The following is a 102,035-nucleotide window of genomic DNA, read 5'->3' as shown; positions in this document are numbered from 1 at the left end:
TCAAGATGAAAAAATTAACCGCGTAATTAATAATCGAAATTTAAAAGATTACTCTTGTTTTATAGGGGTCAAAACAATCACAAGCAAACTTAAATTTAACCGGCCATCTGAAATGTTGTGAATTGATTTCAAATTGTATTTTTACGTGAGCAATCACAAGAGGAGCGTATGAGATACACAACCAACAACAGTTGTGAATTGATTTCAAATTGTATTTTTACGTGAGCAATCACAAGTAAAGCCTAGTTCAGGAAAAATTAATTCTTGTTGTGAATTGATTTCAAATTGTATTTTTACGTGAGCAATCACAAGTTTTACGTTAAGGCAATTAAGGTATTTGGTGTTGTGAATTGATTTCAAATTGTATTTTTACGTGAGCAATCACAAGATGGTGATTTTATAAGACTATCTGTGGCACGTTGTGAATTGATTTCAAATTGTATTTTTACGTGAGCAATCACAAGGTCATTATTTTTTTATCCTTTAACTGTAGAGTTGTGAATTGATTTCAAATTGTATTTTTACGTGAGCAATCACAAGGATTGGCAAGAAGCTTTAGAAGCGGCACGAGTTGTGAATTGATTTCAAATTGTATTTTTACGTGAGCAATCACAAGATATGGTATTAAGGAAATTAGCGGTAAAGCGTTGTGAATTGATTTCAAATTGTATTTTTACGTGAGCAATCACAAGTGAAAAGAATTGATTAAACACGAAGTAAATGTTGTGAATTGATTTCAAATTGTATTTTTACGTGAGCAATCACAAGATTTATCAGGTACAAATGGATTAGGAAATAGTTGTGAATTGATTTCAAATTGTATTTTTACGTGAGCAATCACAAGGTCAATCCCAAAATATTGAGTAAAATCAATACTTTGGGATTCTTTTTTGGATTGAAAAAATAGTTGTTTTTGTAGTAATTCATTTAGGTTTATACCTATTTTCAGCTTTCTACTACTATTTTACTTACAATTAAAAGGTTACTTCAATAGTTCCTCATTCTTAAGAACCAAGAGCTAAAATAATTGTAATTGTTGTGTAGGTTGTGGTAAATCAACTTCTTTTATTCCATGAAATAATTCCATATTCCCAAACTGTTTGTCAGTAATTTCTAAAATACAGACTTTACCATGTTTTGGTAAACTCATTTTTACTCTTTTGGTATGAACTTTAGCATTTTCTCTACTAGGACAATGTCTTAAGTAAATAGAAAATTGAAACATAGTAAACCCATCGTCAATTAATTTTTTACGAAATTGACCTGCAACCTTTCTTTCTCTCTTGGTTTCTGTTGGTAAATCAAAAAATACTAAAACCCACATAATTCTATAAGCATTATATCTTTTTGATGACATTTTTATTAATCTAGTTCGGGGTACTTTATTTGTCTTAACTCTCCTGTAAAACATTTATACAAGCTAGCTGTTGTTGTAGAAACTGCAATAAATAGAGGTCTTACAACTCCATCAATAAATACATCTTGTGTTGCAATTGTTAAAATTGTTGCTTTAGCATCTTTATTTAGCTCATAATTATTGTTATTAGCTATATAATTGTAAACTAGCTTATCTACAAAAGGCCTATAGGGTTCCATAACATCATCTGCTAAACAATATGGATTATACTTATTTCTATGAAAAATCCCTAAAACAGGCAATAATCCACTACTTACTAAAGCTCTAGCTACAATACTTCTTAGAACTGCATAACCAAAATTTAATAAATTATTAGGTGCTGAACCGTAACGTTCTCTCGAAAAATTCTCAAATAAATGTTTCCAATAAAATTGAGCTGCAACACCTTCTCTATTGGAAGTATCTCCGCTTTTTACATGTAATTTATATTCAGCTAACGGTTCCGAAAATTTATTATTGATATCTAAAAGCACTTTTTGATTTTCTATTTTCTGCTCCACCGTTTGTTTCCATAACTGTTTTTTTAAAGGTTCAGAAGCTGCTAATTGGTATTTAATTCTTTCCGAATATTCTGAATGCCCGTACATTGGCAACATCATCCCAAAAGGCAAATGATGTTCATCGCAACAAACAACAGCTACATTATTACCTTGTAATTGAATTAAAAGCTGATTTGAAATTGTTATTTGATAATGATCTAGCATTAACAAAGCAATGTCTTCTATGGGCACAGTTCCTTTAATTTCTTTTGTTTCTGGCTCTTGGACTACTAATTGCTTTTGTTTTAGTTTTAAATACGATGGATTACCTATATAAACGGTTCTTTTTATCATACTTATTTAATAATCTTAATAATATTACCCAATCTATTAGACTTAAGTTTCCAACATATTGATTTAACTTGAATACCTCCTATCGAATTTTGATTTTTAAGTTGCGGACTTTTTAAACCGTATTCATTTTTAATTAGATTTTTTAAATTTAAGCCATATTCTGTTGCAAAAGTTTTTCTTTTTTTCTCTTCTTTTAGATTAAAAATAACATCCGCTGAATACATAGGAATAAAATTAGCTGTTGTTCCACTCCCATCCTTAAACAAATAAATTCTGTTTAGTTGTTCTTTTGTTAGGTTTGAAAAATCAACATCTTCATCAATATCAATCGGAATGTAAACTAAATCGTTTGGTTGTAAATAAAACTTTAAGGTAAAATCATTAAATTCAGGATGTCTTTGAGGTACATTTTTCTTCTCACTAATAGGTAAATCCTGTTCTATTTTTTGTGTGGCTAAAATTTCTTCAAAATTCGGCACATAGTACTTTCTTTGCCCATCTTTCTCGTAAATACAAAAGTATAAATTTGTGCCAGATGCAGACTTTACAAACTTTGATTCTTTAATTAATTGACCATTTTCATTTTCCCATTTTTTAATTGAAAACTGTTTTCCTTTATTAAATTTTAGGCGTATTTTTTTTATTGGATAATGGAATACACCATTGTTTAAAGCAATAATATTATTATTTAAATCGTCAATACCTAAAGCTGAAAAAGCCACTTCATGTGGTTTTAAGTCCTTTCCTTTTTCATCTTTCCTATTTAAAAACTTATCTTGTTTTAAATGATTTAATAATATTTTCTTAGAAACTTCATCAATTACATCATTAATTTTCTCCTCAGTAAAAGTAGAATTTAAGGGTTCCCTCTTTACTAATAACCCTTTATTTTTTCCATTTTCAAGTAAACCGAAATATGTATCTTCATGTAGAGGTTTTCTAATAGCCCAATTTTTTTTACCATTAGTTTGCTCTATCCTTTGTTTTTGTTTTTTTCCATTTTTATCAAACAAAAAATTTCCGTTTTCATCTTTGTATCTTAAATTATAATTGGTTGCTTTGTTAATTGCTCTTAAATTCTGTTTGAAACTTATTATAATTTCTTCTAGGTTGTGTTTAGCATCTGCTGTAAAGTTATCCCAAGGTTTTTTATAGTCAGAAAGTACAATGTGTTTCGTTTTTTTATTTGTAAGAATATTTACTTTTTCTATATTTTTAGTGTTTCTTAATTTCAATCCCAAATCAAATCTTTTAATATCAGATTTAGCATTGTTATTATTAATATAATTCACATGTGCTCTTGTTATCGAAGCAATAATTATTGCATCTAATGCATGATGTCTATGGTCTATTCTTTTGAGTTCAAAATTATCTCTAAATTCTAATGGAACTTCTGGTTTGAAAAAACCACCATTCTTCTGCACCTTTCCAAACAATCCGTTTTCTTCATTTTCAGCACCGCAAATCAAAATATTTAATCTCCTAAATCGATATTCCACTAATGAACTCCACACAGAATTCAACCCCCATTCAAATCTTAGTTTTGCTGTTACACCTCCTGCAACGGATAATACATTTTTTACAGTAGATTCTTGTTCTCCATCTTCTCTTACAATATTGCTAAACGTTTTTAGTGCTACTTTACTAATGTAGCGCATATCATTTTTTTGACGTTCTACCATATTTTTTGGAATATCTTCTCTTAGTAAGTTTTCTAATTTTTTTCCATCATAATTTTCCTTTACAAATTGCTCATAATCTAATTGCTTTATAATAGAAACATATCCACCACCGTTTAAAGGAACTTCTGTTTCTTGAAACTCTTGAATAAAATTATAAGCAATTCTATTATCCTTTAAGCTATTAACTTCGGTTTCACATATTATTTTATTATTAAAAGAATTATCTAAATATTTGGATTGTGGAATAACATGTTCTATTTCGTATTTTGAAGTAAATAAATCGGATAAACGAATTACCTTTTGTGTATATGGAGATTTATATTTTTGCTCAAGCCATAATTTATATTTTAAAATTTCACTTGAGGTCGGTTGTTCTTTTTTAATAAAACTATCTACTGTAAGTTTCCCTATTAAAACTTCATTCTTAAGTTCTTTCTCTGAATATTGAGAAAGAATAGTTTGTTCATAAATTTTTAACTTATCAAATTGAGTTTTAGAATTTGGACGTATATCTTTTACATCCTTAAAGTTTTTAAATTCATATAAAAGTTCTCTAATCCGCTGATTGGTATCTTTATTCTTATTAATTGAATTAGATATTTTTTCTCTTACCTTTTTTGGATTTTTTAAATCTCTTCCTATTTCTATATGTATTTTATCAAATAATCTCGCATAAACTTTTTCTTGTTTTTTAGTGTTTTCGTTTGTTATTAACGTATAATCAATATTCATTTGATTACCGTAAAACTTCCAAATATCCAGAGTTACCCTTAATGATTCTAATATAACTTGTTCTACAATGGGGTTACGAAGACTATGTTGTTTAAAACTATTAATATAGTCTTCTAATTCTTTTGATGTTTTCCATTGCGTAATATCAACTTCTGAATGCTTATCATAAATTATATATGAAGCCAACCAAAGAGGTAAACCTTGGAAGTGAGAAATATCATTCAAATCTATTGATTTTTCTCTTACTCTATTTGTAATGTTTTTGTCAAATTCTCCGGTGAGGAGCTTATCTATTCTTAATAATACTTCAGGATTTAAATCTTCTTGTTTCCAATTACTTCCACTTCTCATAAGTGTGAGTAGTTTTTTTATTGCTTTTTCAGAATATGAAGCATATTCTTTTTTAAGCATAGGACTTTTCTTTAATTTTTCTCTTGTTTCTTCCGAAAGATTATTTTTTTTAGAAAAACTATTTATTGCCTCATTATATTCTTTCGTGTCTGTTACAGAATAAACTATTTGCCAAAGACCATATTCTAATGTATCTGTATACTTTATTAAATCTTTCTTATCGAAATTCTTTTTAAAATTTATCCTTGTTTGATTACATTCTAGTTTAATTTTATCATCATCGGTATAGTTCCATCTGTAATTTTTTTTATCCTTAGCATCTTTTATAAAATAGGATATTAACTGTTGTTGAGTAATATCTTTTTTATTATAAAGAAAGTTAAAAAAAATTCTAAAATCCTCTTTGGAGACTATAAAACTATCTGTAATGTCGGCATTGAGTTTTATTTTTCCATCAATTTTAAGTTGTCTTTTTTGAATGCGAATATTGTGTGCTAATTGCCAAACTCTAAATTCCTGAAATAATGGATGAGATTTAGGTATTCCATTTATATAAACGGTTTTTCTATTTTTTGTTTTTTCATCTATATAATAACGTTTCTCAAAAGTACATTTAGAAATTAAAGATTTCTGACTTTTAAGGGGTCTATGATAATAAAGAATATCTTTTAAAAACAGATATATAAATTTATCCGTTTTACTTAGTAATTGTTCTTGATGTTCAATATTATTAGGGTAAAGTTCTAGAATAGCTTTTTTGAATAATTTTTCATTATTCCATTCATCTTTTCTAAATTCCTTTTGCTTCTTTAATATTGCTTTTAACTCATAGAAGTAGAAATCTCGATCAATAGTTCTAATCAGTTCTCCTTTTATTTTTTGCTGTAGATTTTTTAATATAGCCTCATAAATATATTTCCCAACAAATTTCTGCTTCTTTAAATCTTGTTGTGTTTTTCTTTTTATTGCTTCCCAATCATCTTCAGATTTAACCTCTCTATAAGAATTAGACACTTTATTGTCCTTCTTTTTTGTAATAGTAATTATAAAAGCATTTGTCTTATTTTTCCATAAAGATGGATTTGTTGTTTTCTTTTTGGTGTCATCATAAATTACACCATCCTTATCTTCGAATATTATATTATACAAAACTTTATCATCTACTTTATCTTCCGTTTTTATAAAGTCTTTAGCTTTTAAAAGGATATACTTTACTGTTTTATTTTCATTTGTTAAAATTTCATTTTCTTGTCTTTGTTGGTAATACCCCCTTTTTTGGTTAAAGTTTAATAAAATCCAAGCTAACTCTTCATTAGAAATTTCACTTTTTAATGCTTTCTTTCTCAAATAATATAAAGTCCAATCATATGGTAATTTGAATGGCTTTCCTTTTTTATTTAATCTAGGGAGGTTTTTGTGTACTTCTCTAAATTCTTTTTCCATTTCCTTATAAGATTCTTGAAATAAAAATATTCTTTTCCCATCGTCATCAACCTCATCCGAATAAGCTAATAAAGGTTCACAATTCTCTAAAAATTTCCCAATCCTATTATTAAAATCAATATATTTAGAATAAGTTTTAGGTAAATACCCTAAAACATTTAAAACCCTATGTAATCTTTCACGTCTAAGGTTACTTCTTTCATAAAGTATTCTAGTTCCTCTTTTTTCTGTTTTTTCGGCAGTTTGTGATTTTGTTACTCCCCTTTCAAAATCTTTTATAACTGCTTTAGACATAGGAATAATTCTAGAACCTGAACCTATTATTCTGCTAAGGTTTTTATCTTTTTCAATTTCAATTAACGCCCAACCTATGGAATTTGTTCCAAGGTCTAATCCTAATATCTTTTTCATAGTCTATTTTTATTATAGTTTATAAAACTACAAATAAAAAATAATTAATTATTATGGAAACCCGTAAAAAAATAGATTTATTTTATATATATTTGAGTACAATTTGAAATCAATTCACAATAAGGATTATTCCGTTGTGAAAACATTTAAAGCGGCAACTTCGGTTGTCGCTTTCTTTATATGCAAATCTCAGTCATTTAAAATATGGCGTTACATCTAATTTTATAAAAATATACTTAAATATAGGGATTGATTTCCATTTTAAATTTGCTTACTTTTAACTAATTCAAAAATAAACTAGATATGAAAAAGTTAATTTTTTGCTTTATTTTTTTTAGCTGTAATTTTTTATGGAGTCAAGAAAATGTTGCTACCAAAATTATTTTTACTCATGAAAATGATTTATTAGGTTTTATAAATAATGATGATGATAATTACACTGGCGGTTTTAGTTTTGAATTACAGCGAGCAGAATTAAATTTTATTCAACCTTTTTTTAAGCTTGCCAACGCTAAAAACATTCAAAGAATAACGCTTGCAGGTGCTGGTTATACTCCTCAAAATTTAGCGGCTAGTGCTCCTATTATTGGAGACAGACCTTATGCATCTTTTGTATATTTGGGATACGGTTTAATCTCCATTCATAAAAATGGTGCAGTGTTAACGTCAGAATTAAACATAGGATTAATGGGCTTGTCTGCACCCGGAAAATTACAAAGTTGGATTCATAGTAGTAAGCTTTTTAAAGCAATTACAGACAGGCCTGTGCCAGAAGGTTGGCACAATCAAATAGCCAACGGTGGTGCACTTATGGTAAATTACAATGTAAAATACTCTTTTAATTTAATTAAAAATAAAGAAAAAGAGGCTGAAAGAAACATTAGTTATTTTGATCCTTCTTTTACGGTGAGTGCAGATTTAGGAAACTACATGACCAATATTAATTTAGGTTTGTATTTAGATCTTTTTAACCTCAATAATAATCCTTCCTTAGAATATGACAACAGAGCTATTCAAAAACAACTTAATTTAGAGAATATAGATTTAAAAAAATCAGAAAATAATGTTCCTTTAAAAAAATTTAGCATGAATCTCTTTTTTAAACCCAATCTTAGGTTTAACATCTACAATGCAACTTTGCAAGGATTACTTTTTAATGATTCTAGTATTTATAAAATTCCTGCTAGTGAAGTAAAAACGTTTTTATTTGAATTTAATACGGGTTTAAACTTTAATTTCAACAATAAATGGCTGGTAAGATATACGCTTTCCGCAAGAAGTAGAGAATTTAAAGGAGGTAAATCTATGCATTATTGGGGCGGATTAACAATTGGTTATACCCGATAAATCTAATATCAATATTGATATAAACTACAATCACAACAGTGATAAAATTTTGCTATTACACAAAATATTAAAGAAACATACGGTAAATTTACAGCATTGAGGAACGGTTTTGTGTAAGAAAAGATGCGATATTAAAGCACTAAAATTAGTAAATAAAACACAACCCAATAAGATTTGTGAGGATTTTAGTAAGTACGATTTTACCAGTAATTTTTTAACATGGTGATGAGTTTACTTATTTTTTTATCCATTCTATAATTTCGTTTTCATTCATTATTGACCAAGAATGTGGATTTCTCATTCCGTTTTTTCTATAGCCTTTATTTTCAGTTTCTATATATTTGGTTTTATAGCCTTTTTGATTCAATAGTTTAGATAATTTTTTTATTTGATAACCATTTGTGTTTTCAAAATTTTGATTAAAGTTGTCATTTCTATATTTTAAAGCTGGTTCTGTATAGAATATTAATTCGGCTTTCTCGAATTCCACATTTTCAGTATATTCAATTGAACCTAAATAAGGAGAATACTCTTTGTATTTTTCAAAATCTTTATCTGGCTTTCCAATATGCTTTTCCATAAAGTTCAAGAAGTATTTTATATTTCCGGATTTATCTTCAACTAAAGACTTTTTATAATTAAAATAGAGTTGTTGTAAATCAACAGGCGAGTCAATTACAAATATTCCTTTTAGATTATTTTTGTAATTCCTTTTTTTTGTTAAATATTTCCCAAGTTGTAAACCTAAATTTCCACCTGCTGAAAATCCTCCAATATATATTCTTTTACTGTTAATATTATTTTTGTTAATAATTTCGACAACTGTTTTTCCTAATTTTTCAAGTTCATTATTATCTAAAAATAAATTTCTATTATTTTTTAATATTAAAATTGAAATTTTTTCTTTTAAAGATTTTTGTATAATATTGCTTTCCGTTTTTATACTTTCATTTGTACCACCAAACCCAGGGAATAATATTAATAGTTCCTTATGTTTTTCAGGAACTATTAATTCATATATTTCATTATCTACATTTATTTCCTTTTCAGTGTAATTCTTACATCCTAAAAAGGTTAAAAACATCAATAAGTATATGGTTTTTCTCATTTCGTTAATTAAGCCCAACAGCTTGTATAATTTGGTTGTCTACTTTTTTTTCTAACATCTGACTAGAAATATCAAACTTCTAAATGAAAATCCATTAATTCATACGACTGCCAGATTCAACAGAAAACACAACGTAAAATCACCAAAAATTATGTTTTATTAAAATCTGTTATCACCATCTAATAAATCTCCAAGACCACCTAAAACGCTGCCTTCTCCACGAGTTCCTTTCCCAGATCTTGGCGCCATAGAAAGCACTCTTCCTGCCAATCTGCTAAATGGTAAAGATTGAATATACACAGTTCCTGGGCCGCGTAATGTTGCAAAAAACATTCCTTCACCACCAAAAACAGTATTTTTTATTCCTCCAACAAATTCAATATCATAATCTACCTCTTGCGTAAACCCAACAATACAACCTGTATCTACTTTTAAGACTTCTCCTGGTTGCAATACTTTTTTGGCCATGGTACCACCGGCATGAATAAAACCTAAACCATCGCCTTCCATTTTTTGCATGATAAAACCTTCTCCACCAAACAAACCTCTACCTAATTTTTTTGAAAACTCAATACCAATTGAAACACCTTTGGCTGCACATAAAAAAGCATCTTTCTGACAAATAAATTTGCCGCCAAACTCAGTTAAATCTATAGGAATTATTTTCCCAGGATATGGAGAAGCAAATGAAATTTGCTTTTTTCCAACACCATCATTGGTAAAAACAGTCATAAACAAACTCTCACCAGTTAAAATTCTTTTTCCCGCAGAAAATATTTTGCCCAACAACCCTGTTTCTTGATTAGAACCATCGCCCAAAATAGTATTCATTTTTATCTGGTCATCCATCATCATAAAAGTTCCGGCTTCTGCAACAACTCCTTCTTGCGGATCTAATTCTATTTCTACAAATTGCATTTCTTCTCCAAAGATTTTAAAATCTATTTCGTGTGCATTTCTAAATGATGAATTGTGTGGAATTTTATCTTGAAACATGATACGTTTTTTTAGGTTTATATATAATTAGATGATTTAAAGTACTATTTGTTACAACAATACAGCAGTTAATTTTTAAATTTAATACATTTTTCATCAACCAAAACTATTTTTTTTGATTATATTTCTTCTTTTAAATTCTAGGCAAAATCTTTTAATAACACTTAATTAACTTTTATTTATTTTGCTATTTTAACAAAAAGCCTAATTTTGCCACCTATAAATGAAGTACTAATTTATCTACTTATTAAAAATTAATATGAAATATTTATCTCCAGAAATAGAAGCCTTATCAAAACAATTTGAAGTTACAAAATCGTTAGCCCGCACAAATGTGTCTTGTGGTATTTTTCAAGAATGCGATTATAAAGAAGAAAGACCAAAATTATATCAAAAGGAAGACTAAATTAATTCTTTACGCGTAAACTCCAATGAAACTGAAATCTAGAAACCACTACTCCATCTTTATTCTTTCCTTCAGAAGTTAACACAATAACTTGCCCTTCTCCTGTTTTTATAGACGCTTGAATGGCTTTTCTTATTTCATTTCCTCCTGTACAGGTAAATAGTATTCTACCTGTTGCTTTTTTAAAAAACTGCGCCTCTTGTTGTGTAACCAACATAGAAACTTTCTGCTTAGAATCTGAAATTGCTTTCATTACCAAAACTCCTGTTGGCATTTCTGCCGCCATTCCTTGTGCCGCCCAAAACATACTTTTAAAAGGATTTTGATTCATCCATCTATGTTTTATAGAAACAACTACTTCTGTTTCTGAAATACTAAGAACTCTTACCCCTCCTAAGTAAGCCAAAGGAAGTTTTACAAGGTTAAAAAGGTTCACTTTTCTTGGCGTAAATTTCATTTATAATCGTTTAAAAAAGATTTATAATATTTTTATATCAAAATAAACATTGGGCACACAAGATACTTAAATTTTATTAAAACCCAATAATAACAGTAGTTTCAAATGATTTTTCTGTAATAAACACCCAAACACAAATGTTAAAAAAATGTTAATTATAGTACTATGTAATACATAATACCTTTTTAAAGACATATATTTGCATAAGCAAGTAGTATATAAATTTACAAACCATGAAACAAAACAACGAAAACACCAACGCTTTTTTATTACATATTTGTGCATTTGCAGGTTTTGTATTTCCATTCGGAAATATTATTACACCATTAATTGCATGGCAAACCTTAAAAGATAGAAGTCAATTTTTAGACGAACAAGGCAAAGAGGCTGTAAATTTTAACATCAGTTATTCACTCTATATTTTTATTTTAACCTTATCTGCAGTTCCTTTCTTTGTGGGCTCATTGTTTAGAAATTTTGACAACTTTGATCATTTTAATCATTTTAATTTCAATTTTAATTCAGGGAGTCTTTTTGGAGTTATTGGGCTAGCCTCCTTAGCAGGAATTGTAGGTTTAATAAAATTTGCATTGATTATTATAGCTGCTTTAAAAGCCAAAGAAGGAGAAAATTACAAATATCCTTTTACAATAAAATTTATAAAATAAGTACGTTACTTACACGCTATGAAGGAGAACAAAAATTGAGAAAAAGTTACATACATTACACAGTAAAATAGCATTCATTGCGCATCTACAAGTTTCCTAATTATGGAAATATTCTGATGAGCATTTAAACAAATCAAATAAATGAAGGTAGAAAACACAAAAGCGCAAATGCGAAAAGGTGTTTTAGAATATTGCATTTTATCCATTTTAAAAAAAGGTGATGCATATACTTCTGAAATTCTTTCCACATTAAAAGGTGCAGAAATGATTGTGGTAGAAGGTACCATTTACCCTTTACTAACACGCTTAAAAAACGCAGGATTGTTATCCTACAGATGGGAAGAATCTACTTCTGGACCACCAAGAAAATATTATGTTTTAACAGAAAACGGCGGCATGTTTTTAAAAGAATTAGACAGAACATGGAGCAATTTAATTAATTCAGTAAACCAAGTAATTAGCACAAAATCAACTACAAATGAATAAGACAATCAACATAAACTTAGGCGGATTTTTCTTCCATATAGATGAAGTTGCCTATCAAAAATTAAAAAGATATTTAGCATCTATTTCTAAATCTTTAAGCGATGATCCGCAAGGAAAAAACGAAATTATTGCAGACATAGAAGCGCGAATTAGCGAACTATTATCTGAGAAAATTACAGATGCAAGACAGGTGGTTAATGAAGGTGATATAGATGATATTATTACCATAATGGGCCAACCAGAAGATTATGCAGAAGCAGAAGAATCTTATAACGACGCTAATTATTCTTATCAAAGAAATAATGCTGCTGGGAAAAAATTATTTAGAGATGGCGATGATAAGTTTTTAGGTGGTGTTGCCTCGGGTATTGCTCATTATTTTAATGTTGATACTATTTGGATTCGCTTAGGATTATTAGCGCTTTTCTTTGGTGCTGGCTTTGGAATTCTTGTCTATATCATTCTTTGGATTTTACTTCCAGAAGCTAAAACCACAGCAGAAAAACTGCAAATGGAAGGCGAACCAGTGAACATAGACAACATTGAAAAAAAGATTCGTGAAGAGTTTAATACCATGTCTGATAATGTTAAAAATGTGGCAAACCAAGCTTCAGATAAAATAAAAGATGGCGCCAATGAAATTTCTGAGAAAATGAATGCTGCTTTTAAGGGAAAGCCAAACAAAAATAACGGATTGCAAGATTTTATCAACACCATAGGCAAGATTATTCTTGTGTTCTTTAAAGTTATTGGTAAATTTATTGGAGTTATACTAGTCTTTCTTGCTGGTGCTGTTATTTTATCACTAATAATTGGTGGGTTTTCTATTGGAAGTTTAGAATTTTTAAATGTTAACGGAGATTTTTTACAATATCCTCCATTTTTTTATGATGCCGTATTGCCAAAATGGGCGTTAACAATTACAGCTTTTTTATTGATAGGTATTCCTTTTTTAATAGTATTTGTACTAGGATTACGAATTTTATCTAGCAATGTTAAACAGTTTAGCAAACCTACCTCTTTAACTTTATTTGGTATTTGGGTTGTGGCTTTCTTAACGTTTGTTTTTACAGGGATAGATTATGCTACTTCTCATGCCAATTACGGAAAACATGTAACTAAAAACACTTTAATGATGGCCGATAATGACACCATCACCTTAAAAGTAAGTAATGATGATACCATCTATTATCAGCACAACTTAAAAAGAAATACCTATAAGAGAGAGGTAGAAATTAAAGGTACACAAAAAGTATATTCTAATAATATAAAGGTTGATGTTAAAAAAAGCAACACGGAAGAAGCCTATATTATTATTCAAAAAGAATCTCGTGGTAAAAGCAGAAATAGCGCAAATAAAAATGCAGAAAAATTGGAATACAAGTTTAAAGTTACAGACAAAACTATTGTCTTAGATGCCTTTTATTTATCAGCATTTAAAAACATTTGGAAAGATGAAGAAGTACAAGTTACCCTTTATTTACCATTAGATGCAACCGTTTATTTTGATAATTCTACCAAAAATTTCTTGTATCATGTAGATAATACTACAGAAACTTATGATAAAGACATGGCAACACACTACTTTACAATAACCGAAAAAGGCTTGCATAGCCAAGAATTAAAAGCCCTTGAAAATGTAGATGTTGAAGAATAAAACAATTCAACTCTAAAAAACAACAATTGGGTATCATATATTAGAAAAAGAAACACTTTTTAAAGACTTTTGAAAAATAAATCAACTTTAAAACTAAAATTATGAAAACATCAACTTTAAAAATTAGCATACTTCTCTTACTAAGTATTTGTTTTATGTCTTGTAGATGGAACAGTATAAATGGAAACGGAAACGTAGTTATAAAAGACAGAAAAGCGAACAATAATTTTACAAAAATTAGTACAAAAATGGGGTTAGACGTGTATGTAACTCAAGGTGCAAAAAACAGCATTACTGTAGAAGCTGATGAAAATTTACACGATATTATTTTTACCGAAATTACGAATGGTACTCTAGAAATATATTCAGATAAAAACATTTGGAAAGCCAATGCTAAAAAAGTACATGTAACTATAAAAAATATAGAATTACTATCTGCTTCAAGTGGTGGCAGCATTTACTCTGAGGAAAAAATTACGTCTAAAGATGTTATAATTAGTGCTGCAAGTGGTGCAGATATTAAAATTTCTATTGATGCAGCAAATATAGAAACCAATGTTGCTAGCGGTGCAAATATTTCTATTAATGGTAAATCCCAAACTCTTATCACTAACGCAGCATCTGGTTCTTCTGTAAGCGCTTACAACTTGCAAAGTAAAAATGTTGTTGCAAGAGCAAGTAGTGGTGCAAATATAAATATTTATGCATCAGAAAATATGGAAGCCAGTGCATCTAGTGGTGGCCATATAGGTTTTAAAGGGAATCCAAAAAAAGTGACTAAAAAATCTTCTTCTGGTGGAAGCATTTCTGCCAGGTAGTAATCAGACAAAAAAAAACAACCTAAAATCAATCAATAATGAATTCATTTTTTGAACCTTTTAAAGACTCCTTTCTTATAAAAATACTGTTGGCAATCATCCTTTTTTTATATTCTCTTTTTTCAAATGCACAAGTGGATAAAAATACTGAAGTATATAAAACACTAAAATCTAACGACAGTATTATTTTTGAAAGAGCCTTTAATCACTGTGAATTAGAAAAACTAGCACCAATTATTGCACAAAATTTTGAATTTTATCATGATGTATCTGGAATACAAAATAGAGAAGCGTTTATGGCAGCAATCAAAAATAATGTCTGTTCAAAACCTGGTAATTACGCAAGACAACTAGTTACTAATTCTTTAGAGGTTTATGAATTAAAAAACAACGGAGTTTTGTATGGCGCAATTCAAAAAGGAAAACACAAATTTCAAGAAAAACAAAAAGGAGTTTTAAACACAGTAGGAATTGCAGATTTTACGCACCTCTGGATTTTAAAAAATAACAAATGGGTTTTAAAAAGAGTGTTAAGTTATAATCACCTTCCCTTTTCAGAATAAAAAATTTACTGGAAAGCTAACTTCTAGTAAGATTACTAATACTTGGTTTTATTAGTTTACTTGGTAAGTCTTCGTTTTTAAATAAACGGGGCTTACTTTTTTTTATACAGCATTTAAAGAGCTGATTTGTATCTTAAAGAATCAACAAAAAAAATTACAATGCCTTTTATAATTTGAGAAAAGATTCTTACCCAATTTTGGCTAGAAATAAAAACAGGATTAAACTATAAAAAGTTTAACCCTGTAATTTTTAAAATACACATTTTTTGCAAACGTATAAATTATACTAATTTCTTAGCATTTTTTACTTTTTGCTTTGTAAGTGCAATTTCTATCACTTCTTTCATTTCTGTAACATAATGAAAAGTTAAGCCTTTTAAATAGCTTTCTTTTATTTCTAAAATGTCTTTTTCATTTTCTTTACAAAGAATTATTTCTTTAATATTTGCTCTTTTTGCAGCCAATATTTTTTCTTTAATTCCGCCAACAGGCAACACTTTTCCACGCAAAGTAATTTCGCCAGTCATGGCTAATTTATTTTTAAGTTTACGTTGTGTAAAAGAAGAAACCAAAGAGGTTAACATGGTAATACCTGCACTAGGACCGTCTTTTGGCGTTGCGCCTTCTGGTACATGAATGTGCACATTGTATTTCTCTAAAATTTCTTGCTTAATCCCTAATTCTTCTGCATTCGATTTTATGTACTGCAAAGCTATTGTTGCAGATTCTTTCATAACATTTCCTAAATTACCAGTAATAGAAAGGTTTCCTTTTCCTTTAGATAAAATAGATTCTATAAATAAAATATCGCCACCAACGCTTGTCCAGGCTAAACCTGTAACTACACCAGCCACATCATTATTCTCAAATTTATCTCTAAATCTTGGCGTTCCTAAAATTTCTTCTATTTTTTCTGAAGAAACAGCAATATCATATTCTTCTTCTAAAGCAATAGATTTTGCAGCAAAACGGACCACTTTTGCAATTTTCTTTTCTAAACCACGTACGCCAGATTCTCTTGTATAACCTTCTACAATTTGCTCTAATTGCTTTTTACCTAACTTTAAATGTGTAGTTGTTAAACCGTGTTCTTTTAATTGTTTAGGTAATAAATGTCTCTTTGCAATCTCAATTTTTTCTTCAATTGTATACCCTGTAACATTTATAATTTCCATTCTATCACGCAAAGCCCAAGGAATTTGACCTAGGTTATTAGCAGTTGCAATAAAAAGTACTTTTGATAAATCGTAACCAACTTCTAAATAATTATCATAAAAAGATTCGTTTTGCTCAGGGTCTAAAACTTCTAACATTGCTGATGAAGGATCTCCTTGATGACTGTTGCTTAACTTATCTATTTCATCTAAAACAAAAACCGGATTTGAAGTTCCTGCCTTTTTTAAATTTTGAATTAATCGCCCTGGCATAGCACCAATATAGGTTTTTCTATGTCCTCTAATTTCTGCTTCATCACGCAAACCACCTAAAGACATGCGTACATATTTACGTCCTAAAGCTTCTGCTATCGATTTTCCTAAAGATGTTTTACCAACTCCCGGAGGCCCGTATAAACAGATAATTGGCGATTTCATATCTCCTCTTAACTTTAAAACAGCTAAGTGCTCTATAATTCTTTCTTTTACTTTTTCTAAACCAAAATGATCTTTATCTAATACTTTTGTTGCATGTTTTAGATCGAATTTATCTTCAGAGTAAATACCCCAAGGCAATTCTAGTAACAATTCTAAATAGCTTCTCTGAACACCATATTCAGCAGCTTGTGGGTTCATTCTTTTTAAACGATTGATTTCTTTCTCAAAAGTTTCACCAACTTCTTTGCTCCACTTTTTAGTTTTGGCTTGCTTGCGCATTTCTTCTAACTCTTCGTCATTAGAAACGCCACCCAATTCATCTTGTATGGTTTTTAACTGTTGATTTAAATAATACTCACGCTGTTGTTGGTCTAAATCTTCACGAGTTTTAGACTGAATATCATTACGTAATTTTAATTTCTGAAGCTCTTTATTTAGGTTTTTTAATGCCAATAAAGCACGTTCTTTTAAATTGTCTTTTTCTAAAATTACTTGTTTTTGAGCTACAGATAAATCCATATTTGAGGAAATAAAATTCACCAAAAACGAATCTGATTTTATATTTTTAATAGCAAAAGAAGCTTCACTAGGTAACATTGGGTTTTCCTTAATTACCTCTAAAGCTTGTTCTTTAATAGCTTCTATTATTGCTTCAAATTCTTTTTCATCATCAACACTTCTGTCTTCTAAAGCTTCTTTTACCGTTGCTTTTAAATAAGGTTTGTCTTGTACAATGGTTTCAATCTCAAAACGTTTTTTACCTTGAATAATAACGGTTGTATTTCCATCAGGCATTTTTAAAACACGTAAAATTTGTGCCACTACACCTGTTGTATGAATGTCTTTTAATCCTGGTTCTTCTTCGTCTTCATTTCTTTGTGCAACAACACCAATTACTTTATCGCCTTTATTGGCATCTTTTATTAATTGAATAGACGCGTCTCTACCGGCTGTAATAGGAATTACAACTCCTGGAAACAAAACGGTATTTCTTAGCGGTAAAATGGATAAAATTTCCGGCACGCTTTCCTTATTTATAATTTCTTCATCTTCTGGCGTCATTAAAGGAATTAATTCCGAATCTTCATTTAACATGCTATGAAGCGACAAATTGTCTAAATGCATTACTTTTGGTTTGCTCATATGTTATATCTCTGTCATACTGACATTGATTTTTAAAAAGTGTAAAATCAACACCAATGTTATGTTTTTAAATTACTGATAATCAATGGCATAAAAACCACTTATCGTATCATCTTTACTATAAAAACAATTGTTGTGCCAAGCTTACATTAGTTGTGTTTCCTTTTTATTTTTTTATCTTTTGTTAATCGGTTCATTTTGATTGTATAAAAAACTAATTTAAATATACAAAAATGAAAAGCACCAAACATCATGATAAACGTATTGCTACAATGAAATAAGCTTCCGGTTACCCAAATTATCTGACAAAAGTTATAAAAAAAATAGAACGAAAGTAGCACTACATGAAGTAATGAAATGGCTTACAAAGTAAGATGAAAACAAGCTAAAAGTACTTATTGAAAGTAATATTACTTTTGAAGGTTTTTTTAAAAACACGTCTATAACCCCCAATGCTTATTTAATAAAAGGTGTCTTTTGTGGTTTTAGTTGAAGAAATAGCTAATAATTTAACGCAACAAGTTCGTTATTTAGATTAGCTAGTAAATGAATTAGCAAGAAGACGAAAATTAGAAAAAATTTTACGAACAGATTAAATTTCCTAAAATGTTTTTAAAAAAAAGAAGCGTCCAAAAAATTAATTTTGGACGCTTCTAACTAATTTAATTTAATGTTACTCTTTAATAAATTTTGCTGTACCTACTGCGTTATCCACAGTGTATTTAATTAAATAAATACCAGATGCTAAGTTAGAAACATCTATAGATTCACTATTTTTATTGATGGTTAAATTGATAACCTTTTTCCCTAATATGTTATAAATAGCGGCATTTTTAATCGTGTTTTGTGCAGAAATATTTAATCTACTTGTAGTTGGATTAGGATACATAGAAACATTTAGTTGTTTATTATCTGAAACACCTGCTGTTGCTGCATTAAACAAAGTAAGATCATCTATATAAAAAGTAAAGTTTGCACTTCCATCTCCCATGGTACCAAGATCAAAAATTAATACAACTCTATCGTATGTATTTCCACTATTAATTGTCGAATAATCAAAAGTGATTGTTTCCCATGCATTTGCAGTAGTTAATGATACTTCTTTCTCAAAATTTGTTGTTGGATCTGATGAGTTTTCAACTTTTAATAAAACCTTAGCATCTGCTCTTGGAGAATACACCTTCATTGTAAATGTATCATTATTTGCAAAATCCATTGCTGAACTTAATGTTAATGAACTTCCACCCCAAGGTTGACCTGCATGCTTTACCATTTTACCAACATTTGCTGAAGAGTTGTCTGCATTGTTATGAGGATTTGTTTCTGTGGATACAACTCCTCCATCAAAATCAGACCATACTGTTGCACTTTCAAAATCTAATGGTAAAGCAACTGTAGGTGTTACAACACCTGAAGTAGTTAATGTAATATCATCCATATAAAAAGTAAAGTTTGCACTTCCATCTCCCATGGTACCAAGATCAAAAATTAATACAACTCTATCATACGTATTACTGCTACTAATTGTTGAATAATCAAAAGTGATTGTTTCCCATGCATTTGCAGTAGTTAATGATACTTCTTTCTCAAAATTTATTGTTGGATCTGATGAGTTTTCAACTTTTAATAAAACCTTAGCATCTGCTCTTGGAGAATACACCTTCATTGTAAATGTATCATTATTTGCAAAATCCATTGCTGAACTTAATGTTAATGAACTTCCACCCCAAGGTTGACCTGCATGCTTTACCATTTTACCAACATTTGCTGAAGAGTTGTCTGCATTGTTATGAGGATTTGTTTCTGTGGATACAACTCCTCCATCAAAATCAGACCATACTGTTGCACTTTCAAAATCTAATGGTAAAGCAACTGTAGGTGTTACAACACCTGAAGTAGTTAATGTAATATCATCCATATAAAAAGTAAAGTTTGCACTTCCATCTCCCATGGTACCAAGATCAAAAATTAATACCACACTATCATACGTATTACTACTACTAATTGTTGAATAATCAAAAGTAATTGTTTCCCATGCATTTGCAGTAGTTAATGTTACTTCTTTCTCAAAACTTGTTGCCGTATTCGCTGAGTTTTCTACTTTTAATAAAACTTTTGCATCTGCTCTTGGAGAATATACTTTCATTGTAAAAGTATCATTATTTGCAAAATCCATTGCTGAACTTAATTTTAATGTACTTCCACCCCAAGGTTGACCTGCATTTTTTACCATTTTACCAACATTTGCTGAAGAATTGTCTGCATTGTTATGAGGATTTGTTTCTGTTGTTACCACTCCTCCATCAAAATCTGACCAAGTTGTTTCGCTTTCAAAATCTAATGGTAATGTTGCTGTACCTGCAACAGGTGCGTCTGGTGCATCTGTTAATTTTTCTGCATTAAATTTGATGTTGTCTATATATATAGTACTTCCTTCTGCTCTATCGGACATACCTTCAGTCCAATCTACAAAAACAACCATTTGACTGATGTTAGATAAATCTCCATTAGGATTTATACCTGAAAGATCAAAAGTTAAGGTTTGCCATTCATCTACAACTGTATTACCAACATTCTGGTCTGTTATCTGAAATGTAGTTCCAGCACTATTTGTTGCCATTTTAATACCTACAGTACCTACGTAATTTTTATTTACGTCCATCGTTAAGGTTAAGTTACTTGAAACGGCCATATCAATTTTCCAAGTACCAAATTTTGAGTCTTCCCATTTATTGTTAACACCTGCATAAAAAGCATGACTTGGTCCCATAACAACTTTCATTACTTTAGAAGCTGTAGCATTTACACCATCTAAATCTGGATTGTCTACAATCTCTGCAGGAGGAGGTTCGTTATCAAAAGTATACCAATTAGACGCTAATCCTGAAGGTGTACCTTCTTCAAAATCTAAATGATATTCTTGTTGTTGTGAAAAGCCTATTGATGTCATCAATAAAGCTAGTAATAAAGTAATTTTTTTCAAAATAGTTATTTGTTTAAAATGTTATACACAATATTAACCTTAATCTATGCAGTATTGATTTTTTTGACCTAAACAAAAAACATACAGTTGGAAAAAAATGAAGAAAAAATGAATTAAAATAGCCTTAAAAGCAATGATAGTATCATTATAAAAGAAAATTAAAAACCATAAAAAAGCACAATAAATATGTACAATTTTACAACCGTATGGGTAATGTATTGTTTAATTAAGGCATATTGTTCTTCTAATTTTTGATGTATTGTTTACATCTATAAAAATACCTTAAAAATGAACTGTCTTTGGCAACAACCCAATAAAAACACAAGCTTAAAAAACACACTTAAAACCGAACATACAACAATAAAACACCGCATAAAAACCACAACAATTTTATAAACTATGTTGGTATTAAGAAACCTAAACGTTTTAAACTCATCAACTAATTTTAGTGATTATTACTATTATTTACCTTGATTTTTGCAAGCTTTAAGCCTACTTTTAAGAACAATAAAAAACGCTATGAATACGAACTATCATAGCGTTTATAAAAAAATCTAAATTTATTAAGATTTAATACTTGTTTCTTATGAATACTTTAAGTTTTCATTCTTATCCCAAAGTCCCCAATAAGCACCAACATCTCCTTCATCTCCTACCTTCCATGATTCATCAAAAGATGAAAAGTAAAACACCTCAACATCATCTTTAGCAGACCATACTTGTGTGTTAATAAAGTACTTCATAGCATTTTCTTCAGATGACTCTGCTCCTCCTTCACTGCCACCTTTACTTGGCCAACCAGTTTCTGTTATAATTACTTTTTTACCTTGACCAGCATCCGTTGCTTGACCAAACATTCTTTGCATGTGATTTAAAGAATGATCTACATGACATCCTTCCCAAAATGGATAACAGTTAGACAAAATTACATCACTAACTTCAACCAACTCTGGATGAACAGAAAACTCATAATAAGCGTCTACATAACCAACTTGTACATTAGGTAATGCCTCTTTTACTCTTCTAATAAAACCTAATAATTCTTCTAAAGGCAAATCATTTCTATACAATACTTCATTACCAACAGCAGCAATATCAACACAACCTTCTTTTCCAAGTTCAATAATTGCTTGTATTTCTTGCTCATTTTTTTCCGGATCATCTCCTAACCAAGCTCCAACCATTGTTTTTAAACCATGTTTTTTTGCTATTCTTGGTATGTGTTCATTTCCTTCTATACATGAAAAAGAACGAATCCATTTTGTATATGGCTTTAGAATTTTAATTCTTCTTTCTACTTGTTCTTCCGTAATAGTATCTCCTGGTTCTTGTCCATCTTCATACATACTAAAACAGATTCCATGCATTCCTTTATTTAAAGTATCTCTCCATAATGTTTTTAATCCATCATTTGAATATTCGCTAAAATCTACTCCTATATCTCCTAAACCTACTTTAGGTTTTAAGGAAAAATGCTCTTTTTTTCTATATGACATTTCCTAATATTTTAATTTTTCATTTTTATCCCAAATACCCCAACGAGCTCCTAATTCTCCTTCCATACGCACTTTCCATGATTCATCAAAAGAGGAGAAATGAAATATGTCTACATTCTTAGCATTTGCCCATTCTTGAGTTTGAATAAAGTATCTCATAGCATTTAATTGAGATGGATGCGCATCATCAACAGTTTGTCCTTGACTTGGCCAACCTGTTTCTGCAATTATTATTTTCTTCCCTTTTGATATTTGTTTCGTAATTTCATACATTTCTCTTAAATACTTTAAAGAATCATCGATAGCAAATCCTTCCCAAAACGGATAACAATTTACTAAAATCACATCACAAGCATTTACTAATTTTGGACGCTTATAATATTCATAATAGGTATCTACATAACCAACTGGTATTTCTAAACCTGCCAACGCTTCTTTTACTCTATGAATATAATCTATAACCTCTTTTTCTGTTATTTCTCCACGAAGTAACACCTCATTACCAACAGCAGCAATATTAACATTACCAGACTTGGCAAGTGCAATTAACTTGTTAATTTCTCTTTCATTTCGTTCTTTATCATCACTAATCCAAGCACCAACTATTGATTTCAGGCCTTTGTTATGAGCAACTTTTGGTATTAATTCATTTCCTTCTATACATGAAAACGATCTTACCCATTTTGTATAAGGTGAAATTACATCCATACGTTTAAGAATTTGTGATTCAGAAAGTATATCATTGATATCCTGACCTTCAATATAAGGACTAAAGCAAAGTCCATGTGTTTTATTTTTCAATTTACCTTTGAATAATTCTTTTACTTCGGATAAAGTTTTCTCTGTAAAATTAATTTCAGTATAGTTTTCAAGATTTAAATTACTATTCGAAATTGAAATTAAATGTCCAGCGCCATAAGCAGAGGATACCTTTTTATTTTTATTTTTTCGCTTTGCCAATTCTGCACTTATTTCTAAAGCTTTTTCCTCTGAATGGTCATAATTACGCATAATCCACATTGCTGTAAGTGTACCCACTATTGGCAAACCAGAGTAAAATAATCTTATTCCTGTAATTGAAGCTTCTGTATTTTCGGTATCAGGTACAAACCCAACTAACGCCATAATTGCACCTGTTGCTAAACCTGCAAATGCAAAACCAAACTTTACCATTAACCAATAAATTGCACCAAAAACACCTTCTCTTCTTTTCCCTGTATTTAGTTCATCAATATCTATTACATCGGAAGTCATAGACATCATTAATGTAAATAAACTTCCAATTCCGAAAGAGAAAAAAGGCAAAGCAAATAAAAACATGTAAGGTTTTCCTGGAATAAATAAAAACCAAAGCAAAATATATCCTAAGATAGAAATACCTTGTGATACCAAAAAAGCGTTCTTTTTCCCCATTGTTTTAGACATCTTAGCAACAATAGGTATCACCATAAAAGTTGTTGCCAAAGCCCCTATACTTCCTAATAATGTAGGCCAAAGACCTGCTGCTCCTGCATCTCCTTTGAATAAATAGTAGACAACAATAAAAAATGAAAAACCAGAAACAACATTAAAAGCATTGAAGATTAAAAAGGTTGAATAACATAATTTTCTAAAAACAGGAATCTTAAAAGCTTCTTTAAAATTTTCTAAAATCTCTTTTAAACTTCCTCCCAATGTTTTTAAGGTTAAAGGAGTTAAACTTTCATCATCTTTTGTTGACTTACTTTTTATAAAAAAAGCAGGTACCATTGCTAAAAGAGCACATATAACACCAACCCAAATACCTAAAGATCTTGTAGTATCTGTTGTTGATCCAAACCAATTATCATCATACATTACCACCCAAAACCAAGGAGCAATAACCCAAGCCCATTGCCCAATTGACTGCGCAACTGCCATGATGTTTGTACGTTCATGAAAATCGTCACTCATTTCATACCCCATAGCTACGTAAGGCACAGAAAAAATAGTAAGCCCTAAATAAAATAGTAAGGACCAAATTAAGAAATATGTAAAATTATAACTTACACCATTTTCTATATATAATTGCCATAAAAAGGAAAACGCAATTCCCATAATCAATGCTCCTAAAAACACGTATTGTCTTCGTCTTCCCCAAATAGATTTTGTATTGTCGGAAATAAACCCCATAATTGGGTCTGTAAAAGAATCGAATAGACGAGGTAGAAAAAATAAAACACCCCACATTAATGTTGATAAACCATAGTCTTGAATTAAAACAACCATAAAAATACCCATGGCAGCTGGAAACATTTGGTTGGCTAACATACCTAAACCGAATGCTATTTTTTTTCCCATAGGAACTTTAGATGATGTACTTACCTTAGACATAGTTTTTAGTTTTTAATTTTTAATTTTTAATAGTTGCTACTATAATTGTTTGTAATGCTTGTGCATCAATATTTATTAGAGTTTCTTTTTCTCCTAATTGCAATTTGAAATTCTTTTTAGTTTTCCCTTCATTAAAAACTACCACAGCAATAGAACCATCAGGGTTTTGTGCTGCTGTAACTTGTAATTCTTTATCTGAATTTTCTAAACCAATTACTTTTGCTTCTGGTCTAATATATTTGCTAAAATGAGCCATGGTGTAATACAGTGGCGTAAAATACACTTCATCTTTTTCTGGGTCTACAATTACCGGAGCAACACACCAGTTCTCAAACCAGTTTGGACCTCCTTTTGTGTCTAATACCATATTCCAATCTACCCAACCATCTACCCAATTATTTAGGCAACCAATTATATCTCTTGCATATCTGTTAACAGGTGCGTATTTTGGATGTAAATGTTTGTCTTTTTCTGGCGCCCAATCCCAACCCCAATCTGTTGCTTCTTTTTTCCAATACCAAGCATCATCTTGCCACACAGGAACCTGAGAATCTATACAACCTTCTGTTTCTATTAAAAATTTATTTGGCGCTTTATTGTGTGCATATTGCAAAGCTTCTGGATACACCTCAAATGTACTTTCGTACCAATGTATTGCTGTACCATGAAAATATTTTGATGAACTTTCACTTCTATACATTTCATCTACCCATTCTTTTAAACCTTCTCTATTTTGATCATACCCTAAAATAATTCTATCGCCATAACCATCTTTTTCTAATTTTGGTCCCAAATGAAACTCTACAAAATCGGTCATTTCTTTGGGCGAAAAATGCATACTTTCCCAATTATTACCATTTCCGTGAGGTTCATTTTCTACCGTAAATCCCCAAATATCGATTCCTTCTTTTTTGTAAGCATCTATATATTTAGAAAAGAATAATGCCCAAGTATCATAATATTTAGGCAATAGTTTACCACCAACCCATTTATTATTATCCTTCATCCAAGGTGCGGCGGTCCAGGGAGAAGCAAATATTTTAAATCCGTCTGTAGACGCTTTCATAGCATCTTTTATCATCGGAATTAAATCGTCCATATCATCCTTAATTGTAAAGTGTTCTAACTCCATATCTTCTTCTACCGGAGAATAAGAATATTGACTTAAAGAAAAATCACAAGAATTCATGTGGGTTCTTGTTAAGGAGTAATTTGCGCCTTCTTTAGAGAAATAAGCTTGTATAATAGTATCTCTATTTTTTGCACTTAGTTTGTTTAACAAATAAGCAGAAGACTCTGTAAAAGCACCTCCAAAACCTGTAATAGTTTGAAATTGTTCATTAGGTTTCAACTTAATTGTTGATGGATTTTCATCAGCAGTAAATTCTGTTATTTTGGTTAGTTTATTACCACTTTCTGAAGTTTCATAAACATCTGCTACCAATTTATGATCAACTTTATTACAACTCATTATCATTAATAAAAAAAGGATTGAATAAAAATAGTTTGTTTTCATGAGGTTAAATTTTATCGTTTATAATCTGTATTAGGCACTAAAACATCTTTCATTAATGTTTCTATATTTCCGTTATATGTTTTAACAATTGAATTTCCATCTCTTGTTAAACCTTTAAAGGCTCCTTCATCTACTAAATTCCAAATAGGATATTTAGCTTCTCCTTTTAGGGTAAATAATCCAAAATGATTTTCTGAACCTTGCGGGTTATTTGCATCTTTCCATTGTTCATCAAACGCTTCAAAATAGAAACAAGAAATTCCTTCTTTTTGTGTCCATTCTCTAAGTTTATTAAAATACAAACCTTGCTTATATTCATCAGTTGCTCTAGAACCATTTACACCATAATGTCCGCTAGAAATAGTTGCCCAACCTGTTTCGCCAATATGAACAGGTTTGTTTACTCCAATACTTTTCATATAGTTTTTTACACCATTGTATTGGTTTTTAGCAAAATTTATTGCTCTAGACATTGCTGCATCAATTTTTTCTTTATCAGAAAGATTTCTTATATGATGTGGCGTTTTCCAAAAAGTAGGATTGTAATGTGAATTATGATATGCATAGGTATGCATAGAAACATAATCTACCGCCTTTATTAAATCTTCTAATTCTTTAACTCTATAACTAGGATCTCCTCCACCCCAAGAAGCAAAATCATCTGAACAAGTAATCCATAAATCTTTAGATAATGTTCCATTTGCTTTTAAATCTTGAAGATGATTTACCCATTTTAAAATAACATTTGGTCTAACAAAATAACTTGTTGCCCATCTAATCATTGCTTCATTACCAACTGCAATAATTTTTACAATGTCTGGATATTTGTTTGCTAAAGCGACTGCTCTACCAATTTCTCCTTTATTTTGTTCGCTTTCTATTTCATGATTAGGCTCTTTGTCTGTCCAAGCATTTTCACAATCTATCCAAGCCCCCAACATTACATACATTTCAAAGTTTGAATCTTCTTTTTTTAGTTGATGAATGGCTTCTAAAATATTTGCTGCATGCGGTAATTCTGGTTGTACATTATAGGTTCTAATAATACGAATACCCATAGCGTGCATCAACTTTAAGTCTTCTTTTAATTGAGGAATTGTAGGTTGATTATCTTCTCTTGACTTTTCTCTATATCCCCCATAAGAAATGGCTAAGTACTCTGGATTTCCTAAAATTTTGGCTGCTGTCATTTCTTCTTTAATTTCTTTTTTTTCTACTTTATGATCTTTCTTAGAGTTACATCCAAAACCAATAAACAACACCAAAATTGTTACTAAAATTTTAAATTTGAAATTCATATTTTTATGATTAAATACCGTTTATACACTAAGGTTTAAAAGGTTGAATGTATTTTTTTTAATATCCATTTGTCTATGAAACATAGCATATAAATTTACACATGGTTTCTGTTTTATTATTTCACCAAATCTGAGATTTGGAAGTTATATTTTTAGCATACGTTATTTCTATCTTCATTTATCAAACTCTATATCGATGTTTCCTTACTTGCTTTGTATATGAATAGTTTGAATAGCTCTAGGTGCAATTTGCGTTGTATAAATCTTTGTTTCTAATGCGATTGATAAATCATAAGCTTCTTCATTATTATTATAAACAACTACAGCAATTGAGCCATCGGTATTTTTTGCAGCTGTGTAAATAAGTCCTTTTACTTCTTTGCCTTTTAACCCAATTCTGTGTGCATCTGGGCGGATGAACTTACTAAAATGGCTTAGTAAATAATAAAGTGGCGTGTAAATTACTTCATCAGTAACTGGGTTTATAAGCACTGGTGCACTGTTAAAATTGTTGTAAGGATTTGGTTTACCTTCATTGCTCAAAATACTACACCATTCAACATATCCTTGAGTTCCGTGATTCAAATCTGTAATTATATCATAAGCATAGGTTTCGAAAGGCACAAAAGTACCTGCATAGTCTGTGCTTGTTCTCCAATATTGACCAATAGGATCATCAGCATCAATATCGATACTAGATTCAGAATGAATCATCCCTTTTTTTGGCCAAGTTTTTTGTAACTTATCTACTTCTTCAGCATACCAGTTATTTTCTTTAAGTTTAGAGTTTGTGTACCAATGAAAAGCAGTTCCCCAAGCATATTTAGAAGCTTCAGGATCTTGGTAAGTTGGTGTAACATAATCTATCATAGTAGATTTATTATGATCATAAAGAAGTACATGCAATCCTGCATCTAAATTAGTAAGGTTAAGATGACCGTCATTTACAAGTTGAGGCCCAAGGTGATCTCTCAAAAAATCTCTACCTTGTTCCGGAGTAAACCCGTTACTATCCCAAGCAGCATCATGATAATGCAGTGGCTCATTCTGTGGTGTTAAACCCCAAAGAGTAATCCCCTTTTCTTTATAAGCACTTACATACTTTGATAAGTATGTAGCCCAAAGTCCATAATATTTTGGAAGCAAGGTTCCGTTAGTCATTTCAGCAGTTTCTCCTGTTTTCATCCAAGATGGAGGACTCCAAGCAGAAGCAATAATCTTGAAATTTGCACCAGGAATGCTAGACGCCTCTAATATCATAGGAATTAGGTCATAACTTGTCTCAACCAACTCAATACCACGCACTTGGTCATTTTCATCACCGGTAAATCCTTTCATATCCTCATGTATACTGAAAGTTGAAAGATCTTCATCTCCAACTTCAATATAAGTGTAGTGGTTGTTTGAATAATCGCTACTGTTAATGTGAGTTCTTGTAAGCGTAAACCCAGCGCCTTCAGTTGGACTAAAAAGTTTGGTCAAGACATTTTTACGTAAATCCACAGGAATAGTAGCCAAATTCCATGCTGAAGACTCGGTAAAAGAAGCACCAAAACCGTAATATTTTTGAAATTCTTCCTTAGGAAGAAGCTCTAAACTTACTTTCTTTACTTTTGTAGAAGTTGTCTTAGCAACATCACTTGATATTAATTTTAGATTGTCACCGGCTTGTGATGTTTGATAAACATCTGACACATAATCTTGATATGCACTTTGCGGTGAACAACTCACAAACATTAAGCATAAAGCCAGAAACTGCATCCATGTAATTTTTGGAATATCAGAATGAAAATTAATTTTTTTATTAAAATTTTTCATTTTCTTTTTTATACTAAATATGTTCATTCTATTCTAAATTTCTTCTAATGTTGCACAACTACAAAGTAAAAATACCTTGCAGTTGATATGCAAATTTTGATGTTTGATGCTTTGTATAATTTATTTTTTTACTGAAACTTCTATTCTTTCTATTTCTCCTGTTCTTTCAAAAATCTTTTTTGAAATAGTTGCAGTAAGCATTACATCTTTTACTTCTTCAATATGTGAATCGGTAAAAAATACTTTTATACTTCCTTCTCCACTATTTTTATAAATAATTGGTACTTGACAATAGGTAAAACAAAGTGAACCTTCTTTTAATTCAATTGATTTTTCTTCTTTGCTAATTGCTGTGTATTTAAAAGATTTTGACGTTTTAATAAATTCACTTTCTCTTAATAATCTTGGATTAAAAATAATTTGTCCGTCTTTTACAAAAACACCCAATTCTCCTATTCTACTTAACACATCTTCTTTAACCTGACCTGTCATTCCTGGTTGTTGCGCACCTTTACCCCCTGGAGTATGAGAATATGGATCTGTAGGAAATGCGCCATATAGTTCTGGCGATTTATGCACACCAATACCTGCCTGAATTTCATAATAATGATCTAATAACTGACCAATTACAGCTTCATCTTCCTTATTTTTTACAGCTAACAAGCAATTTTCTTGCACTGCTAATAACAATTTAGAAACCATGTGCCAGTAAATAGACCCCAAACCTTCATACCCAAAGAATGTTCCAGAACGCCCAGTAAATGCTTTGTGGTTAAAAACCTCTTCGAAAATAGTACCTAATAAATTAGCTTCTTTTTCCACTAAATTGAAATATTTTAATGGTAAATTCCCAAACGTTGCTTTTAAACTATTAGCATTGTTAAAGTTTGCATTGAAATGATATTTTCCTAAAACATCTTTATTAATAATTTGTGTATTGTTATCTTCAATAAGCCTGGTTAACAACTTAGAATTTTCTACTGATGCATTCGGAATCACATTTTTCTCATTAAAACGTGCCAATTCTTTATTCGGGTATAAAATATAACTGTATTGGTCTTCTCTAAACAACGCGCTGGCTTTCATGCCGTCTAAAACTTTTAACGCTTCTTTAGGTGATAAATATCCAGCACTTAAAACAGCAACTTGTCCTTCTAACATTTCTGGTAAATAAGAAATAGAGACTTCTTTATTACTTTCAATCGTCATTAAATTATAAGAATGGTATAAATTATCTGTACGCTTGTTTGCTTTAATGGTATGCTTTAAATATTGTTTTGTAATGGTGAAAAATGCCAACAATTCTGATTTAGAAACGTTCCTTTTATTGCTAGAAAATCCGTTTTTATAAATGGTATTTCTGTAATTACTTCCTGCTTTTCCTAAACCGTCTAAAACAGTTTTTCTTTCTGTATCTGATACTTTTCCTGAAAGGATATCTTTACTCTTATTAAAAGTTGCAACAACGGCATTAAAAAATGTTGCCAATTCCGCAGAAACAGAAACTTCTTCTAGTGATGAATTAGATACTACTTTTTCGAAGAAATTAATAAATCGATTTAAGTAATTTAACGTAACCATAGAAACGCCATTACCCACCAAAGCATTATTGGCGTCATTCCATTCCGGACGTTGAGTATTTAACCAAATTCCGCCTTCTGGAATAAAATTAGAGACTTTAGCCAAAACCGTAGCCAATAATTTCTCTAATAAATTTACTTGATAAATGTTGTTTTTACCATCTTTTAATAAAGCACCATCTGCGCCTAACTCTTCTCTTCTTTTCTCTATTTCTTCTTGCAATCTGTAATTAAAATCAATAGTATCTTTAGAATTCTCTAAAATATCTTCATAGGTTTTAATTACATAAGGCACATTTGCATACACAAAAACAGCCTCAGAAAAACGTTTTTCTAATTGATTTGGATAATGATTTTCTATAAACTCTAAGAATTTTAACAAGTAAATTATTTGATGATCTCCCCAATAACCAATGTAAGACCAAGGATCATTTTCTTCTATAACTTCCCAATCAAAACCATCCTTTGTAACTCTATAAGGATTGTAACCATCAAAAGTTGTGGCGTTTAAAAACTTATGAATCATGCTTTCTATAAACTCAGGATACGAATGTGCTAATGTTTCCCAATTCTGGAAAATATCACGCCAATTACCTTCATAATCTAAAATTTTAGAACCATCAATTTCACTTCTAGTATTTATAGAAAACTTGTTCCAAGGTCTACTTGGGTCTCCGTGTCTTCTACTAAATTTTAATGGTAAATATTCAAAACAAAGTCTTTTAAAGTTTTTATCTTCATCCTTTTCTGCAATATATAGAATAGTATTTAGCGTAAATAATTCTGGTAATGCATTTAAAACACCTTCTTTTGTTTTAAAAACCTCTTTATTACCTTTTGAAATGTATTTTATAAAATCTTCTTTTTCTATTTTATAATCATCATCAAAAGTACCACCTCTCATAATATTAAAAAGTGTATTTGCAAAATGTCTGGTATTTACCAAAGCATCATTGGTTACTTGTAAACCATCTGCAGCACCTGTTAATGCAATTAAATTTTTAGTACCTAATGCCACATCTTTTTGAATACTTTCCAACAGATTTTTATCTTCATTTATAGCTTTAGAAATACTTTGAATATCAACAATAGTTTGATTTACATTGGCTATAAAATGCCATTCTTTGGTTTCATTTGCTTCTAAAATAATATCAGCATTAATAAAGTATGCGCCTTTTTCTGCCTTTATATCTTCTTCTTGATACAATTCTTTACCTTTTCTAAAATTATCTAATTGTAATGATGAAAGTAAATATGTAGGATTTTTGATTCCTAAAGACCAAACTATATTTGCTTTTAACGCTTCACTTGGTTCTGCTTTATCCACAATAATTGCACTTAAAGCATAAATTCCTAATCCGCTTTTTTGTTGTAATTCACTCTTTTTATAAGCATCTACTAAATTACTTCTAGAGTTTTGTAACTCTGTAGTTACATCTGAAGGCAGAATATTTTGCAGACCGTCTATAAATGTAACCGCAATTTTATCTGAAGAATTATTAATTAAAGTCGATTTTTTTACAAATCCGAATTTATCTGTAGAACTCCATTGATATCTAAATGTAAGTCCTAAATCTTCATTAATTTCTTCGAAAATTACTTTGTTACCAAAACTGTTTTTATACAAGTTTTGTTTAATTTTATATACTCCTATTTGTCTTTGAGAAAAAGGTTCCCATAAATACACGTTTCCATTTTTTGAAACCTGAAAAATAGATTTACTTCCGGTAACATCTGCAGATTCTGTAATTTTATCATCGGTGTAATATGGAAAAAGCGAAAACTCACTATTTTTTCTACCCGCTGTAAGGCCTCCATTACTAGAAATAAACATCCAATGGTTAGAGTCTGAAACAATGCTCATAAAAAAAGGTCTCATTTCATTGCTATTGGCAATTTTATAATACACTTCATTTTCGAAGTTCATCATTTCACCTTTCACTTCTTGCGATTGAAATTCTGCTTTATTTTTTCCTAAAAAAATAGTCTTTTTTGTCATCAATATTATTCTTTTAACTCCTTTTGTTTTTATTTTAAGGAAGTTGTTATTTGTATTTTAATTTCATAGAACAAGGTTTTGTTTTAACCTTATTAAAATTTAATTTCACTAAAATGTTTTGAAATTAATTCGGTTGTTATTCCTTTTGCAAACGGATTTAATTGGTGTACTTGTTGTAAGGCATAATATGCTGCTCTTGGTTGCAAAGTGTATAAACCTTTTTCATTTGTTGGACCTTTTCCACAAATTCCAAACCACTCTTCATTCATATTATTGCTACCTTCTTTAAAGTCTAAATTATAAGCAGCACTTGCCCAAGAAGCATTTTTATCATGTTTTTTTAAGTTGATTTTTTGTCCAAACTTCCACCATCCATCACTAAATTGAAAGGTAAAACCTCCAATAGCATTATTTGATTTTCCTAAACCAGCTGTGTTTTCATAGATTTCTTTCCAATTTTCTACCAAGTAAAATGCTTGCATTTTTTGGTCTTCTTTATAGTCAATTGCGTTAAAAGAATCTGCACCAAATTCAGTAAACAAAATGGGCATATTCAATGTTGCTTTCACTTTCTCAAAAGCATCACCAAAAGATTTTCCTCTATACATATTTGTTCCATAGATATCTACATCTTTACATTCTTCTGCAATAATATCTAGAAATAAAACATCTCCATTACAAATTGCAACGGGATGAGAACCGTCTATACTTTTCATTTTAATAGCAGCATCATTCATCAATTTATACATAGATCTACCTCTACCTTCGCCAACTTTTTTCTTGGCGTCCTTACCTTCTGGAAAATCTTCTGTTTCTGAACCTGCCCAAAAAAGTCCGTAGTTATTCTCATTCCCTAAAAGAAATAATAATAGTCCTGGTGTATTTTTAAACTCGGATGCCATTTTAACAACTTCATCTATTAAAGCTCTTTGTGTTTCTACATTACTGTAATCTGTAACAGGTATCCAATTTCCATTTACGGAAACACCATATCTACCAAAAGAATGATTTAACATGGTGTAAATACCATACTTTTCATAGATATATGTAATCCATTTAGGTTGAATACTTGTGTAAACCCGAATTGTATTAACGCCTAACTTTTTAAGTGCAGTCATTTCTGCATCTAAGGCTGTTTTAATAAAAGCATCTGGCTGTTGCCATAAACTGTAAGAATAATTTGTTCCTATCGGAAAATAATCCCAATTCATTCCATTAATTATAAAATCTTTACCATTTACAATTAACTTCATTCCGTCCTTATTACTCAAAACGGACACCTTATCTTGCTGACTACAAGAATTTAAAGTAAAAAGTATAAGTAAAAATAGTAAGAAAGTGTTTTTCATAATTTTAGTTTGAATTATCAAATTTGAAAAAATTGTGCTATCGGTAAATTGAATTGTAAAAAAATGGATACTTGATTTTGAATTAAAAAATAAGGCCAGCCATATAAACTGACCTTATTCAAAACTCAACTCAACTTAATATTATTGATATACTTTTACATAATCAATTTCCATTTTGTCTTCTGTAAATGCTGGATCAACTGTACCGCCTAAAGTACCACCCATTGCAACATTTAAAATTAAAAAGAAGTCTGCATTAAAAGGCAATGTTGCACTGTTTGTTAATTCATAGAACATTACATCATCTAAAAATATTTTTACAGATGCATCTGTCCATTCTACTGTATACAAATGAAACTCTGAAGATGCATTTGAAATTGCAGTAGTTAAACCATAACTAGCACCAGAGCTTGAAGGAACGTCATACCAATGACATGTTCCTAAAGTTGTATTTTTATCAGAACCAGTTTGTTCCATAATGTCTATTTCTCCAGATTGAGGCCACCCAACAACTGGGTTATTACTTCCTAACATCCAAATTGCAGGCCAAGTACCTTGAGAAGCTGGTAATTTAGCTTTTACTTCTACTCTACCGTAGGTAAAATTATATAAACCTTGAGATTTCAATCTTGCAGAAGTATAACCTCCATTACCATCAGCTTTTGCTGTAATAAATAGAGAACCACCTTCTACTTTTGCATTTTCTGTAGCATCTGTATAGCTTTGTAATTCTCCATTACCCCAACCATTTGAACCAGTACCTAAATCATAAGTCCATTTAGTTGCATCTGGTGCTCCGTCTGTATTAAAGTCATCTTCCCAAGCTAACGTATTAAATGTATATCCAGAATTACCTCCAGCTCCTTCTATAGGTTTTGTTGATGTAAATTTATGATACCATGCAGCACCACTACCAGACGCTGAATTTTCAATAATTCTAACAATCATTTCGTTATTTGTTATAGAAATAATATCATAGGTACTTGCACCTACATACCATCCCATAAAACCTCCATCAGAAATTTCAAATTCTGTACCTCTATAAGGTGCGTTGTTATAGGAACCTACTGTACCTGCTTTAGATGTTGATGGTCCAAAAGCAATCGTTTTTACACCAAACATTGTTGTTGCTACAGTTTCATCATGACATTGATCTCCATTTACACCTAAATAACCTGCATAGGTTCCTGGTACAAAAGCAGGTCCTACAGTTTGCTCAAAAGTAAGTCCGTTTGCAGTTCTTGTAAACACAAACTCATTATCATACATACAGCTTTTTTCAGAATCCCAAGCTTTAATTCCATTCCACCAAGCCTCGTACGCAAATTCTCCGTTACCATAATCATCTGTAACAGGTCCTAAACCAACATGTACATCTACATCTGCTTGCCAATACCATTTTTTACTGTCACCAACATTGGCTCCACTTAAAAAGTTTTCAGCTTCAACATCAGAAAAAGAACTAAACACCTCTACATCCATTGTTTTTGTTGAAGAAACACCACCAGTACCATTTGCTTTTACAACAACTGTATAAGTGTTTACACCAACTTTAGAAAATCTTTTTGTTAAGATACCTGATGGAGAAGCTTCTGCTGCGCCACTAAAGTAGTACACATAAGAAGAAGCATTAGTAGAGGTAGCTGTAAAATTTACTGTTCCGCTACCATCACCAAACGGGTTACTAGCATCTGCACCTACAATTTCGGCTGTAATTACGATGTCTGTTGGAGAAACAATTTCTCCAAATTTATGCTCATTTTCTTGACAACCATAAAGAACGGTCATTAAAGAAAATAAGATTATATAAATATTTTTTAGTTTTTTCATAATATAAATCTTTACGTATTAATTAGTTAATGCCAATTCGTCATAGTAATAAACCGAATCATCACCTGAAACATCCCAATCAAAGAAAATTACAATTCTATCATAAGTAATTGATGGCGATGCACCAGATATATCAAAAGTTAACTCTTCCCAAGCGTTAGCAGATGAGATTGTTGCATCAACTTCTACAAATTGTGTATTATCATTAGAATTTTCAATCTTAAATCTTACCGTAATTCCAGATTTTGGAGACCATGTTTTAATTGTTATTTTCGAATAATTTGCAACATCTAAAGGTGATGCAGCATCAAAAAATGCCCCTGCCCAAGTTTCTGAATTTGATGTTTTTACCATTTTAGCAACCATGCTTGTGGTATTTAAGCCTGTAGCATCTGGGTTTGCAACAACTTCTACATCTGCAATGTTACCAAACGCCGTAAACGCTGGTACGGTTCCTTCAAAATCTTGAAATAATACTGCAGAACTAGATCCTCCACCAGAATTATTAAGTAAAGTTACTTCATCATAATAATAAACAGAATCATCACCTGCATTAGCCCAATCAAAGAAAATTACTATTCTGTCATAAGTTATTCCTGCAGATGCGCTAGAGATATCAAAAGTTAATTCTTCCCATGCGTTTGCTACTGTTGTAGTTGCATCTACTTCAACAAATTGAGTATTATCTGCAGAGTTTTCTATTTTATACCTAACTGTTATTCCTGCTTTTGGAGAATAGGTTTTAACAGTCATTTTATCATAATTAACAACATCTAAGGGTGATGAAACATCAAAAAATGCTCCTGCCCATGTTTCTGAATTTGCCGTTTTTACCATTTTAGCTACATTGCTTGTAGTATTTGCTCCAGAAGCATCTGGGTTGGCAACAACCTCTACATCTGCAATGTTTCCAAATGCTGTAAATGCTGGTGCTGTACCTTCAAAATCTTGAACAATAGCTGTTGATACTCCTCCGGAAGGTGCTTTGTAGAAATATAAATTATCAATAAATACGCTACCTGCACCAACAAATTTGAATTGATGAATATCATCTACAGATAAACCTTGATCTGTAAAATCTGTAACAGGAATATTAATACTTGTCCAAGCATCTTTATTTAATGCCGTTTTCACTAATTTTTCTCCACTAGCAATACTAATTAAATACGTATCTATTTCAGTTGCATCTGCAGTCCAAACATCAAAATGAAGAACCTCCATAGTAGAAACATCTTGCGTAGCACCAATTTGAATTCCTTGGTAGTTTAAATTACTATACTGAATCATAGCATCACCATTTAACTCAAAAGGAGTATAAATAGTACTTTGAGCCCAATTTGGATTAAAATCTGTACCAGCAACATCTGTATATGCATCACTAAAAATAGAAATAACATCTGCAGCATCTCTTGCTGGTGGTGTATTTGCAGACGCAATAGGAGCTAAAATTTCTGTAACTTCAAAATCTACTGTATATTCTGTAGTTTCTATAGCACCACCTTTTGCAATTACTTTTATAGAATACATACCTGCATTAGCATATTGGTATGAGATAGCATCGCTAATATTCCCTGTTGCAACTGGCTGTGTTACTCCCGATTCTCCAGAATAAAATTCATAAGTAGCTGCGTAATCTGCACTGGCAGTAATATTTACCTTCTTTGAAATTGCCGCATCATTTTCTAAAGTAACTACTAAATTTTCTGGAGCTTTAAAAGAAACTACTAATTCTTGTGTTGCTTCTGTTGTATCTCCTTTAGAGTTATAGGCTATAATTTTTACACTATAAGTACCTTCTGCATAGGTATGTTGTGCCATTTTACCAGCTTCTATACCTTTTTCTTCAGATGATGAATCTCCAAAATGCACATCGAACATTGTTGCACCAACGGCAGTTGGAATAATACTTACTAAACCAGAATTATCTTGAGTTAGGTTGTAACTTGCAGCAACTTCCGACGGAGGAGCAATAGCATCTAAGAAGTCTAAACTTCTATCTTCTTCTGTACAAGCACTAATAATAAGAAGTATTACTAATGCCTTGTATATTGTTTTTAATTTCTTCATAATTATTAGTATTTATCGTTTTGTATCCAATTTTCTTGTGAAAATTGTATTTCTTCTAACGGAATTGGAAACACCTCATTTTTACCCGTTGTAAAACCTGGTATTTGTGTTCCTCTACCTGTTCTAACTAAGTCAAAAAATTGATGACCTTCTCCAACTAATTCTACTCTACGCTCTTTATAAATAGCTGCTGTTAAATTAGTACCACTTGTAGTGATGTTATTATTTGCATTACCAAATGCTCTTTCTCTTACCCTATTTAAATAAATTTTAGCTTTAGTATCATCTGGGCTCGATTTTCTATTATTAGCTTCTGCAGCCATTAACAAAACATCTGCAAAACGAATTGCTCTATAGTTATTAGGGTTTGTGATGTTTAAATCTCCTGCAGCTTCTGCACTTCTTTTTCTTGGTAAGTATTTTCTATTATAAAAACCTGTATGCTCATAACCTGTTGTAAATTTTGCTCCTGTAGAAGCTGCCCAAGCATCAATATCTAAAATAGCAACCTCTTTTCTGTTATCTCCTGCTTCAAACTCATCTACAACTTCTTGTGTAGGAATATTAAAGCTAAAGCCCGATGTAAATAAATCTCCATCATAACCTCTAATACCTTGAAAACCTACTGCAACATTACCTTCACTACATTGTAAGCAATCAAAACCTGCTCCTTGAGTGTCTGTATATTGAACTTCGAAAACAGCACCTGTACCGTTTTCTCCATCAAATTCGAAAATTTTGTTATAATCAGATTCTAAAACATAGCCTCCATTTATAATAACACTTTCTAAAACTGTAGCGGCTTCGTTAAATTTATCTTGATATAAATACACTTTTCCTAATAAAGCTTCTGCAGAACCTTTTGTAGCTCTACCAACTTGTGGAGCTGTATAGGTTAAATTTGCAACAGCATATTGTAAATCGGCTTCTATTAATGCATATACATCTGCTTTTGGCGATCTTGGTATTGTTTTTTCATCACCCAAAACAAATCTACCTTCTGGTTTAATAGGAATATCTCCAAACCATTTTACCAATTCAAAGTTATAATACGCTCTTAAAAAACGAGCTTCAGCAATAATTATTTCTTTACCTGTAAATGCTGTTTTATCTTGAAATTCTATAATATATGCGGCTCTGTTAACCCCTCCAAACATCCAGCTCCAAACATTTTGAAGTTGATCATTAACCGGAGTGTGTGTCATATCATCTACTTGCTGATAACCAGGAACGTCCGTTGCGCTTTCTCCACCACAAAGAGTGTTGTTTGATGCAATTTCTCCCATTAAAACATTAATAAATGTAGATTGTAACGGGTCATACGCTGCTACTAATGCATTGTAATAATCTGTTTCTGAATTGAAAAAAGACTCAGAATCTTCTGCATAAATTTTAGAATTGTTTAAGTAATCATCTGAACATGCGCTTAAAATAAATAAGCTTGTCATAAAGATGAATCCTAATTTTATTTTGTGTTTATAATTTCTCATCTTTTCTTTTTTAAAATGTAACATTTAAACCTAATAGAAACTGTTTTGCTGACGGGTAATTCCCTGAGTCTATACCAGCACCAATTGCACCGTCATTAACGGTTGGATCATAACCTGTATATTCTGTTAATGTAAATAGGTTATTAATTGAAGTATACAGTCTTAGTTTGGCCAAACCAACTTTTTCTAATAACTCTGGTGCAAAATTGTATCCTATTTGTATGTTTTGCATACGTAAGAAAGAAGCATCTTCTACAAAGAAATCTGAAAACAATTTGTTATTTGTAGCATCATTTGTTAACCTTGGTACAGAGTTGCTTGTTCCTGCACCTGTCCATCTATCTAAATAATAGGCTGGTTTGTTTACATTTGGTAAAAAACGTTCAAAATTTCTAACCATATCTTTACCCAATTCTGCATATAAATAAGATGTAAAATCCCAATTTTTATATTTTGCAGAAATATTGAATCCCATATAAAAATCTGCCTGTGGATTACCGATATTAACTCTATCTTCAAAGTTTATAACACCATCTTCGTTCATATCCTTATATCTGATATCTCCAGGAGCTGTGTTTGTTGCTCCTAAACCATCTTGCGAAGGGTGTGCATTTACTTCTGCTTGTGTTTGAAAAATTCCGTCTGTAACTAAACCTAAGAAATACCCAATTGGTTGACCAATCTCCATTCTTGAAGGAGCTAGATTACCAATTGCAAAACCACCACCTTCTACAAAAGCGCCGTCTAAAACATCTGTAACTTCATTTTTCACATAAGTTACATTGTACCCAAAGTTTACAGTAAAATCATCTTTAGAAATTGCTTTATAATTAATTGCCAACTCACCACCTGTATTTTTAGAAGTACCTGCATTTACAGTAGGGTTTGCACCTCCAGGAGCACCAGAACCTAATAAACCTGAAACTGGAAAGTTTTCAATTAATAAATCTTTTCTTGTTTCTTCAAAATAATCTGCAACAATAGAAAGTTTATCATCAAATAAGTTAATATCTAAACCAATATCTAATTTTTCTGCTGTTTCCCAAGTTGCTAGTGGGTTTGGCAAACCTCCTTGTGCAGAACCATCAACTAAACTACCATCCAACACATATTCTCCTTCACCATCTAATAATGATCTGTATAAATTATCTCCTACTAAATTTCCTAAAGTACCGTAACTTGCTCTTAATTTTAAGAAAGAAATAGTTTCGCTATCTTTTAAGAAGTTTTCATCAGAAACTTTCCAACCAGAGGTTACAGACCAAAAACTATCTACTCTTTTGTCTTTCGCAAATACAGATGCCCCATCTCTTCTAATTAAACCAGAAAGTAAATATTTTCCTTTATAATCATATTGTACTCTACCAAATAATGAAGTCAATCTTATATCTCCATTACCTGTATTTAAGCTACGTTGTTCGCTTTGCGAATTTGTTAAACTGATGTCTGCAAACTCATACGAATTATTTGGCACATCAAAACCAGTTGCATAAATTCCATCAAATAAATCATTTTGCACACTTGTACCTGCCGTAAAACTGGTATTGTGATTTTCTGCAAAAGTTTTTTCATAAGTAGCAAAAGTTTCCCAGTTTACTCTTGTAGAAGTTGCCTTAAATTGATACACAGAACTTTGTGTTTTGTTGTATACTTTACTAGAACCATATTCTTGAATAGGGGTAAATGAGCGTTGTTTTTCATTGTAAATTTTATACCCTACACGAGATACAACGTTTAAACCCTCAAAAGGTTTGTATTCTAACTTAAAGTTACCTTCAATACCATTTCCATTATTTTCACCATAGGTATTTTGTAATAGTGACAACGGATTTACAACTTCTATACCTAAGAAGTTATTGGTATCATTTTCAGCTAACCCAAAAGTTGGTGCATAGTTTAAACCATTAAACAATAAAGAGCCATCAAATCCTTGAGAAGCACTTGTAAAATAGTTTGCAATTATAGAGAAGTTTAATTTTTCGTTAATATCAACAGCTAGGTTTAATTTGATATTATTTCTAATAAAATTAGATTTTTCCTTAGCAACAATACCATCTTGCTCTGTACGTGAAGCACTCACAAAATATCTAAAATTCTCACCACCACCAGATAAACTAATATTATGGTTTGTTAACATGGCATCATTAAATAATTGATCTTGCCAATCTGTACCAAATCCTAATTGACTAACATTATTAAAAGGTAATGTTTGTCCGCTAGCCGCATAGGCTTCATTTAAAACCAACGCATATTCTGTAGCATTTAGATAATCTAATCTTTTGGTAGTTTGCTGAAAAGCAGCATAGGTATCATATTTTACAGTTGCCTGTTTGTTTTTCTTACCAATTTTAGTTGTTACTAAAACTACACCATTTGCTCCTTTTATACCATAAATTGCAGCTTGTGCATCTTTTAAAACTGTAATAGATTCAATATCATTAGGGTTTATACTATTTAAATCTCCCTCATAACCATCTACAATTGTTAAAGGTTGATTGTTTGTATTAGAACTAACACCTCTAATTAAAATATTTACTTTTGCTCCTGGCGCACCAGAAGAAAGATTTACAGCAACACCAGAAGTTGTACCTTGTAATGCTGTTGTAGCATCAATAGGTTTTAAAACATCTAATGTTTCTTCACCAACAATAGAAACAGAACCTGTTACGTCCTTTCTTTTTTGTTTACCATAACCTACTACAATAATCTCGTCTAAAGATTCTGCAGACTCATCTAAAGAAACATTAATAGTTTCTTTATTAACTGCCACTTCTTTTTTGGCATATCCTAAATAATTAAAAACCAATGTTGCTCCTTTTTCTACTTTAGAAAGACTATAAAGTCCATCAAAATCAGTTTCTGTACCAACTACTGTGCCTTTAATAATTATACTAACTCCAGGCAATGGATCGCCTGTTTTAGCATCTTTAACAACACCCTTTACATTTATAGTTTGTGCAGAAGCACAAAAACCTACAAGTAAAAGGAGTAATAATGTGAATTTTTTTCTCATGAAATTAGTTTTAATTATGTTAGGATAAAATTATAGTTAAATATTAGTTAATTGATAAAAACAACCACTACAAAAAACATACATCACAAAAAAAACACCGTAAAAACAGCAATACCCTAACAATCACAGGGTTTTAAAAACATGCTGTAAATTACCCTATAAAGAGAATATATTAACCTTGTTGTGGTATTGTTGTGGTAAAAAACAGACTTGTTTGGTAGTTAAATTTCTAAGATGTAATTTGTTAAGTTAGAATCATGAGGAAGATTCATCTTTTTTCGTAGTCTATACCTTTTTACTTCAACACTTCTTGGCGAAATATTTAAAAGTGGTGCAATTTCTTTTGATGATAAGTTTAGCCTTAAGTAAGCACATAAACGTAAATCATTAGGTGTTAAATCTGCATGTTTTTTCTTTACTTTCTTAAGGAAATTTTTATCGGCATTGTTAAAAGCTTCTTGAAACATATCCCAATCATCTGTATTGTTTAAATTGTTATCAATAATCTTTACAACTTTCCCTACACTAGCATTACCACCGGTAACTAACTCACTTTTTATGGTATTTAAAAAGTCATTTTTCTTAATAATACTCATTGTAGAAGTAGCCAGCTCTCTATTCTTACTTTCTATATCATTACGTAACTTTTCATTATTTAATTTAATAATCACTTGAGAGCTTTCTAATTCTTTTAATTCTAACTCTTTTTGTGCTTTTACTAACAACTCTTTTCGTTGTTTTCTATAATATCTTTTAGAAGCTGCATGTACTAAATACAACGCAAATAAAGACAACAACACATATAGCGTAATAAATGTATTAGAAATATACCAAGGCCTGTCTATTTTAAAACTAAAAGTAGCTTCACTACTACTTAACTTATCTCCTATATAAGCTCTTACTCTTAACGTATAACTGCCATAAGAAATATTTTCAAATATTGCATAATTAGATTTTGAAGGTTTACTCCAATCCTTATTAAAACCGTCTAATTTATATTGATATTTTGTTGTAAGTATTTTATTAAAGTTAGGTACATGATAAAAAAACTCTAGATTATTATTTTTATAATCAAACACTTTTTGTTTAAATAAATTTAAACTTTGCCTTGGCTCATTAGTAACAAAACCATTTATTTTATGAATGTAAACTTTAAAATCTGCAGTTTCCTTAATCATTTTTAAATCTACTAGAATATAACCAACAGAAGTACCAATTAAATATATTTCATTGTTAATCTGTATTATATTTTCATATCCTGGTACAGCTTTAGCAATAGTCTCGGAAATTGATATGGAATTAATTTCAGGTTTATTACTTATTTTTCCAGGAGTTAAATATTGAATATGATCCTTAGAAAAATACCACAATTTATTGCTTGAAGCATTGTGCACCATCTCACCAGAGAGATAAGATTCTTCTGAAATTAATTTACTATAAATACTGTCTCTTTTAAAAGAATCTGCCTTATACTCATAGGTATAAATTCCATTTTTATTTGAATACAGTATTTTATCTAGATACTTAATAAGGCTTGAGTGAATACCTTTAGAAAGTGTTTTCTCAATTTCTAAATTAACCACCTCTTTAAAATCTTTATCTAAAGTTAGTTTATAAACGCCTTTATATTCATGATTTACAAAAATTCTATTTTCATCTGCCTGAACAACATATTTACTTGAATTCTTAAAACCTTTAATTTTATTACTCAATTTCCATGTTGCATTATCTTTTTTTAACACATACAAACCATCATAACATCCTTGTATGATGGTGTTTTTATCAGCTTTAATAATTTTCCATGTACCTTGTTTATTAAAAATATTCTTTGCCTTTTCATTTTCTATGATAAAGGTTCCAGAATCATGACCGCAAAACAAGGTACTATCTATTTCTGTTAAACTCCAAACCTGACCTTGCGTGTTTTGAATAAATTCAAATGGTTTATCTGCATTAATTTCCTTAAAAAAAAGCCCTTGATTGGTTCCTAAATAAATACTATTTTTATACACTATTGAAGCGTAAATTGTTCCCAAAAAATCACTCTTTTTATTATACATTTTAAAAGGTGATGTATTATTAATACAGTTAATTCCATTATCTAAACCAAGCCATATATTTTTTTCTTTATCCTCAAATACAGAAAGTACTGTATTATCACTTAATCCGGAAATTTGATTAATTTGATACTTAAAACTACCATCATTATTCAAGTAAATAAGACCATCAGAAATAGTACCAATTGCAAAACTTTTATCATGTAATTGAGTTACACTGTATACTGATTTCCCAATTAATAAATCATCTATAGGAGTCTTCCATTTTTCAATTTTGCCATTATTAAAGAAGTAAAAACCTTTTTGTTGCGTTAATATTAAAAGTTTACTGTTTTTTTTAAAAACGTCTACAATAAAGTTGTTTTTAATAAATTCATCATCAGACACCAATTTTGGCAAACCATTTTCTATATTAAACAACCCTTTTTTATCTTCTTGAAAATAAATAACATCATCTACCTTAGAAAAACCGTTAATTTTGTTTTCACTATTTATAATTTTTATAGATTTAGTTTCTAAGTTGTAGAGATAAATTCTTTCTAAGGATTTAAAAAGCATCCAACCATCAACTTCAATAATGCCCCAGATTTGCTCATCCTCTAACATTTGAATATTCTGATTTTTTACAATAGAATTGTATTCAAATACACCAAATTCATTTCTTTTCCAGAACCCAAACCCCATATAAAAACCTGTATAAACTTTATTTTTATAAGCTTTTACAGATCTCATTATAGTTTCATTTGGCGTTTTATATAATTTCCATGTAGCTCCGTTATATTCTAACAAACCTTTATTATTGGCTATATATATAGAACCATTATCGCATTGGGAAATTCCCCAATTCTGATTTTCCGCACCATAGTCTTCAGCATAAAAAACATTAATAGGTGGCAGCTCTTGAGAAAGGACAACTCCATGAATTATAAAAACAATACTAATAATTAAAAATCTTATTTTATTCATAACTACAATGTTATACATTTGTTTGGTTACTAAGTTACGTTAAAATGAAGCTATTTAAGGAAAAAAATGTCGTTTGTATGGTTTTTGTATGGGTAAAACCATGATAAAAATTCTCCTTTATAAGAATAATAGAAAAAAATAAATTAAAAATTTAATGAAACATAAATGCGTGTAATACAATTTTACAAGCTTTATGTTTATTGTGGAGGTTGTTTTAAAGAATAAGGTTTTTTTAAGTTTAGTTGAACCAGCTCATTCAACAAGTTTAAACTTTACTTTGTAGTTTTTTAAATAAATTTAGGCAATTTACTCGTTTTCTATTTTCAATAAGTATTTAGAAATAAAACATTGCTGTTACTTTTTTCTCAAGGTATTTATTGGCAAACCATCTCGTAAAGGTGGTATCCATTCTACAGAATTAGTTAACAGGTTATGATCAGGAATAAGATATGTTTCTTGAGCACTTTTTATACCTTCAAAATTTTCTTGTTGATAGCTATGAGCTTGCAAACTTGCAATTGGTGTAAAACTTAAAAGTAGTAATAATATTTTTAGGATATCTTTCATAATACCACAAAAATAAGTACTTAATAAAGTAAATTTATTGATTTTTAGACACCTAACAACTTAATATAGACGAATGGTAGACTTGTTTAGACAAGTCTTTAAAGTAGATTTAATCTTTTCATTAATTCTGGACGCTTAGACCTACTAACAGGAATAACATCTTTTTTTACAAGAACGCTATTATCTTCAATATCTATAATTTTATTAATATTGATGATATATGAACGATGTATTTTTAAAAAAAGAGTCTTTGGTAATTTTTCTTCTATTTTTTTTAGTGTAGAATGAACCTTATAATCTTTGGTTTCTGTTTTTATTTTAATATAATCTCCTTTGGCTTCTATTAAATAAATACTTGGTAAATCTATTTTTATTAACCTACGATCTATATTTATATAAAAATCATTATCATTTTCTTTGGTTTTAACAGCTTTCTTTTTTGCATCACTTGTAGAAATAGTTTTTCTTTCTGCTTTAAGAATAGCTTTTTTAAATCTAGGTAATTCTAAAGGTTTTAATAAATAATCTACAATAAAATCATACTCAAAAGCCTCAATAGCAAATTTAGAATCTGATGTTGTTAATATAATATTAGGTGGATTTCTTAACGTTTTTATAAAGTCTAATCCACTAAAATCTGGCATATGAATGTCTAAGAAAATTAAATCTACCTTATTTTCTATTAAATATTTCATGGCATCAATAGCGCCAGAAAACTCTTCTACAAGATTTAAAGATTTAACTTCTTTACAAAGAGTTTTTATAATAACCCTTGCCATTTTTTCATCATCAATAACAATACAATTCATACAACTTATATAGTTTCTATATAGTCTGAAATTGCTTTTAAAATTTCATCAAAATCTTGCTCACCTTCTAAACTTAAATCTCTAAGATTATGCTCAAACTTATTCGCTCTTTCGTAACTTTTTTCAAGACCTAAAATACTAATTTTATGCTTAAGTTTATGAACATTTTCTTCAATTTTTTTATATTCTTTTTTTTCTAAGCTATTATAGTAGTCTTTCTTTTCTTCTGGAAACTCTGTTTTAATAACATCTATCAATTCCTTTTTAATAGATTCATCTCCTCTTGCTAGTTGTTCTATATAGGCTAAGTTTGGTTTTTCCATTATTTTTTTATGCTAAAATAAAAAGTAGTTCCAACACATCACCCAGAATTTAAATAAATTTCGCCTTTGTATATCTCAATTTTATTTTACAATGAATATTCTAATATTTGTAGACTTATAATAGTTTTCTACTTTTTTAAATGCAACAAATATTTTATAAAAATATTCTTTTGCTATTCCATTACCATTTTCCTTTACATAAAACTTCTAAAAACAAGGTTCTACTATATACCAAATCTATCGTACATTCTTCTTTATCATTAAATTTTACACCAATGATAAATAATTTTTTGTATTTTCTTCTACTACAAATATTGGCACTTCTGCTATCTATTTTTTTCACCTCTACCTGTGATGGTTTTCACTGAAAACCCGCATTTAATTTGGGTTTTTAAACCTTACTAAAAGTCTTAAATAACTTCATTTATTATTACAAAAAAGTGCCCAGCATAAACCAAAAGTGAATTATATGTTTAAAAACTAGTTTTATCACTTAAATAAATTGCTAGTTATAATATCTTCAAAAACTAAAAACATCAACAATTGTATAAAAATGTATTCTAATTATAATTTAGACTGATAAATAAATTTTTCTAGCATTTTTAAAAACAAATTTTTCTACTTCTACATCTAAAAATTCTGTAAAAACTTTACCTTTAATAGTTAGTATTTTTTTAATTCATTCATACTCCAATAGGCAAGTACTGTTTCTATTTTCTTAACATAATCATCATATTTTAAAGGCTTTAAAATATAACCAGAAACCCCCAATTTAAAGCACTCTTCTAAATCTTTTTGATTGTCTGAAGTAGTTAATATTACCGTAGGTATGTGTCTAATTTCTACATTATTTTTTAGGATAGATAAAAATTCTATTCCACTTATTTTGGGCATGTTTAAATCTAATAAAATTAAATCAGGAAAATTACTTTTGTCTTGCAAAATTTCTAATGCTTCCTCACCATTTTTAGCCTCCTGTATTGTATGTTCTAATTTTAATAATGAAAGTGTTCTCTTCATTTTCATTATTTCAATTAAATTATCCTCTATCAATAATAGATTTAAGTTCTTAGGCATTTTAGATATTTTACGTTTTATTCAGACAAATGTAAATTAAAATACATAGGCTTCTAATACTAGTTGGTCAGTGCTATTAAAGTGTCGATGAAATGCAAAAAAGTATAGATTAATTTTTCTTATCAACCTAGAATTAGTTTTTAATAACAATTACAATTTCCAAAGCAACTTTTATATCTTATTCTAACGCTATATCCGCTAATTTTACTTTAATTTCTTTAGAATTTAATTGGATTTTCCATTCCAAAATAAATTTCAGCTACAGCAAACTCTTTTTTGCAATGTTTTTAATGTTGTTTTAAAAATCAAAATCAGGTTCTTAACAAAGGCATAAGGCAGGTTTGAATACTGATAAAAAACATACATTAAACCACCTAACAAACTGACATAAAACCAATTACCACAAAAAAACTATTAAACCTTTACATGATTTTCACTTAATTGTAAAGCATAAATTAGATTGCACAAAAGGCTAAAAAAGTATTGAGCCTTTTGTGTAATCTAAAATTTTAAAAATTACTTCAATTCTAACAAAACCAAATCGTACTCTGAATTTACGGTGACTTTACCGTCTTTTACTTCTACTATTTGGTTGGCATAAAAATCATTTAGTTTATCACCATTTTTAAATAATGATGAAACATTAATTTCTTTATTTCCTTTGGTTAAATTAATTCCCGCAATAATTTTATCATCATTTCTAACTCTAGAAAAAATCAATCCATTTTCCTCAGAAATAACTTGATGCTTTCCTGCGCCTACTGCCATGTGATTTGCTCTAAACTGTCCTAATTTTTGCCAATGATTTAAAACTTTCTGAGTGTTCTTTTTATTCTTTATTTCATCCCAATTCATAAACGAACGCAATGTTGCGTCTCCAACAGTACCTGCTATGGTTAAATCTCTAGAAGATTCATCGCCATAATACACTTGCGAAGTACCAGAAGTTAGTAGCAACATGGTAGCTGCTCTATACGGCATCGTTCTTTGTTTATCAAACGGTTCTCCATCATCGTGAGAGGTCATATAATTTAAAATTCCATAGCCTTTTAAATTCGTATTTAATAGAGAATCATATTTATGAAACACTGCCGATTCTGTTAATTGTTTTACATTCCATTTTAATTCAAAATTAATTAAGCTATTAAAAGCATTGTCAAAATAATTAATTTTTTTACCGCCAAGATCAAAAGATTTCCCGTCAGAAATGGTATAATTATAGACTTCACCTACTAAATAAAAATTATTTTCATCCATCATTTTTTCAGGATTATTTTTTTTATAATCAGCAAAAGCTAGGTCACATTCTTGCTTAAATTCTTGCCAAACAAATTCTTCTGTATGTTTAACCGTATCTACTCGGTAACCATCAATTCCGAATTCAGTAATATAATCTGTAAGCCATTTCATTATATAAAAACGAGGCGCTCTTGGATGCCCTGTTCTTGTAAAAAATGCATCTAATTCTTTAATTTCTTGTTCATAACGTCCTTCTGCTTTCCATTTTCCCACCAATTGTGCAGGTAATTCTACAGCTTTATTACTCTCTGTTTTAATGTCTGGCAAATTTTTAACCAAGGTACAAGAAATGGTATGTTCATAAGATTCATAGGTACATTGAGGACCAGTTCTTACCCAATCACTTGGCCAAACAGGGTCTTTCTCTGTAGCTGGCCCTGTATGATTAATAACAGCATCTAACAATACACGAATGCCGTTTTTATGTGCAATAGCAACCAATTCTTTTAAATCTTCTTTGGTTCCAAAATTAGGGTCAATTTTTGTCCAATCTTTTGCCCAATATCCATGAAAACCGTAAGACAAACCTGTTCCTTCATCGGTTCCGCCATGAATTTGTTCTACAATTGGTGTCATCCAAATGGCATTAATTCCAAGTTTTGTAAAATAACCTTCTTTTATTTTTTGCGTAATTCCTTTGATATCTCCACCTTCAAAACCGCGTAATTTTCCAGTTTTTTGGGTTCTTTCAAAATTGATATCATTGCTTGTATCTCCGTTATTAAAACGGTCTGTTAATAAAAAATAAATATTTGCGCCTTCCCAGACAAACTCTTTTTTTACAAGTTGTTTTTCTGTATTTTTTGTTGATGACTTTTCTTTACAACTAAAAATAGTAGCTAAAATGAATATGAAGAGTATTTTTTTCATGCGAATTGTTTAATTTAAATCCCCCCACAAGTTTTTTTACAGCTTATAGGTGTTTAATAATTAATATATACTACCTACAAGGTTTTGAAAACCTTGCAGGATATATGAAAGCTATTGTTTAATTTTTAAAATAAAAGATTCTAATGGTTTTACATCAACCCTTACCCTTGCCGCACCGTTTTCTACTTTTAAAGTTGATGAATAGGTTTTATACAATTGATCTTCCACATTATATTCACCATCTTTTAAGTTCCATTTTTCTATAATATCTTGAGGTAAACCTAACTCAAAACCATAAGTATCATGGGCATTAAAATTAGAAACAATAATTAATTTTTCAGTATCACTCCAACGTACAAAAGACAAAACTCTTTCATTATACCACTCTGTATTTCCGCGATTAAAATGATGAACATCTTGGTACTCGCCCATTAAAGCATCGCTATTAATTGTAAAGTTTAACAAGCGTTTGTGAAAATCTCTTAAAGCCAACTCTTCTTTTGTAGATTTACCTCCATCAAACTTTTTATCATTTACCCAACGTTGTAATGTTGGTACGCCAATATAATCGAAAATTGAAGTTCTAGACGCACTACCAAATCCTGCATTTTCTGCACCTGGTTCGCCAAATTCTTGTCCGAAATACACCATTGTTGGCGAAGTAGAAATTGTAGATGAAACTACCATTGCTGGTTTTGCTTTTAAAGCATCTCCTGCAAACTCCGGACTCGCAATTCTTTGTTCGTCATGATTTTCTAAAAAGTGCAACATATTGTGCTCTATATCTTTTAAATCTTCTTGAATTCCAGGAATATGATCTGTAATACCATGTCCTTGCATGATATGTTTAATAGTATCATATAATTGAACTTTGTCATACAAATAATCCATTTTTCCTTTTCTGATGTAATTTCTATATTCATTTGGATTATATACTTCTGCCAATAAAAAAGCGTCTGGATTTTTCATTTTAATAGCAGAATTCATAAAACTCCAAAACTCTACAGGTACCATTTCTGCCATGTCATATCTAAAACCATCAATCCCTTTTGCGGTCCAATACAGGGCAATATCTCTAAATTTTATCCAAGAACTTGGTATTTTTTTATCTTGCCAAAACTCAAAATGTTTTTTATAATCTTCGTTTTCAAAACCATCTGGCAATTCATCAAAATCTTTTCTTCCATCCGGAGAAATACCATAATTTACTTTTACAGTTTCATACCAATCGTTAAAATGAGGTTTTGCTGCTCTAGATCCATTTCCTGTCCATTTTGCAGGATTTTCTACAAATTTATGATCAGATAACGGATTTTTTTCTCCTCCTAAAGGCGCATATCCATCTAAGAAATCTGGCACTTGAAACGCCTCATTTGGCACATAATAAAAATTATTATTCACATCATATTCCACTGTTTTATCATCATCTGCTCCAAAATCTTTTGTTCCTTTAGGATTTGATAAACTTTGGTAATTTCTAGCAACATGATTTGGTACAATATCAATAATTACTTTCAATCCGTTTTTATGAGAACGCGCTACTAAAGCTTCAAATTCTTGCAATCTGTTGGCAACATTTACAGCCAAATCCGGATTTACATTGTAGTAATCTTTAACGGCATACGGAGAACCTGCTCTCCCTTTTACAATATCCGGATCATCATTAGAAATGCCAAATTTTGTATAATCTTTAATTACATCATGATGCGGAACACCAGTATACCAAATATGAGTAACACCCAAATCTTTTATTTCTGATAATGCTTTGTCTGTAAAATCATTAAATTTACCAACACCATTTTCTTCAATGGTTCCCCAGGGTTTGTTAGTGGTATTTGTATTCCCAAACAAACGTGTAAATACCTGATAAACCACTGCTTTTTTCTCTTGATTTGTACTCATCTCTTTAATTTTTGATGTTTTTTCTGTTGAACAACCAATTATTATTGATAAAACTAAAACGGATAAAACGCTGTGTCTTTTTTTCATAATTGATTTTTTATTTTAATGAAACTTTTATTTTTACTTCTTTCTTTGGATTCCAGGTTACCGGAATTTTTATACTATTATTTTCTAAAACTGAAATTCGTTTTCTTTTACCATTGACTTTTATCTTCTTTGGATTCCATTTAATATTGTGCAAAACCAACATCACTTCCTTGTTTTTTGAAGTCCAATTTTTTCCAATTTCCGCTTCAAATTCAATGTCTAAACAATCTTTCTTAATTTCAGATTCAAAGGTTAGTATTTCAAAACTTCCTTTTTCAAAAGCATTTGCCGTAAGACCATCATCATTATAAAATGCTCTTTCACTTTCTTTAACTTCAGCATCAAAATAATAATGCAATTCTAATGCATCTGCCTTATAATCATCTGTGGTTTGCACTACATCTGTCATTAAAATAAAAGCACCACTTCTTACAAACGTAGGAATGTTTTCTTCATTTAACAGCACTGTTTTTGTTTGGCCGCCAGCAATTTTTTCATCTGTATAAAAATGAAACCAATTGGCTGTTTTAGGAAAATAAATTTCTTTTGTTTTTATAGAATCCTTTAAAATTGGGGTAATTAAAAAATCTTTTCCCCATAAATAGGTCGATGAATTTTCCATTAGTTTCTCATCATCTTCTTCAAAGAAAATAGGACGCATTAAAGGTGTTCCTTTTTGGTTATTTTCAAAAGCAATATTGTAATTATAAGGCAATAATTTATAGCGCAATTCAATTGCTTTTTTGGTTATTTTCTTGGCTCTTTTACTTCTAAAAACAGGTTCACTAGCAACTTCTTCTTGTGCATGAGGTCTAAAAACAGGCTGAAAAACACCATATTGCAACCAACGTATGTATAAATTATCATCTAAATTTGCACCTGCAAAACCGCCCAAATCAGAATGCATATATCCCAATCCTTGCATGCCCATTTGCAAAGCAATTTCTGGTTGAGATTGCAAACCTCCCCAAGTTCTATTTACATCGCCAGACCAAGGAATCATACCAAAACGTTGCGAACCAGAATATCCTGCGCGCATTAAAATAAAAGGTCTTTCTTCTGAAAACTCTTTTTGATAGCCTTCAAAAATTAAACGAGCCCAATCATGACCATAAATATTATGAATTTCATCTGCTTTCTTATTTTTAAAATTCACCCAAGATGGCAACACTTCTGGCTCTCCTAAATCTCCCCAAAGTCCTTTTGCTCCTAAATTTAAAAGCTGTTTATAAATATTCCAAAACCATTCTGTTCCTTCTTTTTTATAAATATCTACAATACCCGTGTTTCCAAAATAGAAATCATACGTTGCCGCACTTCCTATAGAATCTGTTGCCAAAACTTCTTTTGCTACAGCTTCTTTCCACTTTTTAGACGTAGTTAAAATAAAAGGTTCTGTAATTAAAACTGTTTTAACTCCTTTGTCTTTTAAACGACCAATCATGCCTTTCATATCTGGGAAAGAATCTTTGTAAACCTCAAGATTTCCCATGGTTCCTTGCAACTCTTTTCCAAACCAATACAAGTCTAAAATTACGGCATCTACAGGTATTTTTTCTTCTTTAAAGGTGGCAATGGTTGCTTCTGTTTCTTGCTGCGAATGATACCCAAATCTGCTTGAAAAGTTACCCAAAGTCCAACGCGCTGGTAAAGGTTGTTTTCCTGTTAAGTCTGTATAATTATCTATTAAATCTATCCAAGAATCTCCTACAATAACTTGATATGTTTTTCTGCCAGAAATAGTTTCATAGGTTAAAGAATTGTCTTTTTTACTATCTAAATCTAAATAACCAATAGGTGCATTATCAAAATGTAGCATGTATTTTTTTGATGAAACTACCAAAGGAATCGTAAAATTCATCAACTCAGCATGTGTTTCATAACCATACTGTGCTCTGTTATATAATGCCAAACGATTACCACGTCTGTTCATTCCTAAAGCCCTTGCTCCTGCTCCGTATAAAACCTCTTCTTGGGTTAAGTTAAATTGAATTTTTTCTGTTTCTTCAGCAATAATATTCCCTTTTACATTTTCTAAAGGAATGTGTTTGGATTTAAAATAGCCAGTTTTTTCTGACGTAACTACTTGATTATTATATGTATAAATTATTTGAAAAGGATTGTGTTTCACAAGAACCGAAATTCCTTCTGTAGAAAAATGACTTTCGTTTTCACTAATTATAGCAGTAATGTTAACTTCTGTTGGTTTTAAAACCACAGCATGAGAGGTTTTTATGTGCTCTTCACCTAAAGGAATAAAACTAGTTTCTACAATTTTTTTATGAATGAATGTTATTAAATATTTTCCATCATTTACATTAATTTCTAATCCCTTTTCAGTTTGTTTGGCATTTTTAAAGATTCGATTAGAATTTTGAGTAAATGCAGAAATAGATATAAAAAGTAATAAAAAAAGTATTTTGAAATTATTCATTATTATAGTTTTTTAATCCTCGATTGCCCACTAACTGACAATTATTTTTTCAGTAAAAATATTAATGGAATGTACATTCTTTTTTGCCAAGACAATTGAGAATGGTTGGTTCCATTAAAAAATAAGTATTTATAAAAGCTAGCTTAATTTAAAACTTTAGTGTCTATTTTTAGTTGAGTTAAAACTGCTTTACATTCTACTTTCTATGAAGTTATGCAAGAAATAAATAATATAGATTTCTCATACTTCAAGTTTTTTAATATTTTGTAGTTAAGGTAATACTTCCTTTTTCATTTAAAATGATAGCATCACCCCAAATAAATTCTTCTCCAGTAATAATATTTTTTAGTGTTTTTCCGTCCAAACCAACTTCTGCATACCTTTTTAAATCAATAGTAATAGGTGTTGTATTTTTATTAATAATATTTACAACAGTTTCATCTCCTTTTATTCTAAACAAAAAATAGGTATTCATAAAAGGAGCAAAATGTATGGTTTTACCATCATGTATTGCTTCACTATTTTTACGATAGTTTAAAAACCTTTTAACAAAAGTTTGCATGTCTTTTTGATACTCATTTAACCCCTCTCCGGTAAACGCATTTACGGTATCATATTTAAAACCTCCAGGAAAATCACTTCTTATTAAACCATGATCTCCGGGGTTTGCAGAATCATTCATTAAAATTTCTGTACCGTAATAAATTTGAGGAATTCTAGGCAATGTTAGCATATAACTTAACCCCATTTTTACTTTTGAAATATCTTCCCACAACTCTGTAAAAACTCTTGTTTTATCATGATTGTCTAAAAACACAAAAACATCTTTTGGAGTTGCATAATGAAAATCATTGGCTAAGCTTTCATATAATTTCACCAAACCTCTGTCCCAAGTTTCATCATCATTTATACCCTCTACAATGGCTTTTTGCATCGGAAAATCCATAGGAGATTTCAAGTTAGATTCGTAACCATCTTTATTATTTGCACCTCTTTGCCAATAACCAACAATTAACGGATTGTAACTCCATTCTTCTCCTACAATAGAAAAATTAGGGTATTCATTCATAATAGAACCTGCCCAAATACTCATAAAATTCTTGTCTGGATATGGATATGTATCTTGTCTAATACCGCCCAATCCCAAAGTTTCTATCCACCAAATACTATTTTGAATAATGTATTTTGCTAAAAATGGATTCCGCTGATTTAAATCTGGCATTTTGGGAGAAAACCACCCTTCATTATTTTCTTTTCTGTCTGCTTCTGATGCATACAAATCTTGATTTGTTGTTCTTCTATGATTAGACCCAATAGAGGTTTCATTATTCCAATTATTAATATTTTCTTCGTAATTTTTTTGATAGTTTAACCAATCATCAAAAGGAAGATCTTTGATCCACCAATGCTGTAAACCACAATGATTTGCAACCTGATCCATGATTAATTTCATGTTTTTTTCTCTTAACTTATCTGCTAATTCTTTATACACTGATAAATTTCCAAAACGTGAATCTACTTTATAAAAATCTGTAATTGCATAGCCGTGATACGAGCTTTCTGCCATATCATTTAAAAGAACAGGCGTTGGCCAAACAGCCGTAAAACCAAGGTCCGAAATATAATCTAAGTGATTTATAATTCCCTGTATATCACCGCCATGACGCTTATAATTATCACCACGATCTATATCTGTTTCTTTTAACGCTGTATTAATGTTATTAGATTCATCTCCGTTTGCAAAACGATCTGGCGTAATTAAATAAATAGCATCAGAACTGTTAAAACCTATAAATTCATCCGACTGTTTTTCTCTAGATTTTAACTCGTAGGTATGTGTTTTTTTGGTTCCATCCTTAAAAGTAAAAACGATATTGAAATTACCTGGATTTGTAGCTGCATCAATGTTTAAATCTATAAAAAGGTAATTATTACTTTTGGCTGTGTTTACCTTTTCAATAATAACTCCTTTGTAAGAAATACAAGGAATTGAAAATCCTATATTTTCTTCTTTTACTAATAATTGTAGTGAAGTGTCTTTAAAACCGATAAACCAATTTGGTGGCTCTACTCTTTCAACTTCGTTTATTATTGTTGTAATTTCTTTAGTAACCTCCATTTTTCTTTGTTTGCCCTTTTGGCATGAAAACAAAAATACGATAACAAAAATTATAAGAAGGTTTAAAAAGATGTATTTTAATAGTTTCATTAAATCTTATTTAAACTTCAAAGGTTTTAAAAACCTTTGAGGATTACTTTGTTATTATTTATTCAATTTCTTTAAAATTATCACTTTGTTCATTTTCTTTATGAACATGAATAAAATTATCTTTATCATCAAATAATTCAATCACTTCTTCTCGCTTTAAAATTATTGGTTTTGATGATAAAATAGATTTATAGGAAGAATATAAATATTCTTGATAATTTTCTGTAAAACTATGTTTTAGAGGATTTAAATGAATATATAAATTTACATTTCTTAAATAATTTAAATCTGTAATTCTATTACGTTTAAATCTAACTTTAAACAAACTTCCTTCTCTATTATACTTTTTATTTATTGCCTTTGTATAAGCATTAAATAAGTTAGAAAAAGGTTGGGATAATTTATCTAAATTTATTTTTTTTATGGATGATAATTCTTCGCTTGATTTTATTTTAATCAATAAATGAAAATGATTTTTCAACAAACAGTATGCATATACATCTGCAATTGGTGAAATATGCTTTTTTATTAAATTTAAAAAATGTGAGTAATTACTATCTTCAACAAATAAATTTTCTTTATTATTTCCTCTATTATAAATATGGTAAAAATGGCCAGGTTCTAAAACATCATATTTTTCCATATTTTATATTTATTTTTCTTCTTCAATTCTAAACCTCAAAGGTTTTAAAAACCTTTGAGGTTTGTATTTATATGTACTAATTTGGTGACACAGTTACAACCTCTCCATCAACCAAAATATGAATTGCTTCTGTTCCTTCTAATGTAAATTCAGTTCCTTTTTGAGAAACATTTACCGTAATGACTTGATGTCTGAAATTCACTTTAAATGAATAAGCCTTCCATCCTTTAGGTATTTTTGGCGAAAAAGAAAGCGTATTATTTTGCACTCTCATTCCTCCAAAACCTTCTACAATACTCATCCAAGTTCCTGCCATAGAAGTAATATGCAAACCTTCTTCTACTTCGTGATTATAATCGTCTAAATCTAAACGAGAAGTACGTAAATAGAACGTATATGCTTGTTCCATTCTGTTTAACTTTGCAGCCTGAATACTATGTACACAAGGAGATAATGAACTTTCATGCACTGTAAATGGTTCGTAAAAATCGAAATGACGCTCTAATTCTTCGGTAGAAAAATCTTCTTCGAACATATAAAAACCTTGTAAAGTATCGGCTTGTTTTATGTACGGAGAACGTAAAATTCTGTCCCAACTCCATTTTTGATTAATAGGTCTTTGACTTTTATCTAAATCTGCAACCGTAATTAGCTCTTTGTCTAAAAAACCATCTTGTTGTAAATAAATATTATGCTTTTCTGAAACAGGAAAATACATTTGATCTGCAACATTTTTCCATTTCAATAATTCTTCATCAGAGAAATTTACTTTTTCTTTAATTCTAATGTAATCAGAAACATGGTCTGTTTTTACAATCTCTATATTTTCTAAAGCATAATTAATACACCATTTTGCAATGTAATTTGTGTAAAAATTATTGTTGATGTTATTCTCATATTCATTTGGACCGGTAACACCCAAAATCATAAATTTATTTTTATCCGAAGAAAACGTTGCTCTTTGTTGCCAAAAACGTGCAATACCAATTAATACTTCCAATCCTTTTTCTGGAATGTAAGAATAATCTTCTGTAAAACGGTAATAATTAAAAATAGCGAATGCTATGGCTCCGTTTCTATGAATTTCTTCAAAGGTAATTTCCCATTCATTATGACATTCTTCACCATTCATAGTTACCATTGGATACAATGCTGCGCCGTTTGTAAAACCAAGTTTTGCTGCATTTTCAATAGCTTTTTCTAAATGATTGTATCTGTATTCTAACAAAGTTCTTGCAACAGCTTGGTCTTTGGTTGCCATATAAAAAGGTATACAATAGGCTTCTGTATCCCAATAGGTACTTCCTCCGTATTTTTCTCCTGTAAATCCTTTTGGACCAATATTTAAACTAGCATCTGTACCTAAATACGTTTGGTTTAATTGAAAAATATTAAAACGAATTCCTTGTTGCGCTTTTACATCGCCAGAAATTGTAATGTCTGACATGCTCCAGATTTGTGCCCAAGATTCCTTTTGTTTTTCTAACAAAACATCAAAACCAAAACCAACGGCTTTGTCTAACGCTTCTTTTGCAGCCTCTACCAATGCTTCTTTAGCATAATCTCTATCAACCACATAACCACCAAATTTATGAATTGTATATGTTTGATCTTTTTTAATTTCTTCAGGATATGTACAAGAAGTAAAATTTGCAGTTTGCTCATTATTACAAACCGTAACCACCTCATGGTTATCTACAAATAATTTTGATTCCATAAAAGTACACGTGTAAAAGTGAGTTTTCATGGTTCTTGCTTCAATAAAAGATTGATGGCTATTTTGAGAAATTTTTAAAACATCCCAAAATTGATCGTTCCAATTGGAATCTTCATTGGTAATACCAGCATCTATATATGGAATATATGTAATTTTAGCATCTGCATTTAACAAGGTTATATTGTAACTAATTGCACCAATTTCATCCAACTCTAAACTTAAAAAACGTTTTGTATCAACTTTAATTTTGATTCCGTTTTGTAAAACAGCTTCAAAACTTCTAGACAACCAACCTTCTTGCATGTTTAGTTCTCTTTTAAATTTAGAAACTTCTTTACATGTATGTAAATCTAATTTTTCCTCATTGATAAGCACGTTAATTCCAATCCAATTTGGAGCATTTAATACCTTTGCAAAATATTCTGGATATCCGTTTTTCCACCAACCAACACGTGTTTTATCTGGATAATAAACGCCGCCAATATAACTTCCTTGAAAAGTTTCTCCTGAATAATATTCTTCAAAATTAGCTCTTTGTCCCATGGCGCCATTACCAATACTGAACAGGCTTTCTGATGATTTTACTTTCTCTGAATTAAAGCCTTCTTCTATAATAGACCATTCGTTTGGTATGATGTAATCTTGATTCATTTTGTTCTTTTTTTCCTGTATATTATCTTAAATTTTAATAAACAACTAAAGGTTTAATTTGCTTATAACTTACCTTATGCCTACACCGTTCTAAAAATCTTGCAGGATTTGGTAAATTTATTTATCAATCAATTCCTGAATAAATTCTGTACTGATTTCTGTAAAGTCTTTGAAATTAAATTGTGCTTCAGATAGTATTTTTTGATCTCCAATACCAATACTTATCATTTTTGCAGCATTTGCAGCTTCAACACCTGCAACGGCATCTTCAAAAACCACACAATCTTTTGCATTTACACCCAATTGTTTTGCTGCCAACAGAAAAACTTCTGGATCTGGTTTTGCTTTGGTTACATTATTACCGTCTACAATAGCATCAAAATAATGTAACAAATTAACTTTTTCTAAAATTGGTTGCGCATTTTTACTTGCAGATCCTAAAGCAATAGGAATATTATTTTGTTTTAAATACTGTAAAACCTTAGGAACATCTGGCAATATTTCTGATGCATCCATATTTTCTATATAGTCTAAATAGTCTACATTTTTTTCTACCATCCAAGTATCAAATTCTTCTTGAGTAGCTTCTCTTTTGCCTATTTCTAATAAAATTTCTAAACAACGTTTTCTACTAACGCCTTTAAATAACTCGTTTTGTTCTTCGGTAAATTCGAAACCTAATTGGTTTGCTAATTTTCTCCATGCTAAATAATGATATTTGGCAGTGTCTACAATTACACCGTCTAAATCGAATATAAATCCTTTTTTCATGTACTTTTACTATTTTTATTTTGTTTGAATTACATCATCTACATCTTTTACTTTGTAGACTAATGCTGCGGCAATTAAAAAACTAACTCCACTAATTATTAAAGCAAAAATTGCTTCATTATTATAAGCGTATTTTACTAATGGTCCCCCAATTAAAGCATTGATAATTTGAGGAATTACAATAAAGAAATTAAAAATACCCATATAAACACCCATTTTTTTAGCAGAAATAGATCCTGCTAAAATTGCATACGGCATGGCTAAAATACTTGCCCAAGCAATTCCTATTCCTATCATAGAAAGGATTAACCAATTTTCATTAGGCATAATATAAATGGATAATAAACCTAAACCTCCAATAATTAATGAAATAGAATGTGTTTTTTTTCTACCTAATTTTTTAGCAATATATGGCAAAGCAAATGCATAAAAAGCAGAAACCAAGTTGTAAATTCCGAAAAGAATACCAACCCAATCTCCTGCGTTTTGATACGCTGTACTGCTGCTATCTGTATGCGGTAAACCATAAATATGTTGTGCTATTGCAGGCGTGGCAAAAACCCACATTCCAAAAAGTCCAAACCAAGAAAAAAATTGCACCCAACTTAATTGACGCATGGTTGTTGGCATTTTTTTGAAATCTTCAAAAATATCCATCAAACTAGAGCTTTCTTCTTCTTCTATAGTTGCAACGGAATCATTATCAAAACTTGCTAATTCTTCTGGTGAATACTCTTTTGTAGTAAAAATAGTGACTAAAATAGATACAATTAAAATAATAGCACCAATAATAAAAGACCAAATTAAGTTTGCCGGAACAATACCTGCTGAAGTTTCATTAGAAACCCCAAACCAGTTTGTTAATGCATAAGGCAACCAAGAACCAACAACTGCACCAAAACCAATTAATGCTGTTTGTATGCTAAAGCCTGCTGTTCTTTGATCTGTTCTTAAATTATCTCCTACTAAAGCTCTAAAAGGCTCCATAGCAATATTAAAAGAAGCATCCATAATCATTAAAAAACCTGCTCCTACCCAAAGTGCTGGTAGAAAAGCGATAAAAATATCCGCTTGCGGCATTAAAACCAAACCAATAGAAGCTAAAATAGCACCTACTAAAAAATAGGGTTTTCTTCTTCCGAATTTCCCCCAAGTTTTATCGCTATAATACCCAATAATTGGTTGTACAATTAAACCCATTAATGGAGCTATAATCCAAAACCAAGAAAGTTCATGAACATCTGCGCCAAAAATTTGTAAAATTCTACTTGCGTTTGCATTTTGTAGGGCAAAACCCATTTGTATTCCTAAAAATCCAAAACTCATGTTCCAGATTTGCCAGAAGCTTAATTTACGCTTTTCCATGTATCGTATGCTATTATGTGAATATTACGATAAGCGCTTACACTTATCAATTATTAAATTTTGTGGAATGTAATTTATTGATAAATCGTAAATATGAAGCAAATATATATTTTTTTCCTTAATTTTTTAAAAAGGAACAAAACAATCTACGACGACGGTTTCGTAGATTCTCGTAGTTTTAAGTCGCTAGAAATGACAATTTTTTTAGGCTTAAAATCTTCCGACTCTTTTTCTATTCTTTCTATAATAATTTCAACAGCTTGTTTACCCATTGTAAAACCATGTTGTGCTACTGTTGTAATAGAAGGTGAAGAATACCTAGAGATTAAACCATCTGTAAAACCAACAACAGAAAGATCTTGAGGTACTTTTAACCCTTTTTCTTTTGCAACTCTCATTGCTTTTGCTGCATAAATTTCATTCACAGCAAAAACACCATCTATATCTTGTTCAAATATTTTTTCTATTTGTTCACAGATATTGCGGCTTTCATCTATTTCTACGATTAAATTAGGATCTGTTTTAATGTATGCTTCTATCAATGCCTTTTCATAGCCTTGTCTTCTTAAAGCACCAACATTAACGTGGTTTGGCGTTGTTATTAAAGCAATTTTTTTTCTATCATTTTCTAACAAAAGTTTTGTTGCTTTGTACCCTGCACCCACATCATCTACTACTACTTTATCACATAAAATTTCATCTACAACTCTATCTATTAATACCAAAGGAATTTCTTCAGACACCAAGTCTAAAAAATGATTAAAGTCTTTATTTTCAAGAGTTTCACTAGCTATTGACACAATTAAACCATCTACACTACCGTTAGATAAAACCTTTAAAGTTTCTACTTCTTTTTTATAAGATTCATTAGAGAAACAAACCATAATATGATAGCCTTTTTCAATGGCCCCTTCTTCAATTCCCATAATAACGGTAGAGAAAAAGTGATGTACAATTTTTGGTAAAATAACCCCAATTACTTTTGTTTTTTGATTGCGAAGTTGCAGTGCTAAACTGTTAGGTTTGTAATTATAATAATCTGCAAACGCTTGTATTCTTTCTTTTGTTTCTGTACTTATTTCATGACTATCTTTTAAGGCTTTTGAAACTGTAGATGTAGAAACCCCTAATTCTTTGGCAATTGTTTTTATTGTAATTTTTTGCTTCATTATTTAAATAAAATTAAATATTTGTGTGGTTTTTTAACAATCTAATGATAATACAACAAAAAAAGTTGTTAACACGAAAACGTTTTCGTGACTTTTATCATATTGATAACCTATAACTTATATATATCTTTACAACGTGGAATGTAAATTTATTGTTATCAGCAAATCAAATTTACAGTTATTATTTAACAAATTATACATGAAAAAATTTAAATTATTGTTAATTGGAATTCTTTTAACATCATCGTTTAACATGTTTGCACAACAAACTGTTAAAGGAAACGTAAAAGAAAAAACATCTGGTGATCCTTTACCTGGTGTTAGTATAGTGGTTAAAGGTACCATAAGAGGTACACAAACCGATTTTGATGGAAACTTTACTTTAGATAAAGTAACAACTGGTGATATTCTTGTTTTTAGATATCTAGGTTTTGGAGACAAAGAAATTGTTATTGGTACAAACTATAACCTTTCTATAGAATTAGAAGAATCTGCAGAGTCTTTAGATGAAATAGTTGTGGTAGGTTACGGTACAGTAAAAAAAGAAGATTTAACGGGATCTGTAGCTGTTATTTCTGCAAAAGATTTTAATACAGGTGCAGTAGCATCTCCAGATCAGTTATTACAAGGTAAAGCTGCAGGGGTTAGAATTACAAGTGCAGGCGGACAGCCAGATGCTGCTCCGAATATTAGAATACGTGGTGGTTCTTCTCTTTCTGGAAACAACGCTCCGTTAATTGTTATTGATGGAGTTCCTTTAGATAATGGTGGTGTTGCCGGTGTTGGCAACCCTTTAAGCTTAATAAACCCAGATGATATAGAAAGTTTTTCTATCTTAAAAGATGCATCTGCTACCGCAATTTACGGTTCTCGTGCATCTAATGGTGTACTTATTATTACTACCAAAAAAGGAACTTCTGGAGATACAAAATTTAATTTCTCTGCAAGAACTTCTTTAAGCGCTATAGGCGATGATAATCAAGTACAAGTAATGGACGCAGATACGTTTGTAAACTTTGCAAAAACCTATTATCCTAATAGCTTAGAAGCTTTAGGGGTACCTGTTGGTTCTGTAAACACAAAAGAATCTAGTAAAATTATTACACTTACTGATAAAGATGGAAATCCTTTTCAACGTCAAATTTATAATACAGACTGGCAAAATGCTATTTATAGAACAGCCGTTACATCAGATTACAACTTTGGAGTAAGAACTAATTTATTCAAAAAAATACCATTTAGAGCTTCTATTGGTTATAATGATACAGAAGGTGTTGTAAAAACGAATGATTATGAAAGAATAACAGCTTCTTTAAGGTTAACTCCAAGAGTTTTAGACGATCATTTAAAAATTGATGTAAACGCAAAAGCTACGTCTGTTAATAAAAATTCTATTGATGAAGGCGGCGCTTTAGGTGGTGCAATTTCTATGGATCCTACAAAACCTATTTACGATAACAATTCTGTTTTTAACGGTTTTTATCAGCAATTAAGGTCTTCAGATCTTTCTGATAATGCACCAAATGCAAAAGCAGGTTCTAGCAATCCGTTAGGCGTTTTATTGCAAAGAAGCAGACCAGAAAAAGTACAGAGAATTTTAGGAAATATAGAATTAGATTATAAAGTACATGCTTTGCCAGAATTAAGAGCCGTTTTAAACTTAGGCTTAGAAGCTTCTAAAGCAGAAATTACTGAAGTTTTTGCTAACAATGCTATTAACGCTTATACTTTAGTGCCAGATACAGCGCAACCAAAAGGTACATATATCTTTAATTCTGGAAAAAATTATGGTGAAGACCAAGACATTACCAATACAACTTTAGAAGGGTATTTGGTGTACAGAAAAGAGTATGATGAGTCTTTCTTAAACAACTTTGATTTACAAGGTGGTTATTCATATCAAAATTTTAAAAATGAAGGCACCAAAGATTTCTTTATGAACGACCCTGTTTCTGGTGTTAGAATTCCCAACATTAACCCATTAAATCCAACAAACAGATATTACAATGAGCTAAACTTACAATCTTTCTTTGGTAGAGCTAATCTTAATTTAGCAAATAAATATTTAGTTACACTTTCATTAAGAGCAGATGGTTCTTCATTTTTTACTGAAGAAAACAGATGGGGATATTTTCCTTCAGCAGCTTTAGCTTGGAAATTAAAAGAAGAAAGTTTTATTAAAGAGGTTGCCTTTATAAACGATTTTAAAGTACGTTTAGGTTGGGGACAAACAGGACAGCAAGATATTTCTGGTCAAGTAGGTTTTTATCCATCTACTCCATTATTTGAAATTGGTTCTCCAGAAAGTCAATACATTACAGGTGTAAACTTGTACAATGCTAAAGAATTTAACCCAGATTTAACTTGGGAAAAAACAACCACCTATAATGCGGGTGTAGATTTCGATTTCTTTGATAAAAGTTTGATTTCTGGTTCTTTTGATATCTACAAAAGAGAAACTACAGATTTATTAGTAGTTACTAATGTTCCACCTGGACAAGCGTTAAGCGATCAGGTAATTCAGAATATTGGAGCTACGGATAGTAAAGGTTTTGAATTAAATTTAAATTTAAACCCAATTAATACTGAAAACTTAAATGTTTCTTTTAATAGTAACCTTTCATACAACTATACAGAAGTAACAGACTTAGAGGGTGTTGAGCAAATAAATGCTCCAAACGGAGGTCTTTCTATTGGTACAGGAAACATTTTATTAAGACATGCTGTTGGTCAACAAGCAGGTTCTGCTTGGGTATTAAAGCAATTATATGACACAGCAGGTAACCCAATTTTAGGTTCTTTTGTTGATATCAATGATGATGGACAAATTAATGAAGATGATAGATATTATAGAGCAATACAACCTAATTGGACTTTTGGTTTTGGTTTTAATGTAAATTATAAAAAATGGGATATTAGCGCAAGCTTTAGAGGTCAATTAGACGGAGAAATTTACAACTCTAGAAGATTAACCAACGGTGTTATTAGAAATACGCAATCTTTAGATGGTACTTTCTTTAACAATGCCTTAGATTTTTCTGCAGGAGAAGCAAACACAGCGTTCACTACTATTTTAGACCCTGTGCAATACTCAGATTATTTTTTAGAAGGAGCTTCATTTTTAAGATGCGAAAACATTGCTGTTGGTCATACTATAGACCATGTGTTTAAAAGTGTTGTATTAAAAGTGTACGGCGCAGTAAATAATCCATTTTTAATAACAAATTATTCAGGACAAGATCCAGAAAACTTTACGGGTATAGATAATAACTTCTATCCTAGAGCAACTATATATAACATAGGTGTAAATATTGATTTTTAATTGATGAAAATTATGAAAACTATAAAAAACAATTTTTTAAAATTACTCGCAAGTTTTGTAGTTGTAATAACCCTTTTTACGGGTTGTACTAACGATTTAAATACAAAACCTGAGATAGAATTAACTTTAGAAGAACTTTTAGCACAAGACCCACAAGCAATAGAAGGTATTTTGTCTAGATTGTATGGCTCTTTTGCCTTATCAGGTGCAAATGGCTCTGGAAGTTCAGATATTAGTGATGATCCAGGAGAATCTCCTTTTTTAAGAGGGATTGTAAACCTTCAAGAATTTGCCGCTGATGGTATGAAAAACCGTTGGGGAGATAATGGTTTAGACCAATTAACAACAACAAGCAACTGGACCTCAGAAAACAAATTCTTTAGATATTTATATAATAGAATCTTCTTTACAATACCACAGTGTAATAATTTATTAACCATTTTACCAAATGTTGATGTTGATAAAAAAGAAGTAATTATTTCTGAAGTACGTTTTATTAGAGCTTTGGCTAACTTTTACTTAATAGATGTATTTGGTAAAGGTGTTTTAGCAACAGATGAAAATTATGGTCAAACTGAGCCATTACCACAAGCTACTCGTTTAGAACTATATAACTTTGTAGAGTCTGAATTATTAGCAATAGAACCTATTTTATTATCTACCAATACCTATGGTAGAGCTACTAAAGGTGCTGCACAAATGTTATTGGCAAAATTGTACTTAAATGCAGAAGTATACACAGGCACTGCGCAATATGACAATGCAGCAATTTATGCTAAAAAAGTAATAACAGAAGGTCCTTATTCATTGGCAAATGATTTTGTAAGCATCTTTTCTGGAGACAATAATACCTCTACAGAAATTATTTTTCCATTAATTGCAGATGCATTGGTAAGTCAGAGTTTTGGTAACACAACGTATATTGTAAATGGTAATTTAAATGCAGATACAACACCTTTAGCACAATTTGGCGCAACAGAAGGTTGGGGTGGTCATAGAGCTTCTAAAGCATGGTATGGTTTGTATGGTAATTTGTCTACAACTACAGATGAAAGAGCTGATTTATTCTGGACAACAGGACATACCTATGAAATGACAGATTACAAAGAATGGACAAACGGATATCCTTCTATTAAATTTAGAAATACAAATTTTACAGGAACTTCCGTTCCGTCTAGTTTTTCTGGTACAGATTTTCCTTTATTTAGATTGGCTGATGCCTATTTAATGTATGCTGAATGTGCTATAAAAGGAGCTGCAAATACAGATATAACTACTGCAGTTGGGTATGTAAATGATGTGAGACAACGTTCTAATGCATCAACAATTACTGCCATAGATTTACAAAGTAATGAGAGCAATGGTTTGCCTTTTATCTTAAATGAAAGAGCTAGAGAATTAAACCTAGAAGGACATAGACGTACAGACTTAATACGTTTTAACCTATTTACGGGTAGCACGTATTTATGGCCTTGGAAAGGTGGTGCAAAAGACGGAACTTCAATTCCTGCTACGTACAACGTATACCCTATTCCATCATCAGCATTACAAGCAAACCCTAACCTAACGCAAAATCCAGGTTATTAAAAATAGACAACAATGAAAAACTATAAGAAAATTTTATCGACTTTATTGTTAGCATGTACTTTAGTATTCTTTAGTTCTTGTGAAGACAATACAGAGATATTAAAAATATCTGCTAATCCAACAGCAGCGGTATTAGGAGATTTATCAATTAACACTATTAAATTAGACGCAGTTAATGTAAACAACCCTGCCGTAACATTAACATGGGAAGCGGCAGATTACGGTCAACAAACGCCTGTAAATTACATTATTGAATTCTCTGATAATGAATCATTTACAAACGCTGTTCAGGCTAGTTCTACAACAGACAACAACTTTATGACTTTAAGTTCTAGTCAATTAAATTCATTAGCAGGTAGCGCAGGTTTATTTCCTTTTAAATGGACTACAATTTATAGTAGAATTATCTCCTATTTAGGTACCGTAGATGGTGCTCCTGTAACATCAAACACTATTCAGTTTGATGTTTATCCTTACTTTAATTACGTTTTTAACGATTATTATATGGTAGGAAATGGCGTTGCTTCCGATTGGAATAACGACAACAATAACAATGCCTTGTTTAGAGATGAAAACAATAGCAATATCTTCTATTATACCGGATATTTTAAAAATGATAATGCAGGTTTTGACGATGGAAGGTTTAAAGTTTTAGAAGAAAAAGGAAATTGGCAACCACAATGGGGTGTTTCAGATCCTGAAGGAAGTGATGTATTTAGCACAAGCGGTACTATTGCCGGAAATCCAACAACACAATCTTCAGATCCTGGAAGATTTGGTGTAGAAAACTCTGGTTTTTATACCTTTACCATAGACTTTGCAAATAGTAACTACACCATGGTTCCTTTTGATGCAACTGGAAAAACAAGTCCAGCTGGTTTATCTTTACAAGGAACAAGTACAGCAACTTTAGCAATGACTCCAATGAGTTTTGATGGTCATATTTGGTTTGTTTCTAATATAAAATTAACTCCTGGTGATGTAGAATTTGTTACCAACGGTGGCGCTAAATGGGGAAGCACAACTTCTTTCTCTGGTGTAGCAACTGATGGTGGTGGCGCAATACCTGTAATTGTAGAAGATTTTTATGATGTTTGGTTTAATGATTTAACAGGTCGTTATATCTTAATTCCATTAAATATATAATATCAATTTCACTTAAATAGATAAAAAATGAAAATATTTATAAAAAAAGCAAGCTATTTAATGCTAGCATTAACGCTATTATTAGGAGCTTGTGAAGAAGAAGATAACTTCAAAATAACGAGTGCAGATCCTGCATTTGTTATCAACACGCCAAGTATTAATAATATTTTATTAAACTTTGCTTTGCCAGACAATCCGGCGTTTACAATTTCTTGGATAGATGAAATTAATTCTGGAGCTACGTACACCGTTGAAATGTCTGTAGAAGAAACTTTTGCTTCACCTATTTCTTTAGGTAGTACAAGTGAAAACACTTTTACCATGACGGTTGCACAATTTAATGCTGCGTTTAATAATACTTCTGTAAAATCGTATGCAAGTACACCTGTTTATATGAGGCTAAATACAGGAAGTGTTAATTCTAACACAATTACCTTTTTAGTTTCTAAATATGCAGAAAATGCACCAACAATTACAAGTCCAGATAATACATTTGGTATTGTTTTGTCTAATGATACCGCTGCAGACACTGCGTTAACTGTTACTTGGGAAGATCCTGAAGTTGATGCAAATAGCACCGTTGTTACCACTTATGATGTTGTTATGGCGGAAGCTGGTACAAGTTTTGCTAGCCCTATTTCATTAGGAACATCAAATTCTAACAGTTTTGAAATTACACATGACGACTTAAATGATATTGTAATTTCTGCTGGAGGACAACCTGATGTTGCTGCAAGTTTCGACGTAAGAATTAAAGCCATTGCTAGTTCTGCATCGGGAGATTTAATAAGAACATCAGAAATGATTACTATTTCTTTAACCGCTTTTAAAGTACCTATTCCAGACAATTTATTCATGGTAGGTGGTCATAATGGCTGGAACAATGCAGATCCAACACAACAATTTTTTAATGATGGAAATGGCGTTTTCTCTAAAGTACAGAAATTTAATGCCAACGATGAGTTTAAAATGTTACCAAATACTGGTAAATGGGACGGTGATTATGGTGAAGACCCAAACAATCCTGGTAAAATTTTACAAGATGGTGAACAAAACATCAAAGTAACTACAGCAGGTACTTATATTGTTTTTGTTGATTTTAACAATTTAAGTTTCAACCTTGTAAGCATTGATACTTTATTTATGGTAGGTGGTCATAACGGATGGAACAATGCAGACCCAACGCAAGAATTTTATACTTCTGGCAACGGTGTATTTACTAGAATACAAACTTTTGCTGCGAATGATGAATTTAAATTATTACCAACTTCTGGTTCTTGGGATAATGACTGGGGCGTAAACAAGACCAAACCAGGAACTTTAGAACTATATACAGAAGATAATATTAAAGTAGAAACTGCAGGTACTTATATGGTAACTATAGATTTTAATACCTTGTCTTTTTTACTTACAGAAGTTCCTACAGATCTTCATTTAGTGGGTACTCCTAACGGATGGGATAATACCAGTGGTCCAGCCTTTACAAAAGTTTCTGAAGGGTTGTTTGAAATTACGCAAACACTAACAGATTCGGATGAATTTAAACTTTTACCTTTTGTAGGTCAATGGGACAATGATTGGGGAGAAAGTGGCGATTATCCTGGAATGGTTGTTAGAGAAAACGAAAACAACATAAAATCTCCGGGAGCTGGAACCTATAAAATTACAGTAGATTATAACAAAGGAACTATTACGTTTCTTTAAAAATCTATAAAAACAATAGCATTAAGCTGTTAACAAAAGTTACCCCAACTAGAATAATTCATTTTATTTTAACCTAAAGGAAACTTTTTTTAACAGCTTTTTTTATCAAACTATATATTTATGAAAAAAATTACATTTTTATTTTTATTTATAAGCGCACTAAGTTTTAGCCAAGTAACCATTAGTCCCGCTAACTTTAATATAGACCAAAGTATTACCATTAGTGTTGATGCCAATAGCACAGCTACAAATTGTAACGGACTTAACAATCCGTCTAAAGTATATTTGCATTCTGGTGTTGGTAATGACACAAATCCTTGGGAAACTAGTGTTGTAGGCAATTGGGGTGCAGATGATGGTGTTGGTCTAATGACTTTAAATTCTTCCAACAACAGATGGGAAATTACTTTTGTACCAAAAACGTATTATGGACTTACAGACCCGCAAGCAGCAACTATAACCAAAATGGGAATGGTTTTTAGAAATGCTGCAGGAGATCAAGAAATGAAAGACAATGGCTGTGTAGATTTTATTTTTAACGTTGGTGCTTTTCAATTAACTTTAAACACTCCTTCAGAAAGTACCACCATTTTAAATGCTGGAGAAACTTTAGCCATTTCTGCAACTGCTTCAATTGCAGCTAATTTTAATTTAACAGCAAATGGCACTTCAATAGATCAACAAACAAATAAAACTTCATATAGCTTCTCTCCTACGGTTACACAAAATACTACTTTTGTTTTAGAAGCAACCAATAATGGAAGTACACAAAGTAAAACTTTTAACGCTGTAGTAAGACCTAGCGTAACAGAAGCTCCTGTTCCTGCCAACATGAAGGATGGAATCAATTTAAACTCATCAGACAACACAAAAGCTACCTTAGTTTTCTACGCTCCTGATAAAGATTTCATACACTTAATTGGTAATTTTGATGCAAATACGGCAAATCATTGGCAAACTAACAATAATTATCTACTAAAAAAAGACAGTGCCAAAGATCGATTTTGGATAGAATTAAGTGGCTTAACTCCTGCCAAAGATTATAAATATCAATATTTAATAGAGGGTATTTTACGTGTTGCAGATCCTTATTCAACAGTTATTTTATCAGAATCTAATGATCAATATATAAACACAACTACCTACCCAAACTTACCTAGTTATCCAACAGGAGAAACAAACCATGCCGTTACTCTATTAAGAACTGGAGACGCGCCTTATGTTTGGCAAAACACGTCGTTTACAAAACCTGCAAAAACAGATTTAGTAATTTATGAATTGTTAATTAGAGATTTTGATGCATTACATAGTTTTGATGCCGTAAAAAACAGGTTAAATTACTTACAAGAAATTGGCATAAATGCCATAGAACTAATGCCTGTGATGGAATTTGATGGCAATGAATCTTGGGGTTATAATCCTTCTTTTCACATGGCGTTAGACAAATATTATGGCACAGCAACAGCTTTTAAACAGTTAATTGACGAGTGTCATACAAGAGGAATTGCAGTTATTATTGATGTAGCTTTTAACCATGCAAGTGGTCAAAATCCATATTACAGAATGTGGAATACAGACAACGGTGGTTATGGCGGTCAAGCAAGTGCAGATAGCCCATTTTTTAATGAAACAGCTACGCATTCTTACAGTGTTTTTAACGATTTTAATCACTCTAAACAAGCTACCAAAGACTATGTAAAAAGAGTTTCTCAATACTGGATTGATGAATATAAAATTGACGGTTTCCGTTGGGATTTAACAAAAGGATTCACACAAAATTGTTCTTCTGGAGACGATACTTGTACAAACGCAGAACAACCAGATAGAGTTGAAGTTTTAAAGGAATACGCAGATTATCAATGGGAAATTGACCCTAATTTCTATATCATTTTTGAGCATTTAGGCTCTAATCCGGAAGAGACAAAATGGGTAAACTATCGCTTAGATGAAGGCAAAGGTATTATGCTTTGGGGCAATCATAATCATCAATATAACCAAGCAACTATGGGCTTTGGAAGTGATTCTGATTTTTCTTGGATTTCTTATAAAAACAGAAATTGGTCTGTACCAGCAAACGTAAGTTATATGGAAAGTCATGATGAAGAACGTTTAATGTACAAAAATTTACAATTTGGAAATGCTAATGGCACGTATAATATTCAAAATTTATCTACTGCTTTAGATAGACAAGAATTGGCTGGCGCATTTTATTTTACAGTTCCAGGACCAAAAATGATTTGGCAATTTGGCGAGTTAGGTTATGATATTTCTATTGAACAAAATGGAAGAACCGGTAATAAACCTATTTTATGGGGATATCAAGGAGATCAAAACAGAAGAGATCTTAAAAGTACTTGGTCTAAATTAATTGCATTAAAATTAAAATATGACATTTTTGAAACATCAGATTTTACATTAGATGTTGCCAATACCAACGGATTAAAAAAGATTCATTTAACAGATGCAACTGCAACAGGAATACAAAATATTGTAATACTTGGTAACTTTGGAGTTACTACACAAAGTATTGTTCCTAATTTTCAACAAACAGGAACTTGGTATAATTTATTAAATAACAATGCAACTATAAATGTTACCAACACTTCGGCAGCCATTACATTATCTCCGGGTGAGTTTAAAGTTTATGGTAACAATCCAGAAACACTTTCTATTGATGGAATTGCGCTAGATACTAAGAATACTATAAGAGTGTATCCAAACCCTACAACTACACACTTCTTACTTTCTAAGGAAGCATTAGAGGTACGTGTTTTTGACATTTCTGGAAAACAAGTAAAAAAGTTTAGCAAAGAAGATGTACAAAATAATGTTTATGAGGTTTCTTCTTTAAGTAAAGGTATTTATTTTATCAGAATTAATGATACTAATAACAACATACAAACAAGAAAATTAATTATCAATTAACTAAAAAAAAAGAAAATGAAAAAAAAATATTTCACAACCTGCCTATTTACATTTTTGTTTAGTGCATTGGGTTTTGGGCAAAACGGAATTATAGGCTCAGGATTTGGAACAAACGATTGGAGTACTACAGATAATTTTACAGGTTCTGCAGGCAACTCTAGAATAGCTACATTAAATTCGAATGGTACTGGTAATTCTTATTTTAGACTTGTAACAAACTGGGATTCTAATTATAATCAATGGGGACCTTCTAGTACAGCAGCTGATTACCAAATTTTTACGACCAATGAGGTACCTAGTTCAGAAATAGTTGAACACGCTACTAGTAAAGCCTATTATATAAATACCAACTCCGCTTATAATTATGTATTTAAAACAAAAGAAGGAGGAAATCCACCATCAGATCTCGGACTTATAGTTTTTGAAATTCAAGGCTTTATTGCAAATGTTGTTTCAGTAAACACACCAGCCACCACGTATCCTGGACAAACAAACACTATTACAGCTGCTTTAAACACCTCATTACCTGTAGGGCAAGGAGTTTATTTAAGGTATACCACAGATAATTTTGCAACCTCCACTGTTGTAGGAATGACAGGTTCTGGAGTGGTTTATACTGCTGATATTCCGTCTGCAATAAATACGGTATCAGCCAATGTAAGTTACTATGTTTTTACTTCTGGTTCTGCCCCAACAATCGCGGAAAATGATGCTGATTGGTATACCATTAACCTAAACAACAATTCTGGTACTAATTATTCTTATACAGTATCTTCTTCTTACGCTTCTAAAAACGATGGTGTTTGGTCTGATACCTCCACTTGGATGAATGGAACAGTTCCGGACACTTCTAACGATGTTGTAATCAATCATCATGTTGTTTTAGATCAAGATGATACAGTTGCCTCGATGACCATAGCAACTGCTAAATCTCTTATTTTAAATAGTGAAAAAGGGATCACTATTTCTGGAGATCTAAATATTAATGGAAGTTTAACTGCAAATTCTGGAAGTTCTTTAATAGTAAATGGTTCTTCTGCAGGAAATGTAACCTACATCAGAAATTTAGCAACAGATAATTGGTATTTAATTTCTAGTCCGGTTGCTGGAGAATCTGTGGTAGATTTTTTAAATACGAACACGGTGGCAACAGGTAGCGGTATTTCACCAGCGAAACATGTTGCATTTGCAAACTACGATAATACAAAATCTACATCAAATAGTATTTGGCAGTATTATGTAGATGGAGATTTTGATGGTTTAAATGGTGATGACACCACAGATATGATGAGTTCTGGGAAAGGATATTCTGTAAAACCTGCTACTGTTGGTAGTACTTTTTCTTTTACAGGAACCTTAAATACGGCAAATGTTACAACATCAATTATGGATGGTAAAACAGTACATGTAGATGGAAGTCCTTTTAATTTGATAGGAAATCCTTTTACGTCATTTGTTAACAATTCTGCCTTTTTAAATTTAGCGGCAAATGATAATCTTTTAGAAAGTAAAACTATTTGGGTTTGGGATCAATCTACGGAAACTTATACAGCCAAAGTACTTTTATCTAACTTTGAAATAGCTCCAGCACAAGGATTTTTTGTAAAACGTAAAGCATTGGGTACCGCTGCAAGCCTTACTTTTGATGCAACCAATCAAAGTCATCAATCAGATACTTTTCAAAGATCTTTTACCTCAGAAATCCAATTGAATATTACCGATGGAACAAAAATAAATTATGCTAAATTTTATTATGTAAATGAATCTACCACTGGTTTTGATAATGGTTATGACGGTGAATTGTTTGGAGGTGCTGCAAATTCTTTTGCTATATATTCTCATTTACTTTCAGATAATGTTGGTAAAAAATATCAAATACAAGCATTACCAAATGCTAATTTAGAAACCATGATTGTGCCAATTGGCCTACATGCTGAAAACGGAAAAACAATAACATTCTCTGCTGAAAGTTTGAATTTACCATCTCATTTAAAAATCTTTTTAGAAGATAGAGAAAAAGGAAGTTTTACAAGATTAGATGAAGTTGGCAATACCTACACCACAACTTTAACGGCTAGCTTAAACGGAACAGGAAGATTTTACTTATACACAACAGAAAGTGCTTTAAACACAAATGACAACGCAATTTTAAGTACAATTGGTATGTTTCAATCTGATGCTACAACCTTAAAAATAACAGGTTTACAAGAAGAAAAAGCAAGCTTAAAAATATTTACAACACTTGGCAAAGAAGTGATAAACACTACTTTTGAAGCCAATGGTGTAAAAGAATTTTCTTTACCAAATTTAGCAAAAGGTGTATATCTTGTTCAGTTAAAAACGGAAAAAGGTATGGTAAACAAAAAAATAATTTTTGAATAAAGATTAAACCTAACATGCTAAAAAGTATGTTACGTTAAAACTAAATATTTTTAGTACAAACTAAATCAACCAACTCATTTATTAACAAGTTGGTTGTTTTTTTTATATCCTATTTTTTAGTTCAAACAGTAGTAATACAACTAAACATTCTTCTTAAAAAAATTATCTATTTTCAACTAAAAGAGAATTATAAATAGAAAAGTAAACCATTGCTAGATTGTAAACAAAGTTCACAAACAAGCTTAGCCGTGATTGAAACGACATCCTTTTTATGCTGATTTTTTTCAGCATAAAAAGATATAGTGGAAAGCGCGAAATAGCTTCTAAAAATTACTATTTTATGTTTGATATAAACATCTTATTATAAACCTAACACCAATTAATCCTATGTAAATATTTTTTATTTTCTGAATCTAAACTTTATCCAATCCATATTCTCCTGAAAGCGATCTAACAGCTCTTTTGTCTGAAACAAACTTTGAGAGAAATAAAATATAATCCATTAAGAAATTGTTTTGAGAATATTTAAAAAATCTTTCTTGAGAGCGTTTAGAACGTTGGTAATTTAATAGAAATCTATTTTTCCAATCGGTTTCATACTCCGTCAAATGATTGAGATTCTTGTTCTCTAAAGATTTATGGATAGCTTTGCTTGCAATTAAAGCCGCTTCGAAAATAAATTTATAACCCTCACCAACAATAGGGTTTACTTGAGAAACGCTATCGCCAACACAAACTAAATTATGAAGCACAAATTTATCTAAAACAGGCGTGATAGGAATGCTACCACCCTCTACCTTTTCATTGTCTTTTACCACCAGTTTTTTAATATTAGGCAACTCTAAAATTTTATGCAACCGTTCTTTTAATCCTTTTACAATTTCATCATCAAAAGTACCAAAACCAATAATTGCTCTTTGGTTTTTTAACGGAAAAATCCAACCATAACCTCCTTGATATACCTTACCTATTAACAAATGACCTTCCGCAGGATTTCCTAAATATTTAACATTATATTCTACACCTGTTGCTAAATCTACCTTTTTACTTCTTAGTCCAACTTTTTTACTAATTACGGCATTTGTACCCGATGCATCAATAAATATTTTACCAAAATAGGCTTCTTTATTTTTGTCTATAACAGTAGTAAATGTGTTGTTTTTTTTTGTGATACTTTTAATATCTATTCCTGTTTTTATTACAACATATTCCGGATCTAAACTGTTTAATAACTCTATGTGGACTTTCTTTTTATCTAAAATATATAAATCAGATTTTACTTTTCTTTTCATGTTTTTTGAGTGTAAAGAAATAGTGTTTATCTCCTGAGCAACAACACCTTCTGTTAAATCAAATTCTTTTAAATTTAAGAAACTACCAAGGGTATTGAAAGAGAATTCTAACAAATCTTTTTTTCTATCTAAAACAAGTGTTTTATGCTTTTTCTTACCAAGTTCTCTTGCTAAAATTAAACCAGCAGTTCCGCCACCAATTATAACAACGTCAAAATTATTCATAGACAATAAATTTTTTTTGGGGTTAATTTAGTTTAAATATCGCTCTAAGCAAAAATTAAATTAAAAAAAACTTTAAACTCTATTGAAAGTCTATAAATTGATGTTTTTTATCAATCCTATTAAAAGTAACCAGCTACTAGATTTAAAAAAAGCTATAAGGCTTTTTAATATCGTGGATACAACTATAAATAGTAATTTTGATTTTGTACAACACATAGGAATTTAAACAAACAAATTTAAGAATGAATTGGATTTTATTAATTATTGCAGGACTTTTTGAAGTAGCTTTTGCGGCGTGTCTTGGCAAAGCAAAAGAAACCACAGGCACAGAAACAACATTTTGGTACTTGGGTTTTTTACTATGTTTGTCTATAAGTATGGTCTTACTTGTAAAAGCCACACAAGAAATACCAATTGGTACTGCGTATGCTGTTTGGACAGGTATAGGTGCGTTTGGTACTGTACTATTAGGGATAATTGTTTTTAAAGAACCAGCTACTTTTTGGAGATTGTTTTTTATTTCTACCTTAATAATTTCTATAATTGGGTTAAAAGTAGTTTCTAACTAAAAGAAAACTGTGAAATAGTTTTTTTAAGAATTTAATTTTAAGTGCGTTATAATATTGCTACAAAAGTAGAATTAAAAAAAAACTGTTTAAAAAAATAAGGTTGTCCAAAATAAAATTTTAGACAACCTTTTATGTGTATAAAAAAATTCTGCATTGTTAAAACTGCTTTTAACGAAACGCTTTATAACTTTTTACCTTAAATTTTACTAAGAAAAAGCAAAACCTAAAATTCCTACAATAAATATAAGCAGATAAATAGAAATAATTATAATCGTAAAAACTCCCAAAAACTTATAGTGAGATTTTAAAACTTCAAAAGCATCAGCTAGAGTATCATCATTTTTAGTTAAAAGTGCCATTTTCATTTTCTTTGAAAACTGAAATAAATAATACACCGGAAAAAAATAAATCAAAGCAATTATGATATAGAAAATAGTCATAAAAATCCCCAAATTAAAAGGTAAGCCAGCAGTTTGCGGTAAATTTTCATATAAGCTACCAATAAAAAAAGAACCAATTAGTAGCAAGCCAATACCAATAAAACCTATTATTGATAAAAATTTGGCCCATTTGGCTGTTTCTCTTAAAAAACTTTTAGAGGCATTTGTTAACGTTAATTGTTCTAGTTGTGTAATAGGATTTTCCATAAAATTTTTTGTTTTTAGTTGATAACTTCAAAAATAAACAAAAAAAATAAGCCACAACCTCTACAATAGAAGTTAGTGGCTTAAAATTTAAAAATGTTATTTCTTATTTTTTAAATTCTGAAATTGTATTTTTTATAATTGAAATACACTCTCTTATTTGTACTTCTGTTATTACCAAAGGTGGCGCAAAACGAATAATATTACCATGTGTTGGTTTTGCTAACAAACCATTATCGCGAAGTTTTATACAAATATCCCAAGCTGTAGAACTATCTTCTGTATCATTTATTAAAACAGCATTTAACAAACCTTTACCTCTTACAGATTTTACCAAATCATTTTCTTTGGCAAAAGCTGCCAATTCTTCTCTAAAAATAATCCCTAAAGCCTCTGCATTTTCGGCTAAATTTTCTTCAGCAACAACTTCTAAAGCAGCAATAGCAACCGCAGCTGCAATAGGATTACCGCCAAATGTAGAACCGTGATTTCCTGGTTTTATAACATCCATAATATTGTTATTTGCCAACACAGCAGAAACAGGAAACACACCACCGCTTAAGGCTTTACCTAGAATTAAAATATCTGGCTGAACATTTTCATGATCTACCGCTAACATTTTACCAGTTCTTGCAATTCCTGTTTGCACCTCATCTGCAATAAACAGCACATTATAATCTTCACATAATTTTTTTGCCGCTGCTAAATATCCTTCAGAAGGCACGTAAACACCAGCTTCACCTTGTATTGGTTCTACTAAAAAACCAGCTATATTATTGCTACTTTCTAAAGTTTCTTGTAATTCTTGTAAATTATCATATTCAATTTTGATAAAACCTTTTGTATAAGGTCCAAAATTTTTACGCGCTACCGGGTCATTAGAAAAAGAAATAATGGTGGTTGTTCTTCCGTGAAAATTATTCTCACAAACAATAATATCAGCTTTATTTTCTGGAATTCCTTTTACTTCATACGCCCATTTTCTACACAGTTTTAAGGCAGTTTCTACCGCTTCTGCGCCTGTATTCATTGGCAATAATTTATCGAAACCAAAAAGTTCTGTAGCAAATTTCTCATATTTACCCAACATATCATTATAAAATGCACGCGAAGTAAGTGTTAATGTTTTTGCTTGAAGTATCATTGCATCTACAATTTTAGGATGACAATGCCCTTGATTTACAGCAGAATATGCCGATAAAAAATCATAATACCTTTTACCTTCTGCATCCCATACATAAACGCCTTCACCTTTGCTTAAAACCACTGGTAGTGGATGATAGTTGTGCGCGCCATGTTTATTTTCTAATGCAATTGCTTCTTGCGAAGTTAATTTGTCTAAAACAGTCATTTGTTTAGTTTTAAAATGTTTATTATAAAATAACCATTCCTGTTCTACCTTTATCCTTTCAGTGTGTACTGAAAATTCAGCGTGGGAAAGAAATCATCCCCGAAGTTGCACAAAAGTAAATAAAAAAAATCACTAATTCTAAAACTAAATTTTGCTAAATGTGGGCGTTCCCTAAAAAGGTCGGGCTTTCCGTTATATCTTTTTTCTTCTGTTCTCGATACAAATTTTTCATTCTTCAAAATTCACTCGAACTGACAGAAAAAAGGATGCCACTTCAATCCCTAACGCGAATTGAGAACTCTAAATATCATTTATTTAATTATAATTTCTTGGCTTGCTAAAAAACAAAAACTTTATAGTCTTTAATTTTTAAATAATTTGAATATATGATAAACGGTTTACTTCGTCCTAACGTCCCAGTAACGAAAGCTCGTGAGTGTCATTGCGCAGAAAGTTTTTTTACTTTCTGTGGCAATCTCATTTGAAGAAACAGATTACCTCATCCAAACGTCTTCGTAATGTCAGCTCGTATGTCATTGCGAGGAACGAAGCAATCTTTTCTATTGATAAATGCTCAAAATTTTTATTTTTTAAGAAACCATATTTTAGATTCAAACGGATCAAAAATTACTTTTTTATTGTCGCTCAAAAATGAAGCTCCGATTTGACCTGCCGGAATTTTCCAAGTTCCAATTCCACCACAACTAAATGTTTCAATTGTACTATTTTTTAAAAAAATATTCACATCATTGATTAATTCAATAGGACTACCATCTATTGAAATAATTGCAAAACTTGTTCCTTTTGGCAATTTGTATGCTTTAACTAATTGATTAACACCTGTTTTACAAGTACTTAACAACAAATTAGCAGAAGGGTTTTCAATTAAAATTATTCCAGCGTCAACTATTGCATTGTAAAATGCCTGATTAATATTTATAGAATGACTAAATAGTGAATCATCAAAACCAGAATCAACTTGAGCAATAGCATTTATTTCACCAATTTTAATTGGAATTGTAGGTACATTAAAGGTGCAACTATTATTAAGTTCTTTTTGATTATTTGAAAAATAACCCACAGTTGATATTGCTTTAAAACCTAAATCTTTTAATTCTTTATTAGTAAGAAAATTTTCTTTATTACTTCTAAATAATAGTTTTTTTTCGTAATCAAATGTGAAAATATTGTTCGTCAAAAAATCAGATCCAATTATTCCTGCTTGTTTAAAATTTTTTAAACCTGTAATATTTGAATGATCTTGAATATTTAAAGTAACTTGTTTCCATTTTCCAAAAAAATCAAAATTATCAAATTTATTTATTGAATTTGGTGCTGGTTTTGGTTTGCCATTTATAAAATTATGAATGTCAATTGTACTTAATGTTGTTCCAAAATCGATAAGATAATATCCTTCAACTTCACCTATTTTAATTTTTGTGTAAGCAGTTGTTTTTCCAAGTTTTAAATCACGTTTTTCTCCGAATGATACATTTTCTTGAGAACATGAAATATTTGAAAAAATTAAAAAAGCAAATACAATTATAATATAATTTTTCATAACTATTTATGTAAGTTTTACTGTTATTGTTAATTTAAAACCATGAAGATTCGCTTATTCTGTACCCATTTGATCAAAAATAAAATCTTCGAAATTATCTTCAGCTCTTATACCAGTAATATTTTCAATTTTATTTTTCATAGATTTATTCAATTTTAAAGGTACTATTATTACATTTTTGTATAACCGCTACCGGTTTAAAAATTTCAGCCAACTAATTTCTATAATAAAGTATTTAGTGGTTTCTTTATAAAAAAAAAGCATACTAGCATATACTAATATAACAAAATTTGTAAAATTCACCTACTCTATAATCTCCTTGTTTTTTTGCCTTGAAACTAACCAATTATCCATTCTAAACTATTTTACTAGTTAAAAATTGAGAACCATTCTTCTTTTAATTCATTATTTTTTTTTTACTAATTCAACCTTTATTTTTTATATTACTTATATTTTTAACATTTTTTATGATTTTTAGTGACTATATTATATATTTTTGTGTCAACCTATTATAACTAAAATCAATAAAACATGGATCAAATTTTACACACATTTTCAAAATTAAACGACACTCTAGGTAGTCCTATTTCTGCACTACTTATTATTATTATTGGCTGGTTTATTGCCGGACTTATTAAGAAACTAATTTATAATATTAGTAAAAAAACAGGAATTGCTAAATCTTTAAGTACAGAAAAAGTAGATTTTGCAAAAATAATAAGTCAAATATTTTACTTGTTTATTATGATATTTGTTTTTTTATTAGCTTTAAATACTTTGGGCATGGACAATGTTTTAGAGCCTGTAAAAAACATGTTGAATAACTTTTTTGCTTTTTTACCGAACGTTTTTGGCGCTGGTTTGGTAGCTTATATTGGTTATATGTTAGCCACCATTGTTTCTGAACTAGTTGCTTTATCTGGCAATACTATTCAAAAATTAACTCCAAAATTAAAATTACCAGAAAATATAGATTTGGTAAATATTCTTAAAAAAGTAGTCTTTATTTTTATTTTTGTGCCACTTTTAATAACCGCATTAAACATTTTAAAAATGGATGCTATTTCTGACCCAGCAACGGCAATGTTAGAAGATTTCTTTGAAGCGATTCCTAAAATAATTGTGGCAACTATTATTTTAATTGTTTTTGTTGTTGGAGGTAGATTTATTAGTGAAATAATTAAAGATCTTTTAAATAGTTTTAATTTGAATAACTTTTTTAACAAAGCAAGTATAGATGAAGTTCTTGGTAACAATAATATTGTTAAAATTATAGGAAACTTAGTATATTTCTTTATTGTTTTGTTTGGTTTAATTACAGCGGTAGAAAAATTAGATTTTATTCAATTAACAGATATTTTAGACACCATTTTAGAATATTCTTCAAAAATTATTTTTGGTTTGGTTATTCTTGCCATTGGTAGCTGGATTGCTAATATTGCTGCAAATAACTTTGCTAAAAAAGAAAACAACACCTTTTTAGCGAGCATTATTAAAATTGCAATTATTTCAATTTTCTTAGCAATTGGTTTAAAAACGATGGGCATTGCAGATGATATTATCAACCTTGCTTTTGGTATTACTTTAGGTACCGTAGCATTAACCATTGTTTTATCTTTTGGTTTGGGTGGTAGAGAAGCTGCTGGCAAACAAATGACCAAAATATTAGAGAAGTTTAATAAAAAATAAAAGTTACAACTCTTAATTTAACTGAAAACGCCTCTTTTATTAGAGGTGTTTTTTTATGCTTAATTATAAAAGAAACTAACATTATTCTTTTAAAACCACAAATTAAAATATTTTTTAGTAGTTATAATTGGTTCGCAAATACGCTTGCGTGAGCGATAGAAACGGCATCCTTTTTTGAAGTATGAAAAAAAGATATAGTGGATAGCGCGGTTATGCTTTTTTGCATAACACGCCCAAAACATAAAAATTATCACCCTCTTTTTAAAACTCTAAAAAACAACAAACCTCTGCTTTTCTTTTCCTAATTTTGCAATCATATAAATTTTAGAGAATGCCACGTAGAGAACGAAACAAATTTGTAAAGAAAAATCAAGTTTTAGAATTAAAAATTGAAGATTACGCTTTTGGCGGAAAAGGAATTGCAAGAATAAAATCTAAAGACGGAAGTTTTGTAATTTTTGTTCCTAATACGTTGCCTGGTCAATTGGTAAAAGCACAAATAAGTAAGTCTAGCAAAAATTATGCTGAAGCTAAATTAATAGATGTTTTAGAACCTTCTGAAGATGAAGTGGAAGTTCCTTTTCAAGACATTCCTGGCGCGCCATACATTCAATTACCAATAGATTTACAGCATCAATATAAAAAAGAAAGTACCTTATCTTTATTCAAAAGAATTGGTAAAGTAGCCAATATTGAAGACCTTTTTGATGAGTTTGTAACTTCGCCAAATGTATTTCATTATAGAAATAAAATGGAATATGGTTTTTCTGCTATTGGATATGATAGAGTAACAAAAAGAGACAAAGATGAATTTACATTAGGTTTTAAAAGACGTGGTGTTTGGTGGATGGGAGATAATTTAGAAAAAGATTCTGGTTTGTTTGATAAACAATTAGAAGACAATCTAAAAAACATTCGTCAATATTGTATAGAGACGGGATTAGAACCTTGGCATGGACCAAAAAAGACCGGTTTCTTTAGATATTTTGTGGTAAGAAAGTCTTTTAAAACAGACGAATTATTATGCAATTTAGTAACGACTTCTCCTGAGCTAGAGAATTTTGATTTACAGAAATTCGCAGACTTTCTAAAAGGTATTTTCGGAGATCGTTTAGCAGGTTTATTGCATACTATTAATGATGAAACTGGTGATAGAACTATTGCAACTGCTGGTAGTTTAGATTTGGTGTATGGAAAAGATAAAATTGTAGAAGAGCTGTTAGGTTTAAATTTTGAAATTAGCATGAAAAGCTTTTTTCAAACCAACCCAAAATGTGCAGAAAAATTATACTCTAAAGTTATTGAATATGTTTTAGAAGATAAAACAAAAGTAGACAATACGGTTGTGATGGATTTATTCTGCGGAACGGGAACCATTGGTCAAATTGTGGCTTCTAAAAGCGAAAATGCAAAAATTGTTGGTGTAGACATTGTAGCTTCTGCTATTGAAGATGCAGAAAAAAATGCCAAAAGAAATAGCATTGATGGCTTACAATTTTATGCTGCAGATGTTGGTAAGTTTTTAATTGCGCATCCTGAGTATAAAGATAAAATTAAAACCATTATTTTAGATCCTGCAAGAGCAGGAATTGCACCAAAAACGTTGCAGAAAATCATCAATTTAAATGCGGATAGAATGGTGTATGTTTCTTGTAATCCGGCAACACAAGCTAGAGATACAGAGTTGTTGGCTGAAGCTGGGTATTTCATGAAAAAAATTAGTTTGGTAGATCAATTTCCGCATACAAGCCATATTGAAACTGTGGTTTTGTTTGAGAAAAAATAATAATTTAGACCTGTAAGGTTTTAAAAAAATAAATATTCGGAAGATAATATTTAGTTAAAACTAAAAAATAAAACAAAATTTTGGCTAAAGCCAACCTTATTTGTGTGTAAATATTTTATACCTGTGGATAAATCCACAGGCTAATAAAATCATCAAAATGTGAAATATATTAGGATTTTTTTTGACTTGACACAGGCTTCAGCCTGTGTTTATATATTGAGTGTGATATTGGCTTTAGCCAAATTGTTTTAGATTAAAATGCTAAATACAGATTTACAAAAGTCTTCCGAACATTAGTGTTTTAAAAACCTTACAGGTCTTTCATTTTTAAGAAGTTAGTTGGCGTCATAACTGCGATTTTGGAGTTTTTATAATCTTTAATATTTCGAGTTATAATAGCATCTAAACCTTTAATATTTAACGCCGAAGAATATTGAATAGAATCTTCGAAGTCTTTAAAATTATTTTTTAAAGCTTGTAAAATTTCTTTTTTATTAGTTCCAATTATTTCAGTCATTTCTGATAAAGCACTTATAATTTCAAGTGTTTTTTTATGACCTAAATACTTTCTAACAATGTAATAAATGTTGTTAATGCTAACTGCTGATAAATATATAATTACACTTCCGTTTTCATTTAATTCAAAAATTTCGCTTGCAGCATTTGCAAATGGAGTTCTATCTGTAAAAAAATCAATAACCACATCAGAATCTATAAATAATTTATAAACCATATTTTTTAGATAATTCTTCTGTTAAAATTTTCTTGCAATCTATTTCCTTATCAGTTTTTATAATACCTCTTAACTTACTTACTTTGTAAGAAAGTTCTTTTTCTTGCACTTCATTTTCGCTAGTTGTTATAAACTTGAAATAATTCTCTACCATTTCAGATAGGCTTTGCCCTTTTTCTTTCGCATATTTTTTTGCGATTTCTATCACTTCTTTTTCTATTGTTAATGTTAATTTTGTGTTCATTATGAATCTTTTAACAAATATACGTGTTTCTATTTAATTATTTACACGTGCAAATTTAAAAATCATCAATTTAAATGCTGATAGAATGGTGTATGTTTCTTGCAATCCGGCAACACAAGCTAGAGACACAGAGTTGTTGGCTGAAGCTGGATATTTCATAAAAAAAATTAGTTTGGTAGATCAATTTCCGCACACAAGTCATATTGAAACTGTGGTTTTGTTTGAGAAAAAATAATTCAAAAAATATATCAGGCTTAAAAAAAAACTTCTCAAAAAATAAATTTTGAGAAGTCTTTTAGTTTATAATAAAGTGATTAATAATCTACTTTTATTTCTCTTCTTTGATCATGTAATCTAAAGTCTCTAAACGTATTATTTATATCTAATTCAACAATATTAGAGTGCGATGCTACATTCAATAAAAATTCATTTTTTATTTTAACAGACTTTATATTATCTGGATTTTTAGATAAGAAACAAATCACTTTTGTATGATGTCCATCAGATTTTAAATCTAATACTTGTGGTGTTACTTTTTTGCCATCAAACTCCCAACTTGTAGTTTTGTTTAGATATTTAGCAAAATCTTCTTTAGAGATGTGCAAGCTACTAGACTCGCCAAACTTGATAAAATTCTCTTCATCAAAATCAATTTCAAGCAGTAATACATGTCCTCTTTTTATCACATTAAAAGACGCCGAAATAGATTCGTGTACATCGTTTGTCATATTTATATTTAAGAAAGCAAAACAAATAATTATTAAAATTCTCATTCTACAATAATTTTAGTTGTTCCTACTATTTTTCCTTCTTTTAAAATACTCAAAAGGTAAAACCCTGCCGTTGTTATATTATTTATTTCCAAAACTCCTGTGCCTATTTTCTCTTGAATAAGTTGTCCTTTTATTGAAAATAATTTAATTTGATACGCTTCTAAATGGGTAGATATTACAGAAAAATTACCATCATTAGGATTCGAATTTATATAATATCCCAAGTCTTTTAAATCTAAATCTTGTGTGCCCAATGTTGTACCACAACTTTCATCAAAATTAGTTGCAGGATTGTCTGTAGCAAACGGATTTATATTCGGGTTGCTATCATCACAATCATAGGCACTTACAAAACCGTCTCCATCTGCATCTACATCATCTAAACCACCGGCAGCGCTAATAAAACTATCGTTAAAATTGCCTTTCATACATCTTGAAATCTGCGGAAAACCTTGAGTAACTACATAATAATAGTCAAAAGTTTCTTCACCTTGCTCAGTAGTTAGCGTAACTGAAGCTTCAATTCCGTTACATTCATCTAAATCTCCTTTACCTGCTATATATTCAAAATCATTGGTGTATTTTCCTGAATACGGACCACAAGGAGCACTATTTCCATCTCCAGGTCTTAAACCACTTTTTAATTGAAAACTAGGAAACATTTCTTTAATATTTCCTTCTTTATCTGGTCCAAAACGATATATAATTGGAAAACCATCTGACGCCCAACCAACTTGTAAAACATCCGCTGGAATAGTATTTGTTGTAGAAATTTCTGTTTTTAATTCTTCTACATACTCAAACATGTTTCCATGATAATGATACCCAGAATTAGGATTTACGTGTGCAGAAGCACAATCTAAACCAACAAAATCACTTCCACTTCCAATATTAGTAGTGGGTTCAAAAACCCAATCCCAGTTGTATTCTCCTGTATTTACATCTTCAAAAATAAAAGGGGTAGCTGGTGCAGGCATCATATATATTCCGTTTAAAGCAATCCCAAAAAAGTTAACAGGTCTCCCGTTAGTTCTTGTTAAACTTGTAACTTCTCCTGATAATTCTGGTTCTAAATCAAATCTATAAACTCTATAATATGGCTCTGGTATTCTATTAGAAACATAACAAAAATTATGATTTGGGTAATTGTTAGAATAGACAACTCTATCATTTCCTTCTACAAATTCATAATAAACACTTGGGTTAGATGGTGTGCCACAACAATCTATATTGTCATAACTTAAAACATCTGTTACACCACAGCTATTATCACAATCATCAATGGTGGTTTCTGTACCATTTTTAATTCCATCATTACAAGACCAATCGGCTCTTATCACCTGAGCTTCTTGTTGTAACATGTTTTTTATAGTTTCTTGCTCGGTTGTAAGATTCCCAATTAAATTTGTTTCTTCCTTAAGATCTGTAACAATATTATAAAACTCTTCGTTACCGTTTTCATCTTCAATTAATTTATAGGTATTGTTTCTTGTTGCCCAAGATTCTATACCACCACTTTGGTAATCTGTATAATTTATTTTTTTTGAAACTTGGTTTTCAAATTTTAACGTAGGTTTTAAACTTAAACTATTTTCTGTGCCTCCTAATAATTGTACTCCTGCCAACTCTAAAATTGTAGCATGTAAATCTGTTGCTTGTACCAAACTTGCTTCTACTTCATTTACTCTTTCTACAGATTTACCTGTAACAATCATGGGTACACGAATTCCTCCCTCGTAAATAGATGCTTTTGCATGACCATTTGGCCAATAATTATTTGCTTGACCTGGAGTACCATTATCTCCAATAAAAATAATTACTGTATTTGCTAATGTTTCATCATCCATACTTTCTAATAGTCTGTTGATTTCATGATCCATATTCTCAATCATAGACAAATAGGTTGTTCTAGTATCTGTTGGTGTAGTTGTATAAGTTCCGTTTGGAGGTGTTTGAAAAGGTGAATGTGGTGCAACGTGGGCCAACCATAAAAACCAAGGTTTTGTTTGATTGTCTATCCAAGATATTGCACTATTTGTTAAATGAGTAGTTACATATTCTGTTACTTGTTCTTCATTTCCATCAGTATTTACTTTTGTCCAATCATAATAATCAGCTACTTGACTGGTAAAAAGTCCTTCATAATAAGGTACTCCAGAATCTTTTGGGTGACTATAATTACTAGTATCATTCCCTCCAATATGCCATTTACCAATAAGCGCCATAGCGTAATCTGTTGTACTTTGTTCTTTTATTTTAGTAAATAATGAAGTATGACTTGTATCTAAAATTAAAGGAGGTCTCATTACTCCTGTTTTAACACCAAATTTACCACTCATTATTGCTGCACGAGTTGGCGTACATTGCGGAGCTGCCCAACAGTTTGTAAAAGCTAGTCCTTTTTCTCTAAAGGAATCTAATGTTGGTGTAACAGGTAAATCTTCAGTAATACCAAATCCAGGAATAGCATCAATTCCCATATCATCTGCAATAATTAACAATATATTGGGCGATTGTTGTTGACTAAAAAAGGTAGTTGTGGAAAAAAGAAGCACTAAAACCAGTATTAAGATTCTCATTTTTGATTATTTTTGGTTGTTGAAAGATATAAAAAATTTAATTTAAAATGCTCCATATTTTTATACCTGATAAGGTTAAATAAGAACACTTACAAGCTTAGACCTTCTATTATAGGAATAGTTTATCTGTAAGAAGATTTATTTATAATCTTTTAAAAAAAAGAAAGATTTATCAAACAAATGTTAAATTGAAACATAATTTCTAAAAAACTAGGCTTTATCTCTGAAAATGAAACTATTTTAGCACTTAAAACTCCATCATGAAAAAACTAACTGACTTCGAAATAAATAAAAAATTAGAAAAATTACAAGATTGGGATTATTATGATGATGCACTGCATACAGATTTTGAGTTTGATAATTTTAAAGATTGTATGTCTGCAATGAATAGAATTGCTTTTGAATGTGAAGCGCTAAATCATCATCCAGAATGGACAAACATTTATAATACCCTAGACATAAAATTAACCACGCATGATGTTGAAGGTGTTACAAAATTAGATTTTAAATTAGCAAAATCTATCAATAAAATTGTAGAAATTGAAGAATAAATATTCTAAATTATAATCAGATTTTTGTTTTATGAAAAAACTAGTAGTTTTTTTTGTTGTAATTATTGTCTTAATTTCCGCTTGCGAAAAAGATGATTTTTGTATTCAAAACCCAGTAACACCAAATCTTGTGTTGCGTTTTTATGATAATGTAGATAGAGAAACCACAAAAAACGTAAATACTATTTATGTTTGGGCAGAAGAAAATGGTGTTGAAAAAGATACTATTTCTGCGTTTAATGGTACAAGTTTAGACTCTATTTACATACCACTAAACAGTTTATCAAGTGAAACAGTTTACAATATTTCTAACGGAACCAACGTAGATAAATTTACAATTAATTACACTACAGAAGAAGAATATGTTTCTAGATCTTGCGGCTATAAAATTATTTTTAACGATGTAAGTTTTACATCAGACAATACTTGGATTTCCGATTTTACGCCTTCTACATTAACAACTATAGACAATCAAAATACAGCACATGTACAAATATATCATTAGTATCTGTTTCCTTTTTGTTTTTGTTAATGGATATTCTCAAAAACCAGAAAAACCAAAGAAACCAGAAAAACCAACATTAACAACCGTTAAAGAAACTGAAAAAGATAGCATTGTTTACAAATCTCCTTATGGTTTGCGCATTGGTGTAGACATTAGTAAACCCATAAAAGCAATATTTGATGCTACCTATACAGGCTATGAAATTGTTGGAGATTATAGAATTAATAAACGTTTTTTTGCTGCCGCAGAAATAGGCTTCGAAGAAAATACCACCCAAGAAGATTATACCAATTCTACCGTAAAAGGTAGCTATGCAAGAATAGGTTTTAACTTTAATGCTTATGAAAATTGGTTGGATATGAATAATGAAATTATTGTAGGTTTTAGATACGGTTTTAGTTTATTTGATCAAACTTTAAACAACTATACACCCAATGTAAATAGCACTTATTTTCCTTCAACTGCAATTACAACACCAATAACTGCTAGTAATTTAAACGCACATTGGACAGAATTTTTAGTTGGTTTTAAAGTAGAAACAATGCATAATTTATTTATGTGTTTTAGTGGTTCTTACAAAATTTTACTCAGTGTAAAAGACCCTGAAAATTTTAAAACCTTATATGCGCCTGGTTTCAATAGAATTTTTGACAGTAATACTGGTTTTGGTTTTAATTATACCATTTCTTATTTAATTCCGTTTACAAAAAAATAATTTTGTAAAACACTTTATTTTTTTTAGTAACTTTAACCCTCTTTCTTATTAAAATTTTTAAAAATGAATAAAATACCAAGTGTAGATTTACGAGATTTTTTATCTGATGATAAAAATAAAAAACAAAAATTTATTAATGAAATTGGTCACGCCTATGAAAATATTGGTTTTGTGGCACTTAAAGGTCATTTTTTAGATGATAAACTAGTAAATGACTTGTATTCAGAAATTAAAAAATTTTTCGATTTACCCTTAGCAACCAAAGAAAAATATGAAATACCCGGTATTGGTGGGCAAAGAGGTTATGTGTCTTTTGGTAAAGAATCTGCCAAAGGAAAAAAAGAAGGAGATTTAAAAGAATTTTGGCATTTTGGACAATATGTAGATGCTACCTCAAAATACGCCAAAGAATATCCTGATAATGTAACCGTAGAAGAATTGCAAAACTTTAATAAAGTTGGTAAAGAAACCTACCAAATGTTAGAGAAAACAGCAAAATTTGTATTGCGTTCTTTAGCAATTCATTTAGGTTTAGAAGAAACCTATTTTGATAATTATATTAAAAACGGGAATAGCATTTTACGTCCTATTCATTATCCGCCAATTAAAACGGCGCCAAAAGGAGCAGAAAGAGCAGCAGCGCACGGAGATATTAATTTAATAACTCTACTTATGGGCGCTCAAGGAAAAGGTTTGCAAGTACAAAATCATAAAGGAGAATGGATAGATGCCGTTGCAGAACCAGATGAATTGATGATAAATGTGGGAGATATGTTATCGAGACATAGCAATAATAAATTAAAATCTACCATTCATAGAGTTACAAATCCGCCAAAAGAAATGTGGGGAACTTCAAGATATTCAATACCATTTTTTATGCACCCAATTTCTGATATGAAATTAGATGTTTTAGAAAATTGTATCGATGAAAAAAACCCAAAACAATTTGATGATATTACTGCCGGAGAGTTTTTAGATGAACGCTTAAAAGAGTTAGGACTTAAAAAATAGTTTATAGTTTTTCAGTAGCAGTTTGCTGTTAGTTGCAAACTAAATACTGAAAACTGAATACTGAATACTGAAAAAATGGATTTCAAAGATCAACTTAAAAATTTATTTCCAGAACACAAGGAAACTGTAGAACCTGTACAAGAAAAGTCAGATATTTGGTTACAAGAAGCACCAATTATTTGTAAATACGAAAAACGCAAAGGAAAACCAATCACAATTTTAGAAGGATATACTGGGGCTACATCAGATTTTAAAATACTTGCTAAAGAAATTAAAACAAAACTTTCTGTAGGTGGTAGTTTTAAAGACGATAAAATTATTATTCAAGGAGATTATAGAGATAAAATTATGACAATGCTTAAAGAAAAAGGCTTTTCCGTAAAACGCGTTGGCGGATAAATAGCATAGAATTTTTTAAGTTTTTACCTCAAATTTCTTAGTCCAAAACTTTCTTAAATTTATTAATTTCAGAAAATTTGGTAAAAAAATTAAACAACAACACAATAAAGTAAAACTAAACACGTTATTTTTTTAATTATGTATAATTATGGGAACTTCAACTTTACACATTACTAATGGAGATAGCACAACTAACTATCTAAAAAAATTACAGTTTTCTGGCGAGTTTATAACATGGCGAGAAATGTTATGCGAAGGCAAAACAACTTCTGATGTTGGTAGCGAAACTTTTTGGAAAAACAGGTTCGAGTTTTTTCAAACTTCTTATAAAATAAGTAAACGAAAATTTATAGATTACACCGTAAAGGAATACAGAAGTCTTTGTAATAAAAAAGAACAAAAAGAAATTGTATTGTGGTTTGATAATGATTTGTTTTGTCAAATTAACATGTTAGCCGTTGTTAGTTGGTTAAAACGCTTTAGAAAAGGATATCAAATATCTTTAGTAAGCAATAGCAATCTTAAAAACACCGGTAAAAACGATAGTTTATCACAACTAAACCCAGATGATATAACAGAACAGTTTAAAAACAGAGTAAATTTAAATCAAGATGATATTGAATATGCAGATTATATTTGGCAATTGTATTGTTCAGACAGTCCGCTACGTTTAGAAACTGTTTACAAGTTTAACCCAATGTCTCCTTTTAAATATTTAGCCACCGCTTTAGAAGTACATTTACAAAGATTTCCATCCATAGAAAACGGTTTAAATATTGTAGAAAACACCATTATAAAAACCGCAAATAAACATCAATTTACATCAAAAAAACAACTTGTTAATCAACTTATTAATGAGCAAGAAGTATTTGGTTTTGGAGACATACAATACGATCACAGAATAGATAGACTTCAAAAACTATTCTCTTCTTTTAATCCTGTAAAATTATCTAAACAAGGAAAACAAGTTTTAGAAAACCAACTAAATCTTTACGGTCAATTACGTTCAGAAATTTCTTATCTTGGAGGTTCAAAAAAATATAGTTTTTTATTCAACAATCAGTCTAAAAAATTATTGAAAATTACATCGTAAATGTCAATAAAACCTTCTGAACTTATCTTAAACCCAGATGGTAGTGTCTATCATTTGAATTTAAGACCTGAAAACGTTGCCTTAACTATTATTTTTGTTGGTGACCAAGATAGAGTAGATAAAATCTCTAAATTCTTTGATACTATTGAATTTTCTACACAAAAACGAGAATTTAAAACAACAACCGGTCTCTATAAAGGCAAACGAATTTCCATAATATCAACAGGTATAGGACCCGATAATATAGATATTGTACTTAATGAATTAGACGCCTTAGTAAACATTAATCTAGAAACCAGAAAACCAAAAACAAAACTTACATCATTAAATATTGTAAGAATAGGTACATCTGGTTCTTTGCAAGCAGACATTCCTGTAGATTCTTTTGTAATTGGTTCTCATGGTTTAGATTTAAATGGCATGCTTCACTCCTATCAAATTGAAACAATTACCAATTCAGCTATAGAAGATGCCTTTGTAAATCACACCAATTGGAGTGCTAAAAAATCATATCCTATTGTAATAGAAAATAGTAAAGAGTTAGAAAACAAATTAACTTCAAATAAAACTTTTAAAGGAATTACCGCAACTGCAGGTGGTTTTTATGGTCCGCAAGGAAGAGTTTTACGTTTGACCTTACAAGACAATGACTTAAACCATAAAATTGATACTTTTAATTTTAACAATCATAGAATTACCAATTTAGAAATGGAAACTTCTGCAATTTATGGTTTGTCTAAATTATTAGGTCATAATGCTTGTTCTATCAATGCAATTATTGCCAATAGAGCAAATGGTACTTTTAGTGAAAACCCAGGCAAAATTGTAGCAGATTTAATAACTTACACTTTAGAAAAATTAGTAGAGTAAATGACAACACTAAAAGTTGGTGGCGTTCCAGAACATTTTAATTATCCTTGGTACCTTACCCTAAAAAATAAAAAATTTACAAAAGAAAATATCAATCTTCGTTGGCAAGATTTTCCTGGTGGAACAGGACAAATGTGCAACGCTTTACGAAATGGAGATGTAGATATTGCTATTGTATTAACTGAAGGGATTATTAAAGATATTGCCAATGGAAATCCTTCTAAAATTGTACAAACTTATGTGCAAACGCCTTTAATTTGGGGTATTTATGTTGGTGCAAAATCAAAATTTATCAACATTAAAGATTTAGAAAATGCCACTATTGCCATTAGCAGATTTGGTTCTGGTTCACATTTAATGGCTATTGTAAACGCTTACAACCAAGGTTGGGATATAAAAAACTTAAAATTTAAAGTAGTTGGTACTTTACAAGGAGGAATAGACGCACTTTCTAATGGAGATGCAGATTATTTTATGTGGGAACATTTTACTACTAAACCTTTGGTAGACGATGGCACTTTTAGACGCATTGAAGACTGTCCAACACCATGGCCATGCTTTGTAATTGCCGTTAGAGATGAAGTTTTAGAAAATAATTTTAATGATGTTAAGAAAGTACTAGACATTATTAATCAACAAACAAAAGACTTTAAAAAGATTAACAATATTGATGCAATCTTAGCCAAGAGATACAATCAACAACTAGAAGACATACAAAAGTGGTTAAAAATAACGGATTGGAACGCTGGTAAACCCATTACTAAAAACTTAATTACTCGCATACAAAATAAAATGATACAGTTTAACGTTATTGAAGAGAAGAAAAATTCGAGTAGATTCATAAAAAAAATGTATTTTTAACACTTAATAAAATCTTAGAAATGAAAAAAGTAGTATTTATTGCAATTTGCCTTCTCGGAATTATCTGTTTTTCTTCATGTAGAAGTACAAAATCTAATTGCGGTTTGGCGGAGAACACTACCCCTATAAAAACAACATTACAGCAAGCAGATGTTTCTTAAACATCTATTTGTTTCTTAATTTTAAATTCAAAAAAATCTGCTAAAAGCAGATTTTTTTTATTAGCTCACTATTACACAAAACAATCACATAACCTTCAGAAAACTTTTTCATAAGGTTTAGCTTACCTTTTTTTCATTTTTAATTTACTCTAGCATAACATTTAGTAACTAGTTTTGAGAAACTATATTACAAATGCTATTGTTTACACTCTTTTTTAAAATAAAGAATCTTACCCCAACAAGTAAGAAAACTAATTTAGATTTTAGACATTATCTCATCTCAACCTTTTTAAAATGAAAAAAAATAAAAAACGTAAGTTAGATTATGTTGTAATTTCTGATGTTCATTTAGGTACTTATGGCTGTAGAGCTAAAGAATTACTAAATTATTTAAAAACAATTCAACCAAAAGTATTAATCTTAAATGGCGATATTATTGACATTTGGCAATTTAACAAACGTTTTTTTCCAAAGTCTCACATGAACGTTATTAAACACATTACATCGCTTTTATCAAACGGTACAGAAGTGTATTACATTACCGGTAATCATGATGAAATGTTGCGAAAATTTAAAGGATTTCAACTAGGAAATTTTAAAATTCTAAACAAATTAATTTTAGATATTGATGACAAAAAAGTGTGGATTTTTCATGGTGATGTTTTTGATGTAACCATGCAACATTCTAAATGGTTGGCTAAATTAGGCGGAAAAGGCTATGATGTTTTAATTCTGCTAAACACTTTTATCAATTGGATTAGCAAACTCTTAGGTTACGGAAAATTATCGCTTTCTAAAAAGATAAAAAATAGCGTAAAAAGTGCCGTAAAATTTATAAACGATTTTGAAAAAACAGCTTCGGATATTGCTATTGACAATCACTACAATTTTGTTATTTGCGGACATATACATCAACCAGAAATTAAAGAAATAAAAACACAAAAAGGAAAAACTATGTACTTAAATTCTGGAGATTGGATAGAGAATTTAACAGCTTTAGAGTACAAAAACAAGCAATGGAGTTTGTATGAATACGCCAATGACAAAAAAGCCAATAATTCTGATACTCCACTTAGCAAAAAAGAAATAGCGCAGTTAAATAAAGAAAAAAAAGGCAATTTTCTTTTTGAAGAATTATTAAAAGAGTTTGATATTAAAAAACCATTAAAGTAATTATTTATGAGAATTTTATACGCAATACAGGGTACTGGAAATGGCCATTTAACAAGAGCAAAAGAGATTATACCTTTATTACAAGAAAAAGGAGAAGTAGATATTTTAATTAGTGGTAATGAAAACAATATCTCACTAGATTTTGAAATAAAATACAGCGTAAAAGGATTAAATTTTACATTCGGAAAAAAAGGAGGTATAGACTTTTGGAGTAGTTTTAAAAAGATGAATTTAGTTCGTTTTTATAAAGAAATAAAGCAATTACCCATTAAAGAATATGATTTATTAATTAATGATTTTGAACCAGTTTCTGCTTGGGCTGCCAAACTAAATAATGTAAATATTATTTCTTTAAGTCATCAAAATGCAGTGTTAGATGACGCATCTCCAAAATACGGTACATTTAGAATAGAAAAGTTTATTTTAAAACATTACGCACCTGCAACCACCAGGTTTGGATTTCATTTTAAAACCTATAGCTCAGCTATTTTTTCGCCTATTATCAGAAAAAAAATACGAAATATAAAAATAAGAAATAAAGGTCATATTACAGTTTATTTACCCTCTTATAAGGTAGATAAAATAATTCAAGTTTTATCTAAAATACCACTGGTTAAATGGCATGTATTTTCAAAGGAAGAAAATAAATTTATATTTAAAAAGAACATCACTGTATTTCCAATTAGTGAATTCTACTTTATAAAAAGTATGGCTTCTTCTGCAGGAGTTCTCTGCGGCGCAGGTTTTGAAACACCTTCTGAAGCCTTATATCTTAAGAAAAAACTAATGGTAATTCCTATGAAAAACCAATACGAGCAACAATGTAATGCATTAGCTTTAAAAGAAATGGGTGTTCATACATTAAAAAAATTAAATAAAAAACAAGTTTCAAAACTTTTAAAATGGATACAGGCAGATACAAATATTGATGTAAAGTATCCGGATATAACAGAAGATATTTTAGATGCTATTTTACTGCCTTATTATAATGAATCTGTAATACCTACCATACTATCTTAGACATGTGCAAATCCTCTAAAATAGCATTTGTTTTAGAAAAATGTTTACTTCCAAACCATCCTCGCCAAGCGCCCAAAGGCGAAGGATGTGGAGCAGTAAATATGGTATGTTTTTCAACCTTTATAAACTTCATTTTACTTTCAGCAAACTTTCCCCAGAGTAAGAAAACAACATGTTCTTTTTCTAAAGAAATCTGTTCAATAATGGCATCTGTAAATGTTTCCCAACCCTTTTTTTGATGACTTCCGGCTTCATGTGCTCTAACAGTTAAAGTCGCATTCAATAATAAAACTCCTTGTTTTGCCCATTTTTCTAAATTTCCACTTTGTGGAATTTCCTTGTTTAAATCCGTAGACATTTCTTTAAAAATATTTACCAAAGATGGCGGATGTTTCATTTCATCTTTTACGGAAAAACACAATCCATTTGCTTGGTTTTCTCCATGGTAAGGATCTTGTCCAATAATGACCACTTTTAAATCGTCAAAAGAACAGAAATTAAATGCAGCAAAAATATCTGATTCTTTCGGAAAACAAGAGTAGTTTTTATACTCTTCATCAACAAAACTAGTTAACGCCTTAAAATATGGTTGGTTAAATTGGTCTTGTAAAATATTTTTCCAGCTATTGGCTATTTTTAGTTGCATACTTTGTTATTTTTGATGTTTAGAATACTAACTTTTAAATTTTAGTTCAAAGTTAGTCCATTGAATTAAATAAACCTTGAACATTAAATTTTAAACATTGAATATTTCCAACAAAACATTACAAGATTTAGAATTTACAACGGTTTTACAACACGTTGCAACACATTGTATATCTAGTCTTGGGAAAGAAAAGGTATTAGAAATTAAACCCATAAAAAAGGAAAATTTATTTACAGAACTTAATTTGGTAAATGAATATCTTTCTTCATTTGAAAGTGAAAACAGAGTCCCAAATCATAATTTTGATAACCTTACTGAAAAAATAAATCGTTTAGGTATAGAAAATAGTTTTATTGAAACAGAAGCTTTTTTAAAACTTGCAACTACTTCGTTAACCGTAAATGAACTAATTAAATTTTTTAAAAAATTTAAAACACAGTTTCCTACTTTTTTTGAACTTTCTCAAGAAATAGAATTCACCACTTTTGTAGATGATGAAATTAAAAAAATAATTGATATTTCTGGTGATGTAAAAAACAATGCTTCTTCCGAGTTACAGCAAATTAGAAGAAGCATTAATGATGTTCGTGGTAAAATTGGTGCTAGTTTTTCTAGTGCATTATCAAAATCAATGGCATCTGGTTATTTAGATGATATTAAAGAATCTGTAGTAGACAACCAACGAGTTTTAGCTGTATTAGCAATGCATAGAAGAAAAGTAGCTGGTAGTTTATTGGGCGCATCAAAAACGGGTAACATCGTCTATATTGCACCACAAGCAACACTTTCTTACAGTAGAGAATATCAAAATTTAATTTACGAAGAAAAACAAGAAATAGTAAAAATCTTACGTAGTTTATCAAATATCATACGCCCTTTTGTTCCTTTATTAAAAGAATATATTTCATTTTTAATACATATCGATGCCATTGGAGCCAAGGCAAAATATGCGCGAGAAATAAATGCAATTCTGCCAAAAATTACCAAGGAGAAAAAAATATATTTTAAAAATGCAGTTCATCCAATTTTATGGAAAAAAAATAATGAGCAACAATTAAAAACAATATCTCAAAGTATTCAATTAGACAACAAACAACAAATTATAGTTATTTCTGGCCCTAATGCTGGTGGAAAAAGTATTACTCTAAAAACCATAGGTTTACTACAATTAATGCTGCAAAGTGGAATTTTAATTCCTGTTGATGAGCGCAGTGAAACTTTTATTTTCGACACTATTTTAACAGATATAGGAGATAATCAATCTATTGAAAATCAACTAAGTACTTACAGTTATCGCTTAAAAAACATGCGATATTTCTTAAGGAAATGTAACCAAAACACTCTTTTCCTAATAGATGAATTTGGTACTGGTTCAGATCCCGAGTTAGGTGGTGCTTTGGCAGAAATTTTCTTAGAAGAATTTTATTACAAAAAAGCTTTCGGAATAATAACCACACATTACTCTAATTTAAAAGTTCTTGCAAACGAATTAGAAAACGTTACCAACGCCAATATGCAATTTGATGAACGTACTTTAGAACCTTTGTATAGGCTCTTTGTTGGTCAAGCAGGTAGTTCTTTTACTTTTGAAGTGGCGCAAAAAAACGGAATTCCTTTCAGTATTATTAATAAAGCCAAAAAACGTGTAGAAACCGAAAAAATACGGTTAGACAAAACCATTTCAAAATTGCAAAAGGAACGCAATAGACTTCAAAAAAATTCTGAAAACTTAGAGAAGCAAGAATCTAAAGGAAAAGAACATTTAGATAGTCTACAAGAAAAGGAAGACAAAGTTCAGGAAAAACTAGCTGGTTTTCAAGAACTATATGACCAAAATCAAAAAATGCTTTCTTATGGGAGAAAAACAAATGAATTACTCAACAAATACTTTCAAACCAATAATAAAAAGGAATTAAACACCAATTTTAATAAATGGGTTTCTGATGAAAAAGTAAAACACGCAAAAAAAGCACCATTAAAGCCAAAGACTAAAATACAAAAAAGACAAGCTCAAGTATTAGAGAAAAAATTAAAAGAAACCATTCAAAAAGTAGAAAAAGAAGTCTTAGAAAAGGTTGTTGAAGTACGTAAAGAAAAGAAAATTGAAGCTGCTAAAATAGCCAAAGTAAAATCGGAATATATTTACCAGATAAACGATAGAGTCCGCATCATCGATTCAAATTCAATTGGAACTATAGATAAAATAGATAAAAAGAGCGTAACCATTAATTACGGCATTTTTACCACAAAAACAGCTGTTACCAATTTAGAACTTGTAGAAAAAGCAAAATAGTTTTACTATTCATAAAACACATATCATCAAAATCCTTCGCATACCGTGAAGGATTTTTAATTTGTATTTAATGAGGAAACATTCAATTTTATTTCATCGTATTTATACAAATCTTTTCCTTTACCCACTACAATTTACCATCTTTATCTATATAAACATATCAAAAATATTCTAATTTAAAAACTCCAAACTAAAAGGTATTCAGATCTTATAAATAAAAATTGTTTCAAACTAATTACAACCTATTTCAAAAAAAAAATTATAATAAAAAACTTATAGTGTAATTAGAAATACCGAATACTCAAAATACTTCACTTAAAAAATAATAACTATTATGGCGTGCCCCCGCAAAAAAGCGAGGTCAGGCTATTCGTTCCAAGTCCTCGTTCGTACCTCACTGTGGGCTTT

Annotated in this window: 72 protein-coding genes, 1 pseudogene and 1 CRISPR repeat array; of the genes and pseudogenes, 30 read left to right on the top strand and 43 right to left on the bottom strand. The window is 30.3% G+C overall.

The window, feature by feature from the left end; translation table 11 throughout:
* Window positions 1-114: 114 nt before the first annotated feature.
* Window positions 115-844: direct repeats of the CRISPR family, unit length 46 nt; unit sequence GTTGTGAATTGATTTCAAATTGTATTTTTACGTGAGCAATCACAAG.
* A gap of 174 nt (window positions 845-1,018) precedes the next feature.
* From cas2 to cas9, 3 genes are read right to left on the bottom strand one after another with little or no spacing between them, the layout of a single operon-like run.
* Entirely contained in the window at window positions 1,019-1,357 is a 339-nt protein-coding gene (gene cas2, locus ACSHW5_RS06795) for a CRISPR-associated endonuclease Cas2 (protein WP_435675362.1), read from the bottom strand.
* A gap of 5 nt (window positions 1,358-1,362) precedes the next feature.
* A complete protein-coding gene (cas1, locus tag ACSHW5_RS06790; RefSeq protein WP_435675361.1) occupies window positions 1,363-2,250 on the bottom strand; it encodes a type II CRISPR-associated endonuclease Cas1 in 888 nt (295 codons plus the stop codon).
* Between the two features lie 2 nt (window positions 2,251-2,252).
* Window positions 2,253-6,869 carry a type II CRISPR RNA-guided endonuclease Cas9 gene (gene cas9, locus ACSHW5_RS06785; protein WP_435675360.1) on the bottom strand — a complete coding sequence of 1,539 codons (4,617 nt, stop codon included), beginning with the start codon at window positions 6,867-6,869 and terminating at the stop codon, window positions 2,253-2,255.
* Between the two features lie 303 nt (window positions 6,870-7,172).
* Between cas9 and ACSHW5_RS06780 the strand changes: the two genes are divergently transcribed.
* Window positions 7,173-8,216, top strand: a complete 1,044-nt coding sequence (locus tag ACSHW5_RS06780; protein WP_435675359.1) for a lipid A-modifier LpxR family protein — start codon at window positions 7,173-7,175, stop codon at window positions 8,214-8,216.
* A 235-nt stretch (window positions 8,217-8,451) separates the two neighbouring features.
* Here ACSHW5_RS06780 and ACSHW5_RS06775 read toward each other — a convergent pair whose 3' ends face one another.
* Entirely contained in the window at window positions 8,452-9,324 is an 873-nt protein-coding gene (locus tag ACSHW5_RS06775) for a hypothetical protein (RefSeq protein ID WP_435675358.1), read from the bottom strand.
* A 159-nt stretch (window positions 9,325-9,483) separates the two neighbouring features.
* A complete protein-coding gene (locus tag ACSHW5_RS06770; RefSeq protein WP_435675357.1) occupies window positions 9,484-10,320 on the bottom strand; it encodes a TIGR00266 family protein in 837 nt (278 codons plus the stop codon).
* 259 nt (window positions 10,321-10,579) lie between these two features.
* On the opposite strand from ACSHW5_RS06770, the gene ACSHW5_RS06765 reads away from it, so the two are divergent.
* Window positions 10,580-10,726 carry a hypothetical protein gene (locus ACSHW5_RS06765; RefSeq protein WP_435675356.1) on the top strand — a complete coding sequence of 49 codons (147 nt, stop codon included), beginning with the start codon at window positions 10,580-10,582 and terminating at the stop codon, window positions 10,724-10,726.
* 1 nt (window position 10,727) lies between these two features.
* Here the strand turns inward: ACSHW5_RS06765 and ACSHW5_RS06760 are convergent, their stop codons facing one another.
* Window positions 10,728-11,183, bottom strand: coding sequence for a DUF4442 domain-containing protein (locus tag ACSHW5_RS06760; protein WP_435675355.1), 456 nt, complete (start codon window positions 11,181-11,183; stop codon window positions 10,728-10,730).
* A 233-nt stretch (window positions 11,184-11,416) separates the two neighbouring features.
* On the opposite strand from ACSHW5_RS06760, the gene ACSHW5_RS06755 reads away from it, so the two are divergent.
* The 5 genes from ACSHW5_RS06755 to ACSHW5_RS06735 all read left to right on the top strand — a co-directional run bounded on the left by ACSHW5_RS06755 (window position 11,417) and on the right by ACSHW5_RS06735 (window position 15,375).
* Complete coding sequence (locus ACSHW5_RS06755) at window positions 11,417-11,851, top strand: DUF4870 domain-containing protein (RefSeq protein WP_435675354.1); 435 nt, start codon at window positions 11,417-11,419, stop codon at window positions 11,849-11,851.
* A gap of 141 nt (window positions 11,852-11,992) precedes the next feature.
* Window positions 11,993-12,337: a PadR family transcriptional regulator gene (locus ACSHW5_RS06750; protein ID WP_435675353.1), complete on the top strand. Its 345-nt coding sequence runs from the start codon at window positions 11,993-11,995 to the stop codon at window positions 12,335-12,337.
* Window positions 12,330-13,994 carry a PspC domain-containing protein gene (locus ACSHW5_RS06745; RefSeq protein WP_435675352.1) on the top strand — a complete coding sequence of 555 codons (1,665 nt, stop codon included), beginning with the start codon at window positions 12,330-12,332 and terminating at the stop codon, window positions 13,992-13,994. Before ACSHW5_RS06750 ends, ACSHW5_RS06745 begins: the two co-directional genes overlap by 8 nt.
* Before the next feature lie 101 nt (window positions 13,995-14,095).
* Complete coding sequence (locus ACSHW5_RS06740) at window positions 14,096-14,812, top strand: head GIN domain-containing protein (RefSeq protein WP_435675351.1); 717 nt, start codon at window positions 14,096-14,098, stop codon at window positions 14,810-14,812.
* Between the two features lie 38 nt (window positions 14,813-14,850).
* A complete protein-coding gene (locus tag ACSHW5_RS06735; protein WP_435675350.1) occupies window positions 14,851-15,375 on the top strand; it encodes a nuclear transport factor 2 family protein in 525 nt (174 codons plus the stop codon).
* 281 nt (window positions 15,376-15,656) lie between these two features.
* Here ACSHW5_RS06735 and lon read toward each other — a convergent pair whose 3' ends face one another.
* Complete coding sequence (lon, locus tag ACSHW5_RS06730) at window positions 15,657-18,110, bottom strand: endopeptidase La (RefSeq protein ID WP_435675349.1); 2,454 nt, start codon at window positions 18,108-18,110, stop codon at window positions 15,657-15,659.
* Window positions 18,111-18,507: 397 nt separating this feature from the next.
* On the opposite strand from lon, the gene ACSHW5_RS06725 reads away from it, so the two are divergent.
* A complete protein-coding gene (locus ACSHW5_RS06725; RefSeq protein WP_435675363.1) occupies window positions 18,508-18,603 on the top strand; it encodes a hypothetical protein in 96 nt (31 codons plus the stop codon).
* A 180-nt stretch (window positions 18,604-18,783) separates the two neighbouring features.
* Here the strand turns inward: ACSHW5_RS06725 and ACSHW5_RS06720 are convergent, their stop codons facing one another.
* The 27 genes from ACSHW5_RS06720 to ACSHW5_RS06590 all read right to left on the bottom strand — a co-directional run bounded on the left by ACSHW5_RS06720 (window position 18,784) and on the right by ACSHW5_RS06590 (window position 63,817).
* Window positions 18,784-21,093 carry a T9SS type A sorting domain-containing protein gene (locus tag ACSHW5_RS06720; RefSeq protein WP_435675348.1) on the bottom strand — a complete coding sequence of 770 codons (2,310 nt, stop codon included), beginning with the start codon at window positions 21,091-21,093 and terminating at the stop codon, window positions 18,784-18,786.
* Window positions 21,094-21,677: 584 nt separating this feature from the next.
* On the bottom strand, window positions 21,678-22,589 hold the full coding sequence (locus ACSHW5_RS06715; RefSeq protein WP_435675347.1) for a glycosyl hydrolase family 17 protein: 912 nt from the start codon (window positions 22,587-22,589) through the stop codon (window positions 21,678-21,680).
* Window positions 22,590-22,592: 3 nt separating this feature from the next.
* On the bottom strand, window positions 22,593-24,941 hold the full coding sequence (locus tag ACSHW5_RS06710; RefSeq protein WP_435675346.1) for an MFS transporter: 2,349 nt from the start codon (window positions 24,939-24,941) through the stop codon (window positions 22,593-22,595).
* A gap of 19 nt (window positions 24,942-24,960) precedes the next feature.
* Window positions 24,961-26,457 (bottom strand): glycoside hydrolase family 30 protein, encoded by a 1,497-nt coding sequence (locus ACSHW5_RS06705; protein ID WP_435675345.1) that lies wholly within the window; start codon window positions 26,455-26,457, stop codon window positions 24,961-24,963.
* 11 nt (window positions 26,458-26,468) lie between these two features.
* Entirely contained in the window at window positions 26,469-27,755 is a 1,287-nt protein-coding gene (locus tag ACSHW5_RS06700) for a glycosyl hydrolase family 17 protein (RefSeq protein ID WP_435675344.1), read from the bottom strand.
* Between the two features lie 204 nt (window positions 27,756-27,959).
* Complete coding sequence (locus ACSHW5_RS06695) at window positions 27,960-29,573, bottom strand: glycoside hydrolase family 30 protein (protein ID WP_435675343.1); 1,614 nt, start codon at window positions 29,571-29,573, stop codon at window positions 27,960-27,962.
* A gap of 120 nt (window positions 29,574-29,693) precedes the next feature.
* Window positions 29,694-33,152, bottom strand: coding sequence for a hypothetical protein (locus ACSHW5_RS06690; RefSeq protein ID WP_435675342.1), 3,459 nt, complete (start codon window positions 33,150-33,152; stop codon window positions 29,694-29,696).
* 92 nt (window positions 33,153-33,244) lie between these two features.
* Complete coding sequence (locus ACSHW5_RS06685; protein ID WP_435675341.1) at window positions 33,245-34,501, bottom strand: glycoside hydrolase family 2 TIM barrel-domain containing protein; 1,257 nt, start codon at window positions 34,499-34,501, stop codon at window positions 33,245-33,247.
* A gap of 141 nt (window positions 34,502-34,642) precedes the next feature.
* Complete coding sequence (locus ACSHW5_RS06680; RefSeq protein WP_435675340.1) at window positions 34,643-36,331, bottom strand: glycoside hydrolase family 16 protein; 1,689 nt, start codon at window positions 36,329-36,331, stop codon at window positions 34,643-34,645.
* Window positions 36,332-36,349: 18 nt separating this feature from the next.
* Window positions 36,350-38,398, bottom strand: coding sequence for a PKD domain-containing protein (locus ACSHW5_RS06675; RefSeq protein ID WP_435675339.1), 2,049 nt, complete (start codon window positions 38,396-38,398; stop codon window positions 36,350-36,352).
* Between the two features lie 5 nt (window positions 38,399-38,403).
* Complete coding sequence (locus ACSHW5_RS06670; RefSeq protein WP_435675338.1) at window positions 38,404-39,888, bottom strand: RagB/SusD family nutrient uptake outer membrane protein; 1,485 nt, start codon at window positions 39,886-39,888, stop codon at window positions 38,404-38,406.
* Window positions 39,889-39,898: 10 nt separating this feature from the next.
* Window positions 39,899-42,901 (bottom strand): SusC/RagA family TonB-linked outer membrane protein, encoded by a 3,003-nt coding sequence (locus tag ACSHW5_RS06665; RefSeq protein ID WP_435675337.1) that lies wholly within the window; start codon window positions 42,899-42,901, stop codon window positions 39,899-39,901.
* Between the two features lie 221 nt (window positions 42,902-43,122).
* Window positions 43,123-45,924 carry a triple tyrosine motif-containing protein gene (locus tag ACSHW5_RS06660; RefSeq protein ID WP_435675336.1) on the bottom strand — a complete coding sequence of 934 codons (2,802 nt, stop codon included), beginning with the start codon at window positions 45,922-45,924 and terminating at the stop codon, window positions 43,123-43,125.
* A gap of 354 nt (window positions 45,925-46,278) precedes the next feature.
* The gene (locus ACSHW5_RS06655; RefSeq protein WP_435675335.1) at window positions 46,279-46,491 is read right to left on the bottom strand and encodes a hypothetical protein; all 213 of its coding nucleotides are present in this window, start codon (window positions 46,489-46,491) and stop codon (window positions 46,279-46,281) included.
* A gap of 98 nt (window positions 46,492-46,589) precedes the next feature.
* Window positions 46,590-47,300, bottom strand: a complete 711-nt coding sequence (locus ACSHW5_RS06650) for a LytR/AlgR family response regulator transcription factor (protein ID WP_435675334.1) — start codon at window positions 47,298-47,300, stop codon at window positions 46,590-46,592.
* A gap of 5 nt (window positions 47,301-47,305) precedes the next feature.
* Window positions 47,306-47,623: an Hpt domain-containing protein gene (locus tag ACSHW5_RS06645; protein WP_435675333.1), complete on the bottom strand. Its 318-nt coding sequence runs from the start codon at window positions 47,621-47,623 to the stop codon at window positions 47,306-47,308.
* A 181-nt stretch (window positions 47,624-47,804) separates the two neighbouring features.
* Window positions 47,805-47,966, bottom strand: coding sequence for a hypothetical protein (locus tag ACSHW5_RS06640; RefSeq protein WP_435675332.1), 162 nt, complete (start codon window positions 47,964-47,966; stop codon window positions 47,805-47,807).
* A gap of 320 nt (window positions 47,967-48,286) precedes the next feature.
* Window positions 48,287-48,700: a response regulator gene (locus tag ACSHW5_RS06635; RefSeq protein ID WP_435675331.1), complete on the bottom strand. Its 414-nt coding sequence runs from the start codon at window positions 48,698-48,700 to the stop codon at window positions 48,287-48,289.
* A 516-nt stretch (window positions 48,701-49,216) separates the two neighbouring features.
* Window positions 49,217-50,869, bottom strand: coding sequence for an alpha-amylase family glycosyl hydrolase (locus tag ACSHW5_RS06630; protein WP_435675330.1), 1,653 nt, complete (start codon window positions 50,867-50,869; stop codon window positions 49,217-49,219).
* A gap of 111 nt (window positions 50,870-50,980) precedes the next feature.
* Window positions 50,981-52,858 (bottom strand): alpha-amylase family glycosyl hydrolase, encoded by a 1,878-nt coding sequence (locus tag ACSHW5_RS06625; protein ID WP_435675329.1) that lies wholly within the window; start codon window positions 52,856-52,858, stop codon window positions 50,981-50,983.
* Window positions 52,859-52,868: 10 nt separating this feature from the next.
* A complete protein-coding gene (locus ACSHW5_RS06620; RefSeq protein WP_435675328.1) occupies window positions 52,869-55,292 on the bottom strand; it encodes a TIM-barrel domain-containing protein in 2,424 nt (807 codons plus the stop codon).
* Window positions 55,293-55,548: 256 nt separating this feature from the next.
* Complete coding sequence (locus ACSHW5_RS06615; protein ID WP_435675327.1) at window positions 55,549-57,411, bottom strand: glycoside hydrolase family 13 protein; 1,863 nt, start codon at window positions 57,409-57,411, stop codon at window positions 55,549-55,551.
* Window positions 57,412-57,559: 148 nt separating this feature from the next.
* Window positions 57,560-58,144, bottom strand: coding sequence for a transposase (locus tag ACSHW5_RS06610; protein WP_435675326.1), 585 nt, complete (start codon window positions 58,142-58,144; stop codon window positions 57,560-57,562).
* Between the two features lie 76 nt (window positions 58,145-58,220).
* On the bottom strand, window positions 58,221-60,512 hold the full coding sequence (locus ACSHW5_RS06605) for a glycoside hydrolase family 65 protein (protein ID WP_435675325.1): 2,292 nt from the start codon (window positions 60,510-60,512) through the stop codon (window positions 58,221-58,223).
* Window positions 60,513-60,629: 117 nt separating this feature from the next.
* Complete coding sequence (pgmB, locus tag ACSHW5_RS06600) at window positions 60,630-61,283, bottom strand: beta-phosphoglucomutase (RefSeq protein ID WP_435675324.1); 654 nt, start codon at window positions 61,281-61,283, stop codon at window positions 60,630-60,632.
* Between the two features lie 15 nt (window positions 61,284-61,298).
* Window positions 61,299-62,648, bottom strand: a complete 1,350-nt coding sequence (locus ACSHW5_RS06595; RefSeq protein ID WP_435675323.1) for an MFS transporter — start codon at window positions 62,646-62,648, stop codon at window positions 61,299-61,301.
* A gap of 146 nt (window positions 62,649-62,794) precedes the next feature.
* Window positions 62,795-63,817, bottom strand: coding sequence for a LacI family DNA-binding transcriptional regulator (locus ACSHW5_RS06590; RefSeq protein WP_435675322.1), 1,023 nt, complete (start codon window positions 63,815-63,817; stop codon window positions 62,795-62,797).
* A 199-nt stretch (window positions 63,818-64,016) separates the two neighbouring features.
* On the opposite strand from ACSHW5_RS06590, the gene ACSHW5_RS06585 reads away from it, so the two are divergent.
* The 6 genes from ACSHW5_RS06585 (at window position 64,017) to ACSHW5_RS06560 (ending at window position 76,883) form a co-directional block, all read left to right on the top strand.
* Complete coding sequence (locus ACSHW5_RS06585; protein WP_435675321.1) at window positions 64,017-67,139, top strand: SusC/RagA family TonB-linked outer membrane protein; 3,123 nt, start codon at window positions 64,017-64,019, stop codon at window positions 67,137-67,139.
* A 12-nt stretch (window positions 67,140-67,151) separates the two neighbouring features.
* Window positions 67,152-68,726 (top strand): RagB/SusD family nutrient uptake outer membrane protein, encoded by a 1,575-nt coding sequence (locus ACSHW5_RS06580; protein ID WP_435675320.1) that lies wholly within the window; start codon window positions 67,152-67,154, stop codon window positions 68,724-68,726.
* A gap of 12 nt (window positions 68,727-68,738) precedes the next feature.
* A complete protein-coding gene (locus tag ACSHW5_RS06575; protein WP_435675319.1) occupies window positions 68,739-69,872 on the top strand; it encodes a SusE domain-containing protein in 1,134 nt (377 codons plus the stop codon).
* 27 nt (window positions 69,873-69,899) lie between these two features.
* Window positions 69,900-71,576 (top strand): SusE domain-containing protein, encoded by a 1,677-nt coding sequence (locus ACSHW5_RS06570; RefSeq protein WP_435675318.1) that lies wholly within the window; start codon window positions 69,900-69,902, stop codon window positions 71,574-71,576.
* A 120-nt stretch (window positions 71,577-71,696) separates the two neighbouring features.
* Window positions 71,697-74,501, top strand: a complete 2,805-nt coding sequence (locus tag ACSHW5_RS06565) for an alpha-amylase family glycosyl hydrolase (protein ID WP_435675317.1) — start codon at window positions 71,697-71,699, stop codon at window positions 74,499-74,501.
* A 15-nt stretch (window positions 74,502-74,516) separates the two neighbouring features.
* Complete coding sequence (locus tag ACSHW5_RS06560) at window positions 74,517-76,883, top strand: T9SS type A sorting domain-containing protein (RefSeq protein ID WP_435675316.1); 2,367 nt, start codon at window positions 74,517-74,519, stop codon at window positions 76,881-76,883.
* A 413-nt stretch (window positions 76,884-77,296) separates the two neighbouring features.
* On the opposite strand, the gene ACSHW5_RS06555 is transcribed toward ACSHW5_RS06560, so the two are convergent.
* On the bottom strand, window positions 77,297-78,400 hold the full coding sequence (locus tag ACSHW5_RS06555; RefSeq protein WP_435675315.1) for a lycopene cyclase family protein: 1,104 nt from the start codon (window positions 78,398-78,400) through the stop codon (window positions 77,297-77,299).
* A gap of 242 nt (window positions 78,401-78,642) precedes the next feature.
* Here ACSHW5_RS06555 and ACSHW5_RS06550 point away from each other — a divergent pair, with 242 nt between their 5' ends.
* Window positions 78,643-78,969 carry a DMT family transporter gene (locus ACSHW5_RS06550; RefSeq protein WP_435675314.1) on the top strand — a complete coding sequence of 109 codons (327 nt, stop codon included), beginning with the start codon at window positions 78,643-78,645 and terminating at the stop codon, window positions 78,967-78,969.
* A gap of 206 nt (window positions 78,970-79,175) precedes the next feature.
* Here the strand turns inward: ACSHW5_RS06550 and ACSHW5_RS06545 are convergent, their stop codons facing one another.
* From ACSHW5_RS06545 to ACSHW5_RS06535, 3 genes are all read right to left on the bottom strand, one after another.
* On the bottom strand, window positions 79,176-79,616 hold the full coding sequence (locus ACSHW5_RS06545) for a DUF5362 family protein (protein ID WP_435675313.1): 441 nt from the start codon (window positions 79,614-79,616) through the stop codon (window positions 79,176-79,178).
* Window positions 79,617-79,719: 103 nt separating this feature from the next.
* On the bottom strand, window positions 79,720-80,964 hold the full coding sequence (gene rocD, locus ACSHW5_RS06540; RefSeq protein WP_435675312.1) for an ornithine--oxo-acid transaminase: 1,245 nt from the start codon (window positions 80,962-80,964) through the stop codon (window positions 79,720-79,722).
* Window positions 80,965-81,547: 583 nt separating this feature from the next.
* On the bottom strand, window positions 81,548-82,525 hold the full coding sequence (locus ACSHW5_RS06535) for a hypothetical protein (protein WP_435675311.1): 978 nt from the start codon (window positions 82,523-82,525) through the stop codon (window positions 81,548-81,550).
* A 531-nt stretch (window positions 82,526-83,056) separates the two neighbouring features.
* Between ACSHW5_RS06535 and ACSHW5_RS06530 the strand changes: the two genes are divergently transcribed.
* Entirely contained in the window at window positions 83,057-84,214 is a 1,158-nt protein-coding gene (locus ACSHW5_RS06530) for a mechanosensitive ion channel (RefSeq protein ID WP_435675310.1), read from the top strand.
* 331 nt (window positions 84,215-84,545) lie between these two features.
* Window positions 84,546-86,000, top strand: a complete 1,455-nt coding sequence (gene rlmD, locus ACSHW5_RS06525; protein WP_435675309.1) for a 23S rRNA (uracil(1939)-C(5))-methyltransferase RlmD — start codon at window positions 84,546-84,548, stop codon at window positions 85,998-86,000.
* Window positions 86,001-86,310: 310 nt separating this feature from the next.
* Here rlmD and ACSHW5_RS06520 read toward each other — a convergent pair whose 3' ends face one another.
* A complete protein-coding gene (locus tag ACSHW5_RS06520) occupies window positions 86,311-86,733 on the bottom strand; it encodes a type II toxin-antitoxin system VapC family toxin (protein WP_435675308.1) in 423 nt (140 codons plus the stop codon).
* A complete protein-coding gene (locus tag ACSHW5_RS06515) occupies window positions 86,723-86,977 on the bottom strand; it encodes a DUF6364 family protein (protein ID WP_435675307.1) in 255 nt (84 codons plus the stop codon). The genes ACSHW5_RS06520 and ACSHW5_RS06515 overlap by 11 nt, the downstream gene beginning before the upstream one ends.
* Before the next feature lie 58 nt (window positions 86,978-87,035).
* On the opposite strand from ACSHW5_RS06515, the pseudogene ACSHW5_RS06510 reads away from it, so the two are divergent.
* A pseudogene (locus ACSHW5_RS06510) lies at window positions 87,036-87,212 on the top strand (23S rRNA (uracil(1939)-C(5))-methyltransferase RlmD); the annotation flags it as partial.
* Window positions 87,213-87,291: 79 nt separating this feature from the next.
* Here ACSHW5_RS06510 and ACSHW5_RS06505 read toward each other — a convergent pair.
* Together ACSHW5_RS06505 and ACSHW5_RS06500 are read right to left on the bottom strand one after the other, a co-directional pair.
* Window positions 87,292-87,750 carry a DUF6702 family protein gene (locus ACSHW5_RS06505; RefSeq protein WP_435675306.1) on the bottom strand — a complete coding sequence of 153 codons (459 nt, stop codon included), beginning with the start codon at window positions 87,748-87,750 and terminating at the stop codon, window positions 87,292-87,294.
* A complete protein-coding gene (locus ACSHW5_RS06500; protein WP_435675305.1) occupies window positions 87,747-90,329 on the bottom strand; it encodes a sulfatase-like hydrolase/transferase in 2,583 nt (860 codons plus the stop codon). Before ACSHW5_RS06500 ends, ACSHW5_RS06505 begins: the two co-directional genes overlap by 4 nt.
* Before the next feature lie 260 nt (window positions 90,330-90,589).
* Between ACSHW5_RS06500 and ACSHW5_RS06495 the strand changes: the two genes are divergently transcribed.
* The 11 genes from ACSHW5_RS06495 (at window position 90,590) to ACSHW5_RS06445 (ending at window position 98,688) form a co-directional block, all read left to right on the top strand.
* Window positions 90,590-90,880: a 4a-hydroxytetrahydrobiopterin dehydratase gene (locus ACSHW5_RS06495; protein ID WP_435675304.1), complete on the top strand. Its 291-nt coding sequence runs from the start codon at window positions 90,590-90,592 to the stop codon at window positions 90,878-90,880.
* Between the two features lie 31 nt (window positions 90,881-90,911).
* Window positions 90,912-91,385: a DUF6452 family protein gene (locus tag ACSHW5_RS06490; RefSeq protein ID WP_435675303.1), complete on the top strand. Its 474-nt coding sequence runs from the start codon at window positions 90,912-90,914 to the stop codon at window positions 91,383-91,385.
* A complete protein-coding gene (locus tag ACSHW5_RS06485; RefSeq protein ID WP_435675302.1) occupies window positions 91,366-92,100 on the top strand; it encodes a DUF6048 family protein in 735 nt (244 codons plus the stop codon). Before ACSHW5_RS06490 ends, ACSHW5_RS06485 begins: the two co-directional genes overlap by 20 nt.
* A gap of 63 nt (window positions 92,101-92,163) precedes the next feature.
* Window positions 92,164-93,111 carry an isopenicillin N synthase family dioxygenase gene (locus ACSHW5_RS06480; protein ID WP_435675301.1) on the top strand — a complete coding sequence of 316 codons (948 nt, stop codon included), beginning with the start codon at window positions 92,164-92,166 and terminating at the stop codon, window positions 93,109-93,111.
* A gap of 75 nt (window positions 93,112-93,186) precedes the next feature.
* Window positions 93,187-93,510 (top strand): translation initiation factor, encoded by a 324-nt coding sequence (locus tag ACSHW5_RS06475; RefSeq protein WP_435675300.1) that lies wholly within the window; start codon window positions 93,187-93,189, stop codon window positions 93,508-93,510.
* A gap of 148 nt (window positions 93,511-93,658) precedes the next feature.
* Complete coding sequence (locus ACSHW5_RS06470; protein WP_435675299.1) at window positions 93,659-94,603, top strand: DUF1835 domain-containing protein; 945 nt, start codon at window positions 93,659-93,661, stop codon at window positions 94,601-94,603.
* Window positions 94,604-95,473 carry a nucleoside phosphorylase gene (locus ACSHW5_RS06465; protein ID WP_435675298.1) on the top strand — a complete coding sequence of 290 codons (870 nt, stop codon included), beginning with the start codon at window positions 94,604-94,606 and terminating at the stop codon, window positions 95,471-95,473.
* Window positions 95,474-96,334 carry a substrate-binding domain-containing protein gene (locus ACSHW5_RS06460; RefSeq protein WP_435675297.1) on the top strand — a complete coding sequence of 287 codons (861 nt, stop codon included), beginning with the start codon at window positions 95,474-95,476 and terminating at the stop codon, window positions 96,332-96,334.
* A gap of 20 nt (window positions 96,335-96,354) precedes the next feature.
* Window positions 96,355-96,495, top strand: a complete 141-nt coding sequence (locus ACSHW5_RS06455; RefSeq protein WP_435675296.1) for a hypothetical protein — start codon at window positions 96,355-96,357, stop codon at window positions 96,493-96,495.
* Window positions 96,496-96,789: 294 nt separating this feature from the next.
* The gene (locus tag ACSHW5_RS06450) at window positions 96,790-97,668 is read left to right on the top strand and encodes a UDP-2,3-diacylglucosamine diphosphatase (protein WP_435675295.1); all 879 of its coding nucleotides are present in this window, start codon (window positions 96,790-96,792) and stop codon (window positions 97,666-97,668) included.
* 6 nt (window positions 97,669-97,674) lie between these two features.
* Window positions 97,675-98,688: a glycosyltransferase family protein gene (locus ACSHW5_RS06445; RefSeq protein WP_435675294.1), complete on the top strand. Its 1,014-nt coding sequence runs from the start codon at window positions 97,675-97,677 to the stop codon at window positions 98,686-98,688.
* On the opposite strand, the gene ACSHW5_RS06440 is transcribed toward ACSHW5_RS06445, so the two are convergent.
* Window positions 98,672-99,334 (bottom strand): uracil-DNA glycosylase, encoded by a 663-nt coding sequence (locus ACSHW5_RS06440; RefSeq protein ID WP_435675293.1) that lies wholly within the window; start codon window positions 99,332-99,334, stop codon window positions 98,672-98,674. The genes ACSHW5_RS06445 and ACSHW5_RS06440 overlap by 17 nt on opposite strands.
* Before the next feature lie 97 nt (window positions 99,335-99,431).
* On the opposite strand from ACSHW5_RS06440, the gene ACSHW5_RS06435 reads away from it, so the two are divergent.
* The gene (locus ACSHW5_RS06435; RefSeq protein ID WP_435675292.1) at window positions 99,432-101,627 is read left to right on the top strand and encodes an endonuclease MutS2; all 2,196 of its coding nucleotides are present in this window, start codon (window positions 99,432-99,434) and stop codon (window positions 101,625-101,627) included.
* The last annotated feature ends 408 nt before the right edge of the window (window positions 101,628-102,035 follow it).

The sequence above is a fragment of the Polaribacter sp. genome (assembly GCF_051251875.1).
Classification (GTDB): Bacteria; Bacteroidota; Bacteroidia; order Flavobacteriales; family Flavobacteriaceae; genus Polaribacter.
This window is presented reverse-complemented; position numbering and strand designations above follow the sequence as displayed.

Bases quoted from the DNA above. Each gene is read 5' to 3' on its own strand.
- cas2 (WP_435675362.1), bottom strand. From the start codon at position 1,357: ATGTCATCAAAAAGATATAATGCTTATAGAATTATGTGGGTTTTAGTA.
- cas1 (WP_435675361.1), bottom strand. From the start codon at position 2,250: ATGATAAAAAGAACCGTTTATATAGGTAATCCATCGTATTTAAAACTA.
- cas9 (WP_435675360.1), bottom strand. From the start codon at position 6,869: ATGAAAAAGATATTAGGATTAGACCTTGGAACAAATTCCATAGGTTGG.
- ACSHW5_RS06780 (WP_435675359.1), top strand. From the start codon at position 7,173: ATGAAAAAGTTAATTTTTTGCTTTATTTTTTTTAGCTGTAATTTTTTA.
- ACSHW5_RS06775 (WP_435675358.1), bottom strand. From the start codon at position 9,324: ATGAGAAAAACCATATACTTATTGATGTTTTTAACCTTTTTAGGATGT.
- ACSHW5_RS06770 (WP_435675357.1), bottom strand. From the start codon at position 10,320: ATGTTTCAAGATAAAATTCCACACAATTCATCATTTAGAAATGCACAC.
- ACSHW5_RS06765 (WP_435675356.1), top strand. From the start codon at position 10,580: ATGAAATATTTATCTCCAGAAATAGAAGCCTTATCAAAACAATTTGAA.
- ACSHW5_RS06760 (WP_435675355.1), bottom strand. From the start codon at position 11,183: ATGAAATTTACGCCAAGAAAAGTGAACCTTTTTAACCTTGTAAAACTT.
- ACSHW5_RS06755 (WP_435675354.1), top strand. From the start codon at position 11,417: ATGAAACAAAACAACGAAAACACCAACGCTTTTTTATTACATATTTGT.
- ACSHW5_RS06750 (WP_435675353.1), top strand. From the start codon at position 11,993: ATGAAGGTAGAAAACACAAAAGCGCAAATGCGAAAAGGTGTTTTAGAA.
- ACSHW5_RS06745 (WP_435675352.1), top strand. From the start codon at position 12,330: ATGAATAAGACAATCAACATAAACTTAGGCGGATTTTTCTTCCATATA.
- ACSHW5_RS06740 (WP_435675351.1), top strand. From the start codon at position 14,096: ATGAAAACATCAACTTTAAAAATTAGCATACTTCTCTTACTAAGTATT.
- ACSHW5_RS06735 (WP_435675350.1), top strand. From the start codon at position 14,851: ATGAATTCATTTTTTGAACCTTTTAAAGACTCCTTTCTTATAAAAATA.
- lon (WP_435675349.1), bottom strand. From the start codon at position 18,110: ATGAGCAAACCAAAAGTAATGCATTTAGACAATTTGTCGCTTCATAGC.
- ACSHW5_RS06715 (WP_435675347.1), bottom strand. From the start codon at position 22,589: ATGTCATATAGAAAAAAAGAGCATTTTTCCTTAAAACCTAAAGTAGGT.
- ACSHW5_RS06710 (WP_435675346.1), bottom strand. From the start codon at position 24,941: ATGTCTAAGGTAAGTACATCATCTAAAGTTCCTATGGGAAAAAAAATA.
- ACSHW5_RS06705 (WP_435675345.1), bottom strand. From the start codon at position 26,457: ATGAAAACAAACTATTTTTATTCAATCCTTTTTTTATTAATGATAATG.
- ACSHW5_RS06700 (WP_435675344.1), bottom strand. From the start codon at position 27,755: ATGAATTTCAAATTTAAAATTTTAGTAACAATTTTGGTGTTGTTTATT.
- ACSHW5_RS06695 (WP_435675343.1), bottom strand. From the start codon at position 29,573: ATGAAAAATTTTAATAAAAAAATTAATTTTCATTCTGATATTCCAAAA.
- ACSHW5_RS06690 (WP_435675342.1), bottom strand. From the start codon at position 33,152: ATGACAAAAAAGACTATTTTTTTAGGAAAAAATAAAGCAGAATTTCAA.
- ACSHW5_RS06685 (WP_435675341.1), bottom strand. From the start codon at position 34,501: ATGAAAAACACTTTCTTACTATTTTTACTTATACTTTTTACTTTAAAT.
- ACSHW5_RS06680 (WP_435675340.1), bottom strand. From the start codon at position 36,331: ATGAAAAAACTAAAAAATATTTATATAATCTTATTTTCTTTAATGACC.
- ACSHW5_RS06675 (WP_435675339.1), bottom strand. From the start codon at position 38,398: ATGAAGAAATTAAAAACAATATACAAGGCATTAGTAATACTTCTTATT.
- ACSHW5_RS06670 (WP_435675338.1), bottom strand. From the start codon at position 39,888: ATGAGAAATTATAAACACAAAATAAAATTAGGATTCATCTTTATGACA.
- ACSHW5_RS06665 (WP_435675337.1), bottom strand. From the start codon at position 42,901: ATGAGAAAAAAATTCACATTATTACTCCTTTTACTTGTAGGTTTTTGT.
- ACSHW5_RS06660 (WP_435675336.1), bottom strand. From the start codon at position 45,924: ATGAATAAAATAAGATTTTTAATTATTAGTATTGTTTTTATAATTCAT.
- ACSHW5_RS06655 (WP_435675335.1), bottom strand. From the start codon at position 46,491: ATGAAAGATATCCTAAAAATATTATTACTACTTTTAAGTTTTACACCA.
- ACSHW5_RS06650 (WP_435675334.1), bottom strand. From the start codon at position 47,300: ATGAATTGTATTGTTATTGATGATGAAAAAATGGCAAGGGTTATTATA.
- ACSHW5_RS06645 (WP_435675333.1), bottom strand. From the start codon at position 47,623: ATGGAAAAACCAAACTTAGCCTATATAGAACAACTAGCAAGAGGAGAT.
- ACSHW5_RS06635 (WP_435675331.1), bottom strand. From the start codon at position 48,700: ATGCCTAAGAACTTAAATCTATTATTGATAGAGGATAATTTAATTGAA.
- ACSHW5_RS06630 (WP_435675330.1), bottom strand. From the start codon at position 50,869: ATGAAAAAAATACTCTTCATATTCATTTTAGCTACTATTTTTAGTTGT.
- ACSHW5_RS06625 (WP_435675329.1), bottom strand. From the start codon at position 52,858: ATGAAAAAAAGACACAGCGTTTTATCCGTTTTAGTTTTATCAATAATA.
- ACSHW5_RS06620 (WP_435675328.1), bottom strand. From the start codon at position 55,292: ATGAATAATTTCAAAATACTTTTTTTATTACTTTTTATATCTATTTCT.
- ACSHW5_RS06615 (WP_435675327.1), bottom strand. From the start codon at position 57,411: ATGGAGGTTACTAAAGAAATTACAACAATAATAAACGAAGTTGAAAGA.
- ACSHW5_RS06610 (WP_435675326.1), bottom strand. From the start codon at position 58,144: ATGGAAAAATATGATGTTTTAGAACCTGGCCATTTTTACCATATTTAT.
- ACSHW5_RS06605 (WP_435675325.1), bottom strand. From the start codon at position 60,512: ATGAATCAAGATTACATCATACCAAACGAATGGTCTATTATAGAAGAA.
- pgmB (WP_435675324.1), bottom strand. From the start codon at position 61,283: ATGAAAAAAGGATTTATATTCGATTTAGACGGTGTAATTGTAGACACT.
- ACSHW5_RS06595 (WP_435675323.1), bottom strand. From the start codon at position 62,648: ATGGAAAAGCGTAAATTAAGCTTCTGGCAAATCTGGAACATGAGTTTT.
- ACSHW5_RS06590 (WP_435675322.1), bottom strand. From the start codon at position 63,817: ATGAAGCAAAAAATTACAATAAAAACAATTGCCAAAGAATTAGGGGTT.
- ACSHW5_RS06585 (WP_435675321.1), top strand. From the start codon at position 64,017: ATGAAAAAATTTAAATTATTGTTAATTGGAATTCTTTTAACATCATCG.
- ACSHW5_RS06580 (WP_435675320.1), top strand. From the start codon at position 67,152: ATGAAAACTATAAAAAACAATTTTTTAAAATTACTCGCAAGTTTTGTA.
- ACSHW5_RS06575 (WP_435675319.1), top strand. From the start codon at position 68,739: ATGAAAAACTATAAGAAAATTTTATCGACTTTATTGTTAGCATGTACT.
- ACSHW5_RS06570 (WP_435675318.1), top strand. From the start codon at position 69,900: ATGAAAATATTTATAAAAAAAGCAAGCTATTTAATGCTAGCATTAACG.
- ACSHW5_RS06565 (WP_435675317.1), top strand. From the start codon at position 71,697: ATGAAAAAAATTACATTTTTATTTTTATTTATAAGCGCACTAAGTTTT.
- ACSHW5_RS06560 (WP_435675316.1), top strand. From the start codon at position 74,517: ATGAAAAAAAAATATTTCACAACCTGCCTATTTACATTTTTGTTTAGT.
- ACSHW5_RS06555 (WP_435675315.1), bottom strand. From the start codon at position 78,400: ATGAATAATTTTGACGTTGTTATAATTGGTGGCGGAACTGCTGGTTTA.
- ACSHW5_RS06550 (WP_435675314.1), top strand. From the start codon at position 78,643: ATGAATTGGATTTTATTAATTATTGCAGGACTTTTTGAAGTAGCTTTT.
- ACSHW5_RS06545 (WP_435675313.1), bottom strand. From the start codon at position 79,616: ATGGAAAATCCTATTACACAACTAGAACAATTAACGTTAACAAATGCC.
- rocD (WP_435675312.1), bottom strand. From the start codon at position 80,964: ATGACTGTTTTAGACAAATTAACTTCGCAAGAAGCAATTGCATTAGAA.
- ACSHW5_RS06535 (WP_435675311.1), bottom strand. From the start codon at position 82,525: ATGAAAAATTATATTATAATTGTATTTGCTTTTTTAATTTTTTCAAAT.
- ACSHW5_RS06530 (WP_435675310.1), top strand. From the start codon at position 83,057: ATGGATCAAATTTTACACACATTTTCAAAATTAAACGACACTCTAGGT.
- rlmD (WP_435675309.1), top strand. From the start codon at position 84,546: ATGCCACGTAGAGAACGAAACAAATTTGTAAAGAAAAATCAAGTTTTA.
- ACSHW5_RS06520 (WP_435675308.1), bottom strand. From the start codon at position 86,733: ATGGTTTATAAATTATTTATAGATTCTGATGTGGTTATTGATTTTTTT.
- ACSHW5_RS06515 (WP_435675307.1), bottom strand. From the start codon at position 86,977: ATGAACACAAAATTAACATTAACAATAGAAAAAGAAGTGATAGAAATC.
- ACSHW5_RS06505 (WP_435675306.1), bottom strand. From the start codon at position 87,750: ATGAGAATTTTAATAATTATTTGTTTTGCTTTCTTAAATATAAATATG.
- ACSHW5_RS06500 (WP_435675305.1), bottom strand. From the start codon at position 90,329: ATGAGAATCTTAATACTGGTTTTAGTGCTTCTTTTTTCCACAACTACC.
- ACSHW5_RS06495 (WP_435675304.1), top strand. From the start codon at position 90,590: ATGAAAAAACTAACTGACTTCGAAATAAATAAAAAATTAGAAAAATTA.
- ACSHW5_RS06490 (WP_435675303.1), top strand. From the start codon at position 90,912: ATGAAAAAACTAGTAGTTTTTTTTGTTGTAATTATTGTCTTAATTTCC.
- ACSHW5_RS06485 (WP_435675302.1), top strand. From the start codon at position 91,366: ATGTACAAATATATCATTAGTATCTGTTTCCTTTTTGTTTTTGTTAAT.
- ACSHW5_RS06480 (WP_435675301.1), top strand. From the start codon at position 92,164: ATGAATAAAATACCAAGTGTAGATTTACGAGATTTTTTATCTGATGAT.
- ACSHW5_RS06475 (WP_435675300.1), top strand. From the start codon at position 93,187: ATGGATTTCAAAGATCAACTTAAAAATTTATTTCCAGAACACAAGGAA.
- ACSHW5_RS06470 (WP_435675299.1), top strand. From the start codon at position 93,659: ATGGGAACTTCAACTTTACACATTACTAATGGAGATAGCACAACTAAC.
- ACSHW5_RS06465 (WP_435675298.1), top strand. From the start codon at position 94,604: ATGTCAATAAAACCTTCTGAACTTATCTTAAACCCAGATGGTAGTGTC.
- ACSHW5_RS06460 (WP_435675297.1), top strand. From the start codon at position 95,474: ATGACAACACTAAAAGTTGGTGGCGTTCCAGAACATTTTAATTATCCT.
- ACSHW5_RS06455 (WP_435675296.1), top strand. From the start codon at position 96,355: ATGAAAAAAGTAGTATTTATTGCAATTTGCCTTCTCGGAATTATCTGT.
- ACSHW5_RS06450 (WP_435675295.1), top strand. From the start codon at position 96,790: ATGAAAAAAAATAAAAAACGTAAGTTAGATTATGTTGTAATTTCTGAT.
- ACSHW5_RS06445 (WP_435675294.1), top strand. From the start codon at position 97,675: ATGAGAATTTTATACGCAATACAGGGTACTGGAAATGGCCATTTAACA.
- ACSHW5_RS06440 (WP_435675293.1), bottom strand. From the start codon at position 99,334: ATGCAACTAAAAATAGCCAATAGCTGGAAAAATATTTTACAAGACCAA.